The organism is Aeromonas sp. ASNIH5 (assembly GCF_002902865.1).
GTDB classification, from domain to species: Bacteria; Pseudomonadota; Gammaproteobacteria; order Enterobacterales; family Aeromonadaceae; genus Aeromonas; species Aeromonas caviae.
In genome coordinates this window covers 228,842-342,972 of the sequence record NZ_CP026122.1, presented here as the reverse complement: position 1 = coordinate 342,972, position 114,131 = coordinate 228,842, and the positions used below count along the sequence as shown (strand labels likewise).

105 protein-coding genes, 1 tRNA gene, 1 other RNA gene and 3 pseudogenes (2 of these 110 running past the window's edge) are annotated in these 114,131 nt (G+C 62.0%); 42 read left to right on the top strand and 68 right to left on the bottom strand.

Features of this window, described 5'->3' with window-relative positions; translation table 11 throughout:
- Positions 1-63, top strand: the 3' end of a protein-coding gene (rrtA, locus tag C2U30_RS01515) for a rhombosortase (RefSeq protein ID WP_223937785.1). The gene continues 516 nt to the left of window position 1, outside the view; 63 of the gene's 579 nt are visible here — the last part of the coding sequence; the start codon falls outside the window, past its left edge; its stop codon occupies positions 61-63.
- 86 nt (positions 64-149) lie between these two features.
- On the opposite strand, the gene pyrF is transcribed toward rrtA, so the two are convergent.
- From pyrF to cmk, 6 genes are all read right to left on the bottom strand, one after another.
- Positions 150-848 carry an orotidine-5'-phosphate decarboxylase gene (pyrF, locus tag C2U30_RS01510; RefSeq protein ID WP_010674998.1) on the bottom strand — a complete coding sequence of 233 codons (699 nt, stop codon included), beginning with the start codon at positions 846-848 and terminating at the stop codon, positions 150-152.
- A gap of 121 nt (positions 849-969) precedes the next feature.
- Entirely contained in the window at positions 970-2,136 is a 1,167-nt protein-coding gene (lapB, locus tag C2U30_RS01505; RefSeq protein ID WP_010674999.1) for a lipopolysaccharide assembly protein LapB, read from the bottom strand.
- Positions 2,137-2,145: 9 nt separating this feature from the next.
- Positions 2,146-2,430 carry a LapA family protein gene (locus C2U30_RS01500; RefSeq protein ID WP_010675000.1) on the bottom strand — a complete coding sequence of 95 codons (285 nt, stop codon included), beginning with the start codon at positions 2,428-2,430 and terminating at the stop codon, positions 2,146-2,148.
- A 156-nt stretch (positions 2,431-2,586) separates the two neighbouring features.
- Positions 2,587-2,871, bottom strand: a complete 285-nt coding sequence (gene ihfB / locus C2U30_RS01495; protein ID WP_005299934.1) for an integration host factor subunit beta — start codon at positions 2,869-2,871, stop codon at positions 2,587-2,589.
- Positions 2,872-2,964: 93 nt separating this feature from the next.
- The gene (gene rpsA / locus C2U30_RS01490) at positions 2,965-4,635 is read right to left on the bottom strand and encodes a 30S ribosomal protein S1 (RefSeq protein WP_010675001.1); all 1,671 of its coding nucleotides are present in this window, start codon (positions 4,633-4,635) and stop codon (positions 2,965-2,967) included.
- Positions 4,636-4,728: 93 nt separating this feature from the next.
- On the bottom strand, positions 4,729-5,421 hold the full coding sequence (gene cmk / locus C2U30_RS01485; RefSeq protein WP_041215039.1) for a (d)CMP kinase: 693 nt from the start codon (positions 5,419-5,421) through the stop codon (positions 4,729-4,731).
- Positions 5,422-5,684: 263 nt separating this feature from the next.
- Here cmk and ribA point away from each other — a divergent pair, with 263 nt between their 5' ends.
- Entirely contained in the window at positions 5,685-6,278 is a 594-nt protein-coding gene (gene ribA, locus C2U30_RS01480) for a GTP cyclohydrolase II (protein ID WP_010675003.1), read from the top strand.
- 66 nt (positions 6,279-6,344) lie between these two features.
- Here ribA and C2U30_RS01475 read toward each other — a convergent pair whose 3' ends face one another.
- Positions 6,345-7,247 carry a LysR family transcriptional regulator gene (locus C2U30_RS01475; protein WP_048207847.1) on the bottom strand — a complete coding sequence of 301 codons (903 nt, stop codon included), beginning with the start codon at positions 7,245-7,247 and terminating at the stop codon, positions 6,345-6,347.
- A 93-nt stretch (positions 7,248-7,340) separates the two neighbouring features.
- Between C2U30_RS01475 and C2U30_RS01470 the strand changes: the two genes are divergently transcribed.
- Entirely contained in the window at positions 7,341-8,594 is a 1,254-nt protein-coding gene (locus C2U30_RS01470; RefSeq protein WP_103243011.1) for an MFS transporter, read from the top strand.
- Here C2U30_RS01470 and C2U30_RS01465 read toward each other — a convergent pair.
- Together C2U30_RS01465 and C2U30_RS01460 are read right to left on the bottom strand one after the other, a co-directional pair.
- A complete protein-coding gene (locus tag C2U30_RS01465) occupies positions 8,579-9,133 on the bottom strand; it encodes a VOC family protein (protein ID WP_199767329.1) in 555 nt (184 codons plus the stop codon). The two genes, C2U30_RS01470 and C2U30_RS01465, sit on opposite strands and share 16 nt — an antisense overlap.
- Positions 9,127-9,252: pseudogene (locus C2U30_RS01460) on the bottom strand (DNA repair protein); the annotation flags it as partial. The gene C2U30_RS01465 and the pseudogene C2U30_RS01460, both read right to left, overlap by 7 nt.
- A 104-nt stretch (positions 9,253-9,356) precedes the next feature.
- On the opposite strand from C2U30_RS01460, the gene C2U30_RS01455 reads away from it, so the two are divergent.
- Positions 9,357-10,778, top strand: a complete 1,422-nt coding sequence (locus tag C2U30_RS01455) for an IS66-like element ISKpn15 family transposase (RefSeq protein ID WP_032495448.1) — start codon at positions 9,357-9,359, stop codon at positions 10,776-10,778.
- Here C2U30_RS01455 and C2U30_RS01450 read toward each other — a convergent pair.
- From C2U30_RS01450 to C2U30_RS01435, 4 genes are all read right to left on the bottom strand, one after another.
- Positions 10,708-11,433, bottom strand: a complete 726-nt coding sequence (locus C2U30_RS01450) for a DNA repair protein (RefSeq protein ID WP_324761744.1) — start codon at positions 11,431-11,433, stop codon at positions 10,708-10,710. The genes C2U30_RS01455 and C2U30_RS01450 overlap by 71 nt on opposite strands.
- 153 nt (positions 11,434-11,586) lie before the next feature.
- On the bottom strand, positions 11,587-12,312 hold the full coding sequence (gene nfsA, locus C2U30_RS01445) for an oxygen-insensitive NADPH nitroreductase (protein ID WP_010675008.1): 726 nt from the start codon (positions 12,310-12,312) through the stop codon (positions 11,587-11,589).
- Positions 12,313-12,379: 67 nt separating this feature from the next.
- Entirely contained in the window at positions 12,380-13,942 is a 1,563-nt protein-coding gene (locus C2U30_RS01440; RefSeq protein WP_042016631.1) for an AbgT family transporter, read from the bottom strand.
- A 154-nt stretch (positions 13,943-14,096) separates the two neighbouring features.
- The gene (locus C2U30_RS01435) at positions 14,097-16,037 is read right to left on the bottom strand and encodes a putative bifunctional diguanylate cyclase/phosphodiesterase (protein WP_039038812.1); all 1,941 of its coding nucleotides are present in this window, start codon (positions 16,035-16,037) and stop codon (positions 14,097-14,099) included.
- A 148-nt stretch (positions 16,038-16,185) separates the two neighbouring features.
- On the opposite strand from C2U30_RS01435, the gene C2U30_RS01430 reads away from it, so the two are divergent.
- The 4 genes from C2U30_RS01430 (at position 16,186) to C2U30_RS01415 (ending at position 19,470) form a co-directional block, all read left to right on the top strand.
- Positions 16,186-16,908: a DUF2982 domain-containing protein gene (locus tag C2U30_RS01430; RefSeq protein WP_275058586.1), complete on the top strand. Its 723-nt coding sequence runs from the start codon at positions 16,186-16,188 to the stop codon at positions 16,906-16,908.
- An 84-nt stretch (positions 16,909-16,992) separates the two neighbouring features.
- On the top strand, positions 16,993-17,937 hold the full coding sequence (locus tag C2U30_RS01425) for a LysR family transcriptional regulator (protein WP_103243009.1): 945 nt from the start codon (positions 16,993-16,995) through the stop codon (positions 17,935-17,937).
- Between the two features lie 46 nt (positions 17,938-17,983).
- The gene (locus C2U30_RS01420; RefSeq protein ID WP_042016635.1) at positions 17,984-19,006 is read left to right on the top strand and encodes a response regulator; all 1,023 of its coding nucleotides are present in this window, start codon (positions 17,984-17,986) and stop codon (positions 19,004-19,006) included.
- Positions 19,007-19,038: 32 nt separating this feature from the next.
- Positions 19,039-19,470, top strand: coding sequence for a PAS domain-containing protein (locus tag C2U30_RS01415; RefSeq protein WP_199767328.1), 432 nt, complete (start codon positions 19,039-19,041; stop codon positions 19,468-19,470).
- 63 nt (positions 19,471-19,533) lie between these two features.
- On the opposite strand, the gene ltaE is transcribed toward C2U30_RS01415, so the two are convergent.
- The 3 genes from ltaE to C2U30_RS01400 form a co-directional block, all read right to left on the bottom strand.
- Entirely contained in the window at positions 19,534-20,550 is a 1,017-nt protein-coding gene (ltaE, locus tag C2U30_RS01410) for a low-specificity L-threonine aldolase (RefSeq protein WP_103243007.1), read from the bottom strand.
- A gap of 86 nt (positions 20,551-20,636) precedes the next feature.
- Positions 20,637-21,344, bottom strand: coding sequence for a short-chain dehydrogenase (locus C2U30_RS01405; RefSeq protein WP_103243006.1), 708 nt, complete (start codon positions 21,342-21,344; stop codon positions 20,637-20,639).
- 75 nt (positions 21,345-21,419) lie between these two features.
- Positions 21,420-21,827: a transcriptional regulator gene (locus C2U30_RS01400; RefSeq protein WP_039038703.1), complete on the bottom strand. Its 408-nt coding sequence runs from the start codon at positions 21,825-21,827 to the stop codon at positions 21,420-21,422.
- Between the two features lie 166 nt (positions 21,828-21,993).
- Here C2U30_RS01400 and C2U30_RS01395 point away from each other — a divergent pair, with 166 nt between their 5' ends.
- On the top strand, positions 21,994-22,893 hold the full coding sequence (locus C2U30_RS01395) for an aldo/keto reductase (protein ID WP_103243005.1): 900 nt from the start codon (positions 21,994-21,996) through the stop codon (positions 22,891-22,893).
- Positions 22,894-22,962: 69 nt separating this feature from the next.
- Here C2U30_RS01395 and C2U30_RS01390 read toward each other — a convergent pair whose 3' ends face one another.
- Together C2U30_RS01390 and C2U30_RS01385 are read right to left on the bottom strand one after the other, a co-directional pair.
- The gene (locus C2U30_RS01390) at positions 22,963-23,208 is read right to left on the bottom strand and encodes an RNA recognition motif domain-containing protein (RefSeq protein ID WP_233721110.1); all 246 of its coding nucleotides are present in this window, start codon (positions 23,206-23,208) and stop codon (positions 22,963-22,965) included.
- Between the two features lie 245 nt (positions 23,209-23,453).
- Positions 23,454-23,996, bottom strand: a complete 543-nt coding sequence (locus C2U30_RS01385) for a hypothetical protein (RefSeq protein ID WP_103243003.1) — start codon at positions 23,994-23,996, stop codon at positions 23,454-23,456.
- A gap of 174 nt (positions 23,997-24,170) precedes the next feature.
- On the opposite strand from C2U30_RS01385, the gene mepA reads away from it, so the two are divergent.
- The 20 genes from mepA (at position 24,171) to nuoN (ending at position 45,155) form a co-directional block, all read left to right on the top strand.
- The gene (mepA, locus tag C2U30_RS01380; protein ID WP_069785143.1) at positions 24,171-24,914 is read left to right on the top strand and encodes a penicillin-insensitive murein endopeptidase; all 744 of its coding nucleotides are present in this window, start codon (positions 24,171-24,173) and stop codon (positions 24,912-24,914) included.
- 42 nt (positions 24,915-24,956) lie between these two features.
- The gene (locus C2U30_RS01375) at positions 24,957-25,562 is read left to right on the top strand and encodes a LemA family protein (protein WP_010675022.1); all 606 of its coding nucleotides are present in this window, start codon (positions 24,957-24,959) and stop codon (positions 25,560-25,562) included.
- Positions 25,559-26,293, top strand: coding sequence for a TPM domain-containing protein (locus C2U30_RS01370; RefSeq protein WP_041211561.1), 735 nt, complete (start codon positions 25,559-25,561; stop codon positions 26,291-26,293). The genes C2U30_RS01375 and C2U30_RS01370 overlap by 4 nt, the downstream gene beginning before the upstream one ends.
- 22 nt (positions 26,294-26,315) lie before the next feature.
- A complete protein-coding gene (locus C2U30_RS01365; protein WP_010675024.1) occupies positions 26,316-26,933 on the top strand; it encodes a TPM domain-containing protein in 618 nt (205 codons plus the stop codon).
- A 266-nt stretch (positions 26,934-27,199) separates the two neighbouring features.
- Positions 27,200-27,287: transfer RNA gene (locus tag C2U30_RS01360), tRNA-Ser, on the top strand.
- 832 nt (positions 27,288-28,119) lie between these two features.
- A complete protein-coding gene (locus C2U30_RS01355; RefSeq protein WP_029314677.1) occupies positions 28,120-28,878 on the top strand; it encodes a flagellar motor protein in 759 nt (252 codons plus the stop codon).
- On the top strand, positions 28,856-29,731 hold the full coding sequence (locus tag C2U30_RS01350) for a flagellar motor protein MotB (protein WP_010675026.1): 876 nt from the start codon (positions 28,856-28,858) through the stop codon (positions 29,729-29,731). Before C2U30_RS01355 ends, C2U30_RS01350 begins: the two co-directional genes overlap by 23 nt.
- 256 nt (positions 29,732-29,987) lie before the next feature.
- Complete coding sequence (locus C2U30_RS01345; protein WP_039038710.1) at positions 29,988-30,392, top strand: NADH-quinone oxidoreductase subunit A; 405 nt, start codon at positions 29,988-29,990, stop codon at positions 30,390-30,392.
- 29 nt (positions 30,393-30,421) lie between these two features.
- On the top strand, positions 30,422-31,096 hold the full coding sequence (locus C2U30_RS01340) for a NuoB/complex I 20 kDa subunit family protein (protein WP_010675028.1): 675 nt from the start codon (positions 30,422-30,424) through the stop codon (positions 31,094-31,096).
- 2 nt (positions 31,097-31,098) lie between these two features.
- Positions 31,099-32,904: an NADH-quinone oxidoreductase subunit C/D gene (gene nuoC, locus C2U30_RS01335; protein ID WP_039038711.1), complete on the top strand. Its 1,806-nt coding sequence runs from the start codon at positions 31,099-31,101 to the stop codon at positions 32,902-32,904.
- A 72-nt stretch (positions 32,905-32,976) separates the two neighbouring features.
- Positions 32,977-33,516, top strand: coding sequence for an NADH-quinone oxidoreductase subunit NuoE (gene nuoE, locus C2U30_RS01330; RefSeq protein ID WP_010675030.1), 540 nt, complete (start codon positions 32,977-32,979; stop codon positions 33,514-33,516).
- Complete coding sequence (nuoF, locus tag C2U30_RS01325) at positions 33,513-34,898, top strand: NADH-quinone oxidoreductase subunit NuoF (RefSeq protein WP_103243001.1); 1,386 nt, start codon at positions 33,513-33,515, stop codon at positions 34,896-34,898. Before nuoE ends, nuoF begins: the two co-directional genes overlap by 4 nt.
- A gap of 57 nt (positions 34,899-34,955) precedes the next feature.
- Positions 34,956-37,685: an NADH-quinone oxidoreductase subunit NuoG gene (gene nuoG / locus C2U30_RS01320; protein ID WP_069785148.1), complete on the top strand. Its 2,730-nt coding sequence runs from the start codon at positions 34,956-34,958 to the stop codon at positions 37,683-37,685.
- Positions 37,682-38,647, top strand: a complete 966-nt coding sequence (nuoH, locus tag C2U30_RS01315) for an NADH-quinone oxidoreductase subunit NuoH (RefSeq protein WP_010675033.1) — start codon at positions 37,682-37,684, stop codon at positions 38,645-38,647. The genes nuoG and nuoH overlap by 4 nt, the downstream gene beginning before the upstream one ends.
- A gap of 90 nt (positions 38,648-38,737) precedes the next feature.
- Positions 38,738-39,280 (top strand): NADH-quinone oxidoreductase subunit NuoI, encoded by a 543-nt coding sequence (nuoI, locus tag C2U30_RS01310; RefSeq protein WP_010675034.1) that lies wholly within the window; start codon positions 38,738-38,740, stop codon positions 39,278-39,280.
- Positions 39,281-39,289: 9 nt separating this feature from the next.
- Positions 39,290-39,829, top strand: coding sequence for an NADH-quinone oxidoreductase subunit J (gene nuoJ, locus C2U30_RS01305; RefSeq protein ID WP_010675035.1), 540 nt, complete (start codon positions 39,290-39,292; stop codon positions 39,827-39,829).
- A 79-nt stretch (positions 39,830-39,908) separates the two neighbouring features.
- Entirely contained in the window at positions 39,909-40,217 is a 309-nt protein-coding gene (nuoK, locus tag C2U30_RS01300; RefSeq protein WP_010675036.1) for an NADH-quinone oxidoreductase subunit NuoK, read from the top strand.
- On the top strand, positions 40,214-42,061 hold the full coding sequence (nuoL, locus tag C2U30_RS01295; protein ID WP_103243000.1) for an NADH-quinone oxidoreductase subunit L: 1,848 nt from the start codon (positions 40,214-40,216) through the stop codon (positions 42,059-42,061). The genes nuoK and nuoL overlap by 4 nt, the downstream gene beginning before the upstream one ends.
- 69 nt (positions 42,062-42,130) lie before the next feature.
- A complete protein-coding gene (nuoM, locus tag C2U30_RS01290; RefSeq protein ID WP_103244619.1) occupies positions 42,131-43,648 on the top strand; it encodes an NADH-quinone oxidoreductase subunit M in 1,518 nt (505 codons plus the stop codon).
- A 43-nt stretch (positions 43,649-43,691) separates the two neighbouring features.
- Entirely contained in the window at positions 43,692-45,155 is a 1,464-nt protein-coding gene (gene nuoN / locus C2U30_RS01285; RefSeq protein ID WP_103242999.1) for an NADH-quinone oxidoreductase subunit NuoN, read from the top strand.
- A gap of 269 nt (positions 45,156-45,424) precedes the next feature.
- Here the strand turns inward: nuoN and purL are convergent, their stop codons facing one another.
- Positions 45,425-49,318 carry a phosphoribosylformylglycinamidine synthase gene (gene purL / locus C2U30_RS01280; RefSeq protein ID WP_103242998.1) on the bottom strand — a complete coding sequence of 1,298 codons (3,894 nt, stop codon included), beginning with the start codon at positions 49,316-49,318 and terminating at the stop codon, positions 45,425-45,427.
- Positions 49,319-49,467: 149 nt separating this feature from the next.
- Between purL and mltF the strand changes: the two genes are divergently transcribed.
- Positions 49,468-50,961: a membrane-bound lytic murein transglycosylase MltF gene (gene mltF, locus C2U30_RS01275; RefSeq protein ID WP_042880710.1), complete on the top strand. Its 1,494-nt coding sequence runs from the start codon at positions 49,468-49,470 to the stop codon at positions 50,959-50,961.
- A gap of 322 nt (positions 50,962-51,283) precedes the next feature.
- Here mltF and C2U30_RS01270 read toward each other — a convergent pair whose 3' ends face one another.
- The 21 genes from C2U30_RS01270 to ubiT all read right to left on the bottom strand — a co-directional run bounded on the left by C2U30_RS01270 (position 51,284) and on the right by ubiT (position 71,030).
- Positions 51,284-51,514, bottom strand: coding sequence for a zinc ribbon domain-containing protein (locus C2U30_RS01270; RefSeq protein ID WP_103242996.1), 231 nt, complete (start codon positions 51,512-51,514; stop codon positions 51,284-51,286).
- A gap of 123 nt (positions 51,515-51,637) precedes the next feature.
- Positions 51,638-53,134: a ribosome biogenesis GTPase Der gene (der, locus tag C2U30_RS01265; protein WP_103242995.1), complete on the bottom strand. Its 1,497-nt coding sequence runs from the start codon at positions 53,132-53,134 to the stop codon at positions 51,638-51,640.
- Between the two features lie 74 nt (positions 53,135-53,208).
- Positions 53,209-54,393 (bottom strand): outer membrane protein assembly factor BamB, encoded by a 1,185-nt coding sequence (gene bamB, locus C2U30_RS01260; RefSeq protein WP_039038719.1) that lies wholly within the window; start codon positions 54,391-54,393, stop codon positions 53,209-53,211.
- Entirely contained in the window at positions 54,386-55,036 is a 651-nt protein-coding gene (locus C2U30_RS01255; RefSeq protein WP_103242994.1) for a YfgM family protein, read from the bottom strand. The genes bamB and C2U30_RS01255 overlap by 8 nt, the downstream gene beginning before the upstream one ends.
- A gap of 3 nt (positions 55,037-55,039) precedes the next feature.
- Positions 55,040-56,317: a histidine--tRNA ligase gene (hisS, locus tag C2U30_RS01250; protein ID WP_039038721.1), complete on the bottom strand. Its 1,278-nt coding sequence runs from the start codon at positions 56,315-56,317 to the stop codon at positions 55,040-55,042.
- A 138-nt stretch (positions 56,318-56,455) separates the two neighbouring features.
- A complete protein-coding gene (ispG, locus tag C2U30_RS01245; RefSeq protein ID WP_010675049.1) occupies positions 56,456-57,586 on the bottom strand; it encodes a flavodoxin-dependent (E)-4-hydroxy-3-methylbut-2-enyl-diphosphate synthase in 1,131 nt (376 codons plus the stop codon).
- Between the two features lie 10 nt (positions 57,587-57,596).
- The gene (locus C2U30_RS01240; RefSeq protein ID WP_103242993.1) at positions 57,597-58,517 is read right to left on the bottom strand and encodes a RodZ domain-containing protein; all 921 of its coding nucleotides are present in this window, start codon (positions 58,515-58,517) and stop codon (positions 57,597-57,599) included.
- A complete protein-coding gene (tapF, locus tag C2U30_RS01235; RefSeq protein ID WP_080560523.1) occupies positions 58,507-59,298 on the bottom strand; it encodes a PilW family type IVa pilus biogenesis/stability lipoprotein TapF in 792 nt (263 codons plus the stop codon). The genes C2U30_RS01240 and tapF overlap by 11 nt, the downstream gene beginning before the upstream one ends.
- An 11-nt stretch (positions 59,299-59,309) precedes the next feature.
- The gene (locus C2U30_RS01230) at positions 59,310-60,413 is read right to left on the bottom strand and encodes a bifunctional tRNA (adenosine(37)-C2)-methyltransferase TrmG/ribosomal RNA large subunit methyltransferase RlmN (protein ID WP_041213014.1); all 1,104 of its coding nucleotides are present in this window, start codon (positions 60,411-60,413) and stop codon (positions 59,310-59,312) included.
- 167 nt (positions 60,414-60,580) lie between these two features.
- The gene (gene ndk / locus C2U30_RS01225) at positions 60,581-61,009 is read right to left on the bottom strand and encodes a nucleoside-diphosphate kinase (protein WP_010675053.1); all 429 of its coding nucleotides are present in this window, start codon (positions 61,007-61,009) and stop codon (positions 60,581-60,583) included.
- 277 nt (positions 61,010-61,286) lie between these two features.
- Positions 61,287-62,570, bottom strand: coding sequence for an aminopeptidase PepB (gene pepB, locus C2U30_RS01220; RefSeq protein WP_041213015.1), 1,284 nt, complete (start codon positions 62,568-62,570; stop codon positions 61,287-61,289).
- Positions 62,567-63,868: an aminopeptidase PepB gene (gene pepB / locus C2U30_RS01215; protein WP_103242992.1), complete on the bottom strand. Its 1,302-nt coding sequence runs from the start codon at positions 63,866-63,868 to the stop codon at positions 62,567-62,569. Before pepB (C2U30_RS01215) ends, pepB (C2U30_RS01220) begins: the two co-directional genes overlap by 4 nt.
- Positions 63,869-64,025: 157 nt before the next feature.
- On the bottom strand, positions 64,026-64,364 hold the full coding sequence (gene fdx, locus C2U30_RS01210; protein WP_005299781.1) for an ISC system 2Fe-2S type ferredoxin: 339 nt from the start codon (positions 64,362-64,364) through the stop codon (positions 64,026-64,028).
- A gap of 1 nt (position 64,365) precedes the next feature.
- Positions 64,366-66,213, bottom strand: a complete 1,848-nt coding sequence (gene hscA / locus C2U30_RS01205; RefSeq protein ID WP_069785159.1) for a Fe-S protein assembly chaperone HscA — start codon at positions 66,211-66,213, stop codon at positions 64,366-64,368.
- A 28-nt stretch (positions 66,214-66,241) separates the two neighbouring features.
- The gene (gene hscB, locus C2U30_RS01200) at positions 66,242-66,760 is read right to left on the bottom strand and encodes a co-chaperone HscB (protein ID WP_010675057.1); all 519 of its coding nucleotides are present in this window, start codon (positions 66,758-66,760) and stop codon (positions 66,242-66,244) included.
- A gap of 190 nt (positions 66,761-66,950) precedes the next feature.
- The gene (gene iscA, locus C2U30_RS01195) at positions 66,951-67,274 is read right to left on the bottom strand and encodes an iron-sulfur cluster assembly protein IscA (protein ID WP_010675058.1); all 324 of its coding nucleotides are present in this window, start codon (positions 67,272-67,274) and stop codon (positions 66,951-66,953) included.
- Between the two features lie 15 nt (positions 67,275-67,289).
- Positions 67,290-67,673, bottom strand: a complete 384-nt coding sequence (gene iscU, locus C2U30_RS01190; RefSeq protein ID WP_010675059.1) for a Fe-S cluster assembly scaffold IscU — start codon at positions 67,671-67,673, stop codon at positions 67,290-67,292.
- Between the two features lie 54 nt (positions 67,674-67,727).
- A complete protein-coding gene (locus C2U30_RS01185; protein ID WP_045524428.1) occupies positions 67,728-68,942 on the bottom strand; it encodes an IscS subfamily cysteine desulfurase in 1,215 nt (404 codons plus the stop codon).
- Between the two features lie 52 nt (positions 68,943-68,994).
- A complete protein-coding gene (iscR, locus tag C2U30_RS01180) occupies positions 68,995-69,498 on the bottom strand; it encodes a Fe-S cluster assembly transcriptional regulator IscR (protein ID WP_025327241.1) in 504 nt (167 codons plus the stop codon).
- Between the two features lie 94 nt (positions 69,499-69,592).
- On the bottom strand, positions 69,593-70,327 hold the full coding sequence (gene trmJ, locus C2U30_RS01175) for a tRNA (cytosine(32)/uridine(32)-2'-O)-methyltransferase TrmJ (protein ID WP_103242991.1): 735 nt from the start codon (positions 70,325-70,327) through the stop codon (positions 69,593-69,595).
- A gap of 190 nt (positions 70,328-70,517) precedes the next feature.
- Positions 70,518-71,030, bottom strand: coding sequence for a ubiquinone anaerobic biosynthesis accessory factor UbiT (gene ubiT, locus C2U30_RS01170; protein WP_103244618.1), 513 nt, complete (start codon positions 71,028-71,030; stop codon positions 70,518-70,520).
- Positions 71,031-71,219: 189 nt separating this feature from the next.
- Between ubiT and ubiU the strand changes: the two genes are divergently transcribed.
- Together ubiU and C2U30_RS01160 are read left to right on the top strand one after the other, a co-directional pair.
- Positions 71,220-72,215: a ubiquinone anaerobic biosynthesis protein UbiU gene (gene ubiU / locus C2U30_RS01165; protein WP_010675064.1), complete on the top strand. Its 996-nt coding sequence runs from the start codon at positions 71,220-71,222 to the stop codon at positions 72,213-72,215.
- A 12-nt stretch (positions 72,216-72,227) separates the two neighbouring features.
- Positions 72,228-73,100 carry a U32 family peptidase gene (locus C2U30_RS01160; RefSeq protein WP_103242990.1) on the top strand — a complete coding sequence of 291 codons (873 nt, stop codon included), beginning with the start codon at positions 72,228-72,230 and terminating at the stop codon, positions 73,098-73,100.
- A 75-nt stretch (positions 73,101-73,175) separates the two neighbouring features.
- Here the strand turns inward: C2U30_RS01160 and nlpI are convergent, their stop codons facing one another.
- From nlpI to queA, 7 genes are all read right to left on the bottom strand, one after another.
- Complete coding sequence (nlpI, locus tag C2U30_RS01155) at positions 73,176-74,108, bottom strand: lipoprotein NlpI (protein ID WP_280520777.1); 933 nt, start codon at positions 74,106-74,108, stop codon at positions 73,176-73,178.
- A gap of 90 nt (positions 74,109-74,198) precedes the next feature.
- Positions 74,199-74,567 carry a rhodanese-like domain-containing protein gene (locus tag C2U30_RS01150; protein ID WP_039038735.1) on the bottom strand — a complete coding sequence of 123 codons (369 nt, stop codon included), beginning with the start codon at positions 74,565-74,567 and terminating at the stop codon, positions 74,199-74,201.
- 100 nt (positions 74,568-74,667) lie between these two features.
- Positions 74,668-75,615, bottom strand: a complete 948-nt coding sequence (gene secF / locus C2U30_RS01145; RefSeq protein ID WP_103242989.1) for a protein translocase subunit SecF — start codon at positions 75,613-75,615, stop codon at positions 74,668-74,670.
- Between the two features lie 9 nt (positions 75,616-75,624).
- Positions 75,625-77,478 (bottom strand): protein translocase subunit SecD, encoded by a 1,854-nt coding sequence (gene secD, locus C2U30_RS01140; protein ID WP_103242988.1) that lies wholly within the window; start codon positions 77,476-77,478, stop codon positions 75,625-75,627.
- Between the two features lie 18 nt (positions 77,479-77,496).
- Positions 77,497-77,832 carry a preprotein translocase subunit YajC gene (yajC, locus tag C2U30_RS01135; protein ID WP_010675070.1) on the bottom strand — a complete coding sequence of 112 codons (336 nt, stop codon included), beginning with the start codon at positions 77,830-77,832 and terminating at the stop codon, positions 77,497-77,499.
- 50 nt (positions 77,833-77,882) lie between these two features.
- Positions 77,883-79,019 carry a tRNA guanosine(34) transglycosylase Tgt gene (tgt, locus tag C2U30_RS01130; protein ID WP_010675071.1) on the bottom strand — a complete coding sequence of 379 codons (1,137 nt, stop codon included), beginning with the start codon at positions 79,017-79,019 and terminating at the stop codon, positions 77,883-77,885.
- A gap of 118 nt (positions 79,020-79,137) precedes the next feature.
- A complete protein-coding gene (queA, locus tag C2U30_RS01125; protein ID WP_010675072.1) occupies positions 79,138-80,205 on the bottom strand; it encodes a tRNA preQ1(34) S-adenosylmethionine ribosyltransferase-isomerase QueA in 1,068 nt (355 codons plus the stop codon).
- A gap of 211 nt (positions 80,206-80,416) precedes the next feature.
- Here queA and C2U30_RS01120 point away from each other — a divergent pair, with 211 nt between their 5' ends.
- The 3 genes from C2U30_RS01120 (at position 80,417) to ahpF (ending at position 83,788) form a co-directional block, all read left to right on the top strand.
- A complete protein-coding gene (locus tag C2U30_RS01120; RefSeq protein WP_010675073.1) occupies positions 80,417-80,863 on the top strand; it encodes a CBS domain-containing protein in 447 nt (148 codons plus the stop codon).
- A gap of 629 nt (positions 80,864-81,492) precedes the next feature.
- A complete protein-coding gene (gene ahpC / locus C2U30_RS01115; RefSeq protein ID WP_010675074.1) occupies positions 81,493-82,059 on the top strand; it encodes an alkyl hydroperoxide reductase subunit C in 567 nt (188 codons plus the stop codon).
- Positions 82,060-82,201: 142 nt separating this feature from the next.
- Complete coding sequence (gene ahpF, locus C2U30_RS01110) at positions 82,202-83,788, top strand: alkyl hydroperoxide reductase subunit F (protein ID WP_103242987.1); 1,587 nt, start codon at positions 82,202-82,204, stop codon at positions 83,786-83,788.
- Positions 83,789-83,856: 68 nt separating this feature from the next.
- Here the strand turns inward: ahpF and C2U30_RS01105 are convergent, their stop codons facing one another.
- Complete coding sequence (locus C2U30_RS01105; protein WP_103242986.1) at positions 83,857-85,176, bottom strand: MFS transporter; 1,320 nt, start codon at positions 85,174-85,176, stop codon at positions 83,857-83,859.
- Between the two features lie 116 nt (positions 85,177-85,292).
- Here C2U30_RS01105 and C2U30_RS01100 point away from each other — a divergent pair, with 116 nt between their 5' ends.
- Entirely contained in the window at positions 85,293-85,538 is a 246-nt protein-coding gene (locus C2U30_RS01100; RefSeq protein WP_041201636.1) for a hypothetical protein, read from the top strand.
- Positions 85,539-85,662: 124 nt separating this feature from the next.
- Here the strand turns inward: C2U30_RS01100 and C2U30_RS01095 are convergent, their stop codons facing one another.
- The gene (locus tag C2U30_RS01095; protein WP_103242985.1) at positions 85,663-86,412 is read right to left on the bottom strand and encodes a class I SAM-dependent methyltransferase; all 750 of its coding nucleotides are present in this window, start codon (positions 86,410-86,412) and stop codon (positions 85,663-85,665) included.
- A gap of 227 nt (positions 86,413-86,639) precedes the next feature.
- Between C2U30_RS01095 and C2U30_RS01090 the strand changes: the two genes are divergently transcribed.
- Positions 86,640-87,125, top strand: a complete 486-nt coding sequence (locus C2U30_RS01090; RefSeq protein ID WP_103242984.1) for a VOC family protein — start codon at positions 86,640-86,642, stop codon at positions 87,123-87,125.
- A gap of 87 nt (positions 87,126-87,212) precedes the next feature.
- Here the strand turns inward: C2U30_RS01090 and gcvP are convergent, their stop codons facing one another.
- From gcvP to C2U30_RS01060, 6 genes and pseudogenes are all read right to left on the bottom strand, one after another.
- Positions 87,213-90,089 (bottom strand): aminomethyl-transferring glycine dehydrogenase, encoded by a 2,877-nt coding sequence (gene gcvP, locus C2U30_RS01085; RefSeq protein WP_103242983.1) that lies wholly within the window; start codon positions 90,087-90,089, stop codon positions 87,213-87,215.
- A gap of 232 nt (positions 90,090-90,321) precedes the next feature.
- Complete coding sequence (gene gcvH, locus C2U30_RS01080) at positions 90,322-90,711, bottom strand: glycine cleavage system protein GcvH (RefSeq protein WP_010675081.1); 390 nt, start codon at positions 90,709-90,711, stop codon at positions 90,322-90,324.
- Between the two features lie 76 nt (positions 90,712-90,787).
- Complete coding sequence (gene gcvT / locus C2U30_RS01075) at positions 90,788-91,885, bottom strand: glycine cleavage system aminomethyltransferase GcvT (protein WP_010675082.1); 1,098 nt, start codon at positions 91,883-91,885, stop codon at positions 90,788-90,790.
- 381 nt (positions 91,886-92,266) lie between these two features.
- Positions 92,267-93,486: pseudogene (locus tag C2U30_RS01070) on the bottom strand (FAD-dependent 2-octaprenylphenol hydroxylase).
- Positions 93,487-93,586: 100 nt separating this feature from the next.
- Complete coding sequence (gene ubiH / locus C2U30_RS01065) at positions 93,587-94,810, bottom strand: 2-octaprenyl-6-methoxyphenyl hydroxylase (protein ID WP_103242981.1); 1,224 nt, start codon at positions 94,808-94,810, stop codon at positions 93,587-93,589.
- Between the two features lie 187 nt (positions 94,811-94,997).
- Positions 94,998-95,567, bottom strand: a complete 570-nt coding sequence (locus C2U30_RS01060; RefSeq protein ID WP_103242980.1) for a UPF0149 family protein — start codon at positions 95,565-95,567, stop codon at positions 94,998-95,000.
- 173 nt (positions 95,568-95,740) lie between these two features.
- Here C2U30_RS01060 and zapA point away from each other — a divergent pair, with 173 nt between their 5' ends.
- Together zapA and ssrS are read left to right on the top strand one after the other, a co-directional pair.
- Positions 95,741-96,073, top strand: coding sequence for a cell division protein ZapA (gene zapA / locus C2U30_RS01055; protein ID WP_010675086.1), 333 nt, complete (start codon positions 95,741-95,743; stop codon positions 96,071-96,073).
- A gap of 16 nt (positions 96,074-96,089) precedes the next feature.
- A non-coding RNA gene (gene ssrS / locus C2U30_RS01050) (6S RNA) lies at positions 96,090-96,272 on the top strand.
- 133 nt (positions 96,273-96,405) lie between these two features.
- Here the strand turns inward: ssrS and emrD are convergent.
- From emrD to C2U30_RS01010, 8 genes are all read right to left on the bottom strand, one after another.
- Positions 96,406-97,605: a multidrug efflux MFS transporter EmrD gene (gene emrD, locus C2U30_RS01045; RefSeq protein ID WP_039038746.1), complete on the bottom strand. Its 1,200-nt coding sequence runs from the start codon at positions 97,603-97,605 to the stop codon at positions 96,406-96,408.
- Positions 97,606-97,875: 270 nt separating this feature from the next.
- Positions 97,876-99,306: an ABC transporter ATP-binding protein gene (locus C2U30_RS01040; RefSeq protein WP_103242979.1), complete on the bottom strand. Its 1,431-nt coding sequence runs from the start codon at positions 99,304-99,306 to the stop codon at positions 97,876-97,878.
- Positions 99,303-100,109, bottom strand: a complete 807-nt coding sequence (locus tag C2U30_RS01035; RefSeq protein WP_010675089.1) for an ABC transporter permease — start codon at positions 100,107-100,109, stop codon at positions 99,303-99,305. The genes C2U30_RS01040 and C2U30_RS01035 overlap by 4 nt, the downstream gene beginning before the upstream one ends.
- A gap of 2 nt (positions 100,110-100,111) precedes the next feature.
- A complete protein-coding gene (locus C2U30_RS01030) occupies positions 100,112-101,074 on the bottom strand; it encodes an ABC transporter permease (protein WP_103242978.1) in 963 nt (320 codons plus the stop codon).
- Complete coding sequence (locus tag C2U30_RS01025; protein WP_103242977.1) at positions 101,071-102,597, bottom strand: ABC transporter substrate-binding protein; 1,527 nt, start codon at positions 102,595-102,597, stop codon at positions 101,071-101,073. Before C2U30_RS01025 ends, C2U30_RS01030 begins: the two co-directional genes overlap by 4 nt.
- 195 nt (positions 102,598-102,792) lie before the next feature.
- Complete coding sequence (locus tag C2U30_RS01020) at positions 102,793-103,455, bottom strand: glutathione S-transferase family protein (protein WP_103242976.1); 663 nt, start codon at positions 103,453-103,455, stop codon at positions 102,793-102,795.
- A 31-nt stretch (positions 103,456-103,486) separates the two neighbouring features.
- Positions 103,487-104,095, bottom strand: coding sequence for a glutathione S-transferase family protein (locus C2U30_RS01015; protein ID WP_103242975.1), 609 nt, complete (start codon positions 104,093-104,095; stop codon positions 103,487-103,489).
- Positions 104,096-104,215: 120 nt separating this feature from the next.
- Positions 104,216-104,671, bottom strand: coding sequence for a hypothetical protein (locus C2U30_RS01010; RefSeq protein ID WP_045524385.1), 456 nt, complete (start codon positions 104,669-104,671; stop codon positions 104,216-104,218).
- 200 nt (positions 104,672-104,871) lie between these two features.
- Between C2U30_RS01010 and suhB the strand changes: the two genes are divergently transcribed.
- On the top strand, positions 104,872-105,675 hold the full coding sequence (gene suhB, locus C2U30_RS01005; RefSeq protein ID WP_103242974.1) for an inositol-1-monophosphatase: 804 nt from the start codon (positions 104,872-104,874) through the stop codon (positions 105,673-105,675).
- 100 nt (positions 105,676-105,775) lie between these two features.
- Here the strand turns inward: suhB and C2U30_RS01000 are convergent, their stop codons facing one another.
- A complete protein-coding gene (locus C2U30_RS01000) occupies positions 105,776-106,651 on the bottom strand; it encodes a flagellar protein MotY (RefSeq protein WP_199767326.1) in 876 nt (291 codons plus the stop codon).
- A 68-nt stretch (positions 106,652-106,719) separates the two neighbouring features.
- On the bottom strand, positions 106,720-108,693 hold the full coding sequence (locus tag C2U30_RS00995) for a methyl-accepting chemotaxis protein (protein WP_199767325.1): 1,974 nt from the start codon (positions 108,691-108,693) through the stop codon (positions 106,720-106,722).
- A 145-nt stretch (positions 108,694-108,838) separates the two neighbouring features.
- Between C2U30_RS00995 and rnt the strand changes: the two genes are divergently transcribed.
- Together rnt and C2U30_RS00985 are read left to right on the top strand one after the other, a co-directional pair.
- A complete protein-coding gene (gene rnt / locus C2U30_RS00990) occupies positions 108,839-109,501 on the top strand; it encodes a ribonuclease T (protein WP_010675098.1) in 663 nt (220 codons plus the stop codon).
- 226 nt (positions 109,502-109,727) lie between these two features.
- Positions 109,728-111,050, top strand: a complete 1,323-nt coding sequence (locus tag C2U30_RS00985) for a Na+/H+ antiporter family protein (protein WP_039038758.1) — start codon at positions 109,728-109,730, stop codon at positions 111,048-111,050.
- 63 nt (positions 111,051-111,113) lie between these two features.
- Here the strand turns inward: C2U30_RS00985 and C2U30_RS00980 are convergent, their stop codons facing one another.
- The 3 genes and pseudogenes from C2U30_RS00980 to C2U30_RS00970 form a co-directional block, all read right to left on the bottom strand.
- Complete coding sequence (locus C2U30_RS00980; RefSeq protein WP_103244615.1) at positions 111,114-112,307, bottom strand: MFS transporter; 1,194 nt, start codon at positions 112,305-112,307, stop codon at positions 111,114-111,116.
- Between the two features lie 104 nt (positions 112,308-112,411).
- Positions 112,412-113,317, bottom strand: a complete 906-nt coding sequence (locus C2U30_RS00975; RefSeq protein WP_042864011.1) for a LysR family transcriptional regulator — start codon at positions 113,315-113,317, stop codon at positions 112,412-112,414.
- Between the two features lie 208 nt (positions 113,318-113,525).
- A pseudogene (locus C2U30_RS00970) lies at positions 113,526-114,131 on the bottom strand (putative bifunctional diguanylate cyclase/phosphodiesterase) (it continues 1,244 nt past the right edge of the window).

Here is a 114,131-nt window from a genome sequence, read left to right as displayed (position 1 = left end):
CTCGCCGGCCTGCTGCTCGGCCTCTTCCCCATTCGTCTGGACACCCAGGCCGTCCACTCCTGAACTCCCTATAGGCAGGGCCAGCCCACGGCCAAAATGCAGCAGGCCGGATCTGGGATCCGGCCTGCGCTCATTCGCCCATTACGCCGTTACCGGCAAAGCTCGGCATTGATCGCCCCAAGCACGGCGGCGGGATCCGAGGACTGGGTGATAGGACGGCCGATCACCAGATAATCCGCCCCCGCCTCCACCGCTGCCAGCGGCGTCATGACGCGGCGCTGATCACCGGCAGCCGATCCGCTCGGACGAATGCCCGGCGTCACCAGCTTGAATTCGGCTCCCAGCAGCCCCTTCAGCACACTCGCCTCTTCCGCGGAGCAGACCACACCATCCAGCCCGGCCGCCTTGGCAAGGGTGGCCAGGCGGATCACCTGTTCTGCCGGCGTCACATCCAGACCCAGGGGCGCCATGTCGGACTGCTCCATGCTGGTCAGCACGGTTACCCCGATGAGCAGGGGCGCCTTGTCCCCGTATGGCAGCAACGCCTCTCTGGCGGCACGCATCATGCGTTCGCCACCGCTGGCATGGACATTCACCATCCAGACGCCCAGCTCCGCACTGGCCGCCACCGCCTTGGCGACGGTGTTGGGAATGTCGTGAAATTTCAGATCCAGGAAGACGTCGAACCCCTTGGCCACCAGTTGACGAACGAACTGGGGACCAAACAGGGTAAACATCTCCTTGCCTACTTTGAGGCGGCACTGGGCCGGTGAGATCTGCTCAATGAAGGCAAAGGCGTCGGCTTCGTGCTGATAATCCAGCGCGACCAGTACTTTGGGGTCTTGCATGTCACTTCCTATGGATTGTTATGCCACAGCCAGGCGCAGCAGAGCCGGGGCCCGGTTGCACGCTGGCATCTGAAATTCTTGGGTATCCGTGCTCGCCCGGGCGTGTTGGCCTCGCTGGCGTTTACTCCCCATCCAGCCCTCGGATCGGCTTGATGGTGCCCCACTGCCGGCAGGAAGGGCATTGCCAGAACAGCGAATGGGTGGCAAAGCCGCACTGACGGCACTTGTGGGTCGACTTGATCTTGATCTGCTCACCGACCAACTGTTGCAGCAGCTCCAGGCTCTCCTTGGCAGGCCCCTCCTCGGCACTGGCCAACTGGAAACCGACCAGCTGATAAAACCCCTTCATGGAGGGGTGGCGACGCAGTTGGCGCAGCACCAGCGCACGGGCCTGACTCAACCCATCGCGGGCCTCCACCAGATTGGCCAGCGCCAGGGTCACGCTGACCCCCGCATGATCCTCTACCGCTTTTTCAAGCAGCGGGATCAGCTCCTGGCTGCGACCAAGCTGGCGATAGCATTCGAGCAGTTTCGGCATGGCTTCGGAGGCAAAGTCGATATCCTGCTCGAACACCCGCAGGAGCTCCTTGGCCGCATCCTCGAACCTGCCCTCCTCCATCGCCAGATCCGCCAGCCGCAAGCTGGCGCGGGCACAGGCCGGGTGGGCACCGAGCGCACGCTTGAGCTTGGCGATCCCCGCAGGCTTGTCGCCATCGCGCAAGGCACTCTCCGCCTGTTCGCAATAGAAGTGGGAAATGGGCTCGGCCAGCTTCTTGCCCTGGAATTTCTGCAGACGCACCGCCACGGCGATGGCATTGTCCCAGTCACGCAACTGCTGATGAATGATCAGGAGCTGTGCCAGAGCCGTCTCTTCGAAATCGCTGTCATCACACAGCTCTTTCCAGAGTGCTTCGGCCCGATCGAGCAAGCCGGCAGCCAGAAAGTCACGGGCCAGCTCCTGCAAGGCAAGCTGACGCTGCTCACGGGTCAGCTGACGGGCGACCAGGTTCTGGTGGATCTTGATGGCGCGATCGACCTCGCCCCGTTGACGGAACAGGTTGCCGAGGGAGAGGTGGGTTTCGATGGTTTCGCTGTCGACTTCCAGCAGCTGGATAAAGAGATCCACCGCCTTGTCCGACTCGTCAGAGAGCAAATAGTTGAGGCCCGCCACGTACTGACGGGAAAACTGGTTACTCTGTTGCTGGGTGTCCTGGCGAACACTCCTGCGGCCCATGTACCAGCCATAACCGGCGGCGATGGGCAACAGCAGGAAAAGCAGTTCAAGCATCGAGGGACATTATTCCTTGGTTGTCGACCGGGCAAGCTCCAACTCGCGAGATTGACGACGCATGGTTCGGTTCAGGGTGCGATTTTGCAGCTTGAGACGCAGGAACAGCAGACCAAATACCAGCCAGCCCAGCAGAAAACCGCCGGCGAAGAAGAACCCCAGCAACATGGAGAGCGAGAACTCCCCCTGGGCAATCAGGTAGTTGAACTGCACCAGCTGACCATTTTGAGAACCGATGGCAAGGGTCAGGACAAACACCAGCACCAGTGGAATGAGGGCCAAGATACGCTTCATGGGAGCTCCCTGTCTGTAGCGAATGAGTGACTGATTATCCTTAAAATCACAGGCAGACTCTAGCGCGAATGGGAAAAGAGTGTGAGAAACCCGACAACGGGCAGACTCCAGGCCATAAAAATGAAAAAGGCATACTCAGGTATGCCGTTTTCTGCATTATTCGATGATGTTGACGCGTTCGCGCAACTCTTTGCCAGGTTTGAAGTGCGGGACATATTTCCCGGTCAGTTCAACCTTGTCCCCGGTCTTGGGGTTGCGACCCACGCGGGGCGCACGATAGTGCAGCGAGAAACTGCCAAATCCTCGGATTTCAATCCGGTCGCCGTTTTGCAAGGTCGATGCCATCTGCTCAAGGATCTCCTTGATGGCGGCTTCGACATCCTTGGCCGGCATGTGCATGCGGCTGGCTGCCAGTTGTTCGATGAGATCTGATTTGGTCATAAGGTTAAATCTCCTTCCCCGATCACATGCAATAATAATTTTTGCCAAGATAAAAAAGGGCGGCGCAATGCCGCCCTTTTCTTGCATCAAGGATTACTCACCCTTGGCGGCTTTGAACGCTTCCATCATGGCATTGCTGAACACAACTTCTTCTTGTTGGTTCAGGCTGTCGATGGCAACACGCTCATCAGCCTCGTCCTTGGCACGGACAGACAGGCTCACGGTGCGGTTCTTGCGATCAACGCCCATGAATTTGGCTTCAACTTCGTCACCAACAGACAGCACCAGAGTGGCGTCTTCTACGCGGTCACGAGCAGCGTCGGAGGCACGCAGGTAGCCTTCTACGCCGTCAGCCAGTTCGATCACGGCACCCTTGGCATCAACCTCGGTAACCTTGCCCTTCACAATAGCACCTTTCTTGTTGTCAGACAGGTACTTATTGAACGGGTCTTCTTCGATCTGCTTGACGCCCAGGGAGATGCGCTCACGCTCCGGGTCCACTTGCAGAACAACGGCTTCGATCTCGTCGCCCTTCTTGAATTCACGCACGGCTTCTTCGCCCTGGTTGTTCCAGGAGATGTCAGACAGGTGAACCAGGCCGTCGATGCCGCCATCCAGACCGATGAAGATACCGAAGTCAGTGATGGACTTGATCTTGCCGGAAACACGGTCGCCCTTGGCGTGAGTTTCGGCAAACAGCTGCCACGGGTTGGATTTGCACTGCTTCAGACCCAGGGAGATACGACGACGCTCTTCGTCGATGTCCAGAACCATCACGTCAACCACGTCACCAACGTTAACAACCTTGGACGGGTGGATGTTCTTGTTGGTCCAATCCATCTCGGATACGTGTACCAGGCCTTCAACGCCTTCTTCGATTTCAACGAAGCAGCCGTAGTCGGTCAGGTTGGTCACGCGGCCAGACAGACGGGTGGTCTCCGGGTAACGCTTGGCGATAGCAACCCAGGGATCTTCGCCCAGCTGCTTCAGGCCCAGGGATACACGGGTACGCTCGCGGTCGAACTTCAGAACCTTGACAGCGATCTCGTCGCCAACGTTGACGATTTCGGAAGGATGCTTAACGCGCTTCCACGCCATGTCGGTGATGTGCAGCAGGCCGTCAACACCGCCCAGATCTACGAATGCACCGTAGTCGGTCAGGTTCTTGACGATACCCTTAACTTCTTGACCTTCTTGCAGGTTGGCCAGCAGGCTTTCACGCTCGGAGGTGTTCTCGGTCTCGATCACGGCACGACGGGAAACAACAACGTTGTTGCGCTTCTGGTCCAGCTTGATGACTTTGAACTCGAGTTCTTTGTTTTCCAGGTGAGCGGTGTCACGGATCGGACGCACGTCAACCAGAGAACCCGGCAGGAAGGCACGGATGCCGTTCAGTTCAACGGTGAAACCACCCTTGACCTTGCCGTTGATGATACCGATAACGGTAGCTTGCTCTTCGTAAGCTTTTTCAAGCTGCAGCCAGGCTTCGTGGCGCTTGGCTTTTTCGCGGGACAGCTTGGTTTCGCCGAAACCATCTTCGATAGAGTCCAGAGCCACGTCAACGGAGTCACCTACGTTGATTTCCAGCTCGCCCATGGCGTTCTTGAATTCTTCAGCCGGGATAGCAGACTCGGATTTCAGACCGGCATCAACCAGTACGAAACCGTTCTCGATAGCAACGACAGTGCCCTTGACGATGGAACCTTGACGGGTTTCAACGGCGTTCAGGGACTCTTCAAAGAGTTGAGCAAAAGATTCGATCATTGTTTATGTCACAAATGAAACATCCACTTGCAATCCGGCACAAGCGGGGTTGTTTTAAATTATCTGCGCCATCCTTGGTGCAGACGACTGACATCAGTTTGCGCTGACATCACCAAGTTGTTGCTCTGCATAGGCAAGCACCGTTGCCAGCACTTCATCTATGGTCATGGACGTTGAGTCTACAACAAGAGCATCTTCCGCGGGTTTCAGGGGAGCGACGGCGCGATTTCTGTCGCGATCGTCACGTTCCCGAATCTCGGTTAAAAGACGCTCAAAGTTAACATCAAAGCCCTTATCTTGCAACTGCTTATAGCGGCGCTGGGCCCGCTCCTCGGCGCTGGCGTCGAGGAAAATCTTCACATCCGCCTCGGGGAAAACCACTGTACCCATGTCGCGACCGTCGGCGATGAGACCGGGGGCTTGGCGGAATGCACGCTGACGGCGCAGCAGGGCTTCACGTACCCGGGGAAACGCCGCGATTTTGCTGGCCGCGTTGCCCACTTCTTCAGTACGAATGGTGCGGGAAACATCCTCCCCTTCGAGGATCACCTTGACCAGCTCCCCTTCTACCTGGAATTGCACATCCAGATTGGCGGCCAGGGGAACCAATGCGGCTTCGGAATCGAGCTCCACATCGTGATGCAGGGCTGCCAGGGAGAGCACCCGGTAGATGGCACCGGAATCGAGCAGGTGCCAGCCCAGTTTTTCAGCCAGCAACTGGCACAAGGTGCCTTTTCCTGCTCCACTTGGGCCATCAATAGTCATCACGGGGGCCATCTGAGCCATAACGTTTCTCCTGCGCACTCGGCATCTTGACTGGTTGCACACATCCCTGTCGGGATGGGTTAATGGGCGCCGATTATACCCGAATGCGCCGTCGCTGGCAGTTGTCAGGGCACACAATTGCGCAAAAGTCGTCGTGATTGCACCTATTCTGACCAATCGGGTTAACCCACTTCTCACGCAAGGTTTTGTTCTTATGGTTGTTCCGAACAATGCGCGCTAAACTGGCCGCCCTTTTTTAAGCAGCTGTAGTCAGGAGCAACCATATGAGCAGCGTTACCCTCGTGGCCAAATCCAAGTTGCCGACCCCCTGGGGCACTTTCACGCTGGTTGGTTTTCAGGAAACCGGCACGGGCAAGGATCATGCCGCGCTGGTGATGGGCGATATCGCAGACGGCGAACCCGTGCTGGGACGCATTCATTCCGAGTGTCTGACCGGGGATGCCCTGTTCAGTCTGCGTTGTGACTGCGGCTTCCAATTGCAGGCCGCGCTGGAAAACATCGCCAAGGCGGGTCGCGGCGTCCTGCTGTATGTCCGTCAAGAAGGGCGAGGCATCGGCTTGCTCAACAAGATCCGGGCCTATCATCTGCAGGATCAGGGGGCCGATACCGTGGAGGCCAACGTGGCGCTTGGCTTTGCCGCCGACATGCGCGACTACACCATCTGCGCCGACATGCTCAAGGCGCTCGAGGTCAAGTCCCTGCGCCTGATGACCAACAACCCGCGCAAGTTGAAGGCGATGGAATCCTTTGGCATCCCGGTGGCGGAGCGCGTGCCCCTTCAGGAAGGTCGCAATCCCCACAACGAGTTTTATCTCTCCACCAAGGCAAACAAGCTGGATCACCTGTTCAAGAAATAAGGTTGCATCCACCTTGTCAGCATACGCCTCCAGATTGGAGGCGTTTTTATTGGTGATACCACTCAATCATTCAGTATCTGTAGCGTAATGATTAGACACATCCCCTTGCGCCAGCAAAAAATCCCGCAACGCTCGGTTCGCCATGGAGAGCGGATCCCCCCGTCGCCAGGCTACGCAGAGATCCAGGAAGATGGGGGGTGAAAAAGGGATGCCGGTGAGGGCCGGCTCCTCTTCCAGCGCCATGCGCAGGAAGGTGGTCACGGCGAATCCCTGGCGCACCACCGCCTTGAGCAGCGGGATGAGATTGCTTTCGAACGCGATGTCAGGCTCTACCCCCAGCCCCTGCGCCAACACCTCCATGTGTTCCCTGTGGTAGAAGCCTCGCCGGAACATGGCGAGCTCCTGGCCGAAGAACTGTGGCAGCGAGACCGCCTCAGCGCCACGCAGGGGGTGCTCCTCCCCCACCACCATCAGCATCTCTTCCCGCAGCAGCTGCGCCCCCTCGAGGGCCGGTGGCAGATCGCTGGTGATGAGGATGGCGAGATCCAGACTGCCATCCACCATGCGGCTGAGCAGCTCCCGGGTGCCCGCCTCCTCCACCCGGATCTTCAAACCGGGGTAGCGATGCTTGAACGCCATCAGGATTGGCGGGAAGTAATAGGATCCCATCATGTAGGGGATGCCGATGCGCACCTCCCCCCGCTCCAGCCCCTTGAGCTCGGCCATCTCGGCCTCGGCCTGGTGCATCTGGCGCAGCAGCCGTTCGGCGTGGCGGCAAAGGACCTCTCCCTCCGGGGTGAGGCGCACGCTGCGATCCTGTCGGTCAAACAGCCGCAGATCGAGCTGCTGCTCCAGCTTGGCGATGGCCATGCTGACAGCAGGCTGGGCCACGTTCAGCCCCTGGGCCGCCCTGGTGAAGGAGCCGGCATCGCGCACCGCCAGCAGGTATCCGAGCTGTTTCAGATCCATATCAATTTCATTTATCAGGGTAATAACTTAAATATATTATATTTATACGTTTCGTCGCACTACCCTGCACAAAAGTCGTCGGGACAACTCCATATGATCGAAGTAGGCAGTCGCGAATGGATACGTGCCACCCTGGCTCTCAGCCTGGGCTCCTTCCTGGTATTCCTCAATCTCTACCAGACCCATCCCCTGCTGCCACTCCTGGCAGAGGTTTTCTCCGTCAGCGCCCTGTCCGCCAGCTGGACGCTGGCAGGCTGCACCGCAGGGCTTGCAGGCTCCCTGCTCGTCTGTGCCCGTCTGGCTGATCGGTTCGGACGGCGGCGGATCATGCTGTGGACCCTGGCGGCCGCCATCCTGCTCTCCCTGTGCATCCCCTGGGTCACCCACTTTGATGTGCTGGTGAGCCTGCGCATCCTGCAAGGCGTCCTGCTGGCAGGGCTGCCCGCCACCGCCATTGCCTACATGGGGGAAGAGTTCAGCAAACGTGCCCTCATCGTAGCCGTCGGCGTCTATATCGCGGCCAACTCCCTGGGGGGCATCGCGGGCCGGGTGGTCGGCGGTCTGCTGGCTGGCTGGTTTGGTGACTGGCAGCACACCTTCCTCGGTATCGGGATCATCAGCCTCGCCCTGCTGCCACTGGTCATCTGGCTGCTGCCCGCCCAGCGCTGCTTCGTGGCCGTGGAGGCAGCGCCTGGGCAACTGCGCCGCGCCATCCAGAGTCACCTTGGCAACCCCTTGCTGGTGGGGGCCTATCTCATCGGCGGCCTCAACTTCATGGTCTTCCTGAACCAGTACAGCTATCTCACCTTCCTGCTGGCCAAGGCCCCCTTCTCCCTGCCGACCCAGTGGCTCGGCATGCTGTTTCTGACCTACCTCACCGGCACCGTCGCCTCTTCACTGAGCGGCCGCGGGGCCCATCGCTGGGGAGCACAACGTCTGCTGCTGGCGGGAATAACCTTGATGGCACTCGGCAGCCTGGCCCTGTTGCAGGGGAGCCTTGTCGCCATCATCGGGGGATTGCTTGTCTCGAGCTTCGGCTTCTTCCTGGCCCACGCCTGTGCCAGCGCCTGGGTCGGCCAGCACGTGGAGCACAACCGGGCGCTCGCCTCGTCGCTCTATCTGGTGGGGTATTACCTGGGGGCCAGTCTGGGCGGGCTTTATCTGCATCCCTTCTGGGAGCAAGGGGGGCTATGGGGTCTGGTGCTCGGCATCGAGCTGGTGTTGATGATCACCGCCGGGTTGAGCCTCTGGCTCGGTCACTTGAAAGGACGTGTGGCGCCCGCTTGTGCGTTGACGCCACAGGATCAGGCTCCCGTCAACGGGCCCTTCCCTCACAGACCGTCATAATAGTCCGCCGGTACCGGCACCACGGCGCCGGTGCAGAGCTCTTCGTCGATCACCTCGTCAAGCGGGCGCAGATGAAACTTGATCTGCCCAGAGGGCAGCATCAATCCTATATCCGGATTGCGTCCGTCATCGATGTTGCCGGTCTTGAAGGGGACATCGGGATGCGTCGTCACCAAGGCCGTGAGCGAGGGCACCACCAGCTCGATATGTTCGAGCCCGGCCTGATGGCTTCGGCCCGCCTTGGGGGCGGCCAGTTCGATGCAGGGGACGGTCACCTGCTCCCAGCAGACGGGCTGGTGCAAGCGATAGGTGGCGATGGGACGACCGCCTATCATCCCCTCCACCAGCAAGACTCCGTGGGCGGCCAGCACCGCTTTCAACTCCAGATATTCCGGCAGGGTGGCGGCGCGGTAGCAGAGGTGATCCACCACGGGGGAGTCATTGCCCCCCATGACGGCACGCATTTCCGTGAGCAGTTGGCAAACAAATGGGGCCATGGGCCCCAGTGTGGAATCCAGTGGATGTGACATGATCACCATTTCTTCTTGGGTTGGAACAGGACGTCCAGTTCGTCCGTCTCTTTGTCCTTGATGTTTTGCAGCTCCTTCTCGCTGTGCTGCTGCAGGTGTTCTTCCAGCTGGCGCATCCCCTGACGCATGTAAGTATTCACCGGAACAGTATTGACACAGGAAAAATGAGACGATCGTCTCTTGATCCCACTTTCCTGCTTGCTTGATCCTGCTCCTTAGATACGCTCCCCCCATGAGCAAAAACACCATGCATTCCGCGGGAATGCCCACCACTCTGGAGCAGGCCAACGAGCTGATTTATAAGCTCCTCGACCGCATCGCCGAGCTGGAGGACCGCCTCAATCAGCACAGCGGCAACTCCTCCAAGCCGCCTTCCAGCGACGGCCCCGGTGCACCGCCGCCGGCCCGCAAGCGTCCGGCGTCCGGCAAGCAACGGGGGGCGCAGCCCGGTCACAAGGGACATCGCCGCGAGCGGCATCCGCTTGATGCCCGCCTGACCCTGGTCCCGCATTACCCTGCCGCCGATTGCGCTTGCTGTGGCGGGGACATGGTGGCCCATGCCAAACCCTATCAGGTTCATCAGGTGTTCGAGCTGCCCGAGGTGAGCTATCTCGTCACCGAACACCAACTGTATCGTGCGACCTGCTCACGGTGTATCGGCACGACCCAGGCCGCACTGCCAGACAACGTCAGCAGCAGCCAGATGGGGGCCAATCTGCTCAGCTACATCGCGCTGCAAAGCGGCCAGTTTCACCAGAGCGTCAGCCAGATACAGCAGCAGCTCAAACAGCATTTCGGCCTGAGTTTTAGCCGGGGCGCCATCAGTGAGGCGCAGGGGCGGGTGAGTGCCATGCTCACCCCGACCTACCAGGCCATCAAGCAGCAGGTGCAGACGGCCACCCACGTTCATGCCGATGAGACCCGGCATCAGCGGGGTGGAGAGCGCCGCTGGATGTGGCTGGCGCTGAGCAAGATAGCCGTCTGCTTCATGACGGCCTATGGCCGTGGTCAGGAGGCGGCCAAGCGGCTGCTGGGCGCCGAGTTTGACGGGGTGCTGGTGACCGACCAGTACGCCGGCTACCGGTTTATCGACGCCGACCAGCGGCAACTGTGCTGGGCCCACGTGGCCCGCAATCTCGTGGCCATCGCCGAGAGTAGCGAGCAGTGCAACCAGCCCATCGGTGCCCGGTTGGTCTTGCTGGCGGATGCGGTGTTTCGTACCCGGCACCGTTGGGAAAGCGGTGCGTTGAGCAAGCAGAAATACCTGCGCAGGCTCGCGCGTTACCGGCAAAGCTGGCGAAGCCAGTTGGAGCGCGGCGCCCTGTTGTGCAGCAAACGCTACCGTGGACGATGCCAGTTGCTGCTGCGGGATGACGAGATGCTGTGGCGGTTTATGACTGACGACGAAATAGCGCTGACCAACAACGAGGCGGAGCGGGCGCTGCGTGGCTATGTGCTCTGGCGCAAGGGTAGCTACGGCGTGTGGTCTCACCGGGGCGAGCTGTTTCGCCAGCGCATCCTGTCGTTGGTGGAGACCGGCAAGCGATTGGGCCGCTGCCCACAGGAGTGGTTGAGGGCCGTGGTCAGGGCGTGCATCGAGAAGACAGATTATCCCATCCCGGCAGAACTGATGCCGTCAACCCCGTCCTGGTGAATAGATACTGACGCATGTCCTCTTCCCGCGCCAGCAGGTAGGGATCCTTGTCGGTGACATTGGCCAGCGCCCCCAGTCCCTTGGTGTAGAGCTGGCGGCAGGTGCCGTACTGCCCCTGGATCTGGGCATCCATGGCCCGCTTGAGCAGGTTGGCGATGTTGATCTTGAGCTGCATCAGCTCGAGGCGGCGATCCTCCTGGGCAAAGCCCTGGGGATCTATCTTGCCCTTGTTGTGCTCGACCCGCAGTACGGCCCGCATCTTCTTTGCCAGTTGCAGCATCTGGATGGCCTGGCGGTCGGACTCCGGCGTCTTGAAATGCCCCTCGTCCTGACTGCTGTAGTTCTCCTGCACGTTCTTGATCTGAAGCTGGACATCGGCGATGCGCTGCTTGACCTGCGCATTGGGCATCACCAGCGCGATGGCGCGGTAGGCATCCAGGATCCGGTGTTGCAACAGCAGCACCATGTTTTTGGAAAAGGGCACCAGGTTGACGTTCAGCAACACCTCTTCGGTCTCGTCTGCCACCGCCTTGTGACGGGCAATGGCCTGGCGCTTGTCCGATTCGGCCTTCTGCTTGTATTGCTGCACCACGTTATAGGCGATGACCAGAAACAGGAGTGCGCCGATTGACAGCAATATCAGGGTTAAAATCATAGGGTGTTCACACTCCAGTCCCAATCCAATTGCGAGATCCTACAACAGCTTAGCCTCATAGGGTAGCGCCCAGATCCCGTATTGCCTAACAAGAACGCTCGCAGGCGGTGACCGCATCCGGTGCGTCATGCTCCATATCGCCCGCCGCCCCCATTACTTGAGGCAAAAACCCTTCGACTGCAGGAATCCCAGCATGAAGGGCCTCGCCTCCTTGCCCAGGATCCCCCTGATCTGCCCGCTCCAGGTCTGATCCTTGTTGTTGCTGCTGCGGGCCTGGTAGTAGTCGTGGATCTGCCCGTCGTACCGGGCCAGCAGGGCGCGGTCCAGGGTGGCAGGATAGCGGTTCTCGTGCACCACCAGCGCCCGGGGCAGCCGCGGTTTTTGCTCCGGCCGCTGGGCGGGATGACCCAGGCAGAGGCCAAACAGCGGGATCACCTGATGGGGCAGACCCAGCACCTCGCTCACCTCGGCCGGATTGTTGCGAATGCCGCCGATATAGACCCCGCCCAACCCAAGTGACTGGGCCGCCAGCAAGGCATTTTGCGCCATCAGGGCACCGTCGATGGCCCCGATCATGAGCTGCTCCACAAAGCCGGTGCGGGCCTCCGGCACTATCTGGCTGTGACGATGGTAGTCGGCGCAAAACACCAGAAACTCCGCCGCCTCGACCACATAGGCCTGATGACCGGCCAGCTCCGCCAGGGTGGCCCGCAGCCCCTTGTCAGTGACCCGGATGATGCTGTTGGCCTGGAGGAAGCTGGAGCTCGCGGCGCTCTGGGCGGCGCTCAGGATCTGATCCAGCTGCTCTGCGCTGACGGGCTCTGGGGTGAACTGGCGAATGGAGCGATGGGAAAGAATGAGATCGATGGTCGGGTTCATGGTACCTCCGGGATGAAGGTCACACTCTACCCAAAAAAAGCGGGGGGCCCAAGGCCCCCCGTCACCCTCAAGGGGCAGGATAGACATAGGGGGCCTGCAACCCAAGCGGGAACCCCAGCGCCCAGTAGAGCAGCAGGAAGCCCGTCCAGCTCACCAGGAAGGCCAGGGAGTAAGGCAGCATCATGGAGACCAGGGTGCCGATGCCTGTGCTCTTCACATACTGCTGGCAATAGACCACCACCAGGGGGAAGAAGACCATCAGCGGGGTGATGATGTTGGAGGCGGAATCCCCCACCCGATACGCGGCCTGAGTCAGCTCGGGCGAAATCCCCACCGCCATCAGCATGGGCACCAGAATGGGGCTGATGAGGGCCCACTTGGCGGAGGCCGAGCCCACCACCAGGTTGACGGTGGCCGTCAGCAGTATGATGCCGACGATGGTCACCTCTCCCGGCAGCGCCAGGGCGTGAAGCACCTCGGCACCGGAGAGCGCCAGCAGGGTACCGAGGTTGGAATCCCCGAACGCCTTGATGAAGAGGGCGCAGAAGAAGGCCATCACCATGTAGGAGCCCATCTTGTTCATGGTGGCCGACATGGCGTCGATCACATCCTTGCCGCTCTTGAAACTGCCAGCGACAAAGCCATAGACGATCCCGGGCAGGATGAAGAGCAGGAAAATGAGGGGCACGATGGACTTCATCACCGGTGCGGCGAAAGTGGTGAGGGAACCGTCCGGTGCCCGCATCGGCGAGTCGCCAGGGGCCAGCGCCAGCCCCAGCAGCACCACGGCCGCCAGCATGGCGAACCCGGCCCAGTTGAAGGCCCGGCTTTCCTGGGCGCTGTAACGACCCATCTCGTCGGCGCTCTCCAGATCCTCGTTGAGAGGCACCAGCTTGAGGCGCGGCTCGACAATCTTCTCGGTGACAAACCAGCCCACGCAGATGATCAGCAAGGAAGAAGCGCCGGTGAAGATGATATTGCACAGGGTGTTGACCATGTAGTCAGGGTCGAACAACTGGGCTGCAGACTGCGTGAAACCCTGAAGCAGCGCATCGCCGCCGGAGGGCAGGAAGTTGGCGGCAAACCCGCCGGAAACCCCGGCAAAGGCTGCGGCAATCCCCGCCAGCGGGTGGCGACCCGCTGCATGGAAGATGATGCCGCCAATGGGGATCACCAGCACATAGCCCGCATCGGCGGCGGTATGGCTGACGATGGCCACCAGGATCAGCATGGGGGTCAGAAAGCGCGCCGGCGTCACCTTGAGCAGCTTCTTGAGCCCGGTGTTGATGAAACCGGACTGTTCAGCCACCCCGACCCCCAGCATGGCCACCAGCACGATGCCAAGGGGAGCAAACCCGGTGAACGTGGTGACCATGCTGGCGAGAAAGTCCGCCAGCCCTGCCCCGGTCAACAGGTTGTTGATGACCACGGCCTCTCCGGTGCGGGGATTGACCAGATCGAAGGAGAACTGGGAGCCTATCCAAGAGCCGACCCAGACGATCAGCAAGGCATAGAGGAAGAGCATGGCGGGATCCGGCAGCTTGTTGCCCGCCTTCTCCACCCCGTTCAGAAAGCGGTTCAACCAGCCGTTGGGAGGGGCCGGACGCTCGTTCACTGCAGCTTGACTCATTATGGTGATACTCCATTACCAAGGAATGAGCGCGCATACTAGCGATAACGTCTAATGGATCCCATGATATGAGACAAAAATTCGATTAATTATGTTTAATTTGGCATCTCGCACTTCATAAATGGGAGATGCCGCACATTTATCGACAACTTGCTCAATGGTTTGCGAGGGGGTAGCGACCCAGTCGGCACTGTACAGCGAACCCCGCCGCCGCCACCTCTTCCGGGGTCATGGGACGGCTGAACAGGAACCCCTGGAAGACATGGCAACCCTGGGTCTGCAGGGCCGCGAGCTCGTGCTCCTCCTCCACCCCTTCCGCCAGGATCCCGAGCCCCAGACTGGTGGCCATGGCCACCGTCGCCCGGATCACCGGCAGGTTGAGTCCCACCACGAAGGAGCGGTCCAGCTTGATGGTGTCGATGGGCAACCGGTTGAGGTAGGCAAGCGACGAGTAGCCCGTCCCGAAGTCGTCGATGGCGATCTTGATCCCCTGCTCGCTCAGGGCGTCGAGGATCTCGATGCACCCCTTCATGTCGAGCATCAGCACCGTCTCGGTCAGCTCCAGGGTCAGCAGCGCCGCCTCCACCGAGAATGCCTCGAGCAGTTGGGCCACCAGCTCCGGCAAACTGGCAGAGAGCTGGAAGCCCGAGAGATTGACTGACACCGGCACCCTCACCCCGTCCTGTCGCTGCCACTCCCCCATCTGGGCCAATGCGGTGGAAAGCACCCAGCTTCCGATTTCCCGGATGAGCCCCATCTCTTCGGCCAGCGGAATGAACTCCGCCGGCGACACATGGCCAAGCACGGGATTGTACCAGCGTACCAGGGCCTCGAAACCGATGACCCGACCTTGCGCCACATCCACCTGGGGCTGATAGCGCAGGCTGAGCTCCCCCCGCCCGACGGCCTTGGCCAGGAACTGCTTCAGGGTCAGCTTGCGATGCAGGCTTTGCTGCATGCTGGGGGTGAAGCGCTGCCAGCGAAGCCGCCCCATCTGCTTGGCCTGGTACATGGCCATGTCGGCACGGGTGATGAGGTTGTCGCCGTCATCCGCGTCGTCCGGGTAGATGGCGATGCCGATGCTGCCGCCGATGGTGACCTCGGGGACACCACTCAGCTGCAGTGGCTTGCTCATCTGGGAGAGCATGAGATCCGCCACCTCCTGGGCCCGATCGCTCGCCTGGTTGAGGGGCACCAGGGCGGTGAACTCGTCCCCGCCAAGGCGCGCCAGCTCCACATCCCGCGGGCAGATCTGCTTTAGCCGTCCGGCGACCCGCTCCAGCAGGCGATCCCCTGCCTTGTGGCCGTAGTTGTCATTGACCAGTTTGAAGTTGTCCAGATCCATGAACACCAGGGCAAAGCGCCCCCCGAGGCCGCAATAGGCTTCCAGGGATTTCATCAGGCCGTAGCGGTTGAGCAGCCCGGTGAGGGAGTCGTGCCAGGCCAGGTGGCGATGCTCCAGCTCTTCGAGCTTGCGATCCGTGATGTCCCGCATGGTCAGCAGGATCCGTGCCCCCTGCTGGATATGGCGAAACTGGTACTGGAACCAGCGCATCCCCTTCTGGGTGCGACACTCCCCTTCGGCCACCACTTCGTCCAGACGGGAGAGGCGACGATAGAAGGCCTCGTCCGCACCGGAGAAGATCTGGGGCAGCGTCAGAATGCCGGTGCCAAAGCACATGTCGAAGTGATGGTTGCCGCTCTCGAGGCGCCCCTCGTTGTCAAAGAGACAGGCCAGGGTGTCGCCGGTGGCGAGGGAGGACTCCTGATAGAGGGTGTCGGCATCGATGACCGCTTCCGCCATCATCATCTGCCGTCCGGCAAGCTGGATCCCGGAAAGACGCAGATAGACCTGCTTCTTGACCCCCTTGGGCGAGAGGGTCCACCACTCGTTGTAACTGCGCTCCTGCTGGAAATCGCCGAGATAGCGCTGCAGCAACAGATCGATGGCGGCGGCCATGTCGGCGGAGAAATCCCGGGACTTCAGCTCGGCCAGGGAGCTCGCCTCCCAGAGCCCGAGGGCAGCATCGTTGGCCCAGTAAATATGATGACGCTGGATGTCATAGACCCAGACAGGCGTGTGGAGGACATCCATCACGGTGAGCAGGCGTTCGTCTAGCGTATTCATGTTGAGTGATGATTCATGCTGAAAGCTCATGGTCGAACCAGTCGCTTGCGCCCCCTGACAGAAGCATTCACGCTGGTACAAAATCCGTTCCGGCCCATAATCGGATAACAAACGGATGAAAAAAGGCCGAAATCATATGAAAACGCTACATGTGATCCCCATGGTACGAAGAAATGGACTCACACTGGTATTGTTGGGCATGGTGATAACCATTGCTATGATTTTTATACTTTTTTTTCTTCGTGAACAACTACTAATCCCCGCCATTTCCCTCCTCCTGGCGGGCCTGATGACAATTCTTGTCGGGGTTTGGAAACTGGGTGAGCCTCATTTTAGTCTCTCTTTGTGTCAGGACTGCCTGCAATACCATCACAAGTACGGCGGCTGGATCCTGAAATGGAGAAATATTCAGCGAATTGACCAACCACGTATCCATTTGGGGTGGGATCTGGTGGAGCTGCCCTACATCGGCTTGAAAATAAAGGATTACGACGCTTTTTTGACGCTGATCACACCCCGGCTCGCCGTCCGTCTGCTGACCGAGCAGCGCGCCGTGCTGATGCAGGCCATGCGAAGCGAGCGCTCCGACTGCCCGACCGGAGGGTGCGGCAGTGGGCTCCTGGGAGAGGGACTGCTGGAGGAGAGCCGCTTCTGCTCACCCTCCGGCCAGCGCTATGAGGGGGTGATCGCCATGCTCGGCAACCGCATGGCACGGCTGCGAGATCTGCTGGGGTACGATCTGCTGGTGCCCGACAACAGCCTGGACAGATCCCCGGAAGATTTCGTCCATCTGCTCCAGCAATACCAGCGCGAGTCGAATCTAATCCAGATCAATTAAACGCCGGATTGCGCTTGCCAAGCCCGGTGACTCTTCATAAGGTCACTGGCTTGTTTACAGCCAGAACACCCCCTAAAACCGCTTATGAAGTACATCGAAGAGTTCTATCTGTTCGTCAAGGTGGTGCAAGAGGGCGGTTTCTCCCACGCCGCCGCTGCGCTGGGCATGCCGACCGGCACCATCAGTCGACGTATCTCCCAACTGGAAGAGCAGCTCGGATGCAGCCTGCTGCACAGATCCACCCGCAAGCTGCGTCTCACCGACGAAGGGCTGCGCTATTACGAGCGCCTCTGTACCCCCCTTGCGGAAATAGAGCAGGCCACCGGCGAAATTCGGGGTGAGGAGACGGACATCAGCGGCCTCATCCGCCTCGCGGCCCCCATCGCCCTCTCCAACACCATCCTGGTCGACATGCTGGTGGACTTCGGCCTGCGCTATCCCGGGGTACAGTTCGACATCCGCCAGTCCAACGATCATGCCCTCCAGGCGGATCAGGACAGGGACCTGGTCTTTTTCAACGGCGAGCTTCCCCAGACCCTGCCCAACGCCCTCTGTCTGGGTCACATCCAGTACGGTCTGTTCGCCTCCCCCCTCTATCTGGAGAAGATGGGTGTGCCCTCCCACCCGACCCAGCTGGAAGAGCACGATCTCATCTACTGCTGGCCCCATCAGCACTGGCAACTGAGCGGGCGGGACGAACAGACGGTCTGCATCAAGCGCACACCTCGCCTTTGCATCGACCAGACCCAGGCCGCCGTACGAGCAGCCCAGCGCCACCTCGGCATCGTCAACGCCCCGCAGCACTATGTGCACCCCTTCCTGCAAGATGGTCAGCTCGTCCCCGTCCTGCCTGACTGGCAGTCGGGAAAACGTCCCTTCTACATGCTCCATTGTCAGCCCCGGTTCACCCCGTTGCGTGTTAAGATGTTCGCCGATTTCGTCGAGAAGCACTCTGAGCGCTATCGTACCCGCCAGCAGAACGATCAATTTTCACCGGCGCAGCCGCTGCCCGTTGCATCTGACGGCTGATGACCCACACTTAGCGCAATCCTCGTTGCATAGGTCGGCTAACACTATGAATGTATTGATATGTGATGACTCCGGGTTCGCGCGCAAACAGCTGGTGCGCGCCCTGCCCGCCGATTGGGATGTCACCTTGCACCAGGCCGCGGACGGACTGGAAGGGGTCGAGCAGATCCTGATGGGGCACGGGGACCTGATCTTTCTCGATCTCACCATGCCGGAGATGGACGGTTATGGCGTGCTCGAGACCCTCAAGCGAGAGGGGGTGCGCAGCAAGGTGATCGTGGTTTCCGGCGACATCCAGCCGGAAGCCCATGAGCGTGTCATGGCTCTTGGCGCCCTCGATTTCATCAAGAAGCCGGCTTCCCCGGACACTCTCCTTGCCTTGCTCAAGCGCCACGGTCTGTGGCAATCAGCCACCCAGGTGACGGCCATCCAGCCCCAGCCCGTCGCCAGCCACCAGGCTGCCCAGAGCAGCATCCAGTTCACCCCCGAGCTGCGGGATGTCTATCAGGAGCTGGCCAACGTCGCCATGGGCCAGGGGGCGGATCTGCTGGCCCGCCTGCTCGGCGCCTTCGTGCTGCTCCCCATCCCCAACGTCAACGTGCTGGAGGTCTCCGAGCTGCACATGGCGCTCTCGGCCGCCGCCGAGTCGGAGACGCTCTCCGCGGTCTGTCAGGGCTTCATCGGGGCCGGGATCGCCGGGGAGGCCCTGCTGCTGTTCCACGATGCCAGCTTCCAGGACCTGGCCCGCCTGATGAACCATCAGGGGGAGCTGGATCACGGCGCCGAGCTGGAACTGCTGATGGACACCGCCAATGTGCTGATCGGTGCCTTCTTGCGCGGCTACGCCAACCAGCTCGACACCCCTTTTAGCCAGGGTCACCCCGTGGTGCTGGGCCAGCACAGGCCCATTCAGGATCTCATTCGGACCAACCAGAGCCGCTGGCGCCGCACTCTGGCCATCGAGATCAACTATCGGGTACAGGGCTATGCGGTGCAGTGCGATCTCTTGCTGCTGTTTACCGAAGATTCCATCGCTACCATGAACAACAAGATCATGCACATGCTGTGACCGCCCCGCGGCAGCAACCACCAGGAGTGACCATGGACATTCGGGAATTTCATTGGCTGATGAACATCGTCCAGAATCTGGACGTGGGGCTGGTCGTGCTCGACAGGGAGTACCGGATCCAGGTGTGGAACGGCTTCATGGAGAGTCACAGCGGCCGGCTGGCAGGCGAGGTGCGCGATAAAGGGCTGTTCTCGCTCTTCCCCGATGTGGACAAGGCCTGGTTCGAGCGCAAGGCCAACATGGTGTTCAAGCTCAACAACCGTGCCTTCAGCACCTGGGAGCAGCGCCCCTACCTGTTGCGCTTCTCCAACTACCGCCCCATCACGGGATCGGCCCCCTACATGTACCAGAACCTGACCCTGGTGCCGCTGGCCGACTTCGCCGGAGAGGTCACCCACCTGGCCATCATGATCTATGACGCCACCGACGAGGCCATGCTGCTCACCGGCCAGCGCCAGGGATGACCGACCCTGCCATGACAACAAGGGCGCCAGATGGCGCCCTTGTTGTTGCGATAGGGAATGGCGTCAGCCACTCAGGTACTCGGTGAAGGCGTCGATCACCTCGTCGATGTCATCGTCGGTGATCTGCAGGTGGGTCACCAGCCTGAGCTCCCCGTAGCCGGAGAAGAGAATACCGCGCTCCTTCATGAAACCCAGCAAGGTGGCGGGATCCCTCTGGGTCAGGCGCAGGAATACCATGTTGGTCTGCACCTCCCCCATGTTGAGTGTGATGCCTGGCAACACGGCCAGCCCCTCTGCCAGACGCCTGGCGCGGCGATGATCATCCGCCAGCCGGGCAACGTGCTGATCCAGCGCGAACAGGGCGGCCTGGGCCAGGATCCCTCCCTGGCGCATGCCGCCCCCCAGCATCTTGCGCAGCCGTCTGGCGCGGGCGATGAACGCAGCCGATCCCACCAGCAGGGACCCCACTGGTGCCCCCAGTCCCTTGGAGAGGCAGACAGAGATGCTGTCAAAAGGCGCCGCGATGGCGGCCACCGGCTCCCCGCTTGCCACCACCGCATTGAAGAGGCGAGCCCCGTCCAGATGCAGCTTCAGCCCCTTCTCGTCGACGAATTCGCGCATGGCGCGCAGGTAGGTCAATGGCAGCACCTTGCCGTTATGGGTATTTTCCAGGCAGACGAGGCGCGTCTGGACGAAATGGGGATCATCGGGAGCGATGGCCCCCCGCACATCCTCGATGGCCAGGGTGCCGTCCGCCTGCATGGGGACCGATTGCAGGGCCACCGAGCCCAGCACGGCAGAGCCCTGGGCCTCGTAGCGATAGATGTGGGAGGCCGCCCCCAGCACGGCCCCGTCCCCACGCTGGCAGTGACTCATCATGGCCAGCAGGTTGGACATGGTGCCGGAGGGCACGAACAGGGCCGCCTCCTTGCCAAGCAGTTCGGCGCCGCGGCGCTCCAGCGCATTGATGCTGGGATCTTCCCCATAGACATCGTCTCCCACCTCGGCATGCAGCATGCTCTGGCGCATGGCTTCCGTGGGTTGGGTCACGGTATCACTTCGTAAATCGATATAGCGCATGTCATCCTCCTGATGCAGGACGATGACATTAATCAGCCGACACTCGGCTGGCAAGAAACGGCAAGCGGGAATGTGAGCCCGGCGGCTCACCAGGGCAGCGACTGACCGTGCAGGTCCACGAAACGGCCCGAGTGCGCCGGCGTCATTGTGGCCATCAGATCCAACAGGCAGACGGCGACCTCGGCGGGATCCTGCAGCAGGGCGGGATCCATCTCCTGAAGAAAAGGTTGCTGCATGGGGGTATTCATGAGGCCGGGATGCACGGTGATGACACCGGCGCCGGGAAAACGTCCGGCCCACTCACCCGCCAGGATCCGGGATCCCATGTTGAGGGCGGCCTTGCTCATGCGGTAGCTGTAGTGGCACATGGCCTCCTGGCCCCCCTCCTCCAGGCTTCCCGCCCGATCCGAGAGGGTGCAGAGCCAGAGCGTGCTCTGGGGCATCATGCGCCGGCTGAGGTTGGCACCAAGGGCCAGGTGGGGCCAGGCATTGGCCAGCAGACTCTCTTCGAGCCATTGGGGGGTCACCTCCTCCACCCGCCGCTCCGGCATGTGGGCAAGATCATGAAGCAGGCCTATGGTGTTGATCACCACCGTCGGCAGGGTGGTGCTGTCATAGAGGGTAAAGAGGGCCTCAAAGGAGAGCGGGTCCACCTCCTGCAGCGGAAAGTAGCAGGCGGGATCCAGCCCCCTGGGCAGTTGCCTGCCCGCCAGCAACCACTCTTCGCCCCGTCTGGCCAGCTCCCGTGCCAGCGCACTGCCCAACCCGCCACTGCCCAGGATCAGATAGCTCATCTGCGTGTCCTTGGATTTGATCACTGCTTAGAGGGTATCAGAAGAATGGCGGACTGCCGGGAGCCCCCGTCAGGCTCAGGCCTCGGCCAGATGGCGCCCAAACTCCCGCGCCCGGGCCAGATCCAGAAAACCGTCCGCCTGCTTGTGGCTGCGCAGGAACTGGTAATAGGCGAGCAGGGTCACCAGTTGCTCCTCGTCCGGCATGGGCTTTCCCGGACGGGTCTCCTGCACCAGCGCCCCCGCCGCCGCCAGCGCGTCCCTGTCCACCACCTCGGCCTGACGATAGAGATACCCGCAACCGGTGGCGAGCCACTCCAGCGAGCAGTTGGCCCCCATGGCAATCTGGTTCGCCTTGCCAAGGCCGGGTTCGGCCCCTTTCAGATACTTGCGGATCAGGGCTTCACTCAACCCCACCTTGCGGGCAAAAGCGCTCACACTCCCCTCCCCGATCAGGCTTTGCAGCCTGGCGGCAAATCCTTCCATCACCCCTTCTCCTCTCACTGACACCGGGATCTTGACCCGTCGGAGTCAGAACCATAGTTCGAATTCGCGAAGGGGGCATTATTGCCTTGTCCGCCGGAAGAGACCAAGATGCTGGCACATGATTTTGCCCCTTTCTTTTCGCATTTTTATCTCCAGAGGAGTCACCATGTCCGTATCCCGTCTGGCCCTGCATGAGCAAGGCCCTACCTTCTCCCGCCTCATCATGGGCTACTGGCGCCTGATGGAGTGGCAGCTCTCCCCCGCCGCCCTGCTGGACCTGATGAAATATCACCTTGATCTCGGGGTCACCACCATCGATCACGCCGACATCTACGGTGGCTACCAGTGCGAGGAGGCCTTCGGCCATGCCCTGCGCCTGGAGCCCTCCCTGCGCGATCGCATGGAGATCGTCAGCAAGTGCGGCATCGCCCTCACCGCCAATCCGGCCCACGCCCTGAATCACTACAACACCGGCAAGGGACACATCGTCGCCAGTGCCGAAGCCTCCTTGCAAAAGCTCGGCACCGATCATCTGGATCTGTTGCTGATCCATCGCCCCGACCCCCTGATGAACGCCGACGAGGTGGCCGACGCCTTCATCACCCTCAAGCAGGCAGGCAAGATCAAGCACGCCGGGGTCTCCAACTTCACGCCCCACCAGTTCGCCCTGCTGCAATCCCGCCTGCCCTTCCCCCTGGTCACCAACCAGCTGGAGATCTCCCCGCTCCATCAGGAGGGGACGCTGGATGGTGCCCTGGATCAATGCCAGCAACTGCGCATCAAGCCCATGGCCTGGTCCTGCCTTGGCGGCGGGCGGCTGTTCCATGCCCCCGACTATGCCCCGCTGCGGGCGGAACTCGAGCAGATCCGCCAGGAGGTGGGCGCCGACTGTCTGGAGCAGGTGGTCTACGCCTGGGTGATGATGCTGCCGAGTCAGCCGCTGCCCCTCATCGGATCCGGCAAACGGGAGCGGATCGCCGCCGCCGTGGCAGCCGAGTCCATTGAGCTCACTCGCCAGCAGTGGTTCCGCATCCGCAAGGCCGCTCTGGGTTATGACGTTCCCTGAGTCTGCACCAGACCCTGAAAACAAAAACGGCATGGAGGATTCCATGCCGTTTTCCGTTATCGAGACGATTCAACGATGGCGCTGGGGGCGACCACGGGGTACATCCGTCTTCGGTTTGGCCTGATTGACCGTGATGGTGCGGCCGCCGACCTCGGTGCCGTGCAACTCGGCGATGGCCTTCTCGGCCTCGCCATTGACCGGCATTTCAATGAAACCAAACCCCTTGGACTGACCGGTATCGCGGTCGATGATGATATCGACCTTGTCTACCTGCCCAAATTGGCTGAACACGGTTGTCAGTTCGTCGGCCGTCATCCGGTACGACAGATTACCTACGTAAATCTTCATGCCATCCACTCTCGATTCAAGGTGCCTTATCTATGCATCCACCGACCTGGGAGTAAGGGCACAACCCCCCTGCCGGACCAGCCACGGCATCATGCCATGGCACTTCCAGCTTCGTATCCCAAGTCCTTGATCTCTTGGGCTATCGGAGCAGGAAAGATCAAATCGAATCAGAGGCAGTATCTGAGCATTGGGATGAATTGTCGAGAAAATAGTCAGAGCGGGTGCAGCTCGGCCAGCAATGTGCCGAGGGCACGACGCCCATGCCAGGCACGTTTGAATCCGAATCGATAGACCCCGGGGGCCACTTCGTGAGTCCCTTCCCGGGACAACCCGAGCAGGCTGGTGGCCGTCGCCAGGGTCACCTCATCCAGCCCGAGATCCAGGCTGAAATCGAGCCACTGGCCATCGTGTCCCACCTTGCGATCTCGCTCCATGCCCACCAGCACGGCTCTGGGCAGCGCCAAGGCCCGGTCTTCGCCACCATTGAGCAGATAGAGATGGCGTTCATCCCAGGCAAGCTCCGCCAGACGCCAGCGCTGCCAGTTGCGCGGCAACACCATCATCACCAGCACGATACCGCCAAAGACCACCCCGACCCAGGGCAGCAGGCCCAAGTCGGGATATCCCAGCCAGAGGGCGGCCACCACAGTGGCGAGACTCGCCAGCAACAGGCAGATCATGACCCCGTAAAACCGCCGGGCCGGGGGCATCAGCCAGCGCACGTTCTCTTGCGCTGCCAGCTCACTGACTCTCATCTTCTCTTCTCCTTCTGTGATGCGAACGGCCTTGCCGTCGCTGCGTTGCCGCGCATTGTGCGCGAGCGACGCGCCGCGATGCAACCGCCACCGCGACACGGATGACGGCCAGCCGCCACTCTTGGTATGCTTGGGGCTGTCTGAGCCCGCACTGGGCGCCATCCCGGGAGTCCCATGTTCGCCACCGCCCTGCTCTTGTCCGCGAGCACACTCTATGCCGAGGCCATCGGCGGCTACTCCGCCGGCTGCCTGAAAAATGCCGTGGCCCTGCCCCTCGAAGGCCCTGGTTATCAGGTGATCCGCACCAAACGGCTGCGCTATTACGGTCACCCCGACCTCATCCATTACCTGCAGCATCTGGCCAACCAGACCAGACTGGCCGGCATGCCGGATCTCTATATCGCCGACCTCGCCATGATGCACGGGGGGCCCTTTACCTCAGGTCATCGCAGCCACCAGACCGGCCTGGATGCCGACATCTGGTTCAGGATGGCTGACAGACCCATCAGCCGCTGGGAGCAGGATGCCCCCAGGGAGTGGGCGCTGATCGACGAACCCAGCTACCGGATGCTACCCGGCCGATTCGGTCCCAGGCAGCTCAATCTGCTGCGCCTTGCGGCTGATCGCCCCGAGGTGGCGCGCATCTTCGTCAACCCCGTCATCAAGGCCGAGGTGTGCAAACAGGCACCCGGTGAAGCCTGGGTCGGCAAGCTGCGCCCCTGGGTCGGCCACTTCAGCCACTTTCACGTCCGCCTGCGCTGCCCGGCAAACAGTCCGGACTGCCAGTCCCAGGCTCCCATTCCCCCCGGCAATGGCTGTGGGGAGGAGCTGGCCTCCTGGCTCAAGGACAAACCCCAGTTGCCCAAGGTGTCGATGAGCTACCGCGCCCCCCTCTTACCCAGGCGTTGTGAGGGCTGACCACAAGCTGTTATGGTGAACCTATTTCCGAGAGAAATATCAATGGAGAACAACAAGATGGCCACTTCACTCTGGCAGCGTGGTACCCGTGCCCTGCTGACCCTGACCCTGCTGCTGGGTTTGACCGGCTGCGGCATGAACACCATTCCGACCCTGGATGAGCAGGTCAAGGCGAGCTGGGGACAGGTCGAGAACCAGTACCAGCGCAGGGCCGATCTCATTCCCAACCTGGTGGCCACCGTCAAGGGGTACGCCAGCCACGAGCAGGAGACCCTCAAGGCGGTCACCGATGCCCGTGCCCGAGTCGGCAGCGTGCAGGTGAGTGACCCCTCCCAGCTCAAGGCGTTCGAGGCGGCTCAGGAGCAGCTCTCCAGCGCCCTCTCCCGGCTGATGGTGGTGGTCGAGCGCTACCCGGATCTGAAGGCCGATCAGCAGTTCCTGACCCTGCAGGCCCAGCTGGAAGGCACCGAGAATCGCATCGCGGTGGCCAGACGGGATTACATCGAGGCAGTACGCCAGTTCAATACCGAGATCCGTACCTTCCCCGGGGTCATCTGGTCCAAGCTGCTCTACTCCGATCTGGAAGCCAAACCCACCTTCAGCGCCAAACCCGGTGCCGATGAGGCGCCCAAGGTCAGCTTCCAATGAACGTGATGAGACGCTGGCTGGCGCTCTGTCTGCTGCTCTGTGCCACGGCACTGCATGCCGCCCCCGATTTCCCGGCCCTGACCGGGCGGGTGGTGGACGAGGCCAATTTGATGTCCCGCAAGCAGGCCCACCAGCTCGCACAGCAACTGGCCGTCTTCGAGAAGCGCAGCGGCGTCCAGCTGGTGGTGGTCTCCATCGACACGCTGGCGGGGGATACCATCGAAGAGTACGGCTACCAGCTCGGTCGCCACTGGGGCATCGGCCAAAAAGGCAAGAACAACGGCGTTCTGCTGATCATCGCCCAGGACGAGCGCAAGGTGCGCATCGAGGTGGGCTATGGCCTGGAAGGTGCCCTGCCCGACGCCATCGCCGCCAATATCATCCAGACCCGGATCCTGCCCGCCTTCAAGCGCGGTGACATGGTGGCTGGCATCCTCGCCGGCAGCCAGGGCATCATGCAGGCCCTGGCCGGGGAGTATCAGCCCGTGGACAACACCAGCAAGGCCGACAAGCAGGGAGGTCCCTGGCTCTTCATCCTGGTGGTAATTGCGATGATCGTGCTGCACAACCTGCGCGGCGGCGGCGGTGGGCCGGGAGGACGTCGCCGGGCCGCCTACATGGCCGGTGGATTCGGTGCCGGCTCCTTTGGCGGCCGCACTGGCGGTGGTGGTGGCGGTTTCAGTGGTGGCGGCGGCAGCTTTGGCGGCGGCGGTGCATCTGGCGGTTGGTAATCAGGGAAAAAGAGACAACAAGATGATTTCGAAACAGTTTTTCCACACCTTGCAGGCCAGGGTTCGACAGGCCGAGCAGGCCACGGATGCCGAACTGGTCACCGTGCTGGCCCCGGCCAGCGATGGCTATCGCTATATCCCGACCCTATGGGCCGCCCTGCTCGCCATGCTCACCCCTCTGCTGGTCTTCCAGCTCGGCTTCTGGCTTGGCTGGTACGAGATCCTGCTGGTGCAGTGGTCGGTCTGGTTGCTGCTGAGCCTGCTGTTCCACTGGACGCCCATCAAGATGCGGCTCATTCCCAACAAGGTACGCCGTCACCGGGCCGCCCTGATGGCCCGCCTGCAGTTTGTCGAGCAGGGACTTCACCGCACCCGGGACCGACTCGGTGTGCTCATCTTCGTCTCGGTGGCGGAGCACTATGTGGAGATCCTGGTAGACGACGGGATCGCCCAGCACATCGACAACACCCAGTGGCAGCAGATCATCGACGACTTCGTGGTTCGGGTACGCAACAAGGAGGTCGAGCAGGGGTTTCTGGAGTGCGTGGAGCGCACCAGCGCCATTCTGACCGACGCCTTCCCCGCAACCCGGGATCAGAACGAGCTGCCTGACAGCCTGATCATTCTCGACAAGCCTTGAACGGGATTAAAAAATCGGCATTCTGTTCAAGGGATAGGCACTCGATAAAGATTATGAAAAATAAGGGGAAAAGTGGTTGACCCAGGCAGCCCTTTCCCCTAAATTACGCCCCGTTCCAGCGCAACGGCGCAGCGAACACCGTGTTGGCTGAACACGTTAAATCACAGACCAAAATTTGGTGAGGTATCCGAGAGGCTGCCCACCGACGAAGTCGGCAAGATGCACGCGCAGCGTGCTACGAAAGCCACTTCAAGCAGTAAAAATTTGGTGAGGTGTCCGAGTGGCTGAAGGAGCACGCCTGGAAAGTGTGTATACGGCAACGTATCGAGGGTTCGAATCCCTCCCTCACCGCCAAATTGTAAAAACCGACCTCAGGGTCGGTTTTTTGCATCTGGTGACATGGCAGCATCCGATGCCGATGGAGAGAAGGTGAGAAGCCTCGTCGGGTTCGAGCAGAGCAGCTTGCTGCGATGAACGGCCGCAGGTCGCACCGAAGGGGTGAATCATCCCTCCCTCACCGCCAGATAAAGTAAAAGGCCCCGTCGCAAGACGGGGCCTTTTACTTTATCCGATGATGGGCGGCTCGGTTCGAACCCTGTCGACAGGCGGGCAGGATAGCCCGACTGGACGGCCAGAGGCCGCCCGCAGGGCGAGCGCCAGGGATGGCGCGAGTCAACCCCGACCCAGCGTACAGATTGAAGAACCGACCTCAGGGTCGGTTTTTTCTTCAAGGTGTCTGCCAACCCCCTGGCAGGAGAAACCCGTCATCGGCGGGGCCAGAAAAAACGGCTTGCCGCGATACCTGGCCGAGTGCCGCCCAGCCAATCCCATCCCTTCCGCCTCGCTGCTCTCTGTTCTCTGTCGACAGGGGATATACCCCGAGGGCAGCCAGCCCTCTCTCGTTGATAGCGCATTACGCCAAGAAAAGATAAATTGACGATAATGATGACCAATAAGCCATCAAAAAACAGCGCAATATGTTGCGTTATCACCAGGATACCTGCCTCGTCCTGCCATGCAGGCACCGTCAACCTGCTCTACAGATCAAGCGACACAGGCCGATGCCACCGGACACTACCGGGTCTGCGCAACCTCTCGGATATTGCTCACCGATTGGATATCGTTTTGAAAAACTGATAGTTAAATGGCTACACTAGCCTCACACATCGCATAGGGATATGGACAAATGAGTCTTATTGGCTTGCTGCTGGCCCTGGCAGCCATTCTGGGTGGCAACATGATAGAAGGGGGGCACCCCAGCGCCCTGCTCGATCTGCCCGCCTTTCTCATCGTGATCGGCGGTACCGTCGGTGCCGCACTGACCCAGTTTCCCTTCTCCGTGGTTGGTAAAACCCTCAAACGCTTCAAGTGGCTCATTACTCCCCTGCGCCTCGACATGCTGGAACAGGCCCAGCTGCTTGAAACCCTGGCGGGCAATGCACGGCGCAGCGGCATGCTGGCACTGGAGGGCATGATCGACGACATCAAGGATCCCTTCCTGCAAAAAGGGGTACAGATGATGGTCGATGGCTACGAGAAGACCAAAATCCACGAGGTACTGGAAAACGAGATCGAGTTCGAGCAGGAAGATATCGAACAGACCGTCAAATTCTACGAGGCCATGGGGGGCTACTGCCCGACCATGGGGATCGTCGGGGCCGTATTTGGCCTCATTCACGCCATGGGCCTGCTGGATGCCCCCGACAAGCTGGGGGGCGCCATCGCGGTGGCCTTTATCGCCACCATCTACGGGGTGTCGGCCGCCAACCTCATCTTCCTGCCCTTCGGCAACCGCTACAAGTCGTTTGCCCACCAGATCCGCCACTACAAGGAGATGACCCTCACCGGCATCCTCTGCATCGTGGACGGCGAGTCACAGCAACGGCTGCAAGTGACCCTTGAGCCTTACCTCGGAGGCCACGGTGGCGAAAAAGAAAAAGGCTGAGGCGCCGGAGAACCACGAACGCTGGCTGGTCTCCTACGCCGACTTCATGACACTGCTGTTCGCCCTGTTCGTGGTGCTCTACTCCTTCGCCATGGCCAAGCAGTCGGAGACTCGCGTGCTCATTCAGGGCTTTATCGAATCTCTTGGCAAGATAGGGCTGGTCTCCCTTCCCGCCGGCTCCCCCGTGATGCAGGGGGGCACAGGCATACTGGAACCCGAGTCCAAGACCACCCCCAATACCTCCCAGAAAGAGCAGGTGCTGGATACCCAGACGCCCGCAGCGGCGGCCGACCCTTTCAACGAGACCATCGGCTCCTCGGAGAAACCTACGGCCACGGAGTCCTGGCCCCACAAGACCAAGGAGCAGGATTGGGTCACGGTCACCAAACAGAAGTTGGATCAGCAGCTCAAGAGCCAAATCGAGTCCAAAGAGATCGAGGTGGAGCAGCTTGGCAGCCAACTGGTCATCCGCATCGGCGAAAAGACCTTGTTCCCCGCCGACTCCGCCTTCTTGCAGCCCCAGTTCATTCCGCTGGTCAACAAGGTCTCGGACGTGCTGGCAGACATCCCCGGCATGGTGGTGGTCACCGGTCACACCGACAACTCCCAGGCGCCGGTGGAGCTCTATCGCAACAACTGGGAGCTGTCGGTGCTGCGGGCGGCCACCATCACCCACACCCTGCTGACCAACCCCAAGCTGGATTCACGACGGCTGATCGCCCAGGGGGTGGCGGATACCCAACCCCGTTATCCAAACGATACCCCGGCTCACCGCCAGGCCAACCGCCGGGTGGAGATCGTGCTCTCCCAGGGCAAGGCGGCAGAGCAGAGCCTCCCCGTTCTCCAACCCTGAAACAGACCCCGCCATGCGGGGTCTTTTGTTTCCTGCCATCCACCGGATTTTCAAACTATCCGGTTTTTTTCTGCTACATAAAAACGATTGAAAACAATTCTCAAACGAGAAAGTTGACCCCGCTAGCAAAACACAATTTTCATCCCGTTGATTAATAATTAATCCTTTGAAATGACATGTAAATCAGTACGAAAGTGGCATACTACGTAACATCATTGTTAAGTCGCATGATTAATTTGGTTAGGGAAAAACCTATATGTTTGCTGATATTGCCGTCCAGCACTGGGCTTTTGCTGTCTATGTCATTGGCGCCATCTGTATCTGCTTGACCATGATAGGCCTGGCGGCCTTGCTGGGGGGACGCGCCTATGGCCGTGCCAAGAACAAACCCTTCGAATCCGGGGTGGATTCCGTCGGCAACGCCCGCCTGCGCTTCTCCGCCAAGTTCTACCTGGTCGCCATGTTCTTCGTCATCTTCGATGTCGAAGCCCTCTATCTCTTTGCCTGGTCCGTCTCCGTTCGGGAGAGCGGCTGGGTCGGCTTCATCGAAGCCACCATCTTCATCACCCTGCTGCTGGTAGGCCTCCTCTACCTGTGGCGCATTGGTGCCCTCGACTGGGCCCCGAAAAAGCGTGTCCTGACTGACAAGAAACCAGACTGAACTACCGATTATCTCTTTGAGGTTGCACCATGAAGTACACCCTGACCCGGATTGACCCGGATGCGCCCGTTGAGCGCTACCCCCAGGAACAGCGCCAGACCGTCGATGATCCACTGGCGCAGCAAGCGACCCGCGGCATCATGATCGGGCGCCTCGAAGAGGTGCTGCAAGACACCGTCAACTGGGGCCGCAAGAACTCCCTCTGGCCCTACAACTTCGGCATCTCCTGCTGCTACGTGGAGATGTGTACCGCCTTCACCTCTCCCCACGACGTGGCTCGCTTCGGTGCTGAGGTCATACGAGCCTCCCCCCGTCAGGCCGACTTCATGGTGATTGCCGGCACCCCCTTCATCAAGATGGCCCCTGTCATCCAGCGGCTCTATGAGCAGTTGCTCGAGCCCAAGTGGGTCATCTCCATGGGGGCCTGCGCCAACTCCGGCGGTATGTATGACATCTACTCCGTGGTACAGGGGGTGGACAAGTTCCTGCCGGTCGATGTCTACATTCCGGGCTGCCCGCCCCGCCCCGAGGCCTTCCTGCAAGCCCTGATGCTGCTGCAGGAATCCATCGGCAAGGAACGCCGCCCCCTCTCCTGGGTGGTGGGGGATCAGGGGATCTACCGTCCCCAGATGCAATCCGAGAAGGAACGCAAGCGCGGCGAGCGGATCAACGTGACCAACCTGCGCACGCCGGATGAGATCTGATCATGAAACTGACTCGAGAATTCCCAAGCAATTACACCATGGCCCAGTGGCAAACCGCCGATCACGCCGATGCCCAGGTGGTCGGCGAGCTGTTCGCCCACTTCGGTGCCGAGCGCTTCACCGTGCAGAGCACCCGTACCGGCGTGCCGGTCATCTGGCTCTCCCGGGATCTGCTGCTGGACGTGATGGGCTTCTTGCAAAAGCTGCCCTCCCCCTTTGTGATGCTGTTCGATCTCAGCGCCACCGACGAACGGATGCGCAGCCATCGCCACGGCCTGCCCCAGAGCGACTTTACCGTCTTCTATCACCTCATCTCCATCGACCGTAACGCCGACGTGATGCTGAAAGTGGCGCTCAAGGAGAGTGATCTCCATCTGCCCACCGTCAGCCGCCACTTCCCCAACGCCAACTGGTACGAGCGGGAAGTGTGGGATCTGATGGGAATCACCTTCGATGGCCACCCCCATCTGACCCGCATCATGATGCCCAAGAGCTGGCAAGGGCACCCCCTGCGCAAGGACTACCCGGCGCGCGCCACCGAGTTTGATCCCTTCATGCTCGATGCGGTCAAGCAGGATCAGGAGCAGGACAACCTGCTGTTCAAGCCGGAAGAGTGGGGCATGGCCCGCGGCAACGAGAACGAGGACTACATGTTCCTGAACCTCGGGCCGAACCACCCCTCCGCCCACGGCGCCTTCCGCCTGGTGCTGCAACTCGACGGGGAAGAGATCCGCGACTGCGTGCCCGACATCGGCTATCACCACCGCGGCGCCGAGAAGATGGGCGAGCGCCAGTCCTGGCACAGTTACATCCCCTACACCGACCGGGTCGAATACCTGGGCGGCGTGATGAACAACCTGCCCTATGTGCTGGCGGTCGAGAAGCTGGCCGGCATCAAGGTGCCGGCGCGGGTCGACATGATCCGGGTGATGATGGCGGAGCTGTTCCGCATCCAGAGCCACCTGCTGTTCCTTGGCACCTACATTCAGGACGTGGGGGCCATGACCCCGGTCTTCTTCACCTTCACGGACCGCCAGAAGATCTACACCATCATCGAGGCCATCACCGGAGCCCGCATGCACCCGGCCTGGTTCCGCATCGGCGGCGTGGCCCACGATCTGCCTGCCGGCTGGACCCGCCTCATCCAGGACAACCTGTTGAGCTGGCTGCCCAAGCGGTTGATGGAGTATGAAAAGGCGGCCATGCGCAACAGCATACTGCGGGGCCGCACCATCGGCGTCGCCGCCTACAACACGGCCCAGGCCCTGGCCTGGGGCACCACGGGGGGCGGTCTGCGGGCCACGGGGCTCAACTTTGACGTGCGCAAATGGCGCCCCTATTCCGGTTACGATCAGTTCGAGTTCGAGGTGCCGGTGGGCAGCAACGGGGACGCCTACGACCGCGCCACCGTGCGCATTGAGGAGATCCGCCAGAGCCTGTCCATTATCGAGCAGTGCATGAAAAACATGCCTGAGGGCCCCTTCAAGGCGGATCACCCGCTTACCACGCCACCGCCCAAAGAGCGCACCCTGCAGGACATCGAAACCCTGATCACCCACTTCCTGCAAGTCTCCTGGGGGCCTGTCATGCCGGCCGCCGAGTCCTTCCAGATGATAGAGGCGACCAAGGGGGTCAACAGCTATTACCTGACCAGCGATGGCTCCACCATGAGCTACCGGACCCGGATCCGCACCCCGAGCTTCGCCCACCTGCAGCAGATCCCCTCGGTGATCCGCGGCCAGATGGTGTCGGATCTTATCGTCTACCTGGGCAGTATCGATTTCGTTATGTCAGATGTGGATCGTTGAGTCCTCTCGCCCCGGCAGCCGGGGCGAAGGGCAAGACGCGCAGTAAAGGGACAAGCCACAAAAGGTCAAGTCATGAGCCAATGTCAGTGTCACAATAACCAGACCCCACAAGGGCAAGGGGCATGCAGCAGCCAGCAGGGAGATTTCGTCCTGAGCCAGGCTGAGCGCGATGCCATCGAACACGAGAAACACCACTACGAAGATCCCCGTGCAGCCAGCATCGAAGCGCTCAAGATAGTGCAACAGGCCCGTGGCTGGGTGCCTGACGGCGCCATTCACGCCATCGGCGCCGAGCTCGGCATCCCCGCCAGCGACGTGGAAGGGGTCGCCACCTTCTACAGCCAGATCTTCCGCCAGCCGGTGGGTCGTCACATCATCCGCGTCTGCGACAGCATGGTCTGCTACATCAACGGCCACGAGCAGTTGCTTGCCGGTCTGAAAGAGGTCGTCAATCTGGCCCCCGGTCAGACCTCCCCGGATGGCCGCTTCACCCTGTTGCCCGTCTGCTGCCTCGGCAACTGCGACAAGGGGCCGGCCATCATGATCGATGACGATACCTATGGCGGACTCGATGCCGTCAGCCTGCTGAAAACCCTGGAGGCTTACCCATGAGCATTCAGCCAGGCAAGACGCTTGCCTCCCTCAGCACCGCCAACCGCATCCCCCGCACCGCCGAGACCCACCCTCTCACCTGGCGCCTGCGGGACGACGGCCAGCCGGTCTGGCTCGAGGAGTATCAGGCAAAACAGGGCTATGAGGCCGCCCGCAAGGCCCTTGGCCAGATGAGCCCGGATGACATCGTCAGCACCGTCAAGGATGCCGGCCTCAAGGGACGCGGCGGCGCCGGTTTCTCCACCGGCGTGAAGTGGGGCCTGATGCCCAAAGACGAGAGCATGAACATCCGTTACCTGCTCTGCAACGCCGACGAGATGGAACCCAATACCTACAAAGACCGCATGCTGATGGAGCAGCTGCCCCACCTGCTGATCGAGGGGATGATCATCAGTGCCCGGGCTCTCAAAGCCTATCGCGGCTACATCTTCCTGCGCGGCGAGTACGTGGATGCCGCCATCCACTTGCGCCGCGCCGTGGAAGAGGCCAAGGCCGCGGGGCTCCTTGGCAAGAACATCCTGGGCTCGGGCTTTGACTTCGAGCTGTTCGTCCACACCGGCGCAGGTCGCTACATCTGCGGCGAAGAGACGGCCCTCATCAACTCCCTGGAAGGACGGCGCGCCAACCCGCGGGCCAAACCCCCCTTCCCCGCCGTCTCCGGCGTCTGGGGCAAGCCGACCTGCGTCAACAACGTCGAAACCCTGTGCAACGTGCCCGCCATCATCGGCAACGGTGTGGCCTGGTATCAGGGGTTGGCACTGCCGGGTTCGGAAGATCACGGCACCAAGCTGATGGGCTTTTCCGGCAAGGTCAACAATCCCGGCCTGTGGGAGCTGCCCTTTGGCATCACCGCCCGCGAGCTGTTCGAAAACTACGCCGGCGGCATGAAGCCCGGCTATCGCCTGAAAACCTGGCAACCGGGCGGCGCCGGCACCGGCTTCCTGCTGCCCGAGCACCTGGATGCCCAGATGTACGCTGGCGGCATCGGCAAGGTGGGCACCCGCATGGGTACGGGCCTTGCCATGGCGGTGGATGACAGCATCAACATGGTCTCCCTGCTGCGCAACATGGAGGAGTTCTTTGCCCGCGAATCCTGCGGCTGGTGCACCCCCTGCCGCGACGGCCTGCCCTGGAGCGTCAAGATCCTGCGGGCGCTGGAGCGGGGCGAGGGCCAACCCGAGGATCTCGCGACCCTGGAACAGCTGGTCAGTTTCCTGGGCCCGGGCAAGACCTTCTGTGCCCATGCCCCCGGCGCCGTCGAGCCCCTTGGCAGTGCGATGAAGTATTTCCGGTCCGAGTTCGAGGCCGGGGTCAAGGCCCCCCATGACAATCACAAGCTGTTCAAGGGTATCCAGCCCAACCTGCTGGGCGAGCGCTGGTAAGCGCCAGGACGCATCGGGCAATAGCCGATTTCATAAAACAGGTTTCAGGGAAGTTGTATGGCAACCATTCATGTAGACGGTAAAGAGTACGAGGTAGACGGGGCAGACAACCTGCTGCAAGCCTGTCTGTCGCTGGGTCTGGACGTCCCCTATTTTTGCTGGCACCCGGCGCTCGGTAGCGTCGGTGCCTGCCGCCAGTGCGCGGTCAAACAGTATCAGAATGCCGACGACAAGCGCGGCCGCCTGGTCATGTCCTGCATGACCCCTTCCACCGATGGCACCTATATCTCCATCGAGGATGAAGAGGCGAAGGAGTTTCGCAAGACGGTGGTGGAGTGGCAGATGACCAACCATCCCCACGACTGCCCGGTGTGTGAAGAGGGTGGCGCCTGCCACCTGCAGGACATGACGGTGATGACGGGCCACAACAGCCGCCGCTACCGTTTCACCAAGCGCACCCACCAGAATCAGGATCTGGGCCCCTTCATCAACCACGAGATGAACCGCTGCATCGCCTGCTACCGCTGCGTGCGCTATTACAAGGATTACGCAGGTGGCGAGGATCTCGGGGTCTATGGCGCCCATGACAACGTCTACTTCGGTCGGGTCGAAGATGGCACCCTGGAGAGCGAATTCTCCGGCAACCTGGTGGAGGTCTGTCCCACCGGCGTCTTCACCGACAAGACCCACTCCGAGCGTTACAACCGCAAGTGGGACATGCAGTTCGCCCCCAGCATCTGCCAGGGGTGCTCGGTCGGCTGCAACATCAGCCCGGGTGAGCGCTACGGCGAGCTGCGCCGCATCGAGAACCGTTTCCACGGCGCCCTGAACCACTATTTCCTCTGCGATCGCGGCCGCTTCGGCTACGGTCACGTCAATCTGACCGACCGCCCGCGCCAACCCCTGCTGCAAGATGGCAGTGACAAGCTGGCCATCACGGTGGATGGTGCCCTGAACCGGGCCGCGGATGCGCTGCGCACCGCCAGCGGCGTCATCGGCATCGGCTCACCCCGCGCCTCCTTGGAGAGCAACTTCGCCCTGCGCGAACTGGTAGGGGCCGCCAACTTCTACTCCGGGGTCGAGCAGAGCGAATGGAAATGCCTGCAGAAGATGCTGGACATTCTGGAGCACGGCGGCGTGCGTACTCCCAGCCTGCGCGACATGGAAGAGGCCGACGCCGTGCTGGTGCTCGGGGAAGATGTCACCCAGACCGCCGCACGCATCGCCCTGGCCCTGCGCCAGGCGGTGAAAGGCAAGGGGCGCGAAATTGCCCGCAAGCTGAAGGTGGATCTCTGGCAGGTCGCCGCCGTGCAGACCCTGGCCCAGAACCAGCGCTACCCCTTGCTCATCACCAGTCTGGATGCCACCCGCCTGGATGACGTGGCGAGCAGCACCCTGCACGCCCCCCACGCGGATCAGGCGCGCCTCGGGTTTGCCATCGCCCACCTGCTGGATGCCAGTGCACCGGCACCAACGGATCTCTCCCCCGAACAGCAGGCCCTCGCCGCCCAATGGGCCGACCTGCTTGGCAACGCCAAAAAGCCCCTCATTATCGCAGGCAATGGTGCCCGCAACGAGGCGCTGATCGAAGCGGCCAGCAACATCGCCCGCGCCCTCAAGGGCCGTGGCCAGGCCGCGGAGCTTGCCCTGGTGGCTCAGGAAGCCAACAGCCTGGGACTGGCCATGCTGGCCCGGCATGCCGCCCCGCTGGAGGCAGCCCTCGAGCGCATGGAAGGGGAAGAGAGACTTGCCTTGGTCGTTCTTGAGAACGACCTCTACCGCCGAGCCCCCCGCAGCCGAGTGGACGCCGCCCTGGATCGCCTGCAACACCTGCTGGTCATCGACCATCAGGAGACGGCCACCGCGAAGAAGGCGGATCTGGTGCTGCCTGCCGCCAGTTTTGCAGAAGGCGATGGCACCCTGGTCAACATGGAAGGCCGCGCCCAGCGCTTCTTCCAGGTCTATGCTCCCGCCTTCTACAACGCCGATATCCAGGTGCGCGAAAGCTGGCGCTGGCTGGATGCCCTGCAAGGGAGCCAGCAACCGCGTTCGGTTCGCTGGAACACCTTCGACGATGTGAGTCGCGATTGCGCCGCCAGCGCCCCGCTGCTCACCACCATGGGGGAAGCTGCACCCAACGCCGGCCTGCGCATTCGCGGCATGAAGCTCGCCCGGGAGCCGCACCGCTACAGTGGTCGCACCTCCATGCTGGCGAACCAGAACGTGAGCGAGCCCAGAGTCGCCCAGGATCCCGATTCGCCGTTCGCCTTCTCCATGGAAGGCTACGCCGGTGCCCGCCAGCCCCTCTCCCAGGTACCGTTTGCCTGGGCGCCGGGCTGGAACTCCCCCTCCGCCTGGAACAAGTTCCAGGACGAGGTGGGTGGCAACCTGCGTGCCGGGGATCCCGGTCGCCGCCTGCTGGAGCCGGGCGAAGGCAATCTGGGCTGGTTTGGTGCCATCCCGGCCCCCTTCCAGCCCGCCGCATCCTTGCAGGTGGTGAGCTATGACCAGCTGTTCGGTGGCGAGGAGCTCTCCGCCAGAAGCCCGGTCATCCAGGCTCGCATGGGGGAACCCACCCTGGTACTGAACCCGGCGGATGCCGCGCGCCTGGCTCTGTCCCCTGACGCACTGGTGGCCTTCTCCTGGGGTGGCAACCACTGGCGCCTGCGTCTTCGCCTGAGCGATGCGCTGGCTCCGGGCCTGGCAGGGTTGCCACTCGGGGTGAACGGCCTGCCGACCGCCCTGCACCACGCCCTGATCGATAACCTGCAGGAGGTCATCGCATGAGCGACTCTCTGATGGATCTGCTGATCGAGGTCGGCAAGGCCCTGGTCGTGCTCGTGGGGATCGTGGGGGCTGGCGCCTTCATGAGCTTCATCGAGCGCCGCCTGCTAGCACTGTGGCAGGACCGTTACGGCCCCAACCGGGTTGGCCCCTTCGGCCTGCTGCAACTGGCGGCCGACATGGTCAAGATGTTCTTCAAGGAGGACTGGATCCCGCCCTTTGCGGATCGCCGGATCTTCGTGCTGGCCCCCATCATCGCCTTCACCGCCTTCATCCTGGCGTTTGCGGTGGTACCCATCACCCCCACCTGGGGCGTGGCGGATCTCAACGTGGGGCTGCTCTATATCCTGGCGATCGCCGGGCTGGCGGTCTATGCCGTGCTGTTCGCCGGCTGGTCGAGCAACAACAAGTACTCCCTGCTCGGCAGCCTGCGCGCCTCGGCCCAGACCCTCTCCTACGAGGTGTTCCTTGGCCTCTCGCTCATGGGCATCGTCATCCAGACCGGCAGCTTCAACCTGCGTGACATCGTCGAGGCCCAGGCCGGCATGTGGAACGTGATCCCCCAGATCCTGGGCTTCGTCACCTTCCTGTTTGCCGGGGTCGCCGTCACCCACCGCCACCCGTTTGACCAGCCGGAGGCCGAGCAGGAGCTCGCCGACGGCTATCACATCGAGTACGCGGGCATGAAGTGGGGTCTCTTCTTCGTGGGGGAGTACATCGGCATCGTGCTGATCTCTTCCCTCATCGTGACCCTCTTCTTCGGTGGCTGGCACGGCCCCTGGCTGCCGCCCTTCATCTGGTTCGCCCTGAAGACCGCCTGTTTCATGGTGTTCTTCATCCTGCTGCGGGCCTCCCTGCCCCGCCCGCGCTTCGACCAGGTGATGTCCTTTGGCTGGAAAGTGTGCCTGCCCCTGACCCTGCTCAACATGCTGGTCACCGCTGCCGTGGTGCTGATGAATGCGTGAGCAAAACGAGATGGACATGACGATGATTCGGCCGTCTGCGGCAAGGAAGCGCCCAGACGCCAGTGCTGATAAATGTGCAGTGAGGCACCTATGAAAATTACGAGCATTATCAAGGGTGTTGGCACCCAGTTGCGCAGTCTTGGGATGGTCTTCTCCCATGCCTGGCGCCCCCGTGAAACCCTGAGCTACCCGGAGCAGCCGGTCTACGCCGCCCCCCGTTTTCGCGGTCGCATCGTACTGACCCGGGATCCCGATGGGGACGAACGCTGCGTGGCGTGCAACCTGTGTGCTGTCGCCTGCCCGGTCGGTTGCATCTCCTTGCAGAAGTCGGAGCGGGAAGATGGCCGCTGGTACCCGGAGTTCTTTCGCATCAACTTCTCCCGCTGCATCTTCTGCGGCCTGTGCGAGGAGGCCTGCCCCACCACCGCCATCCAGCTGACGCCGGATTTCGAGATGGGGGAGTATCGTCGCCAGGATCTGGTGTACGAGAAGGAAGATCTGCTGATAAGCGGCCCCGGCAAATACCCGGACTACAACTTCTACCGCATGAGCGGGATGGCCATCGACGGCAAACCCAAAGGGGATGCCGAGAACGAAGCCAAGCCCATCGATGTCAAGAGCCTGCTGCCCTAGGAGTCAATCATGGAACTGGCATTCTATGCCGCGGCCCTGGTCGCCGTTTACAGCACGCTGCGGGTGATCAGCACCAGCAACCCCATGCATGCGCTGCTCAATCTCATCATCTCCCTCATCGCCGTGGCCATGATCTTCTTCTGCCTGGGCGCCGCCTTTGCGGGGGCCCTGCAGGTGATCGTCTACGCCGGCGCCATCATGGTGCTGTTCGTGTTCGTGGTGATGATGCTGAACCTGGGGAGCGCCCAGGATCAGGAGAAGAAGTGGCTCACCCCCATGACCTGGGGTGGCCCGGCCCTGCTCTCCCTCATTTTGCTGGGCTTTCTGGCCCACGGCATTCTCGGCGTGACCGGCGGTGAACTGGGTCTGACCGAGGTCAGCGCCAAGGAAGTCGGTATCGCCCTGTTCGGCCCCTATGTGCTGGCGGTGGAGCTCGCCTCCATCCTGCTGCTGGCGGGTCTGGTCACCGCCTATCACCTGGGCCGCGAGGACAAGAGCGGGGAAGTGCTCTCCGTGCCTCGCACCACACAGGAAGGAGGTCAGCAATGAGCGACATCCCCGTGGTGATGCATGGCTCGCTGCCGGCAGCCCGCCCCCTTTCCATCCAGCAAGCACAAGGAGCATGGCGATGAGTGGAATTCCCATGGAGCACGGCCTCCTGCTGGCGGCCATTTTGTTTGCCATCGGCCTGTGCGGCCTGCTGATACGCCGCAACCTGTTGTTTATCCTCATGAGTATCGAAATCATGATGAACGCGTCCGCCCTGGCATTCGTGGTGGCGGGTAGCCGCTGGGCCCAGGCCGACGGCCAGATCATGTACATACTGGTGATTTCTCTGGCGGCAGCGGAGGCCAGTATCGGCCTCGCCCTGTTACTGCTGCTCTATCGTCGTTACCACACCCTGAACGTGGACACTGTGAGCGAGATGCGCGGATGAGCCTCCTATATCTGACTTTCCTGTTCCCGCTGCTGGGATGGCTGCTGCTGGCCTTCTCCCTCGGCCGCCTCGGCGAGCGCACCTCGGCGCTCATCGGTGTCGGCAGCATCGGTCTCTCGGCCCTCACTACCCTGTGGGTCGGCATCGATTTTCTCAATACCATGCCGGAAGGCGGCGTCTATACCCAGACCCTGTGGCAGTGGATGACGGTGGGCGAGTTCCAGCCCGCCTTCCGTCTCTCCCTGGATGGGCTGTCGCTGACCATGCTGGGGGTCGTGACCGGGGTGGGCTTCTTCATCCACCTGTTCGCCTCCTGGTACATGCGCGGGGAAGAGGGGTATTCGCGCTTCTTCACCTACACCAACCTCTTCATCGCCAGCATGCTGTTCCTGGTGCTGGCCGATGACCTGCTGTTCGTCTATCTGGGTTGGGAAGGGGTGGGGCTGTGCAGCTACCTGCTGATCGGCTTCTACTACAAGGATCGCAACAACGGCGCCGCCGCCCTCAAGGCGTTCGTGGTGACCCGGGTCGGCGACGTCTTCCTCGCCATCGGGCTCTTCGTGCTCTATCGCGAGCTCGGCACCCTCAACATTCACGAGCTGCTGGTGCGCGCCCCCGCGATGTTCGCAGAAGGCTCCCCTGCCCTGTCGTTCGCCTGCCTGATGCTGCTCGGCGGCGCGGTCGGCAAATCCGCCCAGCTGCCGCTGCAGACCTGGCTGGCAGACGCCATGGCGGGCCCGACCCCGGTCTCGGCGCTGATCCACGCGGCCACCATGGTGACTGCTGGTGTCTATCTCATCGCCCGCACCCACGGCCTCTTCCTGCTGGCACCGGAGATCCTCCATCTGGTGGCGCTGGTTGGTGCCATTACCCTGGTACTGGCGGGCTTCGCCGCCCTGGTACAGACCGACATCAAGCGGATCCTGGCCTACTCCACCATGAGCCAGATTGGCTACATGTTCCTGGCCCTCGGCGTTGGTGCCTGGGAAGGGGCCATCTTCCACCTGATGACCCACGCCTTCTTCAAGGCGCTGCTGTTCCTCTCCGCCGGGGCCGTCATAATCGCGACCCACCACGAGCAGAACATCTTCAAGATGGGAGGCCTGCGCAAATCGCTGCCGCTGGTCTACGCCTGCTTCCTGGTGGGGGGCTCGGCCCTGGCCGCGCTGCCACTGGTGACCGCCGGTTTCTACAGTAAGGACGCCATCCTCTGGCAGGTGCAGGCCAGCGGCCAGAGCGCCCTGCTGTGGGCCGGTCTGGGTGGTGCCTTCCTCACCTCCCTCTACACCTTCCGCCTCATCTTCATCGCCTTCCACGGCAAGGAGCAGACCCAGACTCACGCCGGACAGGGCCTTGCCCACCATCTGCCACTGCTGGTGCTGCTGGTGCTCTCCACCGGAGTCGGCGCCCTCATCGTGCCGCCGCTGGCAGGAGTGCTGCCGGCCGGCCCGGGGGATCACATCGAAGAGGGACGCCATGGCCTCGAGATCCTCTCAGGCGTCATCGCCGTGGCAGGCATTGCGCTGGCCGCCTTCCTCTTCCTCGGCGAACGTCGCCTGGCGAAGGGGATCGCCGAGAGTGCACCGGGGCGGGCTCTGTCCACCCTCTGGTTCAATGCCTGGGGCTTTGACTGGCTTTATGACCTGATTTGGGTCAAGCCCTACCTGCTGGCGACTCGCCTGCTCGGCAAGGATCCGCTGGACAGGATGATGAACCTGCCCGCCGTACTGGCCCAGGGGGGGCATCAGCTGCTGGCCTGGACCGTCTCCGGCAAGTTGCGCTGGTACGCAGCCTCCATGGGGATGGGCGCCGCCCTGATCCTGGCCCTGCTGCTGCTCGGCTGATCCATGAGCCCAATATTGTGTGGCAGGCTCAGCGCCTGCCCGACTAGAACCTAGATGAGAGCTGATATCGTGACCTTACTCTGGATCTTGCTAATTCCCTTCATCGGCGGCTTGCTCTGCTGGCAGATGGAGCGGCTCGGCGGACAGTTTGTCCGCTGGGTGGCCCTCGCCTCCATGAGCGCCTGTCTGGTGCTCTCCAGCGCCATCTGGCTCGGTGGTGACTTCACCCTCGCCAGCCCCGGCCTCCCCGTCTGGGCAGCCGAGTGGCAACAACCCTGGATCCCCCGCTTCGGCATCTCCCTGCACCTTGCCGTGGACGGGCTGTCTCTCCTGATGGTGATCCTCACCAGCTTCATCGGCGTGCTGGCCATCCTCTGTTCCTGGAAGGAGATCGTCCAGCGCATCGGCTTCTTCCACCTCAACCTGCTGTGGATCCTGGGTGGCGTGCTCGGCGTCTTCATGGCGGTGGATCTGTTCCTCTTCTTCTTCTTCTGGGAGATGATGCTGGTGCCGATGTACTTCCTGATCGCGCTCTGGGGCCACTCGGTCACCGATGGCAAGTCGCGCATCAACGCCGCCACCAAGTTCTTCATCTACACCCAGGCGAGCGGCCTCATCATGCTGGTGGCCATCCTGGGCCTGGTACTGACCCACCACGCCGCCACCGGTGTCTTCACCTTCAACTATCAGGAACTGCTCAACACCCCCATGAGCAGCACGGTACAGTGGCTGCTGATGCTGGGCTTCTTCATCGCCTTCGCGGTCAAGATGCCCCTGGTGCCGCTCCATGGCTGGCTCCCTGATGCCCACAGCCAGGCGCCCACCGCAGGCTCCGTGGATCTCGCGGGCATCTTGCTCAAAACCGCGGCCTACGGCCTGCTGCGCTTCACTCTGCCGCTCTTCCCCGAGGCGTCCGCCGAGTTTGCCCCCTACGCCATGGTGCTCGGCCTCATCGGCATCGTCTATGGCGCCCTGCTGGCCTTTGCCCAGACCGACATCAAGCGGCTGGTTGCCTACACCAGCATCTCCCACATGGGCTTCGTGATGATCGCCATCTACTCGGGCAGCGAGCTCGCCCTGCAAGGGGCAGTGGTACAGATGATTGCCCACGGGCTCTCGGCCGCCGGCCTCTTCATTCTGTGCGGCCAGCTCTACGAGCGTCTGCACACCCGGGATCTGCGCCAGATGGGCGGTCTCTGGGGACGGTTGCGCTACCTGCCCGGCGTGATGCTGTTCTTCTCCGTCGCATCCCTCGGGATGCCGGGGACCGGCAACTTCGTCGGCGAGTTCCTGATCCTCATCGGCAGCTTCCAGGTGGCCCCCGTCATCACCGTCATCGCCACCTTCGGGCTGGTGCTGGCCTCGGTCTACTCCCTCATCATGCTGCAGCGGGCCTGCTTCGGGACGCCCCGGGAGGAGAGCATGCTCAAGGGGCTGGATACCCGGGAACTGACCATGATGCTGACCATCGCCGGCCTCTTGGTGCTGCTCGGTCTCTATCCCCAGCCGGTGCTCGACACCGCCAGCAGCAGCCTGCTGAGCGTGCTGCACTGGTACGCGCTGCCGGGCACGGGGGCGCTGCAATGATGCTTTCTCTTTCGCCTTCCTTGTCCATGTCGGGAGCACTGTCATGACGTTTACTGTTTCTCAACTGCTGGCCCTGCTGCCCCTGTTGCTGACCACGGGGGCCATGGTGGCCCTGATGCTGGCCATCGCCTGGAAGCGCTGTGACGACACCGCCTTCGTGGTCACCATCATCGGCCTCAACCTCGCGCTCTTCTCCCTGCCCATCGTGATGGCCCAAGGGGATCAGGGGGTCACTCCCCTGCTGCAAGTGGACGCTTACGCGGTCTTCTACATGGGGCTGGTGCTCATCGGGGCCCTGGCCACCTGCACCTTCGGTCGCACCTGGCTCAAGGGCTATCCGGACAACCGGGAAGAGTTCTACCTGCTGCTGCTCATCGCCACCGCCGGTGGTCTGGTGCTGGCGGCCTCCCGTCACCTCGCCTCGCTCTTCATCGGGATCGAGATGCTGACCCTGCCCATGTTCGGTCTGGTGGGGTATGCCTATCGCGAGCGGCGCTCGCTGGAAGCCAGCATCAAGTACATGGTGCTCTCCGCCAGTGCCACCGCCTTCCTGCTGTTCGGCATGGCACTGCTCTACGCCCAGGCCGGAAGCCTGAGCTTCAGCGATCTCGGTGTGACCCTGGCCCAGAGCCCGGCTCACCATCCGCTGCTGATGGGGGGCTTTGGCCTGATGCTGGTCGGCTTTGCGTTCAAGCTGTCCCTCGCCCCCTTCCACCTCTGGACCCCGGACGTCTATGAAGGGGCGCCGGCACCGGTGGCCACCTTCCTCGCCACCGTCAGCAAGATAGCCGTGTTCTGCGTGCTGCTGCGCTTCTACCTGGCAGTACCCGCCACCTCGGATCCCATGATCCACTGGCTGCTGGCGGCCATGGCGGTCGTCTCCATCGTGGTCGGCAACCTCCTGGCGCTGATCCAGACCAACATCAAGCGGATGATGGGTTACTCCTCCATCTCCCACTTCGGCTATCTGCTGGGGGTGGTGGTGGCAAGCCGCCTCGGCGAGATGCCGGTGGAAGCGGCGGGTGTCTACCTGCTGATGTACCTGTTCACCAGCCTGGGGGCCTTCGGCGTCATCAGCATGATGTCCAGCCCCTATCGCGGCAAGGATGCGGACTCCCTGCACAGCTATCGCGGTCTGTTCTGGAAGCGCCCCTATCTGACGGCGGTGATGACGGTGATGATGCTCTCCCTCGCGGGTATCCCCATGACACTGGGCTTCATCGGCAAGTTCTACCTCATCGGCGTCACCGTCGATGCCAAGCTGTGGTGGCTCAGTGGCGCCATCGTGCTCGGCAGTGCCCTGGGGCTCTACTACTACCTGCGGGTCATGGTCACCCTCTACCTGCGTGAACCCGGCATGCAACTGCGCGATGCCAGGGCCGACTGGGCCTTCTCCTCCGGGGGCCTGGTGGTGCTGCTCTCCGCCATTCTGGTGGTATTGCTCGGCATCTACCCCCAGCCCGTCATCAGTCTGGTACAGGGCTTCCAGCACGTGGTGCTGCGCTAGCCTCAAGTTCACAGTTCACACAGCGAAACCGGCCTCCGTGGCCGGTTTTTTATGTCCGCCAAGGCCCGGTCCGGCTTGCCCGTCTGGCAGGCGATACCAGATCGGTCCTCTCAATCCATGCCATATCCTCCAGCAAGCAGCTCGCCGAGCAGCGAGCTGAAGATGGCCTTGCCCCCATCGTGCTCGCCTCCTCCTGCCCTCCCCATTCTCAGACCCATGCCCATAAAAAAACCGGCCACTGGGGCCGGTTTTTGGTTTCTTGCTGGCGCTTAACCCAGGCGAACCCGAGCATTGCGGAACATGCGCATCCAGGCGCCATCCTCTCCCCAGTTGTCCGGGTGCCAGGAGTTGGCCACGGTGCGGAACACCCGCTCCGGGTGCGGCATCATGATGGTGGCGCGACCGTCCGCACTGGTCACCGCGGTGATACCGTCAGGGGAGCCGTTGGGGTTGGCCGGGTATTGCACGGTGACGTTGCCGCGGTTGTCCACGAAACGCAGCCCCACCAGACCGCTCTGTTGCAGCGCAGCCAGGTGAGCGGCATCGCGCACTTCCACGCGCCCTTCCCCGTGGGAGACGGCAATCGGCATCACGGAGCCAGCCATCCCGGCGAAGAAGGCGGACGGGGAGTCCTGCACTTCCACCAGGCTGAAGCGCGCCTCGAAGCGCTCGGAGCGGTTGCGCACGAAGCGCGGCCAGAGATCCGCCCCCGGGATGAGGTCGCGCAGGTTGGACATCATCTGGCAGCCGTTGCACACCCCCAGGGAGAGGGTATCGCCACGCTCGAAGAAGCGCTGGAACTGCTCACGGGCGTTGTCGTTGAACAGGATGGACTTGGCCCAGCCTTCGCCCGCCCCCAGCACGTCCCCGTAGGAGAAGCCGCCACAGGCCACCAGGGTCTGGAAATCTTCCAGCTTGATGCGCCCCTCGAGGATGTCGCTCATATGCACGTCCACCGCAGTAAAACCGGCGCGGTCAAAGGCGGCCGCCATCTCCACGTGGGAGTTGACCCCCTGCTCGCGCAGCACCGCCAGACGGGGAGAAACCCCGCGAGCGATATAGGGCGCGGCCACGTCGTCGGACGGGTTGTAGGTGAGCCTGGCCTGCAGACCCGGATCGGTGGCGTCCTGGCGGGTGGCATGCTCCTGATCGGCGCACTCCGGGTTGTCCCGCAGGCGCTGCATCTGCCAGCTGGTCTCGCCCCAGATGGTGCGAAGGGCGGTGCGGCTGGCGCGATACACCTCGCTGCCGGCACGCTGGAGCAGGATGAGGTCGTCTTCGCGCACCGTGCCCAGCACATGGGAGCAGGCTGCCAGACCGTGACCGGCCAGCAGGGTCAGCACCGCTTCCTTGTCTTCGCGACGAACCTGGATGACGGCCCCCAGCTCCTCATTGAACAGGGCCGGCAGCAGGTCGCCACCCACGCGATCGAGCTGGATGTCGAGGCCGCAGTGACCGGCAAACGCCATCTCGGTCAGGGTGACGAAGAGGCCGCCGTCGGAGCGGTCGTGGTAGGCAATCAGCTTGCGATCCGCCACCAGCGCCTGGATGGCGTTGAAGAAGCCCTTGAGCTGGACCGGGTTGTCCAGATCCGGAGCGCTTTGCCCAAGCTGGCGGTAAACCTGGGCCAGGGCCGAGGCGCCGAGGCGCTGCTTGCCGTTGCCAAGGTCGATGAGGATAAGGTCGGTCTCACCGAGATCGGTGCGCAGTTGCGGGGTCACGGTATTGCGCACGTCCTCGACCCGGGCAAAGGCGGAGATGAGCAGGGAGAGCGGCGAGGTGACGCTGCGCTCTTCCCCATCCTGCTGCCAGCGGGTCTTCATGGACATGGAGTCCTTGCCCACCGGGATGGTGATGCCAAGGGCCGGGCAGAGCTCTTCGCCCACCGCTTTCACGGCTTCGTAGAGACCCGCATCTTCCCCCGGGTGGCCGGCGGCAGACATCCAGTTGGCGGAGAGCTTGACCCGCTTGAGGGAGCCGATATTGGCTGGTGCCAGGTTGGTCAAGGCCTCGGCCACCGCCATGCGGGCGGAGGCGGCATGAGAGAGCAGCGCCACCGGGGTGCGCTCGCCCATGGACATGGCTTCACCGTGGTAGCTGTCGTAGGTCGCGGCGGTGACGGCGCAGTCAGCCACCGGGATCTGCCAGGGGCCGACCATCTGGTCGCGGTTGACGAGGCCCGTTACGGTGCGATCGCCGATGGTGATGAGGAAGGACTTCTCCGCCACGGTCGGCAGGCGCAGCACGCGCTCTGCGGCGTCGCTGAGGGTGATGCCGTCCAGTTGCAGCGCCTTGCCCTGGGCAGGCAGGCTCTGCACGTCGCGGTGCATCTTGGGCGCCTTGCCAAGCAGCACGTCCAGCGGCAGATCGATGGGCTGGTTGTCAAAGTGATCATCAGAGAGAGTGAGATGCTTCTCTTCGGTGGCGGTGCCGATGACGGCATAGGGGGCGCGTTCGCGCTCGCACAAGGCCTTGAACAGAGGCAGCTTGTCCTGGGCCACGGCCAGCACATAGCGCTCCTGGGATTCGTTGCACCAGACTTCCAGCGGGCTCATGCCCGGCTCGTCGTTCGGAATGGCACGCAGGTCGAAGCGACCACCGCGATCCCCGTCGCTCACCAGCTCCGGCATGGCGTTGGAGAGACCACCGGCGCCCACGTCGTGGATGAAGACAATCGGGTTGTCGTCCCCCAGTTGCCAGCAGCGGTCGATCACTTCCTGGCAACGACGCTCCATCTCGGGGTTGTCACGCTGCACGGAGGCGAAGTCGAGATCTTCGGCAGACTGACCGGAAGCCATGGAGGAGGCGGCGCCGCCACCCAGGCCGATGTTCATGGCCGGACCACCCAGCACGATGAGGGCCGCCCCCACCGGGATCTCCCCTTTCTGAACGTGCTCGCTGCGGATGTTGCCGATACCACCCGCCAGCATGATGGGCTTGTGGTAGCCGCGCACCTCGACGCCGTTGTGGCTCGGCACCTGCTCTTCGAAGGTACGGAAGTAACCCAGGATGGCAGGGCGACCGAATTCGTTGTTGAAGGCGGCGCCGCCAAGGGGCCCTTCCTGCATGATGTCAAAGGCGCTGACGATGCGGCTCGGCTTGCCGAAGTCCTGCTCCCAGGGCTGCTCGAAGCCGGGAATGCGCAGGTTGGAGACGGAGAAGCCCACCAGGCCCGCCTTGGGCTTGGCGCCACGGCCTGTCGCACCCTCGTCGCGGATTTCGCCGCCGGAGCCGGTCGCGGCACCCGGGAAGGGAGAGATGGCGGTCGGGTGGTTGTGGGTTTCCACCTTCATCAGGATGTCGACACGCTCCTGGTGATACTGGTACTCACCGTTGGCGGGGCTCGGGAAGAAGCGGCCACCCTGGCTGCCTTCCATCACCGCGGCGTTGTCTTTGTAGGCAGACAGGACATGATCCGGCGTCTGCTCGAAGGTGTTCTTGATCATCTTGAACAGCGACTTGGGCTGCTGCTCGCCGTCGATGGTCCAGTCAGCGTTGAAGATCTTGTGACGGCAGTGCTCGGAGTTCGCCTGGGCAAACATGTAGAGCTCGATGTCGTTGGGATTGCGACCCAACTTGGTGAAGTTCTCCACCAGATAGTCGATTTCATCGTCGGCAAGCGCCAGACCGAGCACCACGTTGGCCTCTTCCAGGGCGGCGCGACCACCACCCAGCACATCTACCTGGGTAAAGGGGCGCGGCTCGTGGTGAGCAAACAGGGCGGCGGCCTCGTTCATCTCGGCAAAGACCACTTCCATCATGCGATCGTGCAGCAGGGCCGCGATCTCGCTACGCTGGGCCACGCTCAGCTCACCCTTGGCCTGCACGTAATAGGCAATGCCGCGCTCCAGCCGCTTGACCTGTTTCAGGCCGCAGTTGTGGGCGATGTCGGTTGCTTTGGAAGACCAGGGGGAGATAGTGCCGGGGCGGGGGGTAACGAGGAACAGCTGACCGCTGGGGGTGTGTTCCGGGATGGTCGGGCCGTAGCGCAGAAGCTGGCCCAAGGTCGCTCGCTCGGGGGGCGACAGCGGGCTCGTCAGCTCGGCAAAATGCACGTATTCCGCATAGACGCTTGCTATCTCTACTCCTCTCTGTGCGCAGCTCTGCAGCAGCTTGTGGACACGAAACTCAGACAGTGCTGGGGCACCACGCAAGATTTCCATATACCTTTCTCACCAAGTTTTAGAGTGTGGGGGGATTTGAGACGCGCGTATTATAGGGATCAGGCCCATCCTGAACAAACGTTTTTCTCATCTCGCGCGGTGTGACTCCCTTCATACTCTCTGGTATAAAGGTGCCTCTTTTTTGACAAATGCCGTTTTTTTCAACAAGGGTACTCACCTACTTGCGCTGCATTTTTCGACTGTTCATCGGGATGATGTTGACGCTGGCCCTGGCCGGTTGCGACTTCTACCACCCCTCCAGCCAACTGGAGCAGATCCGCCAGCGAGGCGAGATCCGGGTTGGCACCCTCTATGGCCCCACTTCCTATTACCAGCGTGACGACACCGCACTGGGGTTCGACTACGAGCTGGCGCAGCTTTACGCCGACTGGCTGGGGGTCAAGCTGACCATAGTACCGGCCTACAGCACCGCCGAGCTGGTCGAGCAACTGCAAAAGGGCAAGCTGGATCTCGCCGCCGCCGCCATCGTCGTGACCCCGGAGCGGCGCAAGCTGTTCCGCTTCGGCCCCGGCTTCTACCAGGTCTCCCCCAAGCTGGTCTATCGCAACGGCTCCCCCAGGCCCAAGAACCTCGGTGACATCAAGGGCAGCATAGTGGTGCCGGCGGGCTCCACCGGCGAGGACCTGATGAAGGAGCTGGCCAAGCAGTACCCCAACCTGAAGTGGAGCACCAATCGGGATGCGGACGTGGAAGAGCTGCTCAAGCAGGTGGCCGACGGCAAGGTGGACTACACGGTGGTGCAGGACACCATACTGGCCCGTACCCAGCGCTACTACCCTGAACTCACCGAAGGCTTGACCCTCGCCAGCAAGCAGACCGTGGCCTGGGCCATGACCAAGCTGCCCGACGACAGCCTCTACGCCAGCATCATCGACTTCTTCGGTCAGCGCTTCATGGATGGCGCCATCGCCAAGCTCGACGAGAAGTACTTCGGCCACGTGCAGAACTTCGATTTCGTCGACACCCGTACCTTCCTGCAACGGGCCAAGAGCCTGCTGCCCAAGTACCAGGCGCTGTTCCAGACCCACGCCAAGGATATCGACTGGCGGCTGCTGGCCGCCATCAGCTATCAGGAATCCCACTGGGATCCCCAGGCACGCTCCTACACCGGGGTGCGCGGCATGATGATGCTCACCGGCCCGACCGCCAAGGCGATGGGGGTAAACGATCGCACCCACCCGGAAGAGAGCATCAAGGGGGGCGCCCGCTACCTGCAGGAGATGATGGCGAAGGTGCCCGACTCGGTCCCGGCGGACGAGAAAGTGTGGTTTGCCCTCACCGCCTACAACATCGGCTACGGCCACATGATGGATGCCCGCCGCCTGACCAAGGAGCTGGGCAAGAACCCGGACGCCTGGAGCGATGTGAAAGAGGTGCTGCCCCTGTTGCAGCAGTCACGCTGGCATCGCAAGGTGCGCTATGGCTATGCCCGTGGCGGCGAGGCGCGCAACTATGTCAACAACGTGCGCCAGTACTACCAGAGCCTGCTCTGGCTCGACAACGAACAGCAGAAGGCCCATCGTCGCGAGGAGCTGGACGAGGACGACAGCAGCGAACCGGACGTGCCGGCGCAGCGTCCGGCCATCATCGCCGAAGTGGTCAAACAGATCATCACCCCCTAGCCTCGCCGGGGGTGTGTTTTCCTGCCCTGTTCTCTGTTACCATCCTTGGGTATACGAGGGGCGCTGGAGCGAACTTATTGCAATGTATTCATTGCGTTGCAGTTCCTGCCAAGGGCCCTTTCGGCCCCACGCAAGACCAGGGAGGAGAACAGGATGCGAGCACGCAGAAGAGCCATGTTGGCCCGAAAAACCAAATGTGCCTGGAGCCCGAGACGCAAGCTCAAGCTGGCCGACATGAAACGCAAGATCTGGCACAGAAACCGCTCCTTCACGCTGCTGATAGCGGAGCACACAGTATAAACCCGGCATCAGCCGGGTTTTTTTATGCCTTGTCAGGCTGCGCCTCGAACAGAACGGTGCGTTTGGAGACCAGGGTGTTGCAGTGGTTGCAAAAATAATCCACTGCGCCGCAAGCCCGAAGCCGCTCCAGCTCCTGCCCGCAGGCAGGACACAGGGTCCGGATGCGATAACGGGCCTGACACTGGCCACACGTCGTCTCCTGGCTGCGGCTGTCCAGTTCGCCCTGACAGGTAGGGCAGGTCAGCGTGTTCATTCTCTTCTCGACTCCTCTTTACGTCACTGTGCACCGGCATTACCCGCAGCCCCTCCCCCGGTTTGTCTGCCCTGAGGAGGGCCACCAAGAAAAACGGCTGCCGGTAAGGGCAGCCGCAGGGCTTTATTTCTTCGCTTTGGCCTTGAGCAGGCGCTTGCGCTGGCGTTCCTGGCTCAGGGTCAGGGTGTTCTTCTTGCCCTCGAACGGGTTGACCGACTCCTGGAACTCCACCCGGATCGGCGTCCCCATGATCTTCAACGACTTGCGGAAGTAGTTGATGAGGTAGCGCTTGTAGGAGTCAGGCAGGTCGTTCAACTGGTTGCCGTGGATCACGATGCGCGGCGGGTTGTAGCCACCGGCGTGGGCATACTTCAGCTTGACCCGGCGACCATTCACCATGGGCGGCTGGTGATCTTCCTGGGCCATCTGCATGATGCGGGTCAGCATGGCGGTGCTGGTGCGGCGAGTCGCGGACTCGTAAGCCTCGTTGATGGATTCGAACAGGTGACCGACGCCACTGCCGTGCAGGGCGGAGATGAAGTGCACCCGGGCGAAGTCGATGAAGCCCAGACGTCTGTCCAGCTCGTTCTTGACGTCCTCTTTCACCTTCTGATCCAGGCCGTCCCACTTGTTGACCACCAGTACCACGGAGCGGCCGCTGTTGAGCACGAAGCCGAGGATGCTCAAGTCCTGATCCGTGATGGTCTCCCGGGCGTCAATGACCAGCAGGCAGACGTTGGCATCTTCAATCGCCTTGAGCGTCTTGATGACGGAGAACTTCTCCACCGTCTCGTGCACCTTGCCACGGCGACGCACGCCGGCGGTGTCTATGACCACGTATTTCTGATCGTCGCGCTCCATGGGGATGTAGACGGAGTCGCGGGTGGTACCCGGCATGTCGTAGACGATGACCCGATCTTCGCCCAGCATGCGGTTGGTCAGGGTCGACTTGCCGACGTTGGGACGACCGACGATAGCAAATTTGATGGGCAGGTCGGCGAACGGCGTCTCCTTGGTGTCTTCCCGGGTGTCGAGCTCACCGGCAGCCACCATGCGCAGCAGGGCCTCTTCGTCGAACTCCTCCAGCTCCTCTTCCTCTTGTGCCTGGGTGGCAGAGCCGACCAGGGTCTCGAGGTGAGGGGCCAGGGCCAGCTCCAGCAGGCTCAGTACGCCACGGCCGTGGGCGGCCGCCATCTGGTAGACCTCGCCCAGGGCCAGACCGTAGAACTCGGACACCGCGGAGTCACCGTCGATGCCGTCGGTCTTGTTGGCCACCAGAAACACCTTCTTGTGGGTCTTGCGCAGGTGCTCGGCGATGGCCTGATCCGCCGCGGTGAGACCGGCACGGGCATCCACCATGAAGAGCACCACATCGGCCTCTTCGATGGCCAGCAGGGACTGCTCGGCCATCTTCAGCTCGATCCCCTCCTCGGTGCCATCGATACCGCCGGTATCGACCACGATAAATTCCAGCTCGCCCAGCTTCGCCTGGCCATATTTGCGGTCCCGGGTCAGGCCGGGGAAGTCGGCAACCAGGGCATCCCGGGTACGGGTCAGGCGGTTAAACAGGGTGGATTTCCCCACGTTGGGGCGGCCCACCAGGGCAACTACAGGAGTCATAAAAGCCTCATTCTCAAGACGACAAAGGCTCCGGGTCCGAAGACCAGGAGCCGGATATTCACATTATCGGACGATCAAGGACGCTTGAGGGCGTACAACTTGCCGTCACGGCTCTGCACATACAGGGTGTCACCCTCCACCAGCGGAGCGGCATAGAGACCACTGCTGTCGAGCTGCTGCATGGCCTTGATGGTCCCGTCGGTACGGTCCAGCCAATACAGGTAACCTTCCACATCGCCGACCACCACATAGTCACCCAGGATGACGGGGGCGGTCACGGTGCGGTTTTCCAGCTGGGTGTTGGACCACAGCTCGAGACCGTTGCGACGATCGACCGCAAACAGATGGCTGCGGCTGTCGGTCAGCACGATGGCATTGCCGGTCACCGCCATATCGCGATAACCGGAATACTTGCGCTTCCACACTTCGTCGCCGCTCATCAGCTTGCGCGCCATCAACTGGCCGTTGTAGGCGATGGCGTAGAGCTCATCACCGGCAATCAGCGGGCTGGCATCGACGTCCACCATCCGATCCAGTTCGGTGGCGCCGCGCGGGTCAGCCACCTTGGATTGACGCACCGGCTGGCCGTTGCTCAGCAGAGCGATGCCCACCTTGCCATCGGCGCGGCCATAGATGACGGCACCGTTGGTGATGATGGGGGCGCCGGCACTGCGCAGGGTCAGGGGCGGCTGCTCTTCGGACAGGGTCCACTGCAGCTTGCCCTCGTCGGTATCGAGCGCCACCAGGCGACCGGAGGTGGTCAGCACCACCACGCGGCCATCCTCGACGGCGGGGCTCGCCACCACTTCCCCCGGCACCGTGGTCTGCCACAGCACTTCGCCGTTGGCCTCGTTCAGGGCGTAGACCACCCCGTTTTCGGACCCGAGGAACAGCTTGCCGTAGCGGGAGACCAGACCACCGGAGAGACGGGCACTGCGCTTGTCGGCGTTGATGGGCAGATCTGCCAGATCCACGCTCCACAGCTCCTTGCCGCTCTCGCGTTCGAAGGCGGTCACATCGCCATCGCGGGCCGCTGCATAGATGCGGTCCTCTTCCACCACCGGCTTGAGCTGGGAGTAGAAGTTGCCGATGCCATCCCCAACCGAGGAGGACCATGCCGTATCGGCAGTGAACGCGGACTCGACCTTGGGCAGGGGTGCCATGGGGTTGAGATCTTCTTCCGAACTGAACAGGGAGCAGCCCTGCAAGGCGAAGGAGACAGCCACCCCCAGCGCCATTCGCTTGTACAGATTACGCATCCGGAGCCTCGCCCGCAGTGACGGCTGGCAGCGCCAGATCATCCATCTTCAGCTTGAGTTCGGCGCTGCTCTGCAGGCCGCCGGCATCCGCCGCCGCCTGATAGGCATCGCGCGCTTCTTCGGCCTTGCCCTGCTTTTGCAGGATGTCGCCGCGCACTTCCGCCACCTGGGCCTTGAAAGCGTCGTTGTTGATCTTGCCAAGCTGGGCCAGGGCCTCGTCAGCCTTGCCCTGATCGCTCAGGACCCTTGCCAGACGCAGGGCGGCGATGGGCTTGATGCTGTCATCGCCACTGGCGGCCACCAGGGTCAGCTGCTCGGCAGCCAGATCCAGCTTGCCCGCCTTGACGGCGGCCGCGGCCAGTTGCAAGGCGGCCAGCTCGGCATAGGCGTCACCCTTGTGGGCGGTAATGAAGCTCTTTGCCTGCTCCAGGGCGGCGTCATCCCCCTTGGCGAGCTGGGCGGTCATCTCGTTGTAAGCCTGGGAGGCGGCTTCCTGGTTGTTCTGCTGCATCTCGTTGTAGTAGCGCCAGCCAAAGAGGCCGACCAGACCGATAACAGTTCCTGCGATCACCGAGGTGCCGTTCTCTTTCCACCAGCTCTTGATGACCTCAACCTGTTGTTCTTCAGTGGTATACACTTCCACAGCTTACTCTCCTTTCGCTGCCAGCAGGGCAATGGCGGCATCGACCGAGACGGTCTGTTGCTCGGCCTGGCCACGCAGATATTTGATGGTGATCTCCCCGCTTTGCACCTCGGTCTCCCCAAGGATCAGGGCAATGGCCGCGCCGCTCTTGTCGGCACGCTTGAGTTGTTTCTTGAAGTTGCCGCCGCCGCAGTGGCTCATGAGGCGCAAGTCCGGCAGGGCATCGCGCAGGCGCTCGGCCAGTGCAAAGCCAGCCTGCTCGGTCCCCTCACCCACCATGCAGAGATAGACATCCACCGCCGGGCGGATGTCAGCATTGAGCTCGAGGGTTTCGAGCATCAGTACCAGACGCTCCATGCCCATGGCAAAGCCCACCGCCGGGGTCGGCTGGCCACCGAGCTGCTCCACCAGGCCGTCGTAGCGACCACCGGCACAGACGGTGCCCTGGGCCCCCAGGCTGTTGGTCACCCACTCGAACACGGTCAGGTTGTAGTAGTCGAGGCCGCGCACCAGACGCTCGTTCACCTCGAACTGGATGCCGGCCGCCGTGAGCAGGCGCTTGAGCCCTTCGAAGTGAGCCAGGCTCTCTTCGCCCAGGTGGTCGAACAGACGGGGGGCTCCCGCCAGGATGGCCTGCACTTTTTCGTCCTTGGAATCGAGCACCCGCAGGGGGTTGCTGTACATACGGCGCTGGCTCTCTTCGTCCAGCTCGCTCTTGTACTGTTCCAGATAGGCGACCAGGGCATCGCGATAGGCGGCACGTTCGCTGCTCTGGCCGAGGGTATTGAGCTGCAGGGTCACGTGATCGCTGATGCCGAACAGACGCCACAGGCGGTGAGTCAGCATGATGAGCTCGGCATCGATGTCCGGCCCGTTGATGCCGAACAGCTCGACCCCGAACTGATGGAACTGGCGATAACGGCCTTTCTGGGGACGCTCGTGGCGGAACATGGGGCCCATGTACCACATCCGGCGTTCCTGGTTGTAAAGCAGACCGTGTTCGATGCCGGCACGCACGCAACTGGCGGTCCCTTCCGGACGCAGGCTCAGGCTGTCGCCGTTGCGGTCTTCAAAGGTGTACATCTCTTTTTCGACCACGTCGGTCACTTCACCGATGGCACGCTTGAACAGATGGGTCTGCTCGACGATGGGCATGCGCACTTCGCTGTAGCCATAGCTGGCCACGACCTGGCGCAGGATCTGTTCTACTTTCTGCCATACCGGGCTCTGCTCCGGCAGGCAATCATTCATACCGCGAATAGCTTGGATCTGTTTTGCCACGTTGATACTCGAGAAAAAGAGGTAAAATTTGGCCGCATTATAGGGATTTTCGACCCCGAGGTAAAATCGGGTGCCCGGATGCGGGATGTAAAATCAACAACCTAAAGCCGGGGCCACCCCAGGTGGCCCCGTCATCGTTCAACCTTTGTCCACCTGGATCTGGTTGGCCGGATCCAGCATGGCAGCCCGGGCACGGATGCGACGCTCCAGGGTCGGGATCAAATCCTTGTTGTCGAGCCGGTCGACCCGCTGGCCCCCCTCGTAGAAGGCACTCTTGTTGGCGGCGCCCGCAAGGCCGAGATCGGAAACCAGCGCCTCCCCCGGACCGTTCACCACACAGCCGATGATGGAGACATCCATCGGGGTGATGATGTCTTCGAGCCGCTCTTCCAGGGCGTTGACCGTGCCGATGACGTCGAACTCCTGACGGGAGCAGGAGGGACAGGCAATGAAGTTGATGCCGCGGGAACGGATGCGCAGGGATTTGAGGATGTCGAAGCCCACCTTCACCTCTTCCACCGGATCGGCGGCCAGGGAGATGCGCAGGGTGTCGCCAATCCCTTCGCTCAGCAACATGCCAAGGCCGATGGCGGACTTGACCGCGCCAGCGCGAAAACCGCCCGCTTCCGTGATGCCCAGATGCAGGGGTTGATCGATCTGCTTTGCCAGCAGGCGATAGGCACCGACCGCCAGGAAGACATCGGACGCCTTGACGCTCACCTTGAAGTTCTGGAAGTCGAGGCGATCCAGGTAATCCACGTGGCGCATGGCGGACTCCAGCAGCGCCTCCGGGGTCGGCTCGCCGTATTTCTCCTGGAGATCACGCTCAAGGGAACCGCCGTTGACGCCGATGCGGATGGGGATGTTGTAGTGACGGGCACAATCCACCACCGCACGCACCCGCTCTTCGTTGCCGATGTTGCCCGGGTTGATGCGCAGGCAGTCGGCCCCGTACTCGGCCACTTTGAGGGCGATGCGGTAGTCGAAGTGGATGTCGGCCACAATGGGGATGCGGGTCTGCTGCTTGATGAGCTTGAACGCTTCCGCCGCCTCCATGGTGGGGACGGAGACCCGGACGATGTCGGCGCCGACCCGCTCGATCCGCTGGATCTGCTCGACGGTAGCGGCCACGTCCGTGGTCTTGGTGTTGGTCATGGTCTGTACCGTGATGGGGGCATCGCCCCCAACCGGTACGTTGCCGACCATGATCTGTCTGGATTTGCGACGAACGATGGGTGATTCGTGTGCGGGCTTTTCGTGAACAGACATGGCGGACTGATTACTCCTGCGGCAGTGAGAAGCGGGCAGTCCGGCCGTTGTTGTAACGGCTCATGTCGAAGGACTTGCCCTGATATTCGAGATTGACCGCCATGGGCGCGCCAATGATGAATCTGAGTGGCTCGGGTCCTTCCAGTACCAGTTCGTCGTTCGCCTTCTTCAGACCGCTGAACAGGGTCTTGCCGTTGGCATCCTTGACGTCCAGCCAGCAATCGGCGGTGAAGCTCATCTTGAGCTGGGGCGCCTTGGCGGGCTCGGTGGTCGTGCTCTCGGCAGTCGAGACCGCACCGGAAACGTCCGTCGGGACGGCTGCGCTGGCATCCGTAGCGACCACAGGCAGGGTCGCGGTGGCACCGCTCACCACAACCTGGGTGGACACGGCATCGGACACTGCGGGCAGCACGGGCTCGGCGACCTCCACGGCGGGGGCAACATTCGCTTCCGGCGTATTGACGGTCGCGCTCATCTCGGTCGCCGCCAGGGCGTCGTCACCGGCGGAGCGGCGCGCCGTGCTCTGCCACCACCAGGCGACGGAGAGCCCGATCAGCACCAGGATCACAAGCCAGGTCACTACCTTGAGCCGGCTGTCATTGGCCTGCTGGCGGGAGCGACGGGAGAAGCTCTGCATGTCGATGTTGTCGGGGGGAGTCAGTCCCAGCTTTTCGTAGGCGGCGAGGATGGTCTCCTCGGGGATGCCCACGAGCTTGGCATAGGCCCGAAGATAGCCACGAATGAAGGTATGGGACGTGTGCTTGTCATAGGTATCCGCTTCGATGGCGGCGATCAGGGTCAGACGAAGGTGAATGCGGGACGCAACCTGTTCCCGGGTCCAGCCGAGCTGTTCACGGGCATTGCGCAGCAGCTGGCCTGGGCCCGCTGCCTGGGAGTCGTCTTGGAAATCGTGTGGCTGTTCAGTAGTCATTGGCTAAGTAACGCTTGGCTTGTTGCGAAGTGGGATATTGCCTTACCAGCTCAGTCCCGAATTGGTGAAGTAATGCCGGTTTGTCCATGGCCTGGGCCAGCCGCAGCCGGAGCCAGAGGCTCTCCTCGTTCTCCTCTGCCACGTCGGCAAAGCGCACGAGGTAAGACTGGACATCAGGAAGCTTGCCATCTTTCATGGAAAGCTCGGCCATGTCCAGCAATAACCTAGGATTGCGGGGATTATACCCCAAGGCCAGACGATAATACTCGCCAGCCTTGTCATTTCTGTGATTTTGCATCGAGCAGAGCGCCGCATTCTCGTAGGTATCGGCGATCTTCACGTAATCGGGCTGGCTGACGGCCTGCAAGAACGCCTTTTCCGCTTCGTCGAAGCGGCCACGGTTGCAGAGGAAGGCGCCATAGTTGTTCATCGCGTCAGCATTGGACGGATCCATGGCCAGCGCTTTCTTGTAGCTCGCCTCGGCGGCCTTGAAATCCGACACCTGCTGATAGAAATAGGCAAAACCGATGTAGACCTGAGGATTGTTGGGATCGTACTGAAGGGCGCGGTCGAGATTGAATTTGGCCTGCTCGGCATTGCCCTGGCGCAGATACTGGATACCCAGATCGAGACGAGTCTGGGCAGCGGCCTTGAGGTCGGGGCCCACTTCACGCTGGGTCGAATTCTGGCCAGCGTAAGTGGTCTCTGTGACACAGCCTGGCAGCGCACAGAGCGCTGCCACTACGATCAATGTACGGATATCCATTTCCTGTCTATACAATGGCTTAGGAGTTAAACCATTTTGACGGAAATCCCATCCTGTTGCATCCGATTTTTCATGGTGCGCTTGGTGCGGTCGATCACCTCCCCCACCAGCTGGCCGCAGGCGGCGTCGATGTCGTCACCACGGGTCTTGCGCACGATGACGGTCAGGCCGTATTCCATCAGCACCTTGGAGAAACGGTCGATACGGCTGTTGCTCGGCTTGCCAAACGGGTTGCCCGGGAAGGGGTTGAACGGGATCAGGTTGATCTTGCAAGGGGTTTCCTTGAGGACCTTGGCCAGCTCATGGGCATGCTGCATGTCGTCGTTGATGTGGTCGAGCAGCACATACTCCACGGTCACCCGGCCGCCGTTGGCGTTGGACTTGGCCAGATAGCGGCGTACACCGGCAAGGAAGGACTCGATGTTGTACTTGTCGTTGATCGGCATGATCTCGGAACGCAACTGGTCGTTCGGCGCATGCAGGGAGATGGCCAGTGCCACGTCGATCTGGTCCCCCAGCATGTCCAGCGCCGGCACCACGCCGGAGGTGGAGAGAGTGACACGGCGCTTGGAGATGCTGAAGCCGAAGTCATCCATCATCAGCTTCATGGCAGGTACCACGTTGGCGAGGTTGAGCAGCGGCTCACCCATGCCCATCATCACCACGTTGGTGATGGGGCGCTTGCCACCCACCACTTTGGCGGCACGCCACACCTGGCCGATGATCTCGGAGACTTTCAGGTTGCGGTTGAACCCTTGCTGGGCGGTGGAGCAGAAGGTGCACGCCAGGGCGCAGCCCACCTGAGAGGAGACGCACAGGGTCGCGCGGTCCGCTTCCGGAATGTAGACGGTCTCCACCTCCTGATCGCCCACCTGCAGCGCCCATTTGATGGTGCCATCGGCGGAGCGCTGTTCACGGCTGATCTCGGGGGCACGGATCTCGGCAATCGCCTTGAGCCGCTCGCGCAGCGCCTTGTTGACGTTGCTCATCTGATCGAAATCATCACAACCGAAGTGATAGATCCACTTCATTATCTGGTCTGCCCGGAACGGCTTCTCGCCCAACTCGACGAAGAAGGCACGCATGGCATCCCGGTCGAGATCCAGCAGGTTGGTTTTTGTTTCGCTCATCAGGGGCCTCAGCTCACACACTTCATAAATTATCGGCTGACCTACGTCAGGGGGCGGCATTGTACAAATAATGGGTCTGGCTTTCCACCTGGAGAATAAGTGGATATTGGCTGGATGACCAAAAAACAAAAGGGAGCCGAAGCTCCCTTGGTCACCAGCAGACAACATCAGCCGCGCGGGCAGATCTCGTCGTCGGAGAAGAAGTAGGCGATTTCACGGGCGGCAGAGGCCGGGGCATCGGAGCCGTGGACGGCGTTGCGATCGATGCTCTCGGCGTAGCAGGCGCGCAGGGTGCCGGCCAGCGCCTCTTTCGGGTTGGTGGCGCCCATGATTTCACGGTGACGGCGGATGGCGTCTTCACCTTCCAGCACCTGTACCATGACGGGGCCAGAGGTCATGAAGCCAACCAGACCATCATAAAACGGCTTGCCCTGGTGCTCGGCGTAGAAACCGGCTGCCTGTTCGCTGGTCAGGTGCAGCATCTTGGCGGCAACCACTTTCAGACCGGCGCTTTCGAAACGGCTGTAAATGGCACCAATCAGGTTCTTGCTGACCGCATCCGGCTTGACGATGGAGAAGGTACGTTCGATAGCCATTGAGTTCTTTCCTTAACTACAGAGTTTTATTGTAGGAATCCATGTTCGGCGGCGATTATACGTAAACAAAAAACGAAATAACACACAAAAAGTCAACTTTTTGTTAAACAAAAGAATCCTTGAAACAACATGGTGACTCATCTTGTGCCAGGGCAGAGAGAAAAAATGTGCGCTTGCGCACGATCGGCATGCTAATGCCTCAAAACCGTATCAATTGCTCAGCAAAGCAGCACTGGAAAGGGCACCCTGAGGTGCCCTTGTGATGCCGTTCACTGACTCAGCGCGTCTCCGCCAGCAGGGTATGGGCGATGGTGCGCATCCCCAGGGTATTGGCCCCGGGCGCCCACAGACTGTCGCCGTTCTCGCTGAAGCAGGCGGCGAGATCGACATGCAGCCAGCCTCTTCCCTCATCAGGGACAAAGCGGGAGAGGAAGCCTGCCGCATTGGAGGCCCCCCCCGGTCCGCCGCCCGGCACGGGGCGGCTGTTGGCGGTGTCGGCATAGTGGGACGGGCACTGCTGGCGATGCCAGGGCTCCAGCGGCAGCGGCCATGCTGGCTCCTGCTCCGCATCCGAATAGGCCATGGCGCGGCTCACCAGCCCCTTGTCCAGTCCAAACAGGGCGTTGTAACGCCCCCCCAGCGCCATCACGGCCGCCCCGGTGAGGGTGGCAGCGTCGATGATGAGCGGCGCACCAGACTCGCCGGCCAGTTGCAAGCCGTCGGCCAGGATCAGACGCCCTTCGGCGTCGGTATTGACCACCTCCACCGTGGTGCCGTTCTTGTAGGTGAGGATGTCACCCAGCTTGTAGGCATGGCCGGATACCAGGTTCTCGGCGCAGCAGAGGATGAGCTTCACCCGCTTGTCGAGGCCACGCAGAATGGCCAGCGCCAGCGCGCCGGTGACGATGGCTGCGCCGCCCATGTCGTGTTTCATGGTCAGCATGCCCTGGGAGGTCTTCATGGAGTAGCCGCCGGAATCGAAGGTGATCCCCTTGCCCACCAGGGCGGCCGCTACCGGCGCCTTGGGATCCTTGCCCGGATTGAAATCCAGCTCCAGCATCACGGGCTCGCGGTCACTGCCACGACCCACTTGATAGAGACCGACCCAGCCCGCCTGTTGCAGCGCCTCTCCCTTGAGGATGCGATGGCTGATCCGGTCCGGTGCCAGCTCGGTGAGGAAGGCAGCGGCTTCGACCGCCAGCTCCAGCGGCCCCAGCTGCTCCGGAGTGGCGTTGGTCATCTCCCGCACCCAGCGCCCGCACAGCCAGCGCGCCTCCAGCTCCTCCCTGTCCTCCTCGGACGAAGTGGCCCACTGCAACCCCACTTCCGCCTTGGGCGTCTGCAGCCCCTGGGCAAAGGCCCACTGCTGCTCCCGCTCCCAGTGGCCAGCCAGGACCACCTGCTGGATCCCCTGGCTGCACAGGCGCCGCGCCGCCTGCTGGATATCCAGCAAGGGAGTGGCGCTCACCAGATGGATCACCATACCGTCGGCACGGTGGGATAGCAGTGCCCCCTCCCCCCACTCGGCCGGTGCAAACTCTCGGCTCAACCAGACGTTCATGCGCACACCTCCTGCAACCAGCGGGCAATCGTGCGAAGACCATGGCCCTTGGCCCCGGTCGCCCAGAGCTCATTGCCCGACTTCTGATAGGAAGCGGCCAGGTCCAGGTGCACCCAGCCCTTGCCTTCGTCACGGACGAAGCGCGACAGGAACGCCGCTGCCGTGGTGGCGCCGGCAGTACCTTCGGCGGATGCCACATTGCCCAGCTCGGCAAAGGCCGAGGTGAGCTGGCCTGCGTGCCAGGGTTCGAGCGGCAGCGGCCAGGCCTTCTCGTTTTCGGCGTTGGCGGCAGCCAGCGCGCGCACCTGCTCCGCCTCATCGAGAGCAAACACGGCATTGTAGTCGCGGCCCAGCGCGGTCTTGGCGGCGCCAGTCAGGGTGGCAGCGTCGAGGATGTAGGCAGCCCCGCTTTCGCTCGCGGCCAGCAGGCCGTCTGCCAGCACCAGGCGACCTTCCGCATCGGTGTTCTGGATCTCGACCGAGATGCCGTTGCGATAAGTGAGGATGTCGCCGAGCTTGAAGGCGTGGCCGGAGACCAGGTTCTCGGCGCAGCAGAGGATGAGCTTGACCCGCTTGTTCAGGCCACGGCTGATGGCCAGTGCCAGGGCGCCGGTCACCATGGCGGCGCCGCCCATGTCGGACTTCATCGGCAGCATGTTGTCGGAGGACTTCATGGAGTAGCCGCCGGAATCGAAGGTGATCCCCTTGCCCACCAGCGCCGCGACCACGGGGGCGTTGGCATCCCCGGTCGGGTTGTAGTCGAGCTCCAGCAGCACCGGCTCGCGCTCGCTGCCACGGCCCACCGACCAGATCCCGATATGACCCGATTCACGCAAGGCTTCGCCAGCGGTGATCCGGGCGGTCACCTTGTCACCGCCGAGGCTGCGAATGAGCAGCAGAGCGGACTCCGCCAGGCTCAGGGGGTAGATGGCTTCCGGGCAGCCGTTGGTCACCTCGCGCACCCAGTGGGTCGCCTTGAGCAGGGCGGCGAGTTCGGCCGCTTCCTGCTCGCTCTGTTCACCAAAATCGAGCTCGCGAACCCCCTTGGCGGCATAGAAGCCCTGGGCAAAGGCGTAACGACGCTCCCCATTCCACCCCTCGCCCACCAGCTTGATGCGCTTGATGCCGCTCGACTCGAGGCGTCTGGCCCCCCGCTGGATGGCGCGCAGCGCCTCCTTCTCCTGGCCAGCGGCCAGATGGAGATGGGCCTCGTCCCCGTTGAAACTGAGCAGGGCACCCTCGCCCCACTGGGCGGCGGCAGCCTGGGACGACAACCTTACGTTCATCATGTCAGCCATGTTCTCTTGCTTCCTTTTTATTGGCACTTTCATCAACGAATAGGGAAATCACGGGCACAAAAAAGGCCGCTCCCTCAAGGGTCACGGCCTTCACCATATCATTACTGCACCACGAGATGCTGCACGCGCAATTCACTCATGTGTAATTAAGGGGTCATCAGTGGCGCTCAGACGCCAGATTCAGGGTGTATTTGGGCAGTTCCACCACCAGATCCTCGTCCGCCAATCTGGCCTGGCAGCTGAGACGGGATTCCGGCTCCAACCCCCACGCCTTGTCCAGCATGTCGTCTTCCAGCTCGTCGCTCGGCTCGAGGGAGTCGAACCCTTCCCGCACCACGCAGTGACAGGTAGTACAAGCACAGGACTTCTCGCAAGCGTGCTCGATCTCGATGCCATTGCGCAGCGCGATGTCCAGAATGGTTTCACCGGTCGCGCCTTCGAGGGCTGCGCCGTCCGGACAGAGCTCGGGATGGGGCAGAATAATCAGTTTTGGCATATCACACCTTGTTGACGTTTTGTCCGGTCAGCACCTTGCGGATGGAGGCATCCATCCGGCGGGCTGCAAATTCGCCACTGGCAGCATCCGCTGCCTCGATGGCCTCTTTGATCTGGTTGGTGGTGCCCGTGCTGCGCATGGTCAGCAGATGGGCGATGGCGGCATCCAGCTCGGCCCGCTCGGCGGGGCTCAATAAGGCCTCGCCATCGGCGGCCAGGGCCGCGTTGAGACTCTCGACCACCCGGTCGGCCTCGACCTGTTGCTCCGCCAGCATGCGGGCGTCCATGTCCTGCTGGGCATTGGCGATGGAGGCGCTCAGCATGTTGAGGATGTCATCTTCCCCCAGCCCGTAGGAGGGCTTGACCTGGATCTCGGCCTGCACGCCAGAGGATTTTTCCATGGCGCTGACCGACAGCAGACCGTCCGCATCCACCTGGAAGGTAACGCGAATGTGGGCCGCCCCCGCCGCCATGGGCGGAATGCCGGTCAGGGTGAAGCGGGCCAGGGAGCGGCAATCGGCCACCAGCTCGCGCTCTCCCTGCACCACGTGGATGGCCATTGCGGTCTGGCCATCCTTGAAGGTGGTGAACTCCTGGGCGCGGGCCACCGGAATGGTGGTATTGCGCGGGATCACCTTCTCGGCAAGACCGCCCATGGTCTCTAACCCTAAGGAAAGCGGGATGACGTCCAGCAGCAGCATCTCGGCGTCGGGCTTGTTGCCCACCAGGATGTCGGCTTGGATGGCGGCACCGATGGCCACCACCTTGTCGGGGTCGATGCTGGTCAAGGGCGTTCGGCCGAAGAACTCGCCCACCCGCTCGCGCACCAGCGGCACCCGGGTCGAGCCGCCGACCATCACCACTTCCAGCACCTCTTCCTGCTCGAGACCCGCATCGCGCAGGGCGCGCCGACAGGCCTGCAGGGTGCGCTTGACCAGGGGCTGGATCAGCTCGTCAAACTGGCTGCGGGTGACGGTACCCTGCCAGCCGGCAAAGGTGCAGGCAACGGCATCGGCATCGGTGAGGCCGTGCTTGATGCTGGCCGCCGCATCCAGCAACTCGCGCTGGGTACGGGCATCGAGCTGACCGGACAACCCGGCTTGCTCTTTGAGCCAGTCCGCCAGCAGATGGTCGAAATCGTCACCACCGAGTGCCGAGTCGCCACCGGTGGCCATCACCTCAAACACCCCGCGATGCAGACGCAGGATGGAGATATCGAAGGTTCCGCCACCCAGGTCATAGACGGCGATCACCCCTTCCTGGCCGGAGTCGAGGCCATAGGCGATGGCCGCCGCGGTGGGCTCGTTCAGCAGGCGCAGCACGTGCAGACCGGCCAGTCTGGCCGCGTCCTTGGTACCCTGACGCTGGGCATCGTCAAAATAGGCGGGCACCGTGATGACCACGCCGTCGAGGTCTCCCCCGAGGGACGCGGCACCGCGCTCGGCCAGTTTTTTCAGGATCTCGGCAGAGACCTGCACCGGGTTGACCAGCCCCTGGCGGGTCCGCAACTGAGGCATACCCGTCTCGGTAGCTACGAACTCGTAAGGCTGCTGGCGGGTATCGATGTCGGCCAGCGCCTTGCCCATCATCCGCTTGACCGAGACGATGGTGTTGTGGGGATCGAGGGCCGCCTCACGCTTGGCATCGAAGCCAACCCGGATGGTATCGGCCTGGTAATGGACCACGGAAGGCAGCAGATCACGCCCCTGCTCGTCACAGAGGGTGTCGGCCTGGCCGCTGCGCACGGCGGCGACCAGGGAGTTGGTGGTGCCAAGATCGATGCCGACGGCACGTTTATGCTGGTGAGGCGCGGCGCTCTGGCCTGGCTCGGCAATTTGCAGTAATGCCATGGGTAATCACAATTCCTGCGTTAGAGGGTCAAGACTCGAACAGCGAGTCTTCGAATCGTTCCAGCTCCTCGAGGAGCTTGTCGACAAATTTGAGCTTGCGAACGCAATCCGCCGCCTGCAGATCCTCACCCCTGGTGAGAGAGTCGGTCAGCCGTTGCATCAACGCCTGGTGATCATGCCTGATCTCCTGGCGAAAATCCTTGATGGCCCCCTCAGGGTCGGCGTCGCCCTTGAGATCAGCCAGCCGCTCTCGCCACTCCAGCTGTTGCATCAGAAAGGCAGGATCTTGCAGTGTCTGCTGCTCGCCGCGAATATCGGTGCCCCGCAAGGAGAGCAGATACTCGGCTCGGCGCAAGGGGGCCTTGAGGGTGGTAAACGCATCGTTGATCTGGGCAGCACGCTGCACGGCAGCAAGCTGCTCCCGCTCGGGGGCTGTCGCAAAACGATCGGGATGGAACTGGGTCTGCAGCTGACGATAGGTGTCAGCCAGTTGGCGAGTATCGAGCTCGAAGCCCTCAGCCAGCCCGAACAGCTCGAAATGATTCATCCTTCGTCCTCAGACAATAGCGCTGGGAGTGCAACCACACTCGTCTTGAACTTGAAAGCAGTGGCATGGACTGGCGTCCACACCACTGTGTTGATGAGCAAGGTGTTGATCACAAGAGACTCGCCGCAACAGGGCTCACCCTTGGGGCTACGAGGCGTTGCAAACATGGGCGATCTGTCAATCGAACCACTTACACGCTGAAGCTTTCGCCACAACCACATTCGCCCTTGGCATTCGGGTTGTTGAACTGGAAGCCCTCGTTGAGGCCTTCCTTCACGAAGTCCAGCTCGGTGCCATCCAGGTGGATCAGGCTCTTGGCATCCACGATGATCTTGACGCCTTTCTGCTCAAATACCTGATCCTCGGCAGCCAGCTCATCCACGAACTCGAGCACATAGGCAAGGCCAGAACAGCCGGTCGTCTTGACGCCGAGGCGCAGGCCGATGCCCTTGCCCCGGTTGATCATGAAGGAGGAAACCCGCGCCGCTGCGGCATCTGTCATGGTTATGGCCATACTGCTCTCCGGACCTTAAAGACCTTTCTTCTGCTTGTAATCGGCGATGGCGGCCTTGATGGCATCCTCCGCCAGAATGGAGCAGTGGATCTTCACCGGCGGCAGCGCCAGCTCTTCGGCGATGTCGGTGTTCTTGATACCGGCCGCTTCGTCCAGGGTCTTGCCCTTGACCCACTCGGTCACCAGGGAGCTGGAGGCGATAGCGGAACCACAGCCGTAGGTCTTGAACTTGGCATCTTCGATGATGCCATCGTCGCTGATCTTCAGTTGCAGCTTCATGACGTCACCACAGGCCGGTGCACCGACCATGCCGGTGGCGACGCTGGGATCGTTCTTGTCAAAACCACCGACGTTGCGGGGATTCTCGTAGTGGTCGATTACTTTTTCACTGTAAGCCATATCTAACTCCTGCTAATTCCGTTGTTCACCAGACCCTTGCCATGCTGGCAAGGATCAGTGATGTGCCCATTCGACCGTGTTCAGATCGACGCCATCCTTGAACATCTCCCACAGGGGGGACATCTCGCGCAGACGACCGATGGAGTCGCAGATGAGCTTGATTGCGTAGTCGATCTCTTCTTCGGTGGTGAAGCGACCGATGCTGAAACGGATGGAGCTGTGTGCCAGCTCGTCGTTCAGACCCAGGGCGCGCAGCACGTAGGAAGGTTCCAGGCTGGCCGAGGTACAGGCAGAACCGGAAGAGACCGCCAGATCCTTTAGTGCCATGATGAGGGATTCCCCTTCCACATAGGCGAAGCTGACGTTCAGGTTACCCGGTACACGCTGATCCAGATCCCCGTTGATATAGACTTCTTCGATGTTCTTGATGCCATCCCACAGACGCTGGCGCAGGGCCATGATGTGCTGGCTCTCGCTCGCCATCTCTTCCTTGGCGATGCGGAAGGCTTCCCCCATGCCGACGATCTGGTGGGTTGCCAGGGTACCGGAGCGCATGCCGCGCTCATGGCCACCGCCGTGCATCTGGGCTTCCAGACGAACACGGGGCTTGCGGCGCACATATAAGGCACCAATCCCTTTCGGGCCGTATACCTTGTGGGCGGACATGGAGAGCAGATCAACCTTGAGTGCTTCCACGTCGACCGGGATCTTGCCCACGCTCTGGACGGCGTCCACGTGCAGCAGGATCTTGCGGGAACGGCACAGCTCGCCGATGGCAGCGATGTCTTGCACCACTCCGATCTCGTTGTTGGCGTGCATGATGCTGACCAGGATGGTGTCATCACGCAGGGCGCCTTCGATCTGCTCAAGGGTGAACAGGCCGTTGGGCATGGGCTCGAGGTAGGTCACCTCATAGCCTTCCCGCTCAAGTTGGCGGCAGGTATCCAGCACGGCTTTGTGCTCGGTCTTGGAGGTGACGATGTGCTTGCCCTTGCCGGCGTAGAAATGGGCGACGCCCTTGATGGCCAGGTTGTTTGACTCGGTCGCACCGGAGGTAAAGACGATCTCGCGCGGATCCGCGCCGATCAGCTCTGCCACTTGATTACGGGCCAGATCCACCGCCTCTTCGGCCTGCCAGCCGAAACGGTGGGAACGGGAGGCTGGGTTGCCGAACAGGCCGTCCATGGTGAGGCACTGCATCATTTTTTCTGCGACACGCGGGTCCACCGGACAGGTTGCCGAATAATCAAGGTAAATAGGCAGTTTCATCTTTTTCTCCGTTACGACGGGGTCACACAGCGACTCGTCGTGGAAAGCACGTTTATAGTTGGACTTTCAAGCTCACATCACCGCGTTCGGCCCGATCAACCAGGGACAACACGGTCTTCATTTGTTCATCTTGCTTGCCGGCGATACGGCGCACATCGGCCTGACCAACCAGCTCGGCCAGGGTGATATCCCCCAGGAAACTGGAGATGCGTTCGCTCAGATCCCGCCACAAGGAGTGGGTCAGGCACTGGGTACCACCGTGGCAGCCCCCTTTGCCGAGGCACTTGGTCGCATCGACCGATTCATCGACCGCGGTGATCACCTGACCGACCGAAATCTCGCCAGGGGCCAGACCGAGGCGATAGCCGCCACCGGGGCCACGTACGCTGCTCACCAGACCATGCTTGCGCAGACGGGCAAACAGTTGTTCCAGATAGGACAAGGAGATGCCCTGGCGCTCTGAAATATCAGCCAGGGGCACGGGCCCCTGCTCTGCATGCAACGCCACGTCGAGCATGGCTGTCACCGCGTAACGTCCTTTTGAGGTCAGTCTCATATGCCTTACCGTCTTGCGAACCAATCAATATGTGGCATATGGTCACATACCCGACTAAATCAGTCAAGTATATGCTTGAGTAAATCAGTCGGGATTAATCCTGTGCCCTGGACTTCTGGACAGAGGTGAGAATGCCCCGCAGGATGTTCAACTCCACCGCTTCGGGTCTGGCCCGATTGAACAGACGACGCAGTTTGCTCATCACATGGCCTGGATGGTCATCGGCAATGAACCCCGTCTTTTGCAGCGTCTGCTCCAGATGCTGATAAAACCCTTCCAGTTGCTGGGCGCTGGGGTACTCGACCCGCTCATCCTCCGGGGCCGAATGCTCCTGGTTCTGTACTTCCAGCCAGCGCATCCGCACCTCGTAACAAAGGGTCTGCACTGCCATGGCCAGATTGAGGGAGCTGTATTCTGGATTGGCGGGAATGGCCACATGGAAGTGGCATTTTTGCAGTTCGTCATTGGTGAGGCCGGTACGTTCACGGCCAAACACCAACGCGACCGGGTGCTCCATGCCCTCGGCAACCAGCTTCTCGCCCGCTTCACGGGGATCCAGCATGGGCCAACTCAAGGTGCGGGAACGGGCACTGGTGCCGATGACCAGACCACAGTCGGCAATGGCTTCATCCAGGGTCGGCACGATTCGGGCGCGAGACAGGATATCGTTCGCCCCCGCCGCCAAGGCGACGGCCTCCTCATCCGGCTGGGCCTGGGGATCGACCAACACCAGTTGAGTCAGCCCCATGGTCTTCATGGCCCGCGCCGCGGATCCCATGTTGCCGGTGTGAGAGGTGTTTACCAACACGATACGAATCTGATCCAACATGCCCAGTCAATCTTCAGTCAAAAATGGCGCGCAATTGTAACATAACCAATCGCTATTTTGGCACCGCTTCCGACCAGGCATTTCTGCACAAACAGACAGATGATACATCCCCACCCTGCGTGGTCACGCTGACAGTGGGGTACTGCGGCTCAGGTTCACCTGTTCCGCAGCACTCGGGCAAGAAAACGGCTCAGCCCATTGTCGCGGCAGTGGGCACGTGCGTCTCGCGGGCCCGCTCGATAAAGGTCGCCAGATCCATCAGGGGGAATTTCATCAATCCCAGCCCGTCCAGATCCAGGCTGTCCATCAAATTTTTCACCTCCAGGCCCAGCTCGGTATCCCCCTCTATCTTCAGCCGACGCTGGAAGAAGAGGGAATCCGGGTCTTCACGGCGCCCGGCGATCAGAACAAGATCCTGGCTATTGCCGCTGAAACAGACATCGGCATGCTCACACTTCCTTGCCACCACCAATTTTCCCTCCTGCTCGCTGATAAACCAGCATAGCCCCAGATCGCTGACTTCCACTTTCAGCCACTTGCCCGCAAGAAACGCAAATTCCCCCTCTTCGATGGCCTCCCGGAATACCCTGCCCAGCAGGGCCTCCATCAGGTTTTGTTGCAAAGGGAAGGGCACCAGCTTGAGGGGGTGGCGCAAGAGACGGGGTGCCTGTTCGACCAGGCGACGTTGCAGATGTTGAAACACGATAAACTCCCAGTTTTTTGCGCATTCAAGCACAGCCCCTTCGGCAAGATCCTGTTGAAAATCAAACTTGTGCCCACTTACCTCAAGAAGGGTAAAGCCACCTAAAGCTGCCTCAGGTCAAAAAGCGGGAGGGCAAGCATGAATACAATCGGGCCACTTTTGCATTTTTGCCCTCTCGGAGCGTACCCGATGGAATTACTCTGCCCGGCAGGCAGCCTGCCGGCACTGAAGACAGCCGTGGATAACGGGGCCGATGCGGTCTACATCGGCTTCAAGGATGACACCAATGCCCGCCACTTCGCCGGGCTCAACTTCACCGACAGCAAGCTGGAAAGAGCGGTTGACTATGTCCACCAGCATGGCCGCAAGCTGCACATCGCCATCAATACCTTCGCCCACCCGGGCTCCGACGCCCGCTGGAAGCAGGCCGTGGACAAAGGGGTGGCGCTCGGTGCCGATGCCCTGATCATCGCCGATCTCGCCGTGCTCGATTATGCCAGCCGCCGCCATCCCGACATGGAGCTGCATGTCTCGGTCCAGGCCAGCGCCACCAACGCCGCCGCCATCCGCTTCTACCAGCAGCACTTCAACGTCGGCCGGGTGGTGCTGCCGAGGGTGCTCTCCATGCATCAGGTCAGGCAGCTTGCCCGCGAGACCGACGTCGGCCTCGAGGTGTTCGCCTTCGGCAGCCTCTGCATCATGGCGGAGGGGCGCTGCTACCTCTCCTCCTACATGACCGGCGAGAGCCCCAACACCGTCGGCGCCTGCTCACCGGCCAAGTTCGTGCGCTGGGAAGAGACCCCGAGCGGCCTCGAATCCCGACTCAACGAGGTGCTGATCGATCGTTACGGCCCGGGGGAAAACGCCGGCTACCCGACCCTGTGCAAGGGGCGCTTCGAGGTGGATGGCCAGACCTATCACGCGCTGGAGGAGCCCACCAGCCTCAACACCCTCGGCCTCCTGCCCGAGCTGTTCCAGACCGGCATCCAGTCAGTCAAGATTGAAGGACGCCAGCGCAGCCCCGCCTATGTGGAGCAGGTGACCCGGGTCTGGCGCGCCGCCATCGACGCCTATCAGGCCAACCCCGAGGCCTATCAGGTCAAGGCTGAGTGGGATGCCCAGCTCGCCCGCGTCTCCGAGGGGAGCCAGACCACCCTCGGTGCCTATCATCGCCAGTGGCAATAAGGAGCCCTGTTCATGAAATTCTCTCTCGGCCCCCTGCTCTTCTACTGGCCCAAGGCCGACACCCAGGCCTTCTATCAGGCGGTGGCCGCCAGCCAGGCCGACATCGTCTATCTGGGGGAAACCGTCTGCAGCAAGCGGCGCGAACTGAAAGTGGATGACTGGATTGCCCTCGCCCGTCAGGTGACCGCCTCGGGCAGGCAGGCGGTGCTCTCCACGCTGGCGCTGATCTCTGCCCCCTCCGAGCTCAAGGAGGTCAAGCGACTGATCGACAACGGCGAGCTGATGATCGAGGCCAACGATCTGGGGGCCGTCCAGCTCGCCAGTGAAGCCGGGCTGCCGTTCGTCTGCGGCCCCGCCATCAACGCCTACAACGCCGACGTGCTGCGCATGCTGCTTAAACAGGGGATGCAGCGCTGGGTGATGCCGGTGGAGCTCTCCCGCGACTGGCTGATGCAGCTCAATCAGGATCTGGGCAGGGAGCGCCAGCAGTTCGAGGTTGAGGTGTTCGCCTATGGTCATCTGCCGCTCGCCTACTCGGCACGCTGCTTCACCGCCCGCTCCCTCGACCGGCCCAAGGACAACTGCGAACTGGCCTGCATCGACTACCCCACCGGGCGACTTGCCAGCAGTCGCGAGGGGCAGAAGGTGTTCAACCTCAACGGCATCCAGACCCAGTCCGGTTACTGCTACAACCTGGGTAACGAGCTCAAGGGGATGGAGGGCCTGGTGGATGTGGTGCGCCTCTCTCCCGAAGGCATGGAGACCCTGACGATGCTGGAGCGCTTCAAGGCCAACGAACAGGGGATGGCCCCCCTGCCCCTGCTGCAGGAGCGGGACTGCAACGGTTACTGGCGCCAGATCCCCGGCATGAGCCTGGTGGAGTAGCGGCACACCCCGTGTCACCAGACAGCAAAAAGGCCTCGTCAAGAGGCCTTTTTCATGGGGATCAAACCCGTTTAGTCACGCTTTGCCGCTCTTGCCCTGGGCTCCGGGTGGCTGGGGCTTGCGCGCCATCAGTTCCAGCTCCAGCAAGGCATAGCGATGCTCGATGAAGTCATAGACGTTGTTGGCCAGCGCCAGCTTGAAGTAGCTGATGGCTTCCTTGCGGTTACCCTTGGCCAGCTCGAACTTGCCGAGGTAGAAGTAGGTCTCGCACAGGCGCTCGGCGAGCTCCCTGTTGTCCTTGACCCCTTTCACCACGTTGCTCATCAACTGGGTGGCATTGATGTCGCCCGTATAGAGGCGCACCAGATCCCAGTTCCAGGCGTCGTCGTCATACTTGTTGAGCCGCTCGCGCATCCGGCTCATGGCCGCCGGTCCGTTGAGCTTCTGCTCGGCCAGATAGAGCCAGATCACCCGATAAGGGTCTTCCGGTTGCGCCTCGTAGAAGCGCTTCATATCCGCCGCGGCAAGCTCGGGGCGATTGCCGTAATAGAGCGCGATTCCCCGGTTGAGATAGGCGTAGTCGTAATCCGGGGCGAGCTCCAGGGCGGAGTCGAACGCCTCATAGGCCTCGTCGTAGTTCTGCTGTTGAACCAGATAGACACCGATGAAGTTGTAGGCCTCGGCAAAATCCGGCTTCTCCCGCAGGGCGCGGTTGAAGTCGAGTCGCGCCAGGGAACGCAAGCCCACCCGGTCAAACACCACGGCACGCTCATAGAAGAGTTCTGCCCGCTGTTCGGTCGTCAATTCCATTTCACTGAGCATCTGCCCGAGTCGCGCCAACGCCAACTCGCTCTGGTAGGAGACCTGCAAGGGGGTCGCCAATACCAGTGAAGCGGGTTGCGGCTTGGGAACTTGAGGCGCTTTTACCTGACTGCTACTGCTGCAACCCCACAAGGGGAGCAACAACAGGATACCCGTGAGGTATCCAATCCCTATCCTGACGTTCAATGAACACTCCGACGCTTACGCTTGACCCCGCATATGGTAAAGATCACGGGGCCGTTTGTCATGTGGCGCAGCCCCTCTCCCTCAAATAAATCAGGATTCGACAGGGTATCCGGCATCGCTCCAGCCGCGAAAGCCTCCATCGACGCTGACGACCCGGGAATAACCCATCTTCTGCAGGTTATCCGCCACCAGGATGGAGCGAAATCCCCCACCACAATAGAGGTAGAGTTCGGTGTCGGGATCCGGATACCGGGTCTCGATGTCACGCTCGATCACCCCACGCCCGAGATAGGTGGCCCCCGGCAGATGGCCCCTGGCCCACTCGCTCTCTTCGCGCACGTCGATCAGATGAAATGCTCGGCCCTCATCCTGCCAGCGCTTGATCTGGTGCACATCGGTTTCCTGCACCTGCGGGCGGATGGCCTCTACCAGGGCCAGAAAACGGGGATTGTGTTGCATGGGCTTGCTCCTTGCTTTGGGTAATGGATGCTGGGTTGTGGGGAGCATCATGACTCACCCCGGCCACAAGAGAAAGGGCGCCTTGCGGCGCCCTTTTCTGTTACGGCAGGATCTCTTGCTGATCCGCGCCCTCTTTTTCCACCTGGGTCGGCAGCATGTGCTCCCGCTTGATCCCGAGGAACATGGCTGAGGCGCTCGCCACATAGATGGAGGAGTAGGTCCCGAAGGCCACCCCGATCACCATGGCGATGGAGAAACCGTGGATCAGAGGCCCGCCTTTGAGCAGCAGCGCCACCACCACCACGAAGGTCAACCCCGAGGTGATGATGGTCCGGCTCAGGGTCTCGGTCATGGAGAGATCCATGATCTCCGCGGTGTCCCCACGGCGTACCTTGCGGAAATTCTCCCGCACCCGGTCGAACACGACGATGGTGTCGTTCAGGGAGTACCCCACCAGCGTCATCAGCGCCGCCAGCACGGTCAGGTCGAACTCGAACTGGAAGTAGGCAAAGATGCCGAGGGTGATGATCACGTCGTGAGCCAGGGAGAGGATGCCCCCCGTGGCCAGACGCCACTCGAAGCGCACCGCCACGTAGATCAGGATACAGATGATGGAGGCCAGCATGGCCAGGGCACCGTCGGTGGCCAGCTCGTCACCCACGGAGGGACCGACGAACTCGACACGCTTGAGCACGGCGCTCTCGTCGACCAACTTGGCGGCCGCCAGGACCTCGTTGCCCTGCTGCTCGACCTTGACGCCCTCTTGCGGGGCCATGCGCACCAGCACATCACGGCTGGAGCCGAAGAACTGCAGGGTCGCCCCGTCAATCTTCTGCTGATCCAGCGCCTCGTGCATCTTGTCCAGGCTCACCGACTGCTGGAACCCCACCTCGATGGTGGTACCGCCGGTGAAGTCCAGCCCCCAGTTCAGGCCACGATCGTACAGAACGTAGAGGGCGAGCACCGTTACCAGAGCAGAGAGGACCATACCCAGCTTGGCGAAACGCATGAAGGGGATGGGCTTTTCAAAATGTAGAATTTGAAACATGTCTCTTCCTTAGATCGGCAGCTTGTCGATGCGCCGTCCACCCCAGGCCAGGTTGATGATGGCGCGGGATACCGTGATGGCAGTGAACATGGACGCCGTCAGGCCGATCCCGAGGGTCAGGGCGAAGCCCTTGATGGCACCGGTACCGATACCGAACAGGATCACGCAGGTGATGAGCGAGGTGATGTTGGAGTCGGCGATGGTGGAGAAGGCGCGGTCAAAGCCCAGGTGAATGGCTTGCTGCACCCCGCGACCATTGCGGATCTCTTCACGAATACGCTCGTAGATCAGTACGTTCGCATCCACCGCCATCCCCAGCGTCAACACGATACCGGCGATGCCCGGCAGGGTCATGGTGGCCCCCGGGATCATCGACATGATACCGACGATGAGCACCAGGTTCATGGTCAGCGCCAGATTGGCCACCCAGCCGAAGGCACGGTAGTAGATCCCCATGAAGAGCACGATCACCAGCATGGCCCAGCCGATGGCTTCCATCCCGCTGTCGATGTTCTGCTGACCCAGGCTCGGGCCTATGGTGCGCTCTTCGACGATCTGAATGGGGGCAATCAGGGCACCGGCACGCAGCAGCAGCGCCAGGTTGTGGGCTTCGTTGGCGTTGTCGATCCCGGTGATGCGGAACTGGCTACCCAGGCGAGACTGGATGGTGGCGACGTTGATCACCTCCTCCTGCTTGCGGAACTTGCGCTTGCCGTCCGGACCAGGCTGACCCACCGGCTTGTACTCGATGAAGACGGTCGCCATGCCCTTGCCAACGTTGTCCTTGGTAAAGTTGGCCATCTTGTTGCCACCCTGACCATCGAGCTTGATGTTGACCTGGGGACGGCTGTATTCATCGAAACCGGACTGGGCACCCACGATGTGGTCACCGGTCAGGATCACGCGCTTTTGCAGTACCACGGGACGACCGTTGCGATCGTTGTAGACCTTGGAGCTCGGCGGCACGCGGCCTGCGGCAGCGGCCTGGATATCGGCAGCCTCATCGACCATGTGGAACTCCAGGGTCGCGGTGGCACCCAGGATCTCCTTGGCACGGGCGGTGTCCTGGATCCCCGGCAACTCGACGATGATACGCTCACCGCCCTGCTGCTGGACCAGCGGCTCGGCCACACCCAGTTCGTTCACCCGGTTGCGGATGATGGTGATGTTCTGCTCGAGGGCATACTTCTTCACCTCTTTGACCTTGGCTTCGCTCAGAGTGGCCAGCAGGATGAAGTCATCCCCTTTCTGGTCGGTGGTGAAGACAAGATCCGCATTCTGGCGACGCAGGAAGGAGAGTGCCTTGGCCTGATCGGCCTCGTCACGGAAGACCACCTGCACCTGATCCCCGACCCGGCGTACACCGGAGTAGCGGATCTTCTGGGTGCGCAGCTCGGCGCGGAAATCCTGCACCATCTGTTCCTGCTGCTTGGCCAGCGCTTCGGCCATGTCCACTTCCATCAGGAAGTGCACACCGCCCCGCAGGTCAAGACCGAGCTTCAGGGGCGCCGCGCCGATGGCCTCAAGCCAGGCGGGGGTCGACGGTGCCAGGTTGAGGGCGGTGATGAAATTGTCGCCCAGCTTGTTGGCCACGATGTCGCGCGCCTTGAGCTGGTCTTCGGTGTTGTTGAAACGGATCAGGATGAAGCCGTGCTCGAACGCCGCATGCTTGACCGGGATCTTCGCCTCGTCGAGGGTTTCCTTCACCTGATCGAGGGTTTCTAGTTTGACTTCGGCACCACGGCTGGCAGAGACCTGCAAGGCCGGGTCTTCGCCGTAAAGATTGGGGGCTGCATATAGAAAACCGATGGCGATCACGACGATCACCATCAGGTATTTCCACAGCGGATAGCGATTTAACACGCTGTGCTCCTCGGGAGATTAGAGGGACTGGATAGAACCCTTGGGCAGAACGGCAGAGACGAAGTCACGCTTGATGGTGACCTGGGTCTGATCGTTCAGGGCCAGCACAATGTAGTCGCTGTCGGCGGAAACCTTGGCGATCTTGCCGACCAGGCCACCGGAAGTGAGCACTTCGTCGCCCTTGGAGAGGGAGCTCATCAGATTGCGATGCTCCTTGGCACGCTTGGCCTGGGGACGGTAGATCATGAAGTAGAAGATGAGACCGAACACGGCCAGCATGATGATCATTTCCATGCCACCACCCTGTGCTGCCGGAGCCGCGCCTTCTGCATACGCCTTGGAGATAATGCTCATTTAACAACCTCTTATTGATGTAGATTTGAATACTAACTTATATGTCGTTGTTATTTCACGTCATTTTCAGCCAGTGGAGGCACAGGCTTCCCTTGCCGACGGTAAAACTCAGTTACAAAGTCGTCTAATTTACCCTGCTCGATCGCGTCCCGCAAACCCTGCATCACGCGCTGGTAATAACGCAGGTTGTGGATGGTATTCAGACGGGCACCGAGGATCTCGTTGCACTTGTCCAGATGGTACAGATAGCTGCGGGTGTAGTTCTTGCAGGTGTAGCAATCGCAGTCCGCATCCAGGGTGCTGGTGTCTTCCCGGTACTTGGCGTTGCGGATCTTGACCACGCCATCGGTGGTAAAGAGATGACCGTTGCGGGCGTTGCGGGTCGGCATCACGCAGTCGAACATGTCGATACCGCGGCGCACCCCTTCCACCAGATCCTCCGGCTTGCCCACCCCCATCAGGTAGCGCGGCTTGTCGGCCGGAATTTTCGGGCAGACATGGTCAAGGATGCGATGCATGTCCTCTTTGGGCTCACCCACGGCAAGACCGCCGACCGCGTAACCGTCGAAGCCGATCTCAAGGAGACCGTCCAGCGACACATCCCGCAGCGGTTCGTAGACAGAACCCTGGATGATGCCGAACAGGGCGTTCTTGTTGCCGAGTGCATCGAACTTGTCACGGGAACGCTTGGCCCAGCGCAGGGACATCTCCATGGACTTGCGCGCTTCCTCGTAAGTGGCCGGGTACGGGGTGCACTCGTCGAAGATCATCACGATGTCGGAACCCAGATCGTACTGGATCTCCATGGACTTCTCGGGGTCGAGGAAGATCTTCTCGCCGTTGATGGGATGACGGAAGTGCACCCCCTCCTCGGTGATCTTGCGGATGTGCCCCAGACTGAACACCTGGAAACCACCGGAGTCGGTCAGGATGGGCCCCTGCCAGTTCATGAAGTCGTGCAGATCGCCGTGGGCGCGCATCACTTCCTGACCCGGGCGCAGCCAGAGGTGGAAGGTGTTGCCAAGCAGGATCTGGGCACCGGTCTCACGCACCTCTTCCGGTGTCATCCCCTTGACGGTGCCGTAGGTGCCGACCGGCATGAAGGCCGGGGTCTGGACCACACCACGCTCGAACACCAGTTGACCGCGACGGGCACGCCCATCGGTGGTTTTCAATTCAAATTTCATTGCTACCTCTATTCAGTCAGAGAAACAGTCTGACAACAAAGGGCCCGAGGGGCCCGGTAATATGAAGCCGGCCGGCATACTGACAAGCAGAGCCTGAACGACTTCTGAAGGGCAAGGCTTAACCCTGCACCCGGCGACGGGTGACGAACATGGCGTCCCCGTAGCTGAAGAAACGATACTGTCCCGCCACGGCGGCCTGATAGGCGGCCATCACGTTGTCATAGCCGGCAAAGGCGCTGACCAGCATGATCAGGGTGGATTCGGGCAGGTGGAAGTTGGTGATCATGGCATCGACCACCTGGAACTCGTAACCGGGGAAGATGAAGATGTCGGTGTCATTGAAGAAGGGCGCCAGCGGCTTGCCCTGGGCCAGGGTCGCCTTGGCTGCGCTCTCGAGGGATCGTACCGACGTGGTGCCCACCGCAACCACCCGACCGCCGCGGGCGCGGGTCGCCGCGATGGCATCCACCACCTCCTGGGGCACTTCGGCGTATTCCGAGTGCATGTGGTGATCTTCAATCTTGTCGACGCGCACCGGCTGGAAGGTGCCCGCCCCCACGTGCAGGGTCACGAAGGCCATCTCCACGCCCTTGGCACGGATCTGCTCGAGCAGCGGCTCGTCGAAGTGCAGACCGGCGGTCGGCGCCGCCACGGCACCCGGCTTCTGGTTGTAGACGGTCTGGTAGCGCTCCTTGTCGGCATCCTCGTCGGGACGGTCGATATAGGGAGGCAGCGGCATGTGGCCGATGGCATCCAGAATGGTCAGCACAGGGCGCGGGTCCAGGAAGTGGATCTCGAACAGAGCGTCGTGGCGGGCACGCATCTCGGCCTCGACGGGCACGCCGTCGGCACCGCCATCCAGAAGGAGGCGGGTACCTGGCTTGGGGGACTTGGACGAGCGGACGTGCGCCAGCACGCTGTGCTCGTCCAGAATGCGCTCCACCAACACCTCCAGCTTGCCGCCGCTGGCCTTCTGGCCAAACATGCGGGCCGGAATGACACGGGTATTGTTGAACACCAGCAGATCGCCGGGGTTGAGCTGGTCAAGCACATCGACAAAATGACCGTGGCGCAGGGCGCCGGTTTGACCATCGAGCTGCAGCAGGCGGCTGGCGGTACGCTCCGCCATGGGATAGCGGGCAATCAGCTCGTCTGGCAGATCAAAATGAAAATCGGATACTTGCATCTTTCACCTCGGGGGAATCGGCGGCTAGTCTAGTTATCCCCCTCTTCCAAGGCAACCCAAAAGACTAAAAACCCAAGGAAGACAAGGGATAGCGGGCCATTTTGTGAGGCTGGGCCCGTTAAAAAACCTTTAAGGTTTTGTATTGACCCCGATCATGTTCTGACGACGGGGGCTGGGCTAGGGTGGAAGCAGACACACAAGGAGGCCCACCATGATGACCCTCTCCGAGATCATGACTGAACACCCCTTTACTCTGGGTCCGGAAAACAGCGTCAAGCAGGCGATGGAGCTGATGCAGCAGGAGCGGATCCGTCACGTTCCCATCGTCGATGAACACCAGCATCTGCTTGGTCTGGTCACCCTCTCGGACATCCTGGCCACCCGTGAATCCAAGCTGCTGCTGATCAACCCCGAGCGGGAGGCGGAGTTCACCGACAGCGTCCAGCTCGACGAGATCATGACTCGTCAGGTGGCGAGCGTGGATCCCCACGCCGGCATCAAGGAGGCGGCCCTGTATCTGCAGCGCCACAAATATGGCTGTCTGCCGGTACTCAAGGGGCGCAAGCTGGTTGGCATCGTCACCGAGTCGGACTTCATCGCCGTGGCCATCAATCTGCTGGAGCTGATGGAGGAGCAGGAGCCCCCAACCGACTTTTGATCTTAAAATTCTGTAATAAAATTACAATAAAAGCGTTTTCAGCCTAATTTAACGGCTATTTAAGTGAAACACTTTCAATTTGACTGTAAAATTACACCACAAAACTTGTGTTGTGACATTCATCACACTATGATGCCCACCATGCAATGGTTGCCGAAGAGGAGATGAGGATTGTGCACCCGCCATCTTCTCTTCATATGTTTGCAAGTTTGCACACCCCGTAGTTAGTCTTTGCTGTAAAGCATATTTATCGCCATTCCTTGTTTGATGACCCGGCCCTGTCTGTGCGACGGCGCCGGGATTTTTTTATCCCTCTTTTTTCTACTGCGCCGCCTCGTCTGCCCCCTTCTCTGCTCACGCAATGAAAACAAATCCGGCCCAGCCCTTGAAAATGTGACATGCAGGACAGAAATTGAACTTCGACAATGAGTTATCTCCGAAGGCCTGAGATATTCATGTTAGGTACAGTTGTGATGGTCTATCTAATAAATAGATTTATGTGATTCAAAATTGTGGCTTTGACCGATTAGAAAAAGTCACTATGATGACTCCATCGAAAGTTAAGCGCCTCGTCTGGCACGATTCTTCAACACCAGACAGGCATATGTACATCACCAAGGAGCAAATACATGTCTACCTACATCAACACTGAAATCAAGCCGTTCAACGCCACCGCCTATCACAATGGCAAATTCGTTCAGGTGTCTGACGCTGACCTGAAAGGCAAGTGGTCCGTGGTGTTCTTCTACCCGGCTGATTTCACCTTCGTCTGCCCGACCGAGCTGGGCGACCTGGCCGACAACTACGCCGAATTCCAGAAGCTGGGCGTCGAGATCTACGCCGTCTCCACCGACACCCACTTCACCCACAAGGCCTGGCACGACACTTCTGACACCATCCAGAAGATCCAGTACCCGATGATCGGCGACCCCACCGGCACCATCACCCGCAACTTCGGCGTGATGATCGAAGAAGCTGGCCTGGCTGACCGCGGTACCTTCGTCATCGACCCGCAAGGCGTCATCCAGATCGTTGAAATCAACGCTGGCGGCATCGGCCGTGACGCACTGGAACTGCTGCGCAAGGTCAAGGCTGCCCAGTACGTTGCTTCCCACCCGGGTGAAGTGTGCCCGGCCAAGTGGAAAGAAGGCGACGCCACCCTGGCCCCGTCCCTGGATCTGGTAGGCAAAATCTAAGCCTCCCCGCTCTGAAGACCGGCCCGTTCAAGGGCCGGTCTTGTTTACGGCCCTCAGAAAATGCGCCGGTCTGCTGTGTGGACCTCTGTTTTCTGTATCCGGTCATCGTGCCGACCCGCATTCAGCAAGAAGGAATTCGACCATGTTAGATACCAACCTCAAACAACAACTCAACGGTTACTTGCAGTACATCGTCAATCCCATCGAGATCAGCGTGTCCGGCAATGACAGCGACAAATCCGCCGAACTCCTGGCATTGGCCAGCGAGATAGCCGAGATGTCCCCCAAGATTTCCCTGACCGATGGCACCAATGCCCGCAAGCCTTCCATGAGCATCGCGCCCCAGGGCCAGGCCCCGCGCGTGCACTTTGCCGGCATTCCCATGGGTCATGAATTCACCTCCCTGGTGCTCGCCCTGCTGCAAAGCGGCGGTCACCCCTCCAAGGCCGATCCGGCCGTGCTGGAGCAGGTGAAGAACCTCAAGGGCGAGTTCCACTTCGAGACCTATATTTCCCTCTCCTGCCACAACTGTCCGGACGTGGTACAGGCCCTGAACCTGATGTCCACCCTGAACCCCGGCATCACCCACACCATGATCGACGGTGCCCTGTTCCAGGATGAGGTGAACGAGCGTCAAATCATGGCGGTCCCGAACGTCTACCTGAACGGTCAGCCGTTCAGCCAGGGCCGCATCTCGCTGGAAGAGATCGTTGCCAAACTCGACACCGGCGCTGCCGAGCGCAAGGCGCAAGAGCTGAGCGAAAAAGCGCCTTATGACGTGCTGGTGGTGGGCGGTGGCCCGGCCGGTGCCGCCGCGGCCATCTATGCCGCCCGCAAAGGCATTCGCACCGCCATTGTCGCCGAGCGTTTCGGTGGCCAGGTGATGGACACCGTCGGCATCGAGAACTTCATCTCCGTGCCCTACACCGAGGGCCCCAAGCTGGCCGCCAGCCTGGAGCAGCACGTCAAGCAGTACGGCGTGGAAGTGATCACCGAGCAGCGTGCCGCCGCCATCAGCAAGGATGGTTACGTCAACGTGGACCTCGCCTCCGGTGCCACCTTGAAGAGCCGCGCCGTGATCCTGGCGACCGGTGCCCGCTGGCGCGACCTGAACGTGCCGGGTGAACTCGAGTACCGTACCAAGGGTGTGGCCTACTGCCCCCACTGTGACGGCCCCTTCTTCAAGGGCAAGCGGGTTGCGGTGATCGGGGGCGGCAACTCCGGCATCGAGGCGGCCATCGATCTGGCTGGCATCGTCGAGCACGTCACCGTGGTGGAGTTCGCCGATACTCTGCGTGCCGACGACGTGCTGCAGAAGAAGGCCCGCTCCATGGGCAACATTGACATCATCATGAGCGCCCGCACCACCGAAGTGATCGGTGATGGCAGCAAGGTGGTGGGCATGGATTACGAAGATCGCACTACCGGCGAGATCAAGCATCTGGCAGTGGCCGGCATCTTCGTCCAGATAGGCCTGGTGCCGAACACCGAGTTCCTCAAAGGAAGCGAGATTGCCCTGACCCGCTTTGGCGAAATCGAGATCGATACCAAGGGTGCCACCTCCCTGCCCGGCGTCTATGCCGCAGGGGATGCCACCACGGTACCGTTCAAGCAGATCATCATCTCCATGGGGGCAGGTGCCACCGCCGCCCTGGGTGCGTTTGATTACCTCATTCGCAACCCATCGCCGGAAGCACAAGCTACCCAGGCCGATGCCGTGACCGCCTGATAACCGCCCAACAAAAAACCGACTCCCTGGAGTCGGTTTTTTTATCCCTGTCGTTGGGTCGCCAGCCTTCAGCGCCCCTGCGGCGCGTCCCTCTCCTGCCCCTCTTCACTCACCGCTCTCTCTTCTGCATCAGGCGCAGCATAGCTCGCCGGCACTGCCTCCCCTTCCAGATCCGTTCTTGGCTCCAGCTCCGCCGTCATGGGGGTGTTGGGGGGCACAGGTATGAAAACCTGATGCTCCGTCAGCGGAATGGGGGCTCGCTTACGCCTGCGCCAGCCGAGATAGGCCGACAGCAGCAGACCGCACAGGGCAAAGTAGACGAACAGCCCCTGTGGTCCGAACGTTGCCATGGTAAAGGGGGCCAGCAGCGGACCCGTCATGGCCCCCAGGCTGTAGGCAAGCAGCAACCCCTGGTTTGCCCCCAGCACCTGATCCGGGCGCAGTTCATCGCAGGCATGGCTGAGGCTCAAGGGATAGATGGAGAACGCCATGCCCCCCAGCAGGAAGACAAGAGTCCCCTCGACTGGCTCACGCCAGGGCTCCGGCAGCAGCACCATCAACAACGCGATCAGGGTCAGCAGGGCGCAGAGCAGCAGGATCACCAACCGTCTGTCGTAACGATCAGATGCACGTCCGATAGGATATTGCAGACACATCCCCCCCAGGATCACCAGCGCCATCATGTCCGCCACCTGGGAGAGGGAGGCGCCGCTGTCGGTGAAATAGAGCGGCAACAGCCCATAGATGGCCCCGAGGATGAGGCCCGAGGTAAAGCTGCTGCCCATTCCCGCCGGAGTGAGGCGCACCAGCTCCAGTACTCCCACCGGCTGGGGAGCCACCATGGCCGGCGTCGCCACCCGGGAGAGAGCCAGAGGCACTACGGAGAGGGTCGCCGCCATGGCGCACAGGGCGAACGGCGTCAGCACCTTGGGGTCCACCTGCTTGAGCAGCAGCTGGCCCAGGGCGAGTGAGCCGTACAGCAGGATCATGTAGAGGGACATCAACCGCCCCCGGTTCGCAGGGGTGCTTGAGACCAGCATCCAGGACTCCAGCACCACGAACAGACCGCCGGTGGCAAACCCCCCGATCAGCCGCAGCGCCGCCCAGGTGACAGGCTCCACCACCATGCCGTGCAGCAGAAACAGAAAACAGAGCAGGGAGGCGTAAGCCACATAGGCCCGGATATGGCCCACCCGGATGATGAGGCGGGCATTGATGAAGGTCCCCAGCACCAGGCCGCCGAAATAGGCAGCCGACACCAGACCGATGGCCTGGGCGGACACCTGCTCGGCGGAGAGACGCACCGTCAGCAGGGTATTGAACAGACCGTGACCCAGAATGAAGATCACCAGACTGGTCAGGGGGGACAGCAACCTTGTCAGTGCCATGGAGCCTCCTCGCAACAAAAGGGTCATGGTAGCCCCTGCCTCCCGCCCCCTTCAACCCGAATGCCCTCCCCCTGCGGGGCTATGCTTGACGGGAACCCCACATGGAGATCCGAAAGATGAGACTCATGCTGTTGTTGGCCGCCCTGCTCTTTTGCGGCAGCGCCCTCGCCTTCCACTGCCCCATGGACATGAAGAAGATAGACGACGCCCTGGCCGCAGGCCCCGCCCTCAGTGCCGAGCAACTGGCCGAGGTGAAGCAGTTGAGGGCGGACGGAGAGACCCTGCACAACGCGGGCAAGCATCAGGAATCGGTCGATACACTGGCCAAGGCCATGGCCATTCTCAGCATCGATCAGGGCTGATACCGCCCCTTCGCCGCGCGACGGTCTCTTTCGCATCGCTCGGATACAGACCGCCAAAATGAAACAAGGCCCTGGCCATCACTGGCGGGGGCCTTTTCACTGCGGATGTCAGCGCTGAACGGGGCTACACCCGGCCACTGTAGACCAGGGTGCAATAGTTGAAGGCTATCTTGCCGTCAACGGCATGGCGAGCAAACTCGCGGCGAACGAGCGCCGTCATCTGATCGTGGGCCGGCGTGCCCGCCACAGGCGCATAGGAGGAGGAGTTGAGCCGTCCAAGCACCCCGTCAAGATCGAACAGCTGGCTGTTCTCGAAGCGATCGAGCCGGTACTCCCCGGTGAAGAAGGCGCGAAAATCCGCCTCGCCGAGGTTGCGATGATTGACCTCCTCGTAATCCCCCGAGTAGGCGTGCAGCCCCTCTTCATAGGCCTTGAGAAACGGGGTGTTCGTCAGCCTGTCATTCCAGATGAGGGCGACCTGGCCACCGGGCTTGAGCAGCCGCTGGCACTCCTGCCGAAAAGCCGCGCGATCGAACCAGTGAAACGCCTGGGCGACCGTGACCAGATCCATCGCCCCCGTGGGCAGGCCCGTGGCTTCCGCACTGCCGTGCAGCCAGCCGATGTTCCCCACCTGGGCAAGCAGCCGTTTGGCGGCAGCCCGCATATCGTCGTTGGGCTCCACCGCCCAGACCCGCGCGACCCGGGGGGCCAGCAGGGCGGTCAGGATGCCGGTGCCGGCGCCGATGTCCGCCACCTGGGCCTCTGGCCCCATGGCTAGCTCGTCAACCAGAAAATCCAGCATGGCGACGGGATAGCCGGGTCGATATTTCACATAGGCCTCGACCCGGGTCGAGAATCGCTGGGTACTGTCCATGGCAGACTCCTCTCTTGCTGCGGCCTTCATGCCGGCTCCCGGCCTGGTGACCAGGATCCCCATGCCACTACACTTGACCCCATCATGCAAGCCCCAAGCGGGTGGCAAACGGCGTACAGGCTGGCTTGCCACCCAGCAAAACAGCGGGCGCTGGGGCGGCAGGATACCCATCGGAGCGCCCGCTCACGGGCGTCGAAGGACAAACACCAGGATGGAGCTGCGACACAATGAGACCAGTCAAGAACAGGATTTGCCTCTGGTATGACGGGGATGCCGAGGAGGCGGCACGGTTTTACGCCAGTCTCTTCCCCGACTCCGCCGTCGGTGCCGTACACCGGGCCCCGGCCGACTATCCCGCCGGCAAGGAAGGGGATGTGCTGACGGTCGAGTTCAGCGTGATGGGGATCCCCTGCCTCGGCCTCAACGGCGGGCCCGGGGTCCGCCACAACTGGGCGTTCTCGTTTCAGGTGGCCACCCAGGACCAGGCCGAGACGGATCGCTACTGGCAGGGCATCATCGACCATGGCGGCCGGGCGAGTGAATGCGGCTGGTGTCAGGACAAGTGGGGTATCTCCTGGCAGATCACCCCTCAGGTCCTCATCGAGGCGATAAGCGATCCCGACCCCGAGGCCGCGAGACGCGCCTTCGAGGCCATGATGCAGATGGACAAGATTGACATTGCCACCATCGAGGCGGCGCGCCGGGGCGAGTAGCCCGTTCGCACGGGCGCCGCACACAACAAGGCCACCCCTGGGGGTGGCCTTGTGCATATTGGCTGTCAGCTCTTCACGGCGCCGCGATTACTTGGCGTAATCCTCGGTGGGTACGCAGGAGCAGAACAGATTGCGATCGCCATAGACGTCGTCGATACGGTTGACCGACGGCCACAGCTTGCTGGCGCGCACCGCGTCGGATGGGAAGACCGCCTCGGCGCGGCTGTAGCCACGGTTCCACTCTGCATCCATCACGTCGTCCTGGGTGTGCGGCGCATGGACCAGGGGGTTGTCGGCGAGGCTCCAGTGACCGTCCTGTACCCGGGCAATCTCTGCGCGGATGGCGGTCATGGCTTCCACGAAGCGATCCAGCTCGCGCTTGGATTCGGATTCGGTCGGCTCGACCATCAGGGTGCCCGCCACCGGGAAGCTCATGGTCGGCGCGTGGAAGCCGTAGTCCATCAGGCGCTTGGCCACGTCCATCTCGCTGATGCCACTGGCTTCTTTGAGCGGGCGGATGTCCAGGATGCACTCGTGGGCTACCCGGCCGTTGCGACCTGTATAGAGCACGGGGAAGGACTCGCCGAGCTTCTTGGCCAGGTAGTTGGCGTTGAGGATCGCGACCTGGGTGGATTTCTTGAGCCCCTCGTCCCCCAGCATGGCGATGTACATCCAGCTGATGGGCAGGATGCTGGCCGAGCCGAACGGGGCGGCAGACACGGCGCCGTTGTCACGGCTCTCCTTGTCGGTCTTGACCACGGCGTGACCGGCCACAAACGGTGCCAGGTGTTTCTTCACGCCGATGGGGCCCATGCCCGGACCGCCACCGCCATGAGGAATGGCGAAGGTCTTGTGCAGGTTGAGGTGAGAGACGTCCGCGCCGATAAAGCCTGGCGCCGTCAGCCCGACCTGCGCGTTCATGTTGGCGCCGTCCAGGTACACCTGACCACCATACTGGTGAACGATGTCGCACACCTCCTTGATGGTCTCCTCGTACACCCCGTGGGTGGAGGGGTAGGTCACCATCAGGCAGGAGAGCTGGTCTCCGACCTCGGCGGCCTTGGCCCGCAGGTCGTCCAGATCCACGTTGCCGGCCTTGTCACAGGCGGTGACGATGACCTTCAGGCCCGCCATCTGGGCGGAAGCCGGGTTGGTGCCGTGGGCAGAGGCCGGGATGAGGCAGACATCGCGATGCCCCTCGCCGCGAGACTCGTGGTACTTCTTGATGGCCAAGAGGCCCGCGTATTCGCCCTGAGCGCCGGAGTTGGGCTGCATGCAGACCGCATCGTAGCCGGTCACCTTCACCAGCCAGTCTTCCAGATCTGCCAGCAGCAGCTGGTAACCCTGGGTCTGCTTGAGCGGCGCGAAGGGGTGCAGCTTGCCGAATTCAGGCCAGGTCACCGGGATCATCTCGGCGGTGGCGTTGAGCTTCATGGTGCAGGAGCCCAAGGAGATCATGGCGTAGTTCAGGGCCAGATCTTTCGCTTCGAGACGGTGGATGTAGCGCAGCATCTCGGTCTCGGAGTGGTACTTGTTGAATACCTCGTGGGTCAGCACGGCGTCGGTGCGCAGCAGATCTTGCGGAATGGCGTGATGAGTCTGGGCGGCCTGATCGAGGGCCTCCACATCGAGGCCGTGACCCGCCCCAAGGAACAGGTCGAACAGCTCGGCCACGTCGCCTCGGGTGGTGGTTTCAGAGAGGGACACACCGACTGCACCATCGAGATCCGCACGCAGGTTGATGCCGAGCCCTTCGGCCTTGGCAATGAGTGCAGCCTTGTCCGACGTCAGCACTGTGAGGGTATCGAACCAGCTTCCGTGCTTGAGGGCCACGCCCTTGGCGGTGAGGCCGAGCGCCAGGATGGTGGTCAGACGGTGCACGCGGGAGGCGATGGTTTTCAGCCCCACCGGCCCGTGGTAGACGGCGTAGAAGCTCGCCATGTTGGCCAAGAGCACCTGGGCGGTACAGATGTTGGAGTTGGCCTTCTCGCGGCGGATGTGCTGCTCGCGGGTCTGCATGGCCATGCGCAGGGCGCTCTTGCCACGGGCATCCTTGGAGACGCCGATGATGCGACCCGGCATGGAGCGCTTGTAGGCGTCGCGGGTGGCGAAGAAGGCGGCGTGGGGGCCACCGTAACCCATGGGCACACCAAAGCGCTGGGCACTGCCGAACACCACGTCGGCACCCAGTTCACCTGGGGATTTGAGCAGCAGCAGGGAGAGCATGTCGGTCCCGACGCAGGCCAGCCCCTTCTGGGCCTGGACGGCGGCAATGAGGGAACGCAGATCGGCCACATTGCCGGTGGTCCCCGGGTACTGGAACATGGCACCGAATACCTCTTCGCTCACGGCCTCGCCCGCAGGGCCGACCACCACATCGAAACCGAAGTGGACCGCGCGCTCCTTGACCACGTCGATCACCTGGGGGTGAACGTCGTCGGCCACGAAGAAGAGGTTGGATTTGGATTTGGCCATGCGCTTGGCCAGCGCCATGGCTTCGGCGGCGGCGGTGGCTTCATCGAGCAGGGAGGCGCTCGCCAGATCCATGCCGGTGAGATCCAGGGTGAGCTGCTGGAAGTTGAGCAGGGCTTCGAGACGGCCCTGGGCCAGCTCGGGCTGATAGGGGGTGTAGGCGGTGTACCAGCCCGGGTTTTCCAGCACGTTGCGCAGGATGACGTGGGGCACGTGGGTGTCATGGTAGCCCATGCCGATGTAGCTCTTGGCGATCTGGTTCTTGGCCGCATAGCCCTTGAGCTTGGCCAGGGCCTCCACTTCGGTCATGGGGGCGCCGATACCAAGCGGTCCCGGACGACGGATGGCGGCGGGGACCGTCTGCTCAATCAGATCGTCCAGGCTCTCGGCACCTACGGTGGCGAGCAGGGCCCGCAGTTCTTCCTCACCCGGGCCGATGTGACGGCGGATGAAATCGGTTTTTTGCTCGAGTTCAAACAGTGACTGGGTCATTTCCCTATTTCCTGGTAATAGGTCCTGGCATGACATCCTGACAACCAAGACCTGATGTTCCTGTAGCCGGTCGATACCGGCTCCACTCATGTTCTGTGTCCGCCGCGGGCAGACGGGGAATGCGGCAAGGGCATCCCAAAGGCGCAAAGGCTGCGCCCATCCTGCAACCGCCATCGTCGCAGGATGGCAGTCATACAAGTGGGCCCTGCTGTGTTGGCAGGGCCCGGGGGCATTACTCTTCGTCCACCACGTTCTGGTAGCCTTCGGCATCCAGCAGGTTGGCGAGCTCGCCCGCGTCGTCCAGCTTGATGCGGAACAGCCAGCCGGCGCCGTAGGGGTCGGAGTTGACCAGCTCGGGGCTGCCTTCCAGCTCTTCGTTGACGGCCAGGATCTCGCCGCTCACCGGGCTGTAGATGTCGGAGGCGGCCTTGACGGACTCCGCCACGGCGCAATCTTCACCGGCACTCACCTGCTTGCCCACTTCCGGCAGATCGACGAACACCATGTCCCCCAGCAGATCCTGGGCGTGCTCGGTGATGCCGACCACGGCTTCGCCGTTGGCTTCAACACGGACCCACTCGTGGGAGGTGGCATATTTCAGTTCGCTCGGGATATGGCTCATTTGTGCTTCCTTTATGCTCTTGGATCGCTTCAACAAAAATGGGGTGGCGAAGGTCAACCCTCGCCGCAATCAATGATTACACCAACGGCTGGCCGTTGCGCACGAAGGCCGGCTTGGTGACTTTCACGGTGACCTGCTTCTTGCGGATCTCCACCTGGGCCTGTTCGCCGATATCGCGGGGCACCCGCGCCAGGGCAATGCTGTAACCCAGAGTGGGCGAGAAGGAGCCGGAGGTGATCACCCCTTCCCGTGTCTCGCCGCTCTCGCTGGTGAAGGTGACCGGCATGCCGGCACGCAGCACGCCCTTTTCTTCCATCACCAGACCCACCAGCTTGGGCTGGTTGCCGGCGGCCTTCTGGGCTTCCAGGGCGGCGCGGCCGATGAATTGGCGGGAGGCAGGCTCCCAGGCCAGGGTCCAGGCCATGTTGGCGGCAAGCGGAGAGATTGACTCGTCCATGTCCTGACCGTAAAGGTTCATGCCCGCTTCCAGGCGCAGGGTATCACGGGCACCCAGGCCGCAAGGGGCCACGCCGTTGTCCAGCAGGGCCTGCCACAGATCGCACGCCTTCTCTTGGGGGACCACGATCTCGTAGCCATCTTCGCCGGTGTAACCGGTGGTGGCGATGAAGAGATCCCCGGCCTGCACACCGAAGAAGGGCTTCATGCCTTCGACCGCCGCATTCTGCTCGGGGGTGAACACCTTGGCCGCCTTGGCCTTGGCGTGGGGGCCCTGCACCGCGATCATGGCAAGCTCGGGGCGCTCGGTCACGCTCACGGCAAAGTCGATGGCGTGATGGCGGATCCAGGCCAGATCCTTCTCGCGGGTGGCGGAGTTCACCACCAGGCGGTAGAAGGTATCGGTCAGGAAATAGGTGATGAGGTCATCGATGACGCCGCCTTCCGGATTGAGCATGCCGCTGTAGAGGGCCTTGCCGGGGACGGTGAGTTTGGCCACGTCGTTGGCCAGCAGGTGTTGCAGGAAGGCTTTGACCCGCTCGCCGGTCAAATCGACGATGGTCATGTGGGAGACATCGAACATGCCTGCATCGGTGCGCACCACATGGTGCTCTTCCAACTGGGAACCGTAGTTGATGGGCATCTCCCAACCGTGGAAGTCCACCATCTTGGCACCCGCTTCCAGGTGTTTCGGATGCAATACAGTAGTCTGGATCATCGCTGTGTTTCCTTAAGCGTTCGCGACAACACTCGCAATCCGCCCCGGCTCGTCGGGAACTACGGACCACAAGCTCTGTGCTCGTTCCCGCCCGGGCGGGCAGGAGTGATTCCTTGAACGGAGCGGATTATATGACAAGCGTGCCGGGGCACCGCTCAAAAAAAACTAATCCTCACCCGACTCACTGACACCAGACACTAAGGCAAAAACAGTGATAAAAACAGCCAAAACCGCGCCATTGCGGGATTTAATGTTGATTTTTACCGTGCCGTCACAATTTACAGAAAAACGTTTCGCTTCTCGCCAACATTAAAGGCTGACCCCCCAAAGGGTCATCTCGCCCTGTAAGATTAGTTTTTTTGTTAAAAACCCGGGGTAATATTAGATTTTTTCACCCTTGGCCAGGGTGGGCAGCTCCCCATCCAGCCCCATGGCGGCCCGGATCATGCCCTGCTTGAGGGGGCCAAGACCGTCGACGGCGCGAAGCCCCACCCCGCGCACCAGCTTCTTGAGGGGGTTGCTGCCCGCAAACAGTCGCTTGAGCCCCTCCATGGCCGCCAGCATGCGCGCCGCCTCGCTCTTGCGCCAGCGCTCGTAGCCCCGCAGGTTGGCGAGCAGGCCGATGTCCGCGCCCTTGCCGTGATGAATGAGGATCTGCTCCGCCAGGGCGGCGGCATCCAGCAAGCCCAGATTCACCCCCTGCCCCGCCAGCGGGTGGATGGTGTGGGCCGCATCCCCCACCAGCACCAGGCGCTCGCGGGCAAAGTCGCGGGCGTAGCGGGCGGTCAGCGGAATGGCGCTGCGAGCCCCCTCCACCTTGCACAGCCCGAGGCGCCCATCAAAGGCGGCGGTGAGCTGGCGGTTGAAGCCGTCATCATCCAGGGCGCAGAGCGCCTCGGCGCGGGCCGCGGGCACAGACCACACGATGGAGCAGAGGTCGGGCTGCCACAGGGGCAGGAAGGCGAGCGGCCCCTGGGGGGTGAAGATCTGGCGCGCCACCGCCTCATGGGGCTCGGCACAACGCACCGTCGCCACCAGGGCGTGATGACCGTAATCCCAGCTGGTGAGGGGAATGTCTGCCTGACGGCGCACCCAGGAGTGGGCACCGTCGGCGGCCACCACCAGCTTGGCCGAGAGGGCCCGGCCATCTTCCAGCAGCAGCAGGGCGCCCGCTGGCCCGCACTGCAGGCTGGTGGCCCGGGCCGGGGTCAGCATCTGGATATTGCTAGCCCCCGCGATGGCGTCCAGCAGCGCAAGCTGGATCACCCGGTTCTCGACGATGTGGCCAAGGGCCCCCTGACGCAGGCTGGCAGCATCGAAATCGATGTGGCCGAAACTGTCCTGCTCCCACACCTGCATCTTCTCGTAGGGCTGCAGGCGGCGCGCCACTATGCCGTCCCAGGCGCCGACCCCTTGCAGGATGTGCTGACTCGCGAGGCTCAGGGCACTGACCCTGTTGTCCGGCGTCTCACCGAGCGTTGCATCGGGCAGCCGGCCTTCCACGATGGCCACCTTGATCGCCCGGTTCTTGAGGGCGGCAGCGAGCCCCAGGCCCACCATGCCCCCCCCACGATCACCACATCCACATCTTGCATCTGCATTCTCTTGTGTCCTTTCCGGGCGAGTCGCCAGGATCTGCGAGGCGACGCCCACAGGCGTGCCTCTTGCTCGAAATCGTCTTTGCCGCCGGGGCGACAGCGCTTATTGGCCGCACACCTCGCCCACGAATCCCAGGGTGCGGGAGGCGAGCGGTGCCTTGAGCCAGGGCACTCTGCCCATCAGGGAGAGCGCCAGATTGCGGCCCACCACCAGGGGAGCGTGATGGTTTGAGAAGAGCTGGGCCAGGGAGGACGTGAGCCAGACGGTCTGGGCCTGATCGTCCCGCCGCTGCTGCCAGTAGCCGCTTAACACCTCAAAGCCGCCGATGTCTTCCCCCGCCGCGAGCGCACGGGCCAGGGTCCGGGTCAGCACGTCCAGATCCCGCATGCCGAGGTTGAACCCCTGACCGGCGATGGGGTGCAGCAGGTGGGCGGCGTTGCCCACCAGCACGGTGCGCTGGGCCAGCGGGTAGTCGGCCACCGTCAGCACCAGCGGATAGAGGTGGCGCACGCCTGTACGCTCGATGCGCCCGAGGCGCCAGCCAAAAGCCTGCTGCAGACGGGCGAGAAAGGCGGCGTCATCCAGTGCAAGCAGCCCCTGTGCCTCGTCCCGCGGCACGCTCCACACCAGGGAGGAGAGGCCGTCCTGCATGGGCAGCAGGGCCAGCGGCCCTCCATCGGTGAAGCGCTCGAAGGCCCGTCCGGCGGGATCCTCGGCGGTCTTGACGGTGGCGATGATGGCGCTCTGGCCATAATCGTGGCGACTGACCGGCATCTTGAAATGCTGGCGCACGAAGGAGTGGCCCCCGTCGGCCGCCACCAGCAGCCGGGTGCGGTAGCGCGCGCCGCCCTCCAGGGCGAGCGTCACTCCCGCCTCATCGGGGTCGATGGCCTCAAGCCTGGCCGGGCACAACATACGGATCTGCGGGCAGGCGGCAATCGCCTCTTGCAGCACGATGCCCGCCGCCGACAGCTCGATCACCTGACCGAGGGCGGGCAGGCCATACTCCGCCGCCGACAGCCGGGTCTGGCCACAGTGGCCCCGATCCGACACATGGATATGGGTGATGGGGGAGCAGTGGGGTACCAGGTGCGGCCAGAGGCCGTGACGGGCCAGCGCCTCGCAGGTACCGGCGGAAAGCGCGATGGCACGGGCATCGAAACCGGGATGAGCATTGAGCTCGGGCACACTCGCCTCCAGCAGCAGGATCTGCAGGGGGGCACCATCCTGTCCTTTCAGGGCGGCAAGGGAGAGGGCCAGCACGGCACCGCTCATACCACCGCCGACGATAGCCACGTCGACGTGAACCAGATCAGATTGAGACATGAGAAGAGGGCATAGGCGAAAAAACGTGGGCCAATCCTACCACAAAGGTGGCGGACGGGATGCGAAGCCACGGGCAAAAAACCGCTTTGGCACCATGGGTTAGCAGAGTGCCTCCCCTGCTCTCGCCCCTTGTAAAACAGAAAGAGCGCCGTGATGCGCTCTTTCATTGACCCGGTGGACGGGCAGATCAGTGCAGGGTCGGCGGCGTGCTCGGTGCGACCGGGCGCTTGCCAAACTCCTCGAACGCCATCATGACCCCGAGGCGCACGTGTTCGTAGAGCACCAGGAAGGAGGCTTCGTTCTCTTCATCTTCCTGATCGAACTCGGCAGAGACCTGGGTGATGCTGGCGATGTCCTGAATCATCTCCTGCAGCTCTTCGGATGCCTTGGAGAGCTCCTGTTGGACCACGCCAAAGCCGGCCAGGAAGGCCTGGGACCAGTCCACCAGCGAGTCGATGCGCTCATCGAGCGGCGCCTCGTCGCTTGGCAGCAGCAGCTCGACGCCCTTTTGTGCCATCAGGCTCTCGATCACCTCGTGATAGAGGTCGGTCATCACCTGGCGCACCGGTGCCGGCAGACCGAAACCGTCGTTGATCAGATCATTGAAATGGGGCTGCCAGCTTTTGTCGTCCAGGGCCACGCCACCGCACACCAGGCCGCAGATCACGCCATGGGCCTCGACGGCCGTCGCCATGAGGTCGTGCTGTGCCATCAGGTCCGCCACGGCGGCGTATTTCAGGGGGTTTGTTTTGCTCATCTAGGATCCGCTCAAAGTTCAGGCAAATATGCAGAATTTATGGCCGAGATCCTAGCATTCTCCCCCTGCCAGAGCCAGCAAGGCCTTGAAACTTCTGCATCTGCGCTATATAGTCCCGCCCAGTTGTCCACGTGGATAAAGGCGGAAATCAGCCCCGCCGTATTGAGGAAGGCATGAGCATAGAGGCCGTAGAAATCGTCATTCTGGGACGTCCCTACAAGGTGTCCTGTCCCCTGGGACAACAAGATGCCCTGCGCCAGGCCGCCGACCAGCTGACCGACAAGCTCATTGAGCTTCGTCAACGTTCCAAGGTCTCCAGCAACGAACAGCTGGCCGTCATGGCAGCGCTCAATTTCTGTCACGAGCTCTGCCTTGAAAAAGAGAAAAACCACCAATACTCTGAGACCATGGACAAGCGGATCAAGATGCTGCAACGCACCATCGAAGCCGCCTTGATCGAGCACGGACAATACGGTGAATCCAGCGAAGAGGCGCAACAGCCCTAATCGCACCGAGTTTTGAAATTCCCTGGAGTGTTTGTCAGCCGGTTCAAGTCCCCGAGCCGATATTCATACCAAACAGGGGGTCTGCCTTCTGGCTATTGAGCATGCTCGGCCCGACCGAGAAGCCTGCGGCCAGATTAGATCTCCGCCTTGAACCGACGGTTCAAGGGCCCAAACCGGCAACGGCATCTCCGGGGTACCTACCCAAAAAAGCCCGTCATCATGACGGGCTTTTTCTTTGCCTGCGCGGCAACCCCCTTCCACTCCCCTGCGGCGTCTCGCCACCCGGCAGGAGGCAGTAAAAAGCCCGCCAACGGGGCGGGCTCTTGGCCGTGTCAGACGGCCATCTGCTCGTGGGGCGCGCCGTGGTGGCGCAGCCACACAAAGCTCAAGGCCACGATCAGCACCATCACCGTCATGATGGCCCCCAGGGTCACCTGCCCCGTCATCGGGAAGCTGGCGGCCAGCAGGGTTACCACGCCAGCCCCCAGATTCTGCATGCCCCCGAGCACGGCTCCCGCGGTGCCCGCCTGACCCGGGAAGGGCTCGATGGCACAGGAGGTGGCGGTCGGATAGAGAATGCCGCTGCCAATGAAGTAGACCGCAGCCCCGCCCACGAGGGAGGCAGCGCTCACCATACCGAGCAGCCCGGGTACCAGGATGATGAGCGACCCCAGGGCCAGGAAGGCGATGCCAAGGCGCATCAGCTTGCCCTGGCTCAGGCGAAAACTCAGTCTGGCGGAGAGCCAGGCGCCGAACAGATAACCGGGCAGCGGCAGCACGAACAGCACGCTGACGGTGCGGGCACTCAGCTTGAGCACGTCCCCCAGCAACACCCCGGCCGCCGCCTCGAACACCGCGAGGCCGGCAAAGGTGGCCATCAGACAGAGCAGGTTGCCCTGAAAGCGCGGGTTGCCGAGCACATGACGATAGGCGGCGCCCACCCGCAGCGAATGCTGGCGGGCGGATGCTGGCAGCGTCTCCCCAAACCAGGCCAGCAGCGCCAGGGTGGTCAGGGCACCAAAACCGAACAGGAACCAGTAGCCGGCACGCCAGTTGAACAGCTCGGTGAGCCAGCCGCCCAGCACAGGTGCCAGCAGAGGGGAGAAGATGACCCCCATGCTCACCAGGCTGTTGGCACGGTTGAGCTCGGCGCCACTGTAACGGTCGCGCATCACGGTCCGGCTCATGGCGCCCCCTGCCCCGGTGCCCAGCCCCTGGATCAGGCTGCCCGCCAGCAAGGCGGTGAAGCTCGGGATCAGCTGGATGGTGAGGGTGCCGACCAGGAAGATCATCATGCCGATGATGAGCACAGGGCGACGACCGATGCGATCCGACAAGGGGCCATAAACGAACTGGGAGAGGCCGTAGGGAATGAGGTAGCAGGCCATCACTGCCTGCAGCTGGCCGGAGGCCACATGGAAGTCCCCCGCCATCATGGGAATGGAGGGCACATAGAGGGTCTGGGTCATCTGACCCACAGCGACCATCAGAATGGTCAGGAAAAACAGGGGATAGAAGCTGTGCCGATACATATCTCGTCCGAAAAAGATCAAAAAGCCGCCACCCTCCGGGCAGGGGTCTGCAGGAGGTGTCTGACAAAGGTCGTTGAAGAGGAACAAGGCGGAGGACCCGCACCCGCCAGCAGCAGGACGCTCTCTGGCTTGCGACAATCTTAGTGATTCATATCACAAAAAACGAACGAAACTTTATAATCTGCTTACCCAAGTTTTTCTAATGCGACGGGGCCCAAGGCCCCGTCACTGTCATCTCATCATGGGAGAAGGATTCATTCTGTCCCCTCTTTACCCCACTCTACTCACCTCGGCCGACGCGCCTTCGAACATGGGGTTACCCGCCTCCCCCAGTCTCAGACAACGAGGGGCAACCTTGCCGGCCAGCCCCTCGTCATGGGTCACCAGCAGCAGGGCGCAGCCTATCTCTTCCAGTTCCTCCAGCAGACAGGCGATGGTCTGTTGCTGGCTCAGGGGGTCGAGCCGGGACGTGGGCTCATCGGCGAACAGCAGCACGGGGCGCAGCAGCAGGGCCCGGATAAGCGACAGCCGCTGCAGCTCCCCTCCCGAGACCTGGTTTGGCAGGCGCGTCAGCAGCCGTTCATCCAGCCCCAACCGGGCCAGATAGTCGACAAGCCGATGGCGAGGCAGCCTGTGCAGACGCAGCACATCATCGAACTGGGTGGCGAGGCGCACCCGGCTGGCAAAGGCCTGCACCGGATCCTGATAGAGCTTCTGCCAGCGGCAGGGGGCTATCCCTTCCCGGCGCAGCACCTCCCCTTGCAGGGGGCGTTGCAGACCAAGCAGCACGTTGCCGAGGGTGCTCTTGCCCGCGCCGCTCGGCGCCATGATGGCCATTCGCTCCCCTTGCGCCAGGGCAAGGTCGAGCCCCGTGAACAGGGGTTGATCCCCATATCCCATGGCAAGCCCCTTCCCGCGGATGAGCCAGTCACCGGTGGGAGGGACGGCCGCCTCGGGCCAGGCGGAGGGCTCCGCCGCCAGCAGGGCCCGGGTATAGGCATGGGATGGCGTGTGCAGCACACGCTCGGCGGGCCCCTGCTCCACGATCTCTCCTCCCTTGACCACCAGCACCCAGCCCCCCAATGCGCGAGCCAGGGAGAGATCATGGGTGATGGTCAGCAGATGGCGTCCACGGGCCAGGTAGCCCAGCAACAAGGCACCCAGCCTGGCTGCGGCCCGGCTGTCGAGCCCCTTGGTGGGCTCGTCGGCCACCAGCAGACGGGCCTCCCCCAGGGTGGCGGCGGCAAAGGCCGCGCGCTGGGCCATGCCTCCCGAGAGCTGGTGTACAAAGGCGCCCTCCCGCCCGGCCAGTCCAAGCCGCTCGAGGGCGGCGCGGGCCCGCGATCGGGCCTCCTTGCCGCCTGGCAGCCACCCTTCCTCCACCTGGGCAAGCAACCCCATGGTGGGATCCAGCGCCAGCACCGGCTCCTGGGGCAGCATCGCCAGCTCCCGCCCCCAGAGAGTGCGCAGGCGAGGCGTGTCGGCCAGGTTGTGATGGCGGCCACCCGACACCATCTCGCCCCGGCCTGTCAGGGGGGCTGGCAACGTCCCCATCAGGGCATGAGCCAACAGGGATTTGCCCGAACCGCTCTCCCCGATCAGGGTCAGGGCGGTGCCGGGATGAATGGTGAAATCCAGCGCCTGCAGCAGGGTTTTCTGGCCATCATCGACCTGCAACCCCTTGATATGAATGGCCGTCATGAGGTGGCTCCTTGTGAAGATGGCATGTCAAGGCCGCGCGTCTGATGAAGCAGCACCAGGGCCAGCAACATCAGCCCCATGACAAGAATGGGGGCCAGTAGCAGACGGGGAGCCTCCTGATAGTGGGGCAGCGCCTCCGTCATCATCAGCCCCAGCTCCGGCGTTGGCGGCTGAATGCCCACTCCGACAAAGCCCAGGGTTGAGAGGGTTAGAATGGCACCCGCTAGGCCGAAGGCCATCATGGTGAGCAACTGGGGAGCGAGCTCGGGCCAGAGATGGCGCCGCACCACATGGGCATGGCCGAATCCCAGCAGACGGGACGCCTCCACCTGGGGCGAGGCGAGCAGCCCCCGGCTGCGGGCACGCACCACCCGGTAATACTCCACCCACTGGGCCATGGCCAACCCGAGATAGAGGATGGCAAAGCCACCCTGGGCCATGGCGGAGAAGAGCAGCACCAGCAACAGGCCTGGCAGGGCCAGCACGCCGTCGGCCAGGCTGCGCAGCAGACCGTCGACCCAGCCGCCGCGCCAGGCCGAGAGCCAGCCCAGCAATGACCCCAGCAGCGCCGCCGTGATGACGCACAGCAGTCCCAGCAGCAGGGAGAGCCGGGTCGCCGCCGCGAGGCGCGCCATCAGGCTGCGCCCCATCTGATCCCGCCCGAGGGGCTCCTGCCAGGAGGGATCAGCCAGAAACTGTGCCAGATCCTGAGCCGCCGGATCGGGCCAGAGCACGGGGCCCAGCAGGGCAAACAGCACCACCAGCAGGAGCAGGCCCAGCCCCGTTTTGACAGACAACGACATGATCAGGACTCCTTGGGACCACGGGGGTCAATGGCAAGACAAAGCAGGTCGGTGAGGGTATTGAGCAGCACGAAGAGCACCGCCAGCACCAGCACGGTCCCCTGAACCATGGAGATGTCGCGCCAGAAGATGGCGTGCACCAGCGCATGGCCGATCCCGGGCCAGGCAAACAGGCTCTCGACCACCACGACCCCCTCGATGAGCAGCACCAGTTGCACGCTGGTGTAGGCGATGATGCTGACCCCGGTGTTGCGCAGACCGTGACGCCAGAAAACCCGGGCCGGCGAAAGCCCCTTGGTGAGGGCAAATCGGTAATAACCGGACTGCACCACGGTGAGCACGCTTTCACGCACCACCCGGGAGAGCACGCCGGAGAGCCCCAATCCCAGGGTCAGGGCGGGCAGCAGCAGGTTGCTCCCCTCCCCGTGCCCTGCCGCACTGACCCAGCCCAGCTCCACCGAGAGCATCACCATGAGCACCAGGCCGAGCAAGAAGGGGGGCAACGCACGCATCAGCACGCTCCAGCCCAGGGTCAGGCGATCACACCATCCCCCCGGGCGCAGCGCACTCAGGCTGCCAAGCGGCAGCGCCACCACCAGCGCCAGCACCACGGAGGCGCTCGCGAGCGTCAGGGTGGCGCCCAGGTGATGACCCACGTCGGTGGCGACCGGTGCGCCCGTCACCAGGGAGCTGCCGAGATCCCCTTGCAGCAAGGCCCACAGCCAGTCGCCAAAACGGGCAAGGGCCGAGCCGGCCAGCCCCAGCTCGCTGCGCACCGCGTTGGCCGCCTCGGCGGTGACATAGTCATAGCCATAACGACCCGCCGCGATGCGAAAGGCGATGTCTCCGGGCAGGGACTGCACCATCAGAAAACAGAGTCCGGCCACCAGCAGGGCAACCACCAGCGCCTGCACCAGACGCTGACCCAGTATCCCCATGACGCGAGACAAGGGGGTCGCTGTCATCGTGCGCTCCATGTCAACTTGTCCAGGCCATAGCTGCGCTCCTGGGGATCGAGTTCAAACCCCTCCAGCCCCCGACTGACCGCCGCGCTCTGGCGGTACCAGGCGATGGGCAGGAGCGGCAACTCCTGTTGCAGTGTCGTGGCTATCTCCCGGCGAGCCGCGGCGGCGTCTGTGGGCGACAAGGCTTGCGTGGCAAGGCGGGTCAGTGTTTGCGTCATGGCCGGGGAGTGCCAGTTCATCACCCCCCAGTCCGCACCGGCAGGGGCCAAGTCCCCCAGCAAAGTGACCAGGGGATCCGGTACCAGGGCATAATTGCGGGCGTAGAGACCAAGCTGGAGCGAGCCGTCCTGATGGCCCGCCGGGATCTCGCTCGAGTTGCCCACCGCCACCTTGAGATCCACCCCCACCGCCTTCCACTGCGCCTGCAGTGCCGTGGCGAGGAGCGGCAGCTCCGGACGGTCAGGGAAGGTACGCAAGGTCAAGGCGAAGCGCTCTTCCCCCTTGCGCAGCACACCGTCCTCTCCCGGCTGCCAGCCTGCCGCCGCGAAGGCCGCCCGGGCCGCCTTGACGTCATAGGCAAGCGGCGTCAACCCGAGCTGGTGCCACTCCCCCAGAGTGGGGGGAAAGAGCTGGGTTGCCGCCATCTCGGGATCCCGCAGCAGGGCGGCTGCCATACCACGACGATCGATGGCGAGACTCAGGGCACGGCGCACCACCGGATCGCTCAGACGGGGATCGGCGCCATTGAGCTTGAGCTGGATGGTCCGTGGCAGGGTGACCGAGGCGATGGAGACCCGTGACGCCTGCTGCAAGCGGCGGATGCTGACCGGATCCAGCCCCCAGGCGATGTCGGCCTGACCGCTCTCGGCCATCAGGGTGCGGCTCTCTGCACGCCCCACCGTCAGGTAGCTGACCTCCTCGATTGCGGGCCTGGCCCCCTGCCAGCCGTCGAAACGCACAGTCTCTATCCGCTGGGGTTGTTGCAGGCGGGTGATGCGGTAGGGGCCAGAGCCTATCACCTGGGTTACCTCCCCCTTGGCATCGTAGGCGGCCTTCGCCAGGATCTGGGTGCTGGGGTGGGCCAGCACGGCCGGCAGGGAGGCGAAGGGTTCGCTCAGGGTGACCTTCAAGACGCCATCTCCAGCCTCGATGGACGCAATGGGAGCGCTGGTCATCACGCCGGGCTTGCGCCAGGCCTGTTGCAGGGCAAAAGCGGCCTGCTCGGCGCTCACCTCGCTGCCATCGTGAAAACGGGCCCCGGGGCGCAACGTGAATCGCCATTGCAGACCGTCATCGCTACGCGACCACTCACTGGCAAGCCCGGGTTGCAGATTGCCTTTCCCATCGACATCCACCAGGGTCTCCGCCACCTGCATGCGAGTAAAGAAGACCCCGTTGCTGGCGGGGTCGACACTGTGGATCTCCCAAGGCCCCACCATGGCAAGCGGTTTGCCGTCGGCTGCAGTCGTTCCTGCCATCAGAGCCAGGGCGAACCACCCGGCTGCGGTGCATTTTTTTGTCATCCTTTCCATCCAAGCTTCATGTTCATCAACCAAAGAGATAGCGTTATAACATAACAATTAATCAGGAAGAATGACTTTTGATTTTTGATAAATGGCTTATTTGAAAGACAAAAAGCGACTGCGATGCAGATCGTCAAACAACGGGGAGTCAAAGGGGAATAAAAAAGATGGCCCGTCAGGGCCATCATGATGGCGTCAGCGAGTCACCATCTGCTGCGCCCGCTTGACCTGATCCTCGGGGCTCTCATTGCGCGGTGGAATGGTGATGCCCTTCTGGCAGGCGGGCCTGGCTTCCATGCGTGCCATCCAGGCCTGCAAATGCACCAACCCATCGATGGAGATACCACTCCAGTCGTGGATGCGCACCCAGGGCCAGGTAGCGATATCGGCGATGCTGTACTCGTCTGCCAGATACTCATGGTGTGCCAGATGGCCGTCGAGCACCTCGAACAGGCGTCGCCCTTCCTTCTGGTAACGCTCGATGGCGGCCGGGATCTTCTCGGGGAAATAGCGATAGAAGACGTTGGCCTGCCCCATCATGGGACCGACGCCTCCCATCTGGAACATCAGCCACTGGATGGCCTGGGAGCGGCGCTTGGGATCCTGCGGCAGCAACTTGCCGGTTTTTTCCGCCAGATAGATAAGGATGGCGCCGGACTCGAACACCGCGAAGTCACCATTGTCCCGATCGATGATGGCCGGGATGCGGCCATTGGGGTTGATGGCCAGGAACTCGGGCTTCTTCTGCTCCATGGTCGCGAAATCAAGGGGAATGACCTTGTAGGGCAGCCCCAGCTCTTCGAGGGCGATCGACACCTTGAACCCGTTGGGCGTGGCGGCAGTGTACAACTCTATCATCTTGGACTCCTTGAACGTTCAGGGGAAAGGATCAGGCCTGGGCGCTGGACCGGGCACTCACCCGGTCATGCCAGTCCTGCAAATGGGGCTGTTCGGGGGTGATACGCAGGCCAACCACCTTGCCAAAATCAATGGTACAGAGGGCAAGAATGTCGGCGATGGTGAAGCGTTCCCCCGCAATATAGGGCACCTCGGCAAGACGGGCATCGAGCTTGTCAAACCAGAGCTGAGCCTGTTGCTTGCACTCCTCCCCCCATTCGGGGAAGACCCGCTCCCGGTCTTTGTAAAAACCGGTGATATGACGAAACGCCATACCGGTCGGCAACCAGAGGTTGAACTCGATGAAGCGACTCCACATCTCTATGGTGGCGCGCTCCAGCGCGGTGCTGCCAAACAGGTTCGGCTCGGGGTGGAGCTCTTCAAAATAGCGGCAGATGGCCAGGGTTTCACTCAGACAGGTTCCGTCATCGAGTTCCAGCACAGGAATGCGCCCGGCCGGGTTCTTGGTCAAAAAGGCGGGCGCCAGGTTTTCCCCCGCCCCCAGATCGACCTGTTGATATTCCATCTCGATCCCCTTCTCCGCCAGAAACATTCTGACCCGACGGGCATTGGGGGCTCGTCTCAGCTCATAAACCTTCATGTCACCTCCGTCGACGAACACACAGTGAGCCGCTGCGCAGGCCATAGCAAAGCGGCACAATGTCGGTCAGTTATGACAAATATTGTGCCGCTTGAACAGCCCGCATCGAGGGGGAGATGATTAGCTGCTCAGTACCCCTGGTTGGCGCTGGCGCAGCAAGATAAGACGGGAAAGCAGCGGGAAATAGGATTCAAACTTGCTTTGCAGCACCAGGCTGCAGGCAGGATCCGCCAGTTCGGCCTCATCCAGCAGAATACCGTTGGAAACGAAATAAAAATGCGGATCCCGGACATCCGGCCCCTGTGGAGCATGTTCATACTGTCGATGCACCAACAGGGGAAGCACCGGCAATCCCAGTGCACTGCCTCCTGCTGGCCAGAGCGGAACAGGCCAGGCAGCGCCCTCTTCTTCCAGCAGCAGGATCGCCGCTTCGTCCTTCGACGGTTGCCACTGCTGGGGCTGTGCCACCCGGACCTCGGTGACATAATCACTCTCTTCGCTGGCGGCACGCAGTGCGGCCAACACACCCAGAGTCGTCGGCGACGACGGTTTCTGACTGACTAATGACAGATTCATGGCTCATATCCCTATGCTCACCACAGCCTGTTATCCGGCTGTCGCGATAAGACTAGTTGATTACAGGTCTTTATTGGAGCCGTCAGATCTGTCAGTCACCACCCTGACCGAATGAGGGCATAGCAGTTGCTATTCCCGAATATCTTGGTAAGATGTCGCGTCCTTTTATCCCCCGTTCTTTAACATCCAGTGGTGAACCTATGCATCCGATGCTGAATATCGCCGTGCGCGCTGCGCGCAACGCCGGTCAAGTAGTAGTAAAAGCCTTTTCTCAACCCGAGAACATCGAGGTTATCCAGAAAGGCAGCAATGACTTCGTGACCAACGTTGACCGTGACGCCGAAGCGGCCATCATTCACACCATCAAAAAATCTTACCCGGAACACAGCATCATTGCTGAAGAGTCTGGCGAGATTGCCGGTACCAATCCGGACTACCAATGGATCATCGACCCACTGGATGGCACGACCAACCTGGTCAAAGGCATTCCGCACTTTGCCGTTTCCATCGCTCTGCGCGTCAAGGGCAAGACCGAACAAGCCGTTGTCTACGATCCCATCCGTGACGAGCTGTTCACTGCCACCCGCGGCAGCGGCGCCCAGCTGAACGGCTACCGTATTCGTGTCGGCAAGGCCAAAGAGCTCTCCGGCACCATCCTGGCCACCGGGTTCCCGTTCAAGCAGAAGCACCACATCGAACCCTACCTGAAGATGTTCCAGAGCATGTTCATCGAGTGTGCAGACATCCGTCGTGCTGGCTCCGCCGCGCTGGATCTCGCCTATGTGGCCGCTGGCCGCGTCGACGGTTTCTGGGAAATCGGCCTGAAACCCTGGGACACCGCCGCCGGTGAGCTGCTGGCCAAAGAAGCCGGCGCCATCGTCACCGACTTCGTCGGTGGTCACAACTACGAAAACTCCGGCAACATCGTGGTGGCCAACCCCCGCGTGCTGAAAGAGATGCTCGGCAAGATCCGCGAAAACCTGCCGGAATCCCTGGCCAAGTAATCCCGGATACCCGCGAAAAAAATGCCAGTCGGTTCGCCGACTGGCATTTTTTATTCCTGACTACAGCGAAAATCCCGCCCCTCTCGATGACTCAACGGGATCAGATAGTGCCGTTGCGTCCCATGTTGATCACCACCCGGCGGTTCTTGGCTCGGCCAGCTTCCGTTTCGTTGGAGGCCACGTGCTGTTTCTCACCGTGCCCTTCCACCGAGATCTTGCCCTCCTCGATGCCGAGATCTACAAACACCTGCTTGATGGCATCCGCCCGCTTCTCGGAGAGCTTCTGGTTTGGCCAGCGGCCGCCATAGCTGTCGCTGTAGGCGTCGATCACCACCACATCGATGCTCTTGTCTGCTTTCACATAGTCACCGATCATCGCCAGCCGCCGCTTGGAGGCCGGTGACAACTGATCGCTGTTCTTGTCATAGGAGAGCACGCTGAAGGCGATGTCGTTGAAGCTGTAGGGCAGCAAGCCACTCAGGCAGTCCATGAACGCCTGGTACTTGACCCTGAAATTGACCGACGAGAGCGATACCCGCACCGGCCTGTCCTGACGATACCAGTCGCGATACTGGAAAGTCGGCATACGCCCTCCTTCCAGCTCGTCCAGCATGGTCCAGGCGGTCTGCCCCGCCACCAGGCCGTCAAACTGCTGATAGAACTGCAACTGGCTGATCTGTCGCCCGGCCACCCCGGGACGCCAGCCGGGGGGCATGATCCCGAGGCTCACTGTCTGGGTACGCGCCTGGGGTCGCTGCCCCTTGAGCTCGAAATCCAGATTGATCTTGCGCCCGGCCCGGCTGACAAAGGCCCCGGTTCCCCAGCGGGGAATAGGATGCTCCAGCCTGCACTCCACCTGGGTATCAGAGGTCAGGCGCCAGACGGATTGATCCAGACCGGCGCCAAATTCGGTCACGCCCGCCTGCAACTGCATACTCACTGATATGCTGATCAACCCCAACACCCAAGCATTCAACGGCTTGTCCTCCACACTATCTCGAATTATCTATCGGCAGCGGCAGGACAAGCTTTAGGTCAAAACGCTCAGTGGGGGGAAGAAGGGGCCATCAGCTTGAAGCTGGCGATGCGTCCCGCCAGATCCCGGGCCAGGGCATCCAGTTCAGCACTGTGTTGTTGCAGGGTATGGGAGTGCTGGCGATGGGCCTCATACACGTCACGGATGGTCATCACGTTTTGCTGGATGTCGTCGGTCACATAACGCTGCTCCTCGGTGGCGGTGGCCACCTGGGCCGTCATGTCGCTCACCTTGCGCACCTCGTTGACGATGTCGGTCAGCTCGCTCCCCGCCCGCTTGGCCTCCGTCACGCTAAGGTCGGCCTGTTCGGTGCCCGTGTGCATGGCAGCCACCGCCTCGTTGGCCCCCTGGCGCAAGCGGCCCAGCATCCGCTCTATGTCATCCGCCGCCTGCTGGGTACGGGAGGCAAGCGCTCTCACCTCGTCGGCCACCACTGCAAAACCGCGCCCGGATTCACCAGCACGGGCCGCCTCGATGGCGGCATTGAGGGCCAGCAGGTTGGTTCTGTCCGAGATCTGCTTGATGAGGCTCAAGGCCTCCCCCACCGACTCGGTATCCCGATGCAGGCTGTCCACCAGGTGCCGGGTATCCACCAGCGTGCCCGCCACCTGCTGGATGGTGTGGATGGTCTGATCCACCTCCTTGTCACCCTGCTTCGCCCGGCCGATGGCCTGCTGAGTCGCCTGGGAGGTCTGGGTGGCGTTACGGGCAATCTCCGCGACAGTCGATGCCATCTCGGTGGCGGCAGTCGCCACCAGATCCACCTGCCCGCATCCCCTGACTACGCCGGCATTCACCTCGGCAATGACCTCGGCCGAGCTGGCGGCGCTGCGTATCAGCACGTCACAGGAGTGGCGCACAGCCAGCAGCAAACTCTCCAGGTGCCCGAGGAAATGGTTCAGATCCCGCGCCAGGGCCCCCAGCTCATCCCCGGATCGCCAGTCGACCCGCACGGTCAGGTCGTTCTCCTGCACCAGGCGCTTGAAGGTCTGGTGCAGGGCCATGAAGCCCAGATGCAGATCCCGCACTACCCGCCAGCAGACGAAGGTGGTCAGGACGATGCACAGCAACACGCCAGCCGCCCCCCACCAGAAGTCACTGGCACTCCCGACCCGCATCTGTTCAACCCGCTCGAAGAGCTGCTGATAGAGGCTGTCTTCTATCTCCTTGAGCAGGCCTATCTTGTCGGTACTCAAGGCAAACCAGGCCTCGGCATCCACCCCGAAGCCGCCGCTGGCCGCCTTGTCGAGCGCCAGCTTCTCCATGGCGGCTACCTTGCTCACCACTGGCGAGGCCAGGCTGTCGGCCAGCAACTGGCGCTGGGCGGGACTCGCTACCGCCTGGAAACGTTCGAGATAGGTGTTCTGGGCCGCCAGCAGGGAAATGAACTGCTGCAACAGCGCAGGCGTGAAGCTGTCACGGCCAAAGACGTTGCTGAGCGTCGCCCGCTCCAGTCCCGCACGCTCCTTGCTTTGCAGGAAGGCGGCGTAGGCATTGGTCTGCAGGGCGATGGTGGCATCCATGCTGTCGACGCTTATCTTGTCCACCACCGCCAGCAAGGCGGTCACGAGGCGGGTATAGAAGCCGACCTGTTCCGCCACCTCGACCCCCAGGGCGCTGACCCGCTCACGCATGGCGGTGAGCCCCGCCACTCCCTGCTGCACCTCGGTCAGCGCCAGCAAGGCAGGATCCTGATGAAAACGCTGCAACAGGCTGTCCACCACCTTGCGCTGGGCAGGCAGCGCATCGCGAAACTTGTTGCCGCCAGAGCCGAGGAAGCCGGCCGACATGCCGCGCTCCCGTTGCAGCTCATGGGCCAGCTGCGCCGCCTCCTTCACCACCGCCAGCGCGACCAGGGCGCCGCTCATCTCCTGTTCGACCCGATAACGTTCATAGACGTACCGGCCGGAGAAAAACAGCAGGGCCAACAGCGGCAGACAGACCACCAACATCATCTTGTGTGCCAATCCCAGCTTCTTCATCGTCCTCTCCCTCCATGGTTGACGTCGCCCATTATAAGCACAGGTGTTTCAAAATGGCCCTCTTGCCGTCCCATGGCGGCAGATAAGGGACAAGGGCACGCTTTTTTGCCATAATGCCGCCTCCTTTCACGCCGACCGAGATACCATGACCGACGCCGTTCACACCCTCAAGGGCCGTTTTCGCGGCTTTTACCCCGTCGTCATCGATGTTGAAACCGCCGGATTCAATGCCAAGACCGATGCCCTGCTGGAAATAGCCGCCCACACCCTCAAGATGGATGAGCAGGGTTGGCTCGTCCCTGACCAGATCTTCCATTTTCATGTCCAGCCTTTTGAGGGCGCCAATCTGGAGAAAGCGGCGCTGGAGTTCACCGGCATCGACCCCTTCAACCCGCTGCGGGGCGCGGTGGACGAGAAGGAAGCACTCACCGAGATCTTCAAGGGAGTGCGCAAGGGCATGAAGGAGCAGGATTGTGGTCGCGCCATCATAGTGGCCCACAACGCCACCTTCGACCACGGCTTCGTGATGGCCGCCGCCGAGCGGGCCGGCCTCAAGCGCAATCCGTTCCACCCCTTCGCCACCTTCGACACCGCCGCCCTCTCGGGTCTTGCCCTGGGGCAGACGGTGCTGGCCAAGGCCTGTCAGAGCGCCAATATCCCCTTTGACAACAAAGAGGCCCACTCGGCCCTCTACGACACCGAGCGCACCACAGAGCTCTTCTGCCACATCGTCAATCGCTGGAAGAGCCTGGGAGGCTGGCCTCTGGCCAACCCGGATGAAACGACGGACACCGAAGACGAGGGCTGAACACTCCCAGCCCCTGCCCAGACAGGCTGCCCATGGCAGCCTGTCTGCATGAGGGGACCTGTCTGGGCAACGAAGAAGGGCCATTTTCCCGGTTCCCGTTCACCGCCAGCAGAAGATGCGTCCCTTGGCCGGGATCCGCCGATTTTTTTCTCGACATTTAGCCTGTTTTTCGCAAACTAGCTGGCTTTCACACGACTGACAGCAACACAATCCATAAGGAAATCAAATGAATCCTGTTGTTATCGCGGTGGCGCTGATGCTGGTGCTCAGCCTGCTGCGGATCAATGTGGTGGTCTCCCTCGCCATCGGTGCCATCGTGGGTGGCCTGCTCGGCGGACTCTCCCTCGAGCAGACCCTCAGCACCTTCACCGGCGGCCTGGGCGGCGGTGCAGAAATCGCCCTCTCCTACGCTATGCTGGGGGCGTTCGCGGTGGCCATCTCCCGCTCCGGCATCACCGATCTGCTGGCCCGCAAGGTCATCAACCAGCTCGGCAAGGATGCCAGCAGCACCCGCATTCTCTGGGTCAAGAGCCTGCTGCTCACCTCGGTGCTCGCGGTCTCCATCTCCTCCCAGAACCTGATCCCGGTGCACATCGCCTTCATTCCCATCCTGATCCCGCCGCTGCTGCATGTCATGGCCCAGATGCAGATCGACCGCCGTCAGGTGGCCTGCGTCATCACCTTCGGCCTGACCGCTACCTACATGCTGCTGCCGGTGGGCTTTGGCGGCATCTTCCTGAACAACATCCTGGCCAAGAATCTCGTCGACAACGGCGTACCGGTGGAATTCAGCCAGTTGCCCCTGGCGATGGCCATCCCGGTATTTGGCATGTTCCTCGGCCTGCTCATCGCCGTCTTCTTCAGCTACCGCAAGCCGCGTCAGTATGATCTGGAGAAGATCCTGGCCGCCGAACCCGAGACGGTCGAGCTCAATCTCAACCACATCTGGGTCGCCCTGCTGGCCATCGCCGTGGCACTCGGTCTGCAACTGATGACCAACAGCATCGTGCTGGGGGCGCTCGCAGGCTTCATCATCTTCACCTGCGGCGGCGTCATCAAATTCCGCGAGAGCCAGGATGCCTTCACCCAGGGTGTGCGCATGATGTCCCTCATCGGCTTTATCATGATCTCGGCCGCAGGCTTCGCCGCCGTCATGAAGGAGACCCACGGGGTGGAGAGTCTGGTGCAGTCCGTCTCCAGCATGATGGCAGGTCACAAGGGATTGGCGGCCTTCCTGATGCTGCTGGTGGGCCTGCTCATCACCATGGGGATCGGCTCCTCCTTCTCCACCGTGCCCATCATCGCCACCATCTATGTGCCCCTGTGCATCCACCTCGGCTTCTCGCCCATGGCGACCATCGCCCTGGTGGGCACCGCGGGCGCGCTGGGGGACGCGGGCTCCCCCGCCTCCGACTCGACGCTCGGCCCCACATCGGGCCTCAATGCGGACGGTCAGCACGACCACATCTGGGACAGCGTGGTGCCAACCTTCATCCACTACAACATCCCCCTGGTGATCTTCGGCTGGATTGCCGCCATGGTGCTCTGAGACCATCCCAAGCAGACAGACAAAAGGCGACCCCGGAGTCGCCTTTCTTGTCTTGCACATGCCTCAGATGGCCGGTTGCAGCCCCCGCCTGCCGGCCAGGGCGCAGAGACAGGCCACCAGGGCCAACCCCATGCCGGCTGCTCCCACCCCGAGCCAGTGTCCCTGTTGCCAGACCAGCATCCCCAGGCTGGAGCCGAGGGTTCCCCCCAGGAACATGCCGGTCATGAAGAGGGTATTGATGCGCCCCCTGGCCTCAGGTCTCAGACCATAGATGCGCTGCTGATGGGCGATGAGTGCGCTCTGCACTCCGAGATCCAGCAAGATGACCCCGCACGCCAGCCCGGCCAGAGAGAGCCACAGCTCGAAGCAGATCCAGGCAAGCACCACCAGCACGGCACCGGCCAATACCACTGGTCTGGCCCCCAACCGATCCGCCATCCGGCCTGCCAAAGGGGCCGCCACCACCCCAGCCACCCCGATGACCCCGAACAGACCCGCCATGTCGGCCCCCAACCCATAGGCAGGTTCGGCCAGGTAGAACGCCAGCACGGTCCAGAAGGCGCTGAAGGAGGCAAACAGCAAGGCCTGGGTCAGGGTCGCGCGGCGCAGGGCGGGCTCCTCGCGCCACAGACCGACCAGAGAGTGAAGCAGACGGCCATAACCGAGGGGAGAGCGCGGCAATCCGGACGGTATCATCCTGGCCATCAGCAGAGCCCCCGACAGGGCCAGGGGAATGGCCAGCCAGAACATGGTGCGCCAACTGCCATAAGCGGTGACCAGGCCAGCGACGGTGCGGCTGAGCAGTATTCCGGCCAGCAGGCCGCTCATCACGCTGCCGACCACGGCACCCCGACGGGCGGGATCTGCCAGGGTCGCCGCCACCGGGACTATCTGCTGGGCCGCCGTGGCCCCGATGCCGAGCAGGACGGAGGCCAGCATCAAGGTGGCGGCACTCGCGGCCGTGGCCGCCAGCAGGGAAGCCAGCGCGATCAGTGCAAACTGCCCCGGAATGAGCCAGCGGCGCTCGACTACATCGCCAAGCGGCACCAGCAAAAGCAGACCCATGGCATAGCCGAGCTGGGTCAGCATGGCGATCAATGGCATGCCCGAGTGCCCGGGAAAGTCCTGCGCCATCACAGCCAACATGGGCTGGTTGTAGTAGATGTTGGCAACTGCCAGGCCGCATGACAGGGCCATGGCGAAGAGCAGGGAGGGGCCGGGGGTTGCGGCCCCTCCGGCAGAAGGCGATGTACTCATGATCTTCTCCTCGTGGTAGAAGGGCTCCCGCCAGGACACGGGCCCCATGCGCACAGCCTACCCGGGGAGCGTCGCCACCAGTAGAGCGGTGGGGACCATAACAGTTATTCCGCTGGTGCATGCCCCACGCCGGGCAGGCCGGTCACGAATGCCAGAAAGGCGCTCGCCTTGGCACCGGGCTGGCGACCTGCCGGGAGCAGGGTCCAGAGCTCCTGCATGGGCAGTTGCCACTCGGGCAGCACCGCCACCACCTCGCCGCGGGCAAGCTCGGGGGCAAACATCCACTCCGAGGCGATACCAAGCCCCAGTCCTGCCAGCACGGCGGCGCGCATGCCTTCGGCCGCCGAGACCGTCAGCCTGCCTTCTCCGGAAACCACCTTCTCTTCGACGCCGCGGCGAAATCGCCACTGCTGCCCCACTCCGGGCCGTGGACTGTAAAGCACCAGATCATGCTGTTGCAGGGCCTGAGGGGTCTCAGGCTCTCCTTTGGCGGCCAGATAGGCCGGCGTCGCCAGCACCCGCATGTCGCTTCGGGCGAGGCAGCGGGCGACCAGCGACGAGTCGGCCTGTTTGCCGATCCGCAGAGCCACCTCGATGCCCGCCGAAATGAGATCCACATTGCCGTCATCCAGCAGGATCTCCAGATCCAGTCCCGGGTGAGCCGCCAGAAAACCGGCAAGATGGGGAATGATATGCAAGCGGGCGAAAGTGACGGGAGCGCTCACCCGCAGGCGTCCGCTCAGGCCCGCCCGGCATTGCTGCACCATGGCATCGGCCTCGTTGACCTGGGCCAGGATCTCTCTCGCCCGCAGATAGTAGGCCTCTCCGGCCTCGGTGGGCGCCAGCCCCCGGGTCGAACGCAGCAACAGGCGGCTGCCAAGGTGCGCCTCAAGCTGGGCAATCAATCTGGAAACCGTGGGTTGCCCCATCCCCAGTCGGCGGGCCACCGCCGAAAACGAGCCGGTCTCCACCGCCAGCACGAACACCTCCATCACCCCCAAGCGATCCATCTATGGCTCCTCTGCCCTGTGGCACTGTTCGTGGCACAAGGTAGCACCGGGCCTGCCCTCTCGCACCCTCGTTCTGGCAGGAGGCACAAGAAAACCGCGTCAAGGGCGGTCCTGTCATGGGAGAAAGGTGTCGGGATGAAATATCAACCAGGAACAATCGAACAGAGGGACTCGAAGACAAGGCTACAGGGGCTCGATTGCCCCAAGGCTACCCCAGTGCCACTTCCTGAATGGCGGCGCTGTGGGCGAAATAGCGGTGACAGAACTGCATGAACTCCGGCAGCGGCAAGGGACGCGAGTAGAAATAACCCTGGATCTCATCCACCCCTATGGTGAGCACCGCCTTGAGCTCATCGCTGTTTCCACCCCTTCTGCCACGACACGCACCCCCAACTGATGAGAGAGGGTGGTGATGGTCTCGACGAAGAGCGCCTGCCGGGTGTCACTGTCGATGGCGGTGATAAAGGATCTGTCTATCTTGAGCTTGTCGAAATAGAGTTCACGCAGGTAAGAGAACGAGGACCAGCCGGTCCCGAAGTCATCGAGGGCGATGGTTTCGGTCAACTCCACTATCAACTGGTGCAGCCCCAACGGTCCATCTTCCGTCTTCTCTTCAATCTCCCTGGCCAACCCCATGTTGAACATGGAGTTGGAGAGGTTGATGGAGATCTCGAGCGGTGCTAGCACCTCCTCCGGGAAGCCGGACAGATCGAGCTGCATGCGCCGGATGATCCAGCCCCCGAGCGCCTCGCCCAACCCGTTCTCTTCTGCCAGCGAGATGATGTCGAGGGGGGCAATAAAGCCATATTCCGGA

Bases quoted from the DNA above. Each gene is read 5' to 3' on its own strand.
- nuoK (WP_010675036.1), top strand. From the start codon at position 39,909: ATGAGTGGAATTCCCATGGAGCACGGCCTCCTGCTGGCGGCCATTTTG.
- fdx (WP_005299781.1), bottom strand. From the start codon at position 64,364: ATGCCAAAACTGATTATTCTGCCCCATCCCGAGCTCTGTCCGGACGGC.
- C2U30_RS01430 (WP_275058586.1), top strand. From the start codon at position 16,186: ATGAAAAAAGGCCGAAATCATATGAAAACGCTACATGTGATCCCCATG.
- secF (WP_103242989.1), bottom strand. From the start codon at position 75,615: ATGTTTCAAATTCTACATTTTGAAAAGCCCATCCCCTTCATGCGTTTC.
- C2U30_RS01385 (WP_103243003.1), bottom strand. From the start codon at position 23,996: ATGAGAGTCAGTGAGCTGGCAGCGCAAGAGAACGTGCGCTGGCTGATG.
- pepB (WP_041213015.1), bottom strand. From the start codon at position 62,570: ATGAACGTCTGGTTGAGCCGAGAGTTTGCACCGGCCGAGTGGGGGGAG.
- nuoG (WP_069785148.1), top strand. From the start codon at position 34,956: ATGGCAACCATTCATGTAGACGGTAAAGAGTACGAGGTAGACGGGGCA.
- nuoC (WP_039038711.1), top strand. From the start codon at position 31,099: ATGAAACTGACTCGAGAATTCCCAAGCAATTACACCATGGCCCAGTGG.
- C2U30_RS01450 (WP_324761744.1), bottom strand. From the start codon at position 11,433: ATGATTTTAACCCTGATATTGCTGTCAATCGGCGCACTCCTGTTTCTG.
- ltaE (WP_103243007.1), bottom strand. From the start codon at position 20,550: ATGCGCTATATCGATTTACGAAGTGATACCGTGACCCAACCCACGGAA.
- C2U30_RS01035 (WP_010675089.1), bottom strand. From the start codon at position 100,109: ATGTCGTTGTCTGTCAAAACGGGGCTGGGCCTGCTCCTGCTGGTGGTG.
- C2U30_RS01425 (WP_103243009.1), top strand. From the start codon at position 16,993: ATGAAGTACATCGAAGAGTTCTATCTGTTCGTCAAGGTGGTGCAAGAG.
- C2U30_RS01120 (WP_010675073.1), top strand. From the start codon at position 80,417: ATGATGACCCTCTCCGAGATCATGACTGAACACCCCTTTACTCTGGGT.
- C2U30_RS01370 (WP_041211561.1), top strand. From the start codon at position 25,559: ATGAACGTGATGAGACGCTGGCTGGCGCTCTGTCTGCTGCTCTGTGCC.
- C2U30_RS01010 (WP_045524385.1), bottom strand. From the start codon at position 104,671: ATGAATCTGTCATTAGTCAGTCAGAAACCGTCGTCGCCGACGACTCTG.
- C2U30_RS01185 (WP_045524428.1), bottom strand. From the start codon at position 68,942: ATGAAACTGCCTATTTACCTTGATTATTCGGCAACCTGTCCGGTGGAC.
- nfsA (WP_010675008.1), bottom strand. From the start codon at position 12,312: ATGAACCCGACCATCGATCTCATTCTTTCCCATCGCTCCATTCGCCAG.
- C2U30_RS01025 (WP_103242977.1), bottom strand. From the start codon at position 102,597: ATGACAAAAAAATGCACCGCAGCCGGGTGGTTCGCCCTGGCTCTGATG.
- tgt (WP_010675071.1), bottom strand. From the start codon at position 79,019: ATGAAATTTGAATTGAAAACCACCGATGGGCGTGCCCGTCGCGGTCAA.
- C2U30_RS01440 (WP_042016631.1), bottom strand. From the start codon at position 13,942: ATGAGTCAAGCTGCAGTGAACGAGCGTCCGGCCCCTCCCAACGGCTGG.
- nuoE (WP_010675030.1), top strand. From the start codon at position 32,977: ATGAGCCAATGTCAGTGTCACAATAACCAGACCCCACAAGGGCAAGGG.
- C2U30_RS01435 (WP_039038812.1), bottom strand. From the start codon at position 16,037: ATGGATGTCCTCCACACGCCTGTCTGGGTCTATGACATCCAGCGTCAT.
- C2U30_RS01500 (WP_010675000.1), bottom strand. From the start codon at position 2,430: ATGAAGCGTATCTTGGCCCTCATTCCACTGGTGCTGGTGTTTGTCCTG.
- C2U30_RS01240 (WP_103242993.1), bottom strand. From the start codon at position 58,517: ATGACTACTGAACAGCCACACGATTTCCAAGACGACTCCCAGGCAGCG.
- bamB (WP_039038719.1), bottom strand. From the start codon at position 54,393: ATGCGTAATCTGTACAAGCGAATGGCGCTGGGGGTGGCTGTCTCCTTC.
- pepB (WP_103242992.1), bottom strand. From the start codon at position 63,868: ATGGCTGACATGATGAACGTAAGGTTGTCGTCCCAGGCTGCCGCCGCC.
- C2U30_RS00985 (WP_039038758.1), top strand. From the start codon at position 109,728: ATGAATCCTGTTGTTATCGCGGTGGCGCTGATGCTGGTGCTCAGCCTG.
- suhB (WP_103242974.1), top strand. From the start codon at position 104,872: ATGCATCCGATGCTGAATATCGCCGTGCGCGCTGCGCGCAACGCCGGT.
- C2U30_RS01270 (WP_103242996.1), bottom strand. From the start codon at position 51,514: ATGAACACGCTGACCTGCCCTACCTGTCAGGGCGAACTGGACAGCCGC.
- yajC (WP_010675070.1), bottom strand. From the start codon at position 77,832: ATGAGCATTATCTCCAAGGCGTATGCAGAAGGCGCGGCTCCGGCAGCA.
- ahpF (WP_103242987.1), top strand. From the start codon at position 82,202: ATGTTAGATACCAACCTCAAACAACAACTCAACGGTTACTTGCAGTAC.
- ispG (WP_010675049.1), bottom strand. From the start codon at position 57,586: ATGTCTGTTCACGAAAAGCCCGCACACGAATCACCCATCGTTCGTCGC.
- C2U30_RS01160 (WP_103242990.1), top strand. From the start codon at position 72,228: ATGAAATTCTCTCTCGGCCCCCTGCTCTTCTACTGGCCCAAGGCCGAC.
- C2U30_RS00995 (WP_199767325.1), bottom strand. From the start codon at position 108,693: ATGAAGAAGCTGGGATTGGCACACAAGATGATGTTGGTGGTCTGTCTG.
- C2U30_RS01470 (WP_103243011.1), top strand. From the start codon at position 7,341: ATGATCGAAGTAGGCAGTCGCGAATGGATACGTGCCACCCTGGCTCTC.
- C2U30_RS01365 (WP_010675024.1), top strand. From the start codon at position 26,316: ATGATTTCGAAACAGTTTTTCCACACCTTGCAGGCCAGGGTTCGACAG.
- cmk (WP_041215039.1), bottom strand. From the start codon at position 5,421: ATGGCTCAGATGGCCCCCGTGATGACTATTGATGGCCCAAGTGGAGCA.
- C2U30_RS01375 (WP_010675022.1), top strand. From the start codon at position 24,957: ATGGAGAACAACAAGATGGCCACTTCACTCTGGCAGCGTGGTACCCGT.
- hscA (WP_069785159.1), bottom strand. From the start codon at position 66,213: ATGGCATTACTGCAAATTGCCGAGCCAGGCCAGAGCGCCGCGCCTCAC.
- iscA (WP_010675058.1), bottom strand. From the start codon at position 67,274: ATGGCCATAACCATGACAGATGCCGCAGCGGCGCGGGTTTCCTCCTTC.
- rpsA (WP_010675001.1), bottom strand. From the start codon at position 4,635: ATGATCGAATCTTTTGCTCAACTCTTTGAAGAGTCCCTGAACGCCGTT.
- ribA (WP_010675003.1), top strand. From the start codon at position 5,685: ATGAGCAGCGTTACCCTCGTGGCCAAATCCAAGTTGCCGACCCCCTGG.
- C2U30_RS01455 (WP_032495448.1), top strand. From the start codon at position 9,357: ATGAGCAAAAACACCATGCATTCCGCGGGAATGCCCACCACTCTGGAG.
- C2U30_RS01090 (WP_103242984.1), top strand. From the start codon at position 86,640: ATGAGACCAGTCAAGAACAGGATTTGCCTCTGGTATGACGGGGATGCC.
- hscB (WP_010675057.1), bottom strand. From the start codon at position 66,760: ATGAATCATTTCGAGCTGTTCGGGCTGGCTGAGGGCTTCGAGCTCGAT.
- gcvH (WP_010675081.1), bottom strand. From the start codon at position 90,711: ATGAGCCATATCCCGAGCGAACTGAAATATGCCACCTCCCACGAGTGG.
- C2U30_RS01405 (WP_103243006.1), bottom strand. From the start codon at position 21,344: ATGAGCTATCTGATCCTGGGCAGTGGCGGGTTGGGCAGTGCGCTGGCA.
- nuoH (WP_010675033.1), top strand. From the start codon at position 37,682: ATGAGCGACTCTCTGATGGATCTGCTGATCGAGGTCGGCAAGGCCCTG.
- ubiU (WP_010675064.1), top strand. From the start codon at position 71,220: ATGGAATTACTCTGCCCGGCAGGCAGCCTGCCGGCACTGAAGACAGCC.
- queA (WP_010675072.1), bottom strand. From the start codon at position 80,205: ATGCAAGTATCCGATTTTCATTTTGATCTGCCAGACGAGCTGATTGCC.
- C2U30_RS01465 (WP_199767329.1), bottom strand. From the start codon at position 9,133: ATGGTGATCATGTCACATCCACTGGATTCCACACTGGGGCCCATGGCC.
- rnt (WP_010675098.1), top strand. From the start codon at position 108,839: ATGACCGACGCCGTTCACACCCTCAAGGGCCGTTTTCGCGGCTTTTAC.
- C2U30_RS01390 (WP_233721110.1), bottom strand. From the start codon at position 23,208: ATGACGGCCGACGAACTGACAACCGTGTTCAGCCAATTTGGGCAGGTA.
- nuoN (WP_103242999.1), top strand. From the start codon at position 43,692: ATGACGTTTACTGTTTCTCAACTGCTGGCCCTGCTGCCCCTGTTGCTG.
- C2U30_RS01345 (WP_039038710.1), top strand. From the start codon at position 29,988: ATGTTTGCTGATATTGCCGTCCAGCACTGGGCTTTTGCTGTCTATGTC.
- ihfB (WP_005299934.1), bottom strand. From the start codon at position 2,871: ATGACCAAATCAGATCTCATCGAACAACTGGCAGCCAGCCGCATGCAC.
- der (WP_103242995.1), bottom strand. From the start codon at position 53,134: ATGACTCCTGTAGTTGCCCTGGTGGGCCGCCCCAACGTGGGGAAATCC.
- iscU (WP_010675059.1), bottom strand. From the start codon at position 67,673: ATGGCTTACAGTGAAAAAGTAATCGACCACTACGAGAATCCCCGCAAC.
- zapA (WP_010675086.1), top strand. From the start codon at position 95,741: ATGAGCATAGAGGCCGTAGAAATCGTCATTCTGGGACGTCCCTACAAG.
- C2U30_RS01100 (WP_041201636.1), top strand. From the start codon at position 85,293: ATGAGACTCATGCTGTTGTTGGCCGCCCTGCTCTTTTGCGGCAGCGCC.
- C2U30_RS01475 (WP_048207847.1), bottom strand. From the start codon at position 7,247: ATGGATCTGAAACAGCTCGGATACCTGCTGGCGGTGCGCGATGCCGGC.
- trmJ (WP_103242991.1), bottom strand. From the start codon at position 70,327: ATGTTGGATCAGATTCGTATCGTGTTGGTAAACACCTCTCACACCGGC.
- nuoF (WP_103243001.1), top strand. From the start codon at position 33,513: ATGAGCATTCAGCCAGGCAAGACGCTTGCCTCCCTCAGCACCGCCAAC.
- mltF (WP_042880710.1), top strand. From the start codon at position 49,468: ATGCCGTTTTTTTCAACAAGGGTACTCACCTACTTGCGCTGCATTTTT.
- purL (WP_103242998.1), bottom strand. From the start codon at position 49,318: ATGGAAATCTTGCGTGGTGCCCCAGCACTGTCTGAGTTTCGTGTCCAC.
- C2U30_RS01020 (WP_103242976.1), bottom strand. From the start codon at position 103,455: ATGATAGAGTTGTACACTGCCGCCACGCCCAACGGGTTCAAGGTGTCG.
- mepA (WP_069785143.1), top strand. From the start codon at position 24,171: ATGTTCGCCACCGCCCTGCTCTTGTCCGCGAGCACACTCTATGCCGAG.
- ahpC (WP_010675074.1), top strand. From the start codon at position 81,493: ATGTCTACCTACATCAACACTGAAATCAAGCCGTTCAACGCCACCGCC.
- nuoI (WP_010675034.1), top strand. From the start codon at position 38,738: ATGAAAATTACGAGCATTATCAAGGGTGTTGGCACCCAGTTGCGCAGT.
- C2U30_RS01095 (WP_103242985.1), bottom strand. From the start codon at position 86,412: ATGGACAGTACCCAGCGATTCTCGACCCGGGTCGAGGCCTATGTGAAA.
- C2U30_RS01030 (WP_103242978.1), bottom strand. From the start codon at position 101,074: ATGACAGCGACCCCCTTGTCTCGCGTCATGGGGATACTGGGTCAGCGT.
- iscR (WP_025327241.1), bottom strand. From the start codon at position 69,498: ATGAGACTGACCTCAAAAGGACGTTACGCGGTGACAGCCATGCTCGAC.
- gcvP (WP_103242983.1), bottom strand. From the start codon at position 90,089: ATGACCCAGTCACTGTTTGAACTCGAGCAAAAAACCGATTTCATCCGC.
- C2U30_RS00980 (WP_103244615.1), bottom strand. From the start codon at position 112,307: ATGAGTACATCGCCTTCTGCCGGAGGGGCCGCAACCCCCGGCCCCTCC.
- C2U30_RS01105 (WP_103242986.1), bottom strand. From the start codon at position 85,176: ATGGCACTGACAAGGTTGCTGTCCCCCCTGACCAGTCTGGTGATCTTC.
- C2U30_RS01340 (WP_010675028.1), top strand. From the start codon at position 30,422: ATGAAGTACACCCTGACCCGGATTGACCCGGATGCGCCCGTTGAGCGC.
- ubiH (WP_103242981.1), bottom strand. From the start codon at position 94,810: ATGTCTCAATCTGATCTGGTTCACGTCGACGTGGCTATCGTCGGCGGT.
- C2U30_RS01415 (WP_199767328.1), top strand. From the start codon at position 19,039: ATGGACATTCGGGAATTTCATTGGCTGATGAACATCGTCCAGAATCTG.
- lapB (WP_010674999.1), bottom strand. From the start codon at position 2,136: ATGCTTGAACTGCTTTTCCTGCTGTTGCCCATCGCCGCCGGTTATGGC.
- C2U30_RS01040 (WP_103242979.1), bottom strand. From the start codon at position 99,306: ATGACGGCCATTCATATCAAGGGGTTGCAGGTCGATGATGGCCAGAAA.
- gcvT (WP_010675082.1), bottom strand. From the start codon at position 91,885: ATGATCCAGACTACTGTATTGCATCCGAAACACCTGGAAGCGGGTGCC.
- C2U30_RS01230 (WP_041213014.1), bottom strand. From the start codon at position 60,413: ATGAGCGAAACAAAAACCAACCTGCTGGATCTCGACCGGGATGCCATG.
- C2U30_RS01355 (WP_029314677.1), top strand. From the start codon at position 28,120: ATGAGTCTTATTGGCTTGCTGCTGGCCCTGGCAGCCATTCTGGGTGGC.
- nuoJ (WP_010675035.1), top strand. From the start codon at position 39,290: ATGGAACTGGCATTCTATGCCGCGGCCCTGGTCGCCGTTTACAGCACG.
- C2U30_RS00975 (WP_042864011.1), bottom strand. From the start codon at position 113,317: ATGGATCGCTTGGGGGTGATGGAGGTGTTCGTGCTGGCGGTGGAGACC.
- nuoL (WP_103243000.1), top strand. From the start codon at position 40,214: ATGAGCCTCCTATATCTGACTTTCCTGTTCCCGCTGCTGGGATGGCTG.
- C2U30_RS01420 (WP_042016635.1), top strand. From the start codon at position 17,984: ATGAATGTATTGATATGTGATGACTCCGGGTTCGCGCGCAAACAGCTG.
- C2U30_RS01395 (WP_103243005.1), top strand. From the start codon at position 21,994: ATGTCCGTATCCCGTCTGGCCCTGCATGAGCAAGGCCCTACCTTCTCC.
- C2U30_RS01400 (WP_039038703.1), bottom strand. From the start codon at position 21,827: ATGGAAGGATTTGCCGCCAGGCTGCAAAGCCTGATCGGGGAGGGGAGT.
- pyrF (WP_010674998.1), bottom strand. From the start codon at position 848: ATGCAAGACCCCAAAGTACTGGTCGCGCTGGATTATCAGCACGAAGCC.
- C2U30_RS01015 (WP_103242975.1), bottom strand. From the start codon at position 104,095: ATGAAGGTTTATGAGCTGAGACGAGCCCCCAATGCCCGTCGGGTCAGA.
- C2U30_RS01060 (WP_103242980.1), bottom strand. From the start codon at position 95,567: ATGAGCAAAACAAACCCCCTGAAATACGCCGCCGTGGCGGACCTGATG.
- emrD (WP_039038746.1), bottom strand. From the start codon at position 97,605: ATGTATCGGCACAGCTTCTATCCCCTGTTTTTCCTGACCATTCTGATG.
- ndk (WP_010675053.1), bottom strand. From the start codon at position 61,009: ATGGCTATCGAACGTACCTTCTCCATCGTCAAGCCGGATGCGGTCAGC.
- C2U30_RS01150 (WP_039038735.1), bottom strand. From the start codon at position 74,567: ATGCAACACAATCCCCGTTTTCTGGCCCTGGTAGAGGCCATCCGCCCG.